Raw genomic sequence first — 115,343 nt, forward strand, 5'->3', positions numbered from 1 at the left:
CCTTTGGACCGGGATTCAAACCTTTATACGATTTTATACAATCGAATGAATCCCGGTCCAACAGCGATCGTAAGATCAAATCCAGCCTGTAGCGGACTACTCAACCCTGCCCCATCCGATCACCCATACATTATAGAGAGGAAGTGGAGAGTTATGAAGCTCGTACTTTTGTCTGGTGGTTCCGGTAAAAGATTATGGCCTTTGTCCAACGATTCCCGTTCCAAACAATTTTTGAAGGTACTGGAGAGCCCGGAGGGGATTTCGGAATCCATGGTACAGCGGGTATGGAGACAATTGGGAGACAACGGATTATCAGAATCTTCGTTTATTGCGACAGGGAGAGCACAGGTCGAAATGATCCAGAGTCAGGTCGGGCCGAATACGCGCATTATTGTTGAGCCGGAACGCAGAGACACCTTTCCTGCGATTGCGCTGACAGCGACTTATCTATATTCCATTGCAGGTGTTTCACCTGATGAAATTATAGCAATATTGCCTGTAGATCCTTATGTTGAGGATGCTTTCTTCGCTTCCGTAGCCCAGCTGGAACATACGCTTCAGGAGAGTGAAGGCAAGCTTGCTTTAATCGGGGTTGTCCCTTCCTATCCTTCAGAGAAATATGGTTACATTATTCCGAAAAACGATGCCACTCAAGGTAGCACAGGCTACCGTGAAGTGAGCCATTTTCAAGAGAAACCCGACCGGGAGCAGGCGGAGCGTCTGATTGAACGCAATGCTCTATGGAACTGCGGGGTTTTTGCATTCAAATTAAGTTATTTGCTGGATATCTTGGCATCCAAGGGGTTGCCGCTTAATTATGAAGAAATGCAAAAGCAATACGCATCTCTGGAAAAAATCAGCTTTGACTATGAAGTAGTCGAGAAGGAAAAGGACATCGTAGTTCTTCCGTATGATGGTTTTTGGAAGGATTTGGGTACCTGGAATACGCTCACAGAAGAAATGTCTAATCAACAAGTGGGCAGAGGTGTAGTAACGGAGGATTGCGTCAATACGAGCCTTATTAACGAGTTAGACATTCCTGTGGCGATCATTGGAACGAATGATCTGATCGTAGCCGCTAGCCCGGATGGCATTCTTGTGACCAATAAGGCAGAAAGTCCTCGTATTAAGGAAGTGCTCAAGGCTCATGATCAGCGTCCAATGTATGAAGAACGTCGTTGGGGACAGTATCGGGTTGTGGATTATGTCAAGTATGACGAGGGTAACGAGGTATTGACCAAACGAATCCGCGTACGGAAAGGCAAAAATATCAGCTACCAGCTTCATTTCAAACGAAGTGAAATCTGGACCATTATTAGCGGTGAAGCGGAAATTATTTTGAATGAGAAGCTGCACAAAGTGAAGGCTGGTGACGTAGTACGTATCCCTGAAGGGACGAAGCATAGCATTTTGGCAGTGACCGATGTGGATTTTATTGAGGTGCAGACTGGCTCTGAGTTGGTTGAAGAGGATATTGTCCGCTTTTGTATGGATTGGAATGAAATTTCCCGTCACCAATTTATCTCCTAATTATTTTCGTAAAAACGAAAAAAAGACGAATTCATGAAAATTCATAGCCTAAACTGTCGAAATTGGGCGAAAACCTGTAAATTCATGAACATGACCTATTAAATTTTGGTAAAAAAAAGTCGATACTTAGGGTAAGAAGGAATCCAAACTCCTTCCAACGATAAACGCAGCCCTGTCGAAAGGCAGGTACGCAAAGCTAAAGGGCCTTCCACAAGGATGGCAGCCTGGCTACCGAAAGGAAGAGCGAAAGTGAGATTCAATTTTATTCCTCTGTATCGACTGATACGTCATGTACTCCCCGTTGTTATGCTTTTTTCATTGTTGCCCGTCGGTTTTGGAGATTCTCTGTCGGTGGCGAATGCCGCTTCATTACAACCTGTTAATTCGGACGCTTCTACTCAGGCCCGTGAACTATACAATTATTTACTCAACATCTCAGGGAAAAAAATAGTCACCGGTCAGCATGATTATTTGGAAAGTCCAGATGAATTAAGTAACAAGGTCCAAAAAATCAGTCAGGCATATGTTGGTGTACACGGCTATGAGATGGGAGCTATCTCTGGTCAATCTGACGCTACGGAAGCAGCACAACGTAAAAATGTCGTCGATAGTGCTATCCGTTGGGACAGATCCGGTGGTATTGTGACGATGACTTTTCATGAAGCGCTACCAGGTAGGCCACTGACTTGGGCCAATGTACAGGCGAAAGTAAGTCAGGCAGAGTTCAACAAATACGTGACTCCAGGTACTGCGCAGTATAACCTCCTCATTGCCGATCTGGATAAGGTCGCTGTATCGTTAAAGCAGCTTCGTGATGCAGGGGTTCCGGTTTTGTGGAGACCTTACCACGAAATGAATGGTGACTGGTTCTGGTGGGGAAACAAAAATAATTTCAATCAGCTATGGAATATCATGTACGACCGTTTTACAAACACACATCAATTGAACAATCTGCTGTGGGTATGGAGTCCGAATGCTCCCAATTCGTATACCGTCCCATATACCCCGAAATACCCGGGGGATGACAAAGTGGACATTTTGGCAGTAGACATTTACAACAATGATTTTAAGCAAAGTCATTACGAAGGTCTGCTCGGGTTGGCACGGAATAAGCCGATTGCCATTGGGGAGCACGGTGAGATGCCTAGTTCTGAGGTATTGCAGGCTCAACCTAAATGGGTATATTCCATGACTTGGGGCAAGATGCTGACTGAGAATAACACAACAAATCAAATTCAGGATTATATGAATGATTCGAAGAGTTTGACGCGGGATGATGTGAAAAATGGGCTGGCAGCAATCGAACAACCTGGGACAGACGTACCGACCTTACCGGACGAGGGACAAAGTGAGCCTATCCCGGCTCCGACTCCTCCTTCCGTTCCTGATGTGGTATATGTGAACGGGCTGCAGGGCGAATATTTTAACAATATGAATTTGAGCGGAAGTCCTGCTTTGATCCGTACAGATAGCAAGCTGGACTACAACTGGCGTGCCAATGCAGCTGATCCAAAGGTGAATGCCGATCAGTTCTCGGTTCGCTGGACGGGTAAAATCAAACCGCAATATAGCGAGACCTATACGTTCACAACGATATCTGATGACGGTATCCGTGTATGGGTAGATGGCAAGTTGGTTATTGACAGCTGGTTCAAACAAAGCTGGACAGAGCGTAAAGGTAGTATTACTTTGGAAGCAGGCAAAATGGTAGATTTAAAAGTGGAATACTATGATGAAAAAGGCGACGCGATGGCACGTCTAATGTGGGAAAGTCAGCATGAAGCGAAAGCGGTGATTCCCGGAAACGCTTTGTTTCTTCCTTGATTGATACTCTTTCCCGGTCAAAAAATTTGAGGAGAGAGGGTGGATCATATGATAAAAAAATGGTTATCCCATAGGTATACAGTAGTTTTATCTGGACTACTAGCGGTCGTAGCTATAGCGATGATCGCTTGGTTTATATACACGCCTTCAAGAAGCGCAGAATTGCAGACGGATAAAGTAGCGGCTGCCAGTCCAGTATGGAAGCTGGGTCAGAGGGATGACTCTTCAGCGGAATTCAAAGGTGTGGTCGGTAGGGATAATATCGATATTTCTACAGCAGCTGCCTCTACCGAATCGTCTGCTAAAGGATCATTGTCAGCATTGTCGGAAGCAGAGAGTACAACAGTTCCGGTATTGCTCAGCAGTGGAGATATTCCTCCCGGTTTGAATGCGTCCACGAACCCTGAACTGACACTCCAGTATAAGCTGAATCAGATTCCTCCCAATGGTATGATATTCCGTGTTCGGATTTTGGATGCGGGCAAAGCAGTCCCGCAAATGGCTGTATTTTCAAATCATCAGCTGTCCGGTATTATTCAGATTGCCGGGGTTTCTGGTACTGGGAGTACTTATAATTTCAAAAACAACTACGAGCTGTATATACCCAAAGAGCAATTGCAAAGCGGTGTTAACGTACTCAAGCTAAAGACAGCGCGCTGCCTATACTGCTCCTCTGCAGAAGATAAAAATGTGTGGTGGACTTGGGATGACTTGAGCTTGGAGACGTTAGCTTCACCTGCGACCGAACCGGTACACGGTAAATATATACTGACCGGAACAAATGTGAACAATAAAGAATTTTATTATGATCAGGGTGCAGTTAAGCATTTACCATACGTTCTCAAGTGGCTGGGCATTGCTTATAGTGGCAACGTCATGAGGGTCACCTGTGCCAGTAATGTGGGCAAGGCCTGTACAGACGTGGATGATTACTATCAAACGTTAAAGCAGTATAATATGCAATCGTCTGCTTTGTATTTATATACAGGTGATATTAAGCTGCAAAAAGATGGTTCTCTACCAGAGACGGCCAAGCAAAAGTTGCGCGATTATGTAAAAAAATACGGTTCTTATCTTCAATATTATGAAGTAGATAATGAACCTGGATTATTTAATCGCTCCAAGGCGGTAAACCTGGCTGTGGCCAAGTGGTTGAATACAGAAGGCAAGCAATTGGCACCGCATCTCAAAACCGTAGCACCGGGCTGGGCCTACTGGCCAACGTACTCTACCAAAGCATGCAAAAATCAAACCAGTGGTACGCAAAAATGCGGTGACCCAGATGGATGGGAACGGGACCCGGCGCAACGTAAACAGCTGGAGGAAGTCACCGACCTGACCAATGGACACGCCTATGGTGAATCGTATAATGAAGAGGGCGGGGGCAGCTTCGTCCAAAATTTGAAAACCTTCGGCGGTTCGAGCAATGGACTGGCGAAAAAGATGCTGAACACAGAGTTCGGTACCAATGATACGCATCGAGACAATCCAGATTACGGGGCTAGTCAGCCACAAGCAGCTGCATTCGACCGGATTATGCGTTCGCAAATTGGGTTTGCCGATATGTTTATCCAGCACGCTGCTTTTTATAAAGATTATACGCTGTTTAAAACAGGCTTCGATCTGCAAAGTCATAACCCGGCCAACACAGAAATTTATCCGTTCGGGCAAGGACAGGACACCCGCGTTAAGATCATGAGACGCTTGAGCTTAGCCTATGCCACCCATGGAAAACCTCTGACTTATACAGTGCTGAATCCAGAGGATACCAAGGATAAGATGGTGTATGTTCGTGCGGTGGATACGTCCAAGCTTAAACCGCTGGCAGGTAGCGGCGCTACTTCAGACAAATTGCTGGTGAATCTAGTGAATTTCGAAGCTACCACGCAGACAGTTCGTGTACGCGTAACGATGCCGAAAGCCGGTTTGTACACGGGTGAACGTTTTGGAGCGGGTTCTACTTACAGTCAGGCACAACGTTCCATATCAGGGCTCAAGGCTTCTCCTGCTCTTGATTTTGAAGAAAAGCTGGGTCCTGGCGAAGCGGTACAATATATTTTGGAATTAAAAAGTACAGATCAAACCGCAGCTTCAGCTCCAACAGGGGTGAAGGCTGCCTCTGTTCAGGATGGGGCAGTAAAGATTAATTGGCTTCAGGCAGAAGGCGTATCTTCCTATGATGTGCTGCGTGCTGACGGGACCGACGGGGCCTATCAGGTGATCGCCTCGCAAGTAGCGGGAAGCACGTATACAGACCGCACAGTAAAAGCCGGAGGCCATTATGTCTACAAAGTTCGGGCGACCGGAGGCACTCAGGTTTCCCAGGCAGCCGAGGTCGCTTAATATTAGATCGGAATGTATATAGGACCTTAGATAACGAATACCTAACATCATTTCGAATTAAAACAAAAAAGAACCTATCAGGAGAAAATAGGACCTGACAGGTTCTTTTTTGTTGGAAAATCGTTCTGATTTGCCAATACTTTACGTATAATGAAGAAAAAAATAAGAAAATCCTTTTATATTCTCGTCATAAGACGACAACATTGCAGGTATGTATTCATATATAATAGTTTTGTTCATGACTATACATACATGGTTTGTGGGAAATCTCTTTCCGGTGACCAAGAATAATAAAGCGAGGTTAGTGCTGAATGAACAAGGAGACAGAATTAGGGGTGAACAACCCTCTTTTTCGAAACAACGTACAGAAAGCAGACAAAGCTGCCATCCACTTGGACATCCGGGACATCTTGCTCCAATGTGGTATCACGATACCAGAATGGCTAGAAAGCGACGCTGATGAAACCACATACCGGAAGGACAAGCGCGTGTAAATTCCAACGGCTGGTCTTACTTGATTGAGACGTAAGGCAGTCGGCCGCGTTCTTTATTCCATCATTCGTTCCATTCGGACAAATGCAATAAAACGTTTGGCTTCTTCCTCAGACAAGGTGCGTCCGTCAATGGTCAGGTTGAAACGTCGCAGAATATCCTCGTCGGACAGTTCAAGCTGGTCCACAAATTCCCTCACATCTGAATCCAATATTGCCGCCGGATGGCTCGTACGTCCCACCAAGTAGTCAATCGTTACCCCGAAAATATCAGCGAGCTTGGTCAGGATCTCAAAATCTGGCTTGCGCCTATTTTTTTCATAGTGAGAAAGAGCTGCCCGCGTAATTCCGAGGGATTGCGCTAGTTCCTCTTGTTTTAATCCCTTATGTTCTCGTAATTCAGCGATGCGGGTGCCATAATTCATCTGTTTTTCCTCCTGAAGGCAAGGTTAAGAAAGGTAAAAAAGCAATTTTACGCTTGACAAGATACGATTTGTATCATAAATTAGTTATGTAAGTTACATAACGTATCTTTATTTCATAGTTTTCACTTATGTCTTCGTTTATATACCCTAAGAGGCCACCGATGATTGAGCATTTTGTGCTTATTCGCTGGCTGGACCTTCTATGCGCTATTATACAACATTTTACTATAGATTAGAGGGTCATGCATCGTTCTTTTCCCCGTTATGCAGAGGATCAGTACAAGCGTTATTGCATCGAAAACAAGTCAATCAGGGAGGACTGGTCTTGTGCAGTTGAAAGAGTACATCCGTTTGATCCGTAAAAGAATGTGGTTGATTGGTAGCATCGTATTGCTGGTATGTACTGTAGTGGGCATAAAAAATGTATATTTTACCCCGCAGATTTACGAAGCTACCGCAAAGCTCATTATCAACCAGACGCCACGACCGGATCGTGCAGGTGTCGTTGATTACAGTGTAGTTCAAACGAATATAGCCTTAACGAACTCCTATAAGCAAATTATGATCTCCTCGGCGATTATGGATCAGGTGGTCGCCAGCTTCCCCGACCTTAAGGTCACTCCGTCAGCTTTGGCGTCAAAATTAAGAGTGAACACCGCAGGTGATTCACAGGTCATGGATGTAACAATCCGCGATTTATCGTATACGAAGGCTGTGAAAACCGTCAATGCGGTAGCCAAAGTATTCAAACGGCAAATCCCCTCTATCATGAAAATGGACAATGTCACCATCCTAAGCGAAGCCAGTCTGAATGATCCAGCAGTTCCCGTGAACAGTAATCCCGCTATACAGATATTTATTGCTTTTGCCACCTCTTTATTGTTGGGAATAGGCTTGGCGTTTTTGCTGGAGGTACTGGATGATACATTTAAGAATGAAGAGGATATTGAAAAAGAACTCGGTCTGCCTACCCTATCCCTGATTACGAAAATGAAAAAAGAAGATAAACGCTCCGACAGCTCCACTACAACTCCTAAACAGGTAGGTGAAGGGCAATATGCCGCGATTAATCAATAATCAGCTCGTTACATCCCTACATGCTCAGTCTTCCGTTTCGGAGGAGTACCGCATGCTTCGTACTAACATCCAGTTTTCTTCTATAGACGAGCCGATTGAGGTTATGATGGTGGCGTCCGCTCAGGCGGGTGAAGGTAGAACGGTCACGATTAGCAATTTGGCTGTAACCTATGCGCAAGAGGGGAAAAAGGTGCTGATTATGGATATGGATCTGCGTCGTTCCTCTTTGCACCATATGTTTGGTTTGCGTAATCACACGGGGCTGACACGGGTGCTTGCCAATCAACAGGCATGGCAGGATGTGGTTCAGGAAACCGGGATTGACCATCTGCATGCAATTACAGCCGGACCGAACCCGCCCAATCCGTCCGAGATGCTCAGTTCCCGCAGAATGAATGCTCTGCTGGTTGACCTAAAAGAACATTATGACGTGATCTTAATGGATACGCCGCCGTTGCTGTCCTTTCCGGATGGCTTAATTATAAGCGCTATGTGTGACGGAGTCATTCTGGTGGTGCAGGCAGGGAAAGTCAAAAAGGATATCGTCAAGAAAGCAAAAGCGAATTTGGAAAGAGTAAAGGCGCGCATTCTGGGTGTAGTACTTAATAATGTGAAGCGTTCGAATACCCGCGCCGAGCGGGGGATGGAGGAACGCAATCTGACATGAATAAAAAGGAGGAAAATGATAGTATATAAAATTCTTTTAACAATGTATAAATAATACTTATCAATAAGGAGCGAGGTGATGAGACGTGTCTTCTTCCCGCTCGAACGAGGCCGAAGTGCTGGGCGCGTCAGTGGATGTTTATTCGGTTGCTCATGGGCTTGAACGGCGGCAAGGATGGAACGTATACCCGTTCGTGAAGCGAAGCATGGATATTATATTGTCTTTCATTGGAATCATCGTGCTATGCCCGGTATTTCTGCTTGTCATTTTGCTGATTAAGCTGGAGGACCCAAAAGGCAGTGCAATATTTTATCAAGTACGTATTGGAAAAAACGAGCGGCCGTTTCGCATGATCAAATTTCGTTCTATGGTGTCTGATGCCGAAGCCAGATTGTCTGCACTGCTGGTGGAAAATGAAATTGAGGGTGCGATGTTTAAAATGCGGGACGATCCCCGAATTACCCGTGTGGGTCGCTTTCTTCGCAGAACGAGCATCGACGAGCTGCCACAACTGTTCAATGTACTACGTGGGCAGATGAGTCTGGTAGGACCCAGACCCCCATTGCCAAGAGAAGTCCATGATTACACAGTGAGGGATAAGCTGCGTCTGACGGTTACACCGGGCTGCACTGGTCTATGGCAGATCAGCGGTCGTAATCATCTAAGCTTTAACCAGATGGTAGAACTGGATTTGGAGTACATATCCAGACGCAGTTTCCGCACAGATATGATCATTATGCTGAAAACATTTCGTGTGCTGCTAGGCTCCAAGGATGCGTATTAAAGTCTTTCATTTTCACGAAGAAGGTAGGGGATAAGTATGGATCTTCATTCCAACATATATGTAGCAGGGCATAACGGACTGGTGGGTTCCGCTATTGTCCGAGCGCTTCAGGATGCGGGTTACCGTCATATTATTACTCGCACAAGCCGTGAGCTGGATCTACGCAATAAAGAGGCAGTAGATCATTTTTTTGAAACAGAGCCTGTGGATTATGTATTTCTGGCAGCGGCCAAGGTTGGTGGGATTTTGGCGAATAACGAATATCCGGCTGATTTTATCCGTGACAATCTGCTTATACAAACGAATGTGATTGATGCGGCATACCGGGCGAATGTAGGCAAACTGTTATTCCTCGGCTCTACCTGTATCTATCCTAAATTTGCTCCGCAGCCGTTGCGAGAAGAATATCTGCTTACAGGTGAACTGGAGCCTACTAATGAGGCCTATGCAATTGCTAAAATTGCCGGGATTAAAATGTGTCAGTCTTACAACCGTCAGTATGGAACCCGGTTTATTTCTGTGATGCCGACGAATTTATACGGTCCGGGCGACAACTTTGATCTCCAGACCTCTCATGTGTTGCCTGCGCTCATCCGCAAGTTTCATGAAGCCAAGCTGAATCAATCTCCGACTGTCGAAGTATGGGGCTCAGGTACGCCGCGGCGAGAATTTCTTCATTCTGATGATTTGGCTGAAGCCTGTCTGTTCCTGATGAACAATTATGAGGGAAATGAAATTGTAAATATCGGCGTAGGTGAGGATATCTCTATTCGTGAGCTGGCTGAACGAGTGAAGAATGTAGTCGGCTATGAGGGAGAAATTACCTTTAACACCTCCGCTCCTGATGGAACGCCGCGTAAGTTGGTAGATGTATCCCGAATTTCCGAGCTGGGTTGGTCGGCGCGTATTTCACTAGAAGAGGGATTAAAGTCTGTGTATCAGGCATTTCAAGGTCTGGATCTGGTTGAACAATAAAAAAACGGTGGGGGAATGGGAATGAAAAAAGCGCTGATCACAGGGATTACCGGACAAGACGGGTCCTATCTGGCTGAGTTGCTGCTGTCCAAGGATTATGAGGTGTACGGGGTGCGCAGACGAACCAGCACACCGAACTTTGAAAATGTAGCGCATATCCAGAATGACATCCACTGGCTTTCCGGTGATATGACTGATCTGGCTTCATTGATCGAAGCCGTCCGTCAGTCCGACCCGGATGAGGTCTACAACTTGGCTGCTCAATCCTTCGTAGCGGCCTCATGGCCGCAGCCGTTGGCTACAGGTCAGATTACAGCGCTGTCTGTCACCAATATGCTGGAGGCGGTTCGAATTGCCAAACCGGAAGCGCGCTTTTATCAGGCGTCAAGCAGCGAGATGTTCGGTAAGGTGCTGGAGACACCGCAGACAGAAACGACTCCGTTTTACCCACGTAGTCCCTATGGTGTCGCCAAAGTGTACGGCCATTGGATTACAGTGAACTATCGCGAAAGCTTTAATATGTTTGCTTGCTCTGGCATTCTGTTCAATCACGAATCCCCACGCCGAGGACTGGAATTTGTAACGCGTAAGGTGTCGGATGCGGTAGCTCGTATCAAGCTGGGGTTGCAGCAGGAGCTGCGCATGGGAAATTTGGATTCACTGCGAGACTGGGGTTTTGCAGGGGATTATGTAAAGGCGATGTGGCTGATGCTTCAGCAGGATCAACCGGATGATTACGTCATTTCCACGGGAGAAATGCATTCTGTGCGTGAACTGCTGCAAATTGCCTTTTCCCATGTAGGCCTAAATTACGAGGATTACGTCGTGATCGATCCTCAGTTTGTCCGTCCGGCAGAGGTAGATCTATTGCTCGGCGATTGTGCCAAGGCGAAAGAAAAGCTGGGCTGGCGATTGGAAGTAGGCTTCGAGCAGCTCATTCATATGATGGTGGATACAGACTTGGAGCGGGTAAAAAGGCAGGCTGCAGTTGAAGCTTCTGTCGTCGTGTAAGAGATGGAGAGGCCATCCGCCTGGGCGGGGGTCTCTTCGCTGTACGCAAGGTCATTTTTCAAGATGGAGTAAAACCTATGACATTAGTCGAAAAACGCGCCAAACCGCGCAGAAGTTTGCTGGTGAATACATCATGGCTGTTCGGTGACAAAATGATTCGCATGGTGTTCGGCCTGGCAGTCAGCATCATCATGGCGAGAGTGTTGGGACCAGAGGAACTGGGAAAGTGGAATTATGCGGAATCCTTTTTCGGAATGTTTCTGATTTTCACGACCCTTGGCTTTGATTCTATATTAGTACGCGATCTTGTCAAAGACCCCAAGGATGAGCATGAGCTATTGGGTACGGCGGTTCTGCTGAAATTGGTAGGTACTCTGATAGCCATTGTACTGTCCTATTCTTTCATTTCACTGCTCAGACCGGAAGACAGTTCGGTGCGGTTGATCAATCTGATCTTGGCTACGGCCTCGGTATTTCAATTGTTTGATATCATCGACTACTGGTTTCGTGCGCAGATGCTGTCCAAATACACGGTCGTTGCCAAGAATACCGCCTTTGTTCTCGGCTCCACCATTAAAATCATTCTGTTGTTGTCCGGTGTTCCGATATGGGTGGTGGCGTTGTGTGCTCATGGAGAGTTTCTGTTGGGGAGCCTGCTGCTGCTGTATTTCTTCCATAAGGAAGGACGACGTGTGAACCGATGGACGTTCCGTTTAGCCACAGCTCGGCGAATTATGAATCACAGCTGGCCGCTTATACTGTCATCCTCCGCTGTATATGTACAGGCACGGATCGATCAAGTCATTATCGGTGAACTGCTGGGGAACGCTGCGGTTGGGCAATACTCCGTTGCACTCCGACTCATCGAAGTGCTGGGCTTCATTCCGGTTGTTCTGACAACGGCCTATGCTCCAGTAGTAACCCGCTCCAAGCAGAAAGGAAGCGACGAATACAGACAGACATTGTCTACGGTGTATCGCCTGATGTTTATATGCTTTCTTGTGACCTCGGTACCTTTATTTTTTCTATCCCAATGGGTAGTGGTTGTGCTGTATGGGAAAGAATTTACCGAAGCAGGTTCGCTGTTGTCTCTGTTTGCGATTCGTCTGTTTTTCACTAACTTCAGTGTTGCTAAAAGCTTGTTTATTACCAATGAAAATTTGTTCAGATACACGCTGCTGACCTCGGTGGTGGGTGCGGTTACGAATATCGCTTTCAATTACGCGCTAATCCCGTTGCTTGGTGTCCGAGGGTCGTTAGTGGCGACGATCTTGTCCTTTACGATATCTGTATTTCTATTAGATTTTCTATTTAAGGAAGTTAAATCTAATTTGGGTTGGATGATGAAGTCCATCCTGACCTTCTGGCGTGTTCATATTACAGTACCGAAAGTTGGAGAGAACAATCATGATACCCATTAAACCGTTTGTTCGGCATGAGGAACAGTGCCCGCATTGTGGAGGTAAGGTACGTGGTGGAGAGGTGCTGTGGCAGGGAATCCATGTATGTGTCAGCACTGCGTGTGAGGGGTGCGGACGCGAATATCTCGAGGACATGAGGGTCGGTCATGCCACGTATTCACCTTATCGTGTAGAAATGCCTGACTATATTCTGACAGGTGATGCGAAGTCGAGAAAATGGCTCGGAGAGCCTTTGCGGCAATCGTTGATGAATCCTTCCTATGACTTAGCAGTCGGCATGACTGTGCATAAAATGAAAGCTTCTACACGTGTGATTATCATCAACACAATGGATTATTTGTATGGCCATGCTTTGCTCAAGCTGCTCAATGTGCAACGCGAATACGAGCAATCGCCGGACCTGGGCATCATCGTCATTGTGCAAAAGTCGCTGGAATGGATGGTGCCAGCATATGTGTCTGAAATTTGGACGGTTGATGTGCCGTTCAGCAGGGCACGAAACTTTTATCCTGTGTTACATCATCGGATGATTGAGGAACTGATGCGTTTTGATGAGGTGTATGTCAGCCCGGCATATTCACATCCCAATCAGTTTGATATTGAGCAGTTTACAGGTGTCTCCCGCTATGACGAGAGGCGTGAGTCGGAGCCGCGCATTACCTTCGTATGGAGGGAAGATCGCTTGTGGAGCGGCAGCCATCATATCGCAAGAGCGGTACAGAAATTTCCGCAGCTCAAGCGTGGGCTAAAACCGCTAATTTATCATCAGCGCAGTAAAATCATACGACTGTTCCGCAGGCTAAGAGAAAGCTTCCCAGATCATCGTTTTACAGTCGCTGGACTTGGGCGTACCGGGAGCTTCCCGGCATGGATTTCTGATGAGCGTGTCACACGCTTTGACCGGGAAAGTGAGCTGCGGGTCTGCGAGGTATACGCAGCCAGCCGATTAGTGATCGGCATCCACGGCTCTAATATGCTGCTGCCCTCTGCGCATGCTGGCATGACCATTGATTTGATGCCCAAGGACCGATGGGGGAATTACGCTCAGGATATTTTATTTCACGAAACGGATCATCGGCTTACGGCCTACAAATACCGCTTTGTGCCGATGGAATCGAGTGTGACTTTAGTGGCGGATATGGCAGCTGCCCAGCTCAAAGGGGCAGACCATTTTAATATGCAGATGATGGAGGAAAGGCAGCGTGAACATTCAAGTTGGAGGGGAAAGGCCGCTTCGGGACGGGTTTGATCTTCCGATCGCTGTTGACGTGGGATTCCTTTGTTTGAATAAAGCCCTACAGAGGGCGGAATCCCTCGTCAAAGGCGACCGCTTCGCTTCTTCAGATTCAAACCCTTACCCTCCGCTACCCACCGCAGCCAAAAAGAATTTCCCCCAGCCCATAAGGTGGGGGAGGTAAGAACTGCCTGGCGATAGCTTCGCCCTATCGCCGCGAACTTCTCGTCGGGCATGCATGCCGGCGAAATTAATGCTCTGTACCGTTCTCTGTCAGGGTGACAGCGTTTGGTGGATAGCAATCTTTTAGCAGGCGACAATCTAGTCATCGTTAAGGTCTTGTGTCAGCCCAGTGGTAGTAGCTCTATGCTGTTCAATCGTTTATCGCTATGTGACCGGTATACAAGTTAGCGTAGTCAACGGCTGCATGCATTCGCTCGCGTATATCCGCGCAGCGAAGGCACTTCATGCCCAGCATTCCCTTTTTTAAATGGGGTGACTTTATGGAAACGGCGGTCAGCAGCGGAGCGGTCCATTTGAATCTGAAGAAGCGCTAGCGTTCGCCTTTGCAGTGGGATTCTTACCTCGGAATGTTTTATATATCCAGGAATCCCACTGCAACAGCGATCGGAAGATCAAATGGAACGCGCAGCGTTCTCTGAACCCTCCGTGCTCCATAACTCACCCAATATGAAATGGCAGGAGCCCTGATGATGATTCAAAAAATATTGTATCTCCGCAATTTTGCTAGCAAGGTGAACGGGGACTCATACAATTTACAGGAAGTCGGTTTGGGCAAAGCACTCGTTCGAAAAGGCTATGATTGCGATATTGTTTACTACAACGATCGTAAAGAAACCCATCTGGAACAGGTCTACCGTCACGAAGGATGCACCTTGCGTATTATCTGGCTCCACGGGTTTAAGTTCTTAAGCAACAGCATCTACAGAGATGTTCTCAAAGATTCTTTTCTGGATGCTTATGGTCTGGTCATTACTACAGAATACAACCAGATCATGACCTATCTGCTTTCTCGCAAATGTCCTGATAAGCTGGCGTTGTATCACGGCCCATACCGAGATAACACGCACGCGCTGATCCGCAAACTGTACGATATTATGCTGCTGCCGAAGGTAGCAAAATCTCTACGCCGTACCTATGTCAAATCCGATCTTGCCAAGTGCTATTTGGAGAATAAAGGTTTTGACAACGTGGTTACGATTGGAGTCGGACTGGATCGCAGTAAAGTAGAGAGAGCATTCAACAGTGAAACCAGTAACAACAGTGAAGACATAAGCGGAGAACGTGAGGAAAACCGTGAGGTCGCGAATGAGCTGCGTCGAATCGGAGATCGTCCGGTGCTACTGTATGTTGGTGTACTGGAGGAACGGAGAAATATACGTTTTATGCTGAGTACGTTCAAAAGGGTACTCCAAAAGCATCCTAGCTGCCTTTTGTTAATGGTCGGGAATGGACGGAAGACGGACACAGACCGCTATTGGACATATGCTCATGAGCTGGGAATAACGGACAGTATTATACATTTTTCAAGAGTGGAGCAACGTCATCTGTGGCAGGTTTATGGAGCGGCGGATGTGATGCTGTTTCCGACCCAATACGATATTTTTGGTATGGTGCTGCTGGAAAGCATGCTGTTTCGCGTCCCGATTATCTCTTCGGTAAACGGGGGCTCGGTTACCTTGATTGAGGACGGAGTGAGCGGAGTGATGCTGAGAAGCTTTTCAGAAGAGGAATGGTCTGGTCGGATAGGCGCTTTGCTGGATAATGCTGAGCTGAGACGAAGTATGGCGGAGAAGGCCTTCCTTACGGTCGAGCGTATGTCGTGGGATCGCATTGCGGATGAAATAGTAAGCCATCAAGGGATCAAGCCCGGGAATTCTAACCACGTTATGCAATCAACGCAGGAAAGAGGGGCAGCAACGTGAGCCAACAGGTCAGCAGACAGATGAACCCTCCTGTAAGCAAGGTGCTGATCATCCATAACTTTTATCAGCAAAGCGGGGGAGAAGACAAGGTTGTCGAGCAAGAATCGGCTATGCTGCGTTCCAGAGGAATAGAGACAGAGCATTACTATGTGCACAACGACAGTATTCAAAGCAGAGGGCTAGCGAACATGGCAAAGCTGGCAGTAGAGGCGGCATGGTCCCTGCCGGAATTCAAAAGAATCAAGAAGCTGCTTTTACAGGTGAAGCCGGATGTGGTGCATGTGCATAATTTTTTCCCGGTTATATCCCCTTCGGTCTATCATGCTTGTGAACGGCTGGGGATTCCGGTTGTCCAGACACTGCATAATTACAGGCTGATTTGTCCGGCGGCAACCTTTATGCGAGGGAATAAGGTTTGTGAAAAATGCCTGCACGGCACGCTGCTGCACTCCATCCGTCATGGATGCTATCGAGGTTCACAGCTTCAGACGATTCCGGTGGCGGCGATGATTAAGTTCAACGATCTGATCGGCACATGGCAGCACAAGGTAAGTCGCTATATTGCGCTGACGGAGTTTGCACGGGACAAATTTGCCGAAAGCGGTATTCCGCTGGATCGTATCGCGGTAAAGCCGAATTTTATCCATCATAAAACAGTGAAAACCCAGTATGACCCGAATGATCGTTATTTGTTGTTCGTGGGGCGGATTTCTGCTGAAAAAGGGGTTCGCAATCTGCTGCAAGCCTGGTCACAGTTGGAAGATCGGGGGGGATTTAGACTGGTCATCATTGGGGATGGTCCGGAAAAGGCTGAATTGGCCGCTGCTTATCCGCAGGAAGATGTTCGGTTTCTCGGTAAGCAGGATGGAGACACGGTACTGGACTGCATGAGCCGGGCTATGTATGTCATGGTACCTTCCATTTGGTATGAAGGATTTCCCATGACCATTGTAGAGTCTTTTTCTGTTGGAACCCCGGTATTATGCAGCCGGCTCGGCGCACTGGAGGAAGTCGTGGAGGACGGGGTGACGGGTTTCCATTTTCAACATGATGATTTGGAAAATATAAAGACTGTGATTCGCTGTGCAGTAGCCTATGAAAACTATGCAGCTATGAGACAGAAGGTGTCGGAAAATTATGCTGCACGCTATACGGAAGAAGTGAATGTAAAGCAGCTGATGGCGATATATAGCGAGGCGATGGAGGAGCGTGATTATGAAACAGCTGCCCCAATATAGAGTCGGAAGGATTGCGGATGCAGATATTGCAGCACTTACGTTTCAGGAGACGGTACACATGCTGGAACAATGGGCAGTCGAACGAAAGGACGGCTATGTATGTATTTGCAACACACATTCCATTGTCACAGCCGGGAATCATTCCGAGTTCCACAAAGCGCTCACTCAAGCCGATTTGTGTACTCCGGATGGTATGCCGTTGGTATGGGCGCTTAAGCTGTACGGATTTGAGCGTCAGGATCGGGTAGATGGTCCCAGTCTGATGCTCAAGTTGTGCGAACGTGCGCCACAGACGAAGGTGAGTATATATTTTTACGGCAGTACGCCGGATACGCTGGATAGCTTAAAAGAAAGAGTAGAACAGGATTACCCCGGAATCCGCATCGCGGGCAGCTTTTCACCACCATTTCGTGAGCTTCACCCAGATGAGGAGGAGCGGATCATTGATGAAATCAATGCGTCCGGCGCGCATATCATATTCGTCAGCTTAGGCTGCCCGAAGCAGGAAATATGGATGCATCGAAACAAAGACCGCATTCATGGCGTGATGATTGGAGTAGGGGCGGCCTTTGACTATATCACTGGAAAGGTTCGTAGACCGCCACTAGCGATACAAAAGCTGGGGCTGGAGTGGCTGTACCGTCTGATCTGTGAACCGAAGCGATTATGGAAGAGGTATGCCTATAACAATCCGATGTATGTATACCGTTTTCTAAAATCTTATCGGCAAAACAAACGGCTTACGCTTTATCATAATCGGCTTGCAGGAAGAGATATAGAGAAGTGAAGTCGGTAAAAGCAGGATGCAATGAGACAGCATGTAAAAGGGGGAGTTGCTTTGAAGCTATGTGTAATTGGTGCAGGGTATGTCGGGCTGGTGTCGGGGGTCTGTTTTGCCGCACTCGGGAATACCGTCGTCTGTGTAGATCAGAATGAGGACAAAATTCATCAGCTGCGTGCAGGTGGGGTGCCGATTTATGAACCGGGATTAAAGGCTCTAATTAAAGATAATGTAGAACAAGGCCGACTAAGCTTTACAACAGATACGGCTGCTTCGGTGGAGGCAGCCGAAATTGTTATTTTGGCGGTCGGTACACCTTCGCTGCCAGGCGGAGAAGCGAACCTGTCCTATATTGAAGAAGCCGCCTGCGAGGTGGCAGACGCCATGAATGGCTACAAAGTAATTGTCACCAAAAGCACGGTGCCTGTCGGAACGAACGAACGTATTCAAAATTGGATTGCGAGCCGCACAAACTATCCTTTTGGTGTGGCTTCGGTTCCTGAATTTTTACGCGAAGGTTCAGCAGTCATAGACACCCTTCAGCCAGATCGAATCATCATCGGAGCTTCCGATCCGCATGTGTCCACTGTGCTGACTACACTGCACGAACCGTTGACGACAAATATCGTAACCACGGATATCCGTTCGGCGGAGATGATCAAGTACGCGTCGAATGCTTTTTTGGCGACCAAAATTTCGTTTATTAATGAGATTGCAAATATTTGTGAAAAGGTGGGCGCAGACGTTACACGCGTGGCACACGGTATGGGGCTGGATCAGCGGATCGGTTCCTCCTTTTTGTCTGCTGGTATTGGCTATGGGGGTTCCTGTTTTCCCAAGGATACACAAGCTCTGATCCAAATTGCTGGCAACGTGGACTATGAATTCAAGCTGCTGAAATCTGTGGTAGAAGTGAATCAGGGGCAACGTTTTAACGTGATTCGTAAGCTAAAAGAGGCGCTGGGTGATCTGGAAGGAGCCACGATTGGCATATGGGGGCTGGCCTTTAAACCGAATACAGATGACGTAAGAGATGCCCCGGCGCTGGATATCATGCAGTCGCTGCTGGAGGCAGGGGCGCAAATTCGTGCATATGACCCGATCGCTACCGCTAACTTCCGCCGACTGCTGGACAGCTCGGAAGTAACGTGGGCAGATAGCGCACGAGAAGCGGCAGAGGGATGTGACGCACTGTGTCTATTGACGGAATGGGAAGAGTTTGGTGATATCGGGTTGGGTGAGCTGAATGAGCTTATGAAGTATCCAATTATGATTGACGGACGCAATGTGTACAGCGAGGAGCAAATCAGACAATCCGCCTTTGCATACTATTCTGTCGGCAGGCCACAGATGAACAATCTGGATGTAGATCGTCATCAGTCTGTAGTAAATCCGTAAAGGGGAGGCTGCATATGAAACGATGGCTGAAGATGACATTGGGGGCTGCGGCGTTATTGGTCGTAGGGGCTACTGCCTACACCGCTTATGTGTATCATTCCTTTAAAACAGCGGCGAATGCGATGTATCATCCGCGCAGCATCGTGCAGCCTGGGGCGGTTTCTACCCTTGCAACGGGCGGAGCAGGGCGATCCGTAGATACAGACTCTGGATCAAGTACACCCAATCCGGCAGCCATCTCCCAGTTCAAGCCGTTCACCGTGCTGGTACTGGGCGTAGATCGGCGGTCTCACGATCCAGGACGATCGGATACGATGATCGTCTTGTCTGTTAACCCTGCCGAAGGCTCTATGTTGATGTTCAACATCCCACGTGATACGCGAACAGAGTTGATCGGCAGGGGGCGTGAGGACAAAATCAATCACGCTTTTGCTTTTGGGGGCGTGGATATGTCGATCCGTACGGTAGAGCATTTTTTGAACCATCCGATAGATTACTATGTACAGATGAACATGGAAGGGTTTGCGAAAATGGTGGACCTTGTGGGGGGAGTCGAGGTTCATAACCCACTTGATTTTCAATATGAGGGCCATCATTTTGCGCAGGGTAATTTGAACTTGAACGGGGCTGAGGCGTTGGCCTACGCCCGTATGCGTTTTGATGATCCACGTGGGGATCTCGGAAGAAATGCTCGCCAGCGGGAGCTACTCAAGCAAATTCTTGCCCAGTCCATCAGCAAGGAAGGGCTGTTGAGGGTAAAACCGATACTGGAGGCAGCGGGGGAGCAGATTCGCACAGACATTACCTTTGACGATATGACCACCTTCCTGACCCGGATCGGTCCGTCCCTCAAGCAGACGGATACCGTTGAGCTGAAGGGACATGGGCGTAAAATCAACGGTGTGTATTATTACATTGTGGATGAGCAGGAACGCCAGCGTATCCATGGAGTGCTGGAGAAGCACATGCTTACCGAGGCCATATCGCCTTAGGTAAGCCTTATGTAGACGGGTGCCCTATTGGGAGGTCACCCGTTATTTTCTTATAAAGTCTTCTAAAAAAGGCTTGTCCCACATACATCTGTAGAGAATTCGGTATAGTCCAACAGAGGGAGGGGCAATGTGTGCTGTTTAGAAGGAGAGCGGCTTCGGCGTTCGTCCGTAAGCTATTATATTTTGCAATCATATGTGGATTGTTATGGTTGCTGTGGCTGGGTCTGCATGGGGTGATGTCTACAGGCGAGGGCGATCAAGCGGTAGAAGCACTGAACGAGTTCTACACTATGGAGCAATCGGGAAATTTCGGAGGCTCATGGGAGCTTTTTCATTCGCAAATGAAAAAGAAATTCGAGAAGTCCACGTATGTACAGCAGCGTGCGCACGTTTTTATGCAGGATATGGGGACGGATACGTTCACGTTTGAACTGGGGGAGCCGCAGGCTGAATATGACATTCGTACCGATCAGAATGGAGAAGAGTTAGGGAAAGTTTACCGTATTACGGTCACTCAGCATTACAAGACCCGATTCGGCAACTTTGATATCGTACAGCCTTGTTATGTGACGCAGGAAGATGAGAAGTGGCGGGTGCTTTGGATATACAAGGACAAGGAATAGAGGTTGCGTGGTGTTTCTAAAAGGTTAAATATGGTACAATACTTCCAAAACCGGAAATGTACAGTAAAATGGATCACAGCTTCACTCCGGATGGAAGGAGTTTCAAAGCATGCAGCAAGCGACAGGACAGGTTCCCGTCATACGTATGGAGGGTGTGAGTAAAATCATTTCCTCAAAAGCGATCGTGGATGATCTGACGCTGGAGGTTCCGGCGGGGCAGGTATTTGGTTTCCTTGGACCCAATGGTGCGGGAAAAACGACCACCATCCGTATGATGGTTGGCCTGATTTCGATCAGCAAGGGCGATATTCATATTTGTGGAGACAGCATTAATACCGATTTTGAAAAGGCCGTTGCCCATGTCGGCGCGATTGTTGAGAACCCGGAGATGTACAAGTTTTTGACAGGCTATCAAAATTTGCAGCATTTTGCGCGAATGTCTCCTGGCGTGACCCAAGAGCGCGTGGAAGAAGCGATTCGTCTGGTGGGACTCGGAAATCGGATTCACGATAAAGTAAAAACCTACTCGCTCGGGATGCGGCAGCGACTTGGGGTAGCTCAGGCGATTTTGCATCGACCGAAGCTGCTTGTGCTGGACGAGCCGACCAATGGCTTGGACCCGCAGGGTATTCGTGAACTGCGGGATTATTTGCGTCAATTGACCCGTACGGAAGGAATTACTGTATTCGTATCAAGCCATTTGTTGTCCGAGATGGAGCTGATGTGCGACCGTGTAGCTATTATTCAGAGCGGACGGCTGGTTGATATCAAGCAACTGAAGAATACAGGGGAGGAAGTGCATAAGGCGGAAATTGCTTTTGAGGTAAATGATGCCGAACAAGCTTATGCGCTTGCTGGAGCAGGGCGCGTCGAAGGTAATCAACTGCTGCTTCACCTGGAGCGGGAACAGATTGCAGAGATGAACAGCCTGCTGGCTGCAAATGGCATTAAAGTATATGCGATTCGCCCGGTTGCCCGTACGCTGGAAGATCAATTTTTGGAAGTGACGGGAGGCGGGGTCATTGGGTGATTTCTTCAAGCTGGTACATAACGAAAATCTGAAAATTTACCTGCGTGTGCGCACATGGATTATGCTGGGATTGCTGGCGGTCATCACTGCTGTGATTCCGATGCTGATTTCCTTGGTTTCCGATCAGGTCAGTGTGTGGGATGGGATTGCGTTGACGACGTTGTTTACATTTTTCCTCAATACGACGTTTACGGTCATTGTAGCCGCTGATTCGGTGGCTGGTGAATTTACTTGGGGAACGATTAAGCTGCTGCTCATCCGACCTTGGACTCGCAGCAAAATATTGTTGTCCAAGTATATATCCGTGATTTTGTTCAGTTTGCTCGGAACGATCATTTTGATTTTGATGGTTACGCTGTCCTCATGGCTGATGTTATCCAAGGATGCACCAGCGGGTTCTGTTCCGCTGTTCAGTGATCCGATATCTTACGTAACACTGAACTTCTTGTATAGCTATATCGCCTTATTCGTGACGATGGCCTTTGCTTTTATGCTGTCCGCTGTTTTCCGTTCCAGTGCCTTGGCGATTGGGCTGTCACTGTTCATGATGTTCACCAAAACAGTTTATAACACGATTGGTTTGTTCAGCACAGATCGTTTTGAATGGACCAAATACGTTCTATTTACGCATATGGATCTGAAAAAATATTTAGATATGCCGCCGGGTACGGTAAGTTCCAGTCTAACCTTTTCGCTCACCGTGCTGGCCGCTTATTATGTGATTTTTATCGCCATTGCCTGGGTGGTTTTCGTAAAACGGGATGTTTCAACCTAAATCGAAGTGCCATAGAGTAACACAAAGGACGTTCAAATGCCTAGCATTTGGACGTCCTTTTGTTATTTCAGAATTTTGTAAAATCCTCATTTAAGACTATTTTATCCTGTATCTATGTCATTTTTTACTACACATTCTACGTGCAGGGGTATATTGTAATCTATTTTCAGCAAGAATCAATCAATAGGGTCACTTTGCGTTTAAAGAGGTAGAGAGAAACAGAACAGAGGGGGGCCGCATGATATGCTGCAAAATAATCGTTTTTTTCGTCTGACTACGGGTATTGTCATGCTATTACTCATCATTTACTTGGGCACCAAAGTAAGCTTTATATTCAGTCCTCTCGTATCTTTGGTCAGCTTGCTGGTTGTACCGTTGATGCTATCTTTTTTCCTCTATTATTTATTGAGGCCGATTGTAGATGTAATGGAACGGAGAAAAATCAAACGATCTATCTCCATCTTGCTGATTTATTTGGTCATTGGAGTGTTATTGTTTGTTTTCTCATGGGGTGTGTGGCCTACGCTGCGTGATCAAGTTACCAATTTATTTGAAAATGCGCCGAAGCTCATTAAAAGTCTGGTTGATCAATTGAGCCAATGGCGGCATAATCAATCCTTGAGACAAGTGCTGCCTCCGGGTGAAGACCCGCTGTCACAACTGTCAGATACGTTGAACGAAGCTTTTTCGACACTGTCTGATTATTCGGTAAAGCTGGTATCGTTCGTGTCCTACTTTTTTATTGTATTGGCTACCTTTCCAATATTGCTCTATTACATGCTGAAGGAAGGGAGCAAGTTTGGCCCTAAAATGCTAAACTTCTTTCCAAAAAAATATCACAAGGACGCATTGGAGGTTATGGAAGATATCGATAGTGCACTCAGCAGCTTTATCGTGAGTCGGGTGCTGATTAATGTCGCGTTGGGTGTGATGATGTTTCTTGGATTTTTAATTATTGGCTTGCCTTATGCCTTGCTGCTTGCCGTTATTTCGATTTTTCTTAATTTTATTCCCTATGTGGGGGCAGTGGCTGCTTCTATACCTGTGGTTATTATTGGATTACTCGAATCACCTTCGATGGCACTCTGGTCCCTGGTCGTGGTGATCGCTGCACAGCAAATTCAGGATAATTGGCTGTCACCTATAGTTTTTGGCAAGCAGCTGGATATTCATCCGTTGACTGTCGTTATTTTACTGTTAGTTGGTGGCGACCTGCTCGGGATTCTGGGTATCATTTTGGTGATTCCATTGTATATGTGCGGAAAAATCGTCATACGCAAGGTGTACCAATTATTTTTGGAACGCAGAGTGGAGGATATTATGGAATGAATGGAGAATGCACTGGATTTAAAGGAGTATATACTGACTTTATCCTGCTTCGGATTGCAGAGCGGCTTGGCTATCCTCCTTGTTTTTGCTGAAACTAGATTGGGTTTCGTCGTTTGACTCATCCGTAGAAGTTGACAACTCTACATCCTTTGTTCGGTTCATTTGAATTGTGCCGTCCAGTATACCGCCTTCAGAAATGACCAATGCAGTGGTCGCGGTATTTCCGTACAGTTCACCTGTCGGCGTAATGGTCAGTCGTCCTTCTGTAGTAATGCTGCCAAACACCTTACCGGCAAGAATGACGTCTTGTGCGATGATATCCGAACGTACAACAGCAGATTCTCCAATGACGACAGTACGAGTGCTGCGGATATCGCCCTGAAAATGACCGTCAATCCGAATATTGGCCTCTGCCTCAACTGTACCTTCAAAGCTGGTGCCATTAGCGAGCAGTGTATCCATAGCTGGGGCGGAGAGCTTTTTTTTGGATTCCTTGAACATGATGGTTTTCCCCCAATCTTTTATTGTAAATATTTTCAAAAATCCTCATTGTACATACAGTAATGGATCGACAGGTTGGTTATGCTTGACGATCTGAAAATGAAGATGAGGTCCTGTGCTTCTCCCGGTACTTCCCAGCAGACCGATGGTCTGTCCTTTGTGGACACGATCCCCCGGAGCCACCTGCATGCCGCTCAGGTGCATATACCAGCTCTGGAGTCCGTCAGGATGCTGGATGATGATGCACTTGCCGCGGGCTCCGCTAGAAGCAGCCTCCAAGACGGTGCCAGCTCCTGCTGCATAGACAGGATCACCGGTTTGTCCGGCAATGTCCACGCCTGAATGGAAGGCAGATCTGCCTGTAAAAGGGTCGCTGCGATAGCCGAAGCTGGAGGTCATTCGCCGTGAACCTACAGGCCAAACGGAGGGATTCCCTTGCTCGGCAAGAGCAAGTCTACGAGTCTGGAGTAGCTGTGCGGCTTGTTTGCGCTCCAGATTCTGCTGTACGGCATTTGCTTGCTGAATAGAGCGGGGAACCGTACGTTCCACCGTGTCCAACAGAGATTCGATCTCCTGAAAATCATCCATTGCCTGGCGAGTTAGGAGGGCAGTATTTTCATGCACTGCGATCAGCTCGCCCCCGATATGGCCGGAAGCATCCCAGGAGAGCGGAGTCATGGTCTTTTTATGGTTACTTGTGGCAGATGAGTTTCCGTGTTTACGAATGAATTGCTGCATTTGCTGTTCCAGCTCCGTTACACGCTGGAGGCGTTCACGAATATTGGTGGCTTGATTCGTCAGCTCCATGACTTCCTGCCGTAGTCGCCCAATGGCTGCATCCTTGTCCGCTACCGTGACCTCCATCTGCAAACTCTGGACAGCAAGATTCGTTTCCATTTGGGAGATAATATGGGAAGAATGGATTTGCAGCCCGATCACGAGTGTAGAGATAGACGCGATCACAAGAGTTGGGACGAGAATGACAGCGGCTGTAGAGCATTGTAGCTGCTTGGGCGGTTGCTGTGCATCCCGAATAACAAGCAGGGTCATCCGGCGATTTAGGCTTCCTTTTTTCATAATCGCTCCTTTCCGGACATCGCTCCTATAGTGCTTGGTTACTATCTATTCAGCTTAAGAGGCAAACATGTCAAAAAAATTGGAGCTTAGTATAAAACGTAGATGAGGATTTTGCAAAATCCTGAGATATATAAGGAGGCTTAGACATGCTGTGGTTGCTGTTGGTTTTAATTGTTTTTATTTTTCAGACCGGGACGATCCTGCTCTTTGAATTTCGCAAGCCGTCCAAAGCGGTAGCCTGGCTTTTTATTTTGTTTTGCTTCCCGCTCATTGGCTTTGTCGTGTACTACTTTGTTGCACAGGATTATCAGAAGCGCAAAATGGTTCGAAAAGGGGGATCGCAGCTGTTTCGTGAGTTTCGCGAGCGTCTGTGGGCGCAATCCAAAGTGATTGAACATGTGGAGCAAATGCATAATCCTCATTTCAAGCATCAGGAGCGACTGTTTAACCAGTTAATTCGTATGTCGGAAAACCCGTTGACTGGATGTAATCGCACACGTGTGCTGACGAACGGTGAAGAAACCTTCGAGGCTATGCTGACAGCGATGGAACATGCACAACATCATATCCATGTGGAGTTTTACATATTTCGGGCCGACGAAATCGGAAGAAAGTTTCAAGAGGTCATGATCCGCAAGGCACGTGAGGGAGTAAAGGTACGATTCGTTGTGGACGGTGTAGGAAGCTACCATTTGCCCTATTCCTTTATTCGTACCTGTAGTGAGGCGGGAGTGGAATTTCATTATTTTCTACCTCCGTTTTTCGCCACGTTGGACCGCCGGATTAACTATCGCAATCACAGGAAAATCGTGGTGGTGGACGGCATGATCGGATTTGTGGGAGGGATTAATGTAGGCGACGATTATCTCGGAAAATACCCCAAAGTGGGATTTTGGAGGGATACGCATTTGCAGATTGAAGGAGATAGCGTTTATTTTCTGCAAAATGCATTTCTTAGCGACTGGAAGCTGGCCTCAGGGGAAAGGCTGATGGATGTGAATTTATTTCCTCCACATACCTGCACTGGGGATGAGGAAGTACAGATTTTGAGCAGCGGTCCCGATCAGGTTTGGGATACGATTCAGGAAATGTGTTTTGGAGCGCTCACAGTTGCCAAAAAGCGGATTTGGATTACGACGCCGTATTTTATTCCCGATCTGGGGATTTATGAGGCGCTCAAGCTAGCAGCAGTCAGTGGCGTAGATGTGAAAATTATTATTCCCTACCAATCCGATTCGAAGCTGGTTCATCTGGCGTCTTTATCCTATGTGCAAGAATTGCTGGAGGCAGGGGTGGAGTTCTACCAATATCGAAAAGGATTTATTCACGCCAAAGTGGTGATTGTCGATGATTTACTCGGCTCGGTCGGGACCGCCAATATGGACATGCGCAGCTTTTTCTATAATTTTGAGTTGACCGCTATAGTTTTTGCTAATTCAGCACTGGAACGGCTTTCGGAAGATTTTGTAGAGGACATTTCCAACTCCTCACGCATAGATTTAAACGTGTTCCGCAGACGGCCTCGATCTCAGAAAATAGCTGAAATTCTAACTCGCATGCTCTCTCCACTCCTTTAAAGGCGGTTTTCGCCGTTTTTATCGATATAATCCCGCTTTATTGTGATTTATGTGCTCTTTGCTAACTTTTTTGCGCAAAATCACAGTTTTATGGTATACTATTCATATAACACAAGCGCGGTAAAGGAGAGGGGACTGCGGATAGCAGCCCCTTTTTCGGTCCAATATACCATACTGTAACGGGGGGATTTATATATGAGTGTAGTGAGCAAGGAAGTTCAAAATCTGTCTGAAATCACAGATGTAACCGGAGAGTTGACCAAGATCAGCAAAATTCCAGCTAATCCGAAGAACAAAGCAAAACGCCTGTTTCAGCGTGCGGCCATGATTATTTTTGGTGCGACGCTTATGGCAGTGGGCCTCGAAATATTTCTGGTTCCTAACGGCGTTATCGACGGAGGCGTCACAGGTATTTCCATTATGGCCTCCAAGATTACTGGCTATCCACTCGGTATTTTCCTGACCCTGTTGAACCTTCCATTTTTACTTATCGGATACAAACAAATCGGTAAAACCTTCGCTTTATCCACATTATTCGGCATTATCGTGATGTCCATCGGTACCGCGTTACTTCACAATGTAAGTGCATTGACTCCTGGCGAACCACTATTGGGTGCTATCTTTGGGGGCGTCATTCTCGGCGTTGGGGTGGGTCTTGTGATTCGGTCCGGCGGCTCGCTGGATGGAACAGAGATCGTAGCTATTCTCGTCAGTGAAAAAACTCCTTTTTCGGTCGGTGAGATCGTACTGTTCGTTAATATCTTCATTCTGGGAAGTGCAGGTTTTGTGTTCGGTTGGCCGAATGCCCTGTATTCCATGATTGCTTATTATATCGCCATGAAAATGATTGATATTACAATTGAGGGTCTGGATCAGTCCAAATCGGTCTGGATTATTAGTGAAAAATACCGTGATATCGGGGATGCCCTGACAGACCGTCTTGGACGGGGCGTAACTTATCTGGAAGGTGAAGGCGGCTTTACGGGCGAAAGCAAGAAAGTGATTTTCGTCGTCATTACCCGACTGGAGGAAGCGAAGCTGAAGAGCATCGTTGAAGATTGGGACCCGCACGCTTTCGTTGCGATCGGTAACATTCACGATGTGAAGGGCGGACGCTTTAAGAAAAAAGGAATACACTAGCGCAAGGGGACAATTTCTCAGCCTAATGGCTGCGGGGTTCGTCCCCTTTTTTGTTCTTCCAAGCATGGATCAGGTTCGGTGTGCATTGGTGCGCATATGCTTGAGGACGTCTTCTACGGGCTGGGGAGGAACCTTGTCGATCAAGTCACCTACCTGGTTTAGTCGTTCTTCAATATTCAGCAAATGGTAGTCAAGTGGTGATACATCTTGCCGTACCTCTTCCCATGTTAGCGGAGTGGAGACCGTAGCGCCGGGGCGTGCCCGCGGGGTATAAGGAGCGGCCAGAGTTTTCCCCTGATAATGCTGCAAATAATCAAAATAGATGGCTGTTCCCCGATCCTTCTTTAACCGTTCGAGTGTGAACAGATGCGGGTGCTTTTCTGTCACAAACTGTCCAACTAATAGCCCGATGCTGCGAAGTTCGTCGAAGGTTATGCCTGTACGGATCGGAACGATAATTTGTACACCTGTGGCCCCGGAAGTTTTGGGGACGGAATCCAAACCAAGCGAAGCCAGTACTTCACCGACAATAGAGGCTGCCTCCATAATACGTGGCTCCACCTCTCTGGATGGATCAAGGTCAATCATCCATTCACAGGGCAGCTTGCTTCCCGCTTCATGCAGAGAGGGGTGGAATTCCAACGCAGCTTGATTACCAAGCCAGAGAAGTTGTGGCAATTTGCCGAGCACGATATATTCAATACCATCATGCAGAGCGGTTTCAATATAGTCCGGCCGAGGACGTGGGGCATTTTTCTGATAAAAAAAATCACCGTGAATCCCATGTGGCCAGCGGATGACGGTCAGTAGGCGATGATGGCAATATTTGAGCAGGAAGGGAGCCAATACCGCGAGCTTGCGAAGATATAGCGCCTTAGTCACGCCTGCTTCAGGCCACAGCGGTTTATCCGGGTTTGTGATAGGAATTTCCTGACCTTCAATGGTAATAGTACCTTTAACAGCTTGTCCCATAATGCTATCCTCCTTTGGCTAACATGCAGCAAAATCTTTATTTACAGGCTGATTGTTGCACTTATAGATCTACATATGGTTTAACATGAACGTGAAGTGCTGAATTTATCCATCAAAGGGATTGACAAGATACATTATGTATCATAAATTTATAATAAAAAATACGATATGTATCTATTAAAGTGTCTTGAGCAGAGGTAGAGGAGGAGTTTGCTTGATTGAAAAGCAAGGCGGAGGGCTGGTATTCCTGTTAAGTGTCCCTCGGAGTGGAAGCTCGCTGCTTACCGCCATTTTGCAAAACCATTCCCGCCTGTTTGCCACACAGGAAATGTGGTTTCTGCTCAGTTTATATGATCTTCCTCAGTCACATGCACGGCCATATGGAGGAACAGGGATACTTCGGCAATTTTTTAAAGGTATGGTTTCCTCCGATGTACTGGAGCAGGCCTCCCGTTCGTATGCACTTGAAATATATAATGGTCTGCTTCAAGGAACTACAGCAGATATGCTTATCGACAAATCCCCGCGTTACTATACGGTGCTGGAATTTATAGACCGTTTATTCCCTGATGCCCGCAGGCTGTGGCTTATCCGGAATCCTTTAGCCATTGTGGCCTCATTCAAAAAGGTCAATCAGCTACGGAATGGACGTTTTCAACTGCTGGAGGAACTGGGGAGTCCGCATTTTAATATGAAAATGACGGATATTACGGTTGGTTTGTTCCGTTATGCTCATTATTTTGCTACACCTCATCCACTTGCATACCCGCTTAGGTATGAACAACTCGTATCCAATCCAACGATGGAGATCGAGAAGCTGTGCGGTTTTCTGGGGATCAAGTATGAGCCGGGGATGGAAAAGTACGGAGACTTTGCGGATACGCCCAAATCCAGTCTTTTTTATAGTATGGGAGCGGGTGATCCATTCGTAGGAGAGCATGAGCAGGCGCATCAGGATTCGGTACATAGCTGGCAACATTTGTTGAGTAAAACGGAAATTGAGCTGTATTGCAGAAGCATTGGGTCCCGCATGTTTAGGCAGCTTGGGTACGCGGAAGCGTTGGAGCAGGCTGAGCAGATGACTGGAGTCCGCTTTGAAGATGAGCCGGATATAGAGCTGCTGAGTCAACGTACACAACAATTTCTCCAACAAAGCGGCTTTGAATGGAAGGCAGCTTATCGGATGCTGGAAGACCAAGATGCAGATAACAGAGAACTTGTGATAAATGCAACCCATCATACTGTACCTCAAGATCTGGCAAGGATGGAGGTGGACCAGATCGTGAACGATCGGCGGATCCAATCACTGGAAAACAGGTTGGCACATAGCTATGAGGAGCGGAACCGTCTTATCGCTCAGCTCCAAAGCTATCAACGCCCAAATCAAGGTCTCCGATCTCGCAGCCTCTTTGCCCGTAAGCTCGGGCGCTTGGCGTCTGTAGCGTTATCAAGCATAGGAAAAGAAAAAGGGGGAAGAACGTGAGTGCGATTGCCGGAATCTATAGCTTTGGACATGAGTCCGTAAGCACCGAAGAAGGCGGGAAAATGATGCAAGCCCTGCGAAAATATCCCGCTGACCGCGTATGCGCTTGGTGCGAAGGCTCAATTTTTTTGGGTTGTCATGCCCAGCATGTGACCCCGGAATCTGTTCATGAGCGTCTTCCCTTCTATGATGAGCTAAGAGATTTGGCAATCACGGCGGATGCGATTATTGACAATCGTTCCGAGCTGTTTGAACGGCTGGGAGTTGAGCAGGAACGGCGGCAAGATATCACGGACAGCGAGCTGATTTTGCTGGCATATGACAAATGGGGAGTGGAAGCAGCCAGTTATCTGATAGGTGATTTTGCCTTTGTCATTTGGGATGCCAAGGAACATCGATTATATGGTGCTCGAGATGTGACAGGAAATCGTACGCTGTACATGTACCAACATGACCGAGGATTCGCGTTTAGCACGGTGGTCGCTCCACTTTTGGCCCTGTCCTCTCTGCGAAAAGAACTGCATGAACCGTGGCTGGCCGAATTTTTGTCCATCCGTGCCATGCAGGAATCCGTCGATATCGGAACGACTGCATACAAGCATATCAACCAGCTTCCTCCTGCACATTGGTTCACTATGGAGGAGGGGAAGCGAACCCTTCATAAATATGCATGTCTGGATGAGGTAGAGCCACTGCGGCTCAAAACAGGGGGCGAGTACATAGAAGCTTTCCGCGAGGTGTTCACACAGGCGGTCACTGCCCGACTACGGACGCATCGTGCTGTAGGGGCTGCCTTGAGCGGAGGGCTGGATTCCGGGGCGGTTGCCAGCTTTGCCGCGCCATCGCTGCACCTGCAACAAAAGCCGCTGCATGCCTACAGCTATGTGCCTGTTCAAGATTTTACAGACTGGACACCGCCTACATTGCTGGCGAACGAACGAAGCTATATTCAGTCTACGGCTCGCTATGTAGGCAACATTCACGAAAATTATATGGATTTTGAGGGGAAAAGTCCGTTTTCTGAAATTGATATTTGGCTGGAACTCATGGAAGCACCCTACAAATATTTTGAAAACTCCTTCTGGATCAGAGGTTTTTATGAAAAAGCACAGGAGCACAATGTCGGTGTACTATTAACCGGGGCACGAGGCAATTTTACCGTATCATGGGGCCCTGCACTAGACTATTATGCCCGGCAGTTTCGTCGTTTGCACTGGTTGCAATCCTTTCAGGGGTTGTGGCGATACAGCAAGCTTACGGGCAGGCGTATGTCTCATCTACTCCCTGTGATGTTGAAAAAAGCGACTTCGCTTGAATCTCGTTCATGGCTGCGGCGTAGCAATCGAAGTCCCGTTCCTTCACTGATCCACCCGGAGTTTGCCAAACGGATGCATGTAGAAGATATTCCTGTATTGAGCGGAACAGGCTGGATGAAAAACGCCGATCAGACGAGAAAAGAGAAATTTTCGAATTTGGCGATTGCTAACAAAAATGGTGTGGTCGCGACCAAACTTTCACTACGGTATGGCCTGTGGGAACGTGATCCGACCGGAGACAGCCGAGTGATTCGCTTTTGCTTATCGGTGCCTTTTGAACAGTATGTGCAAAACGGTCGGGACCGTGCCCTCATTCGTACGGCCATGCGTGATCATCTACCTGATGATGTTCGATTGAACCAGCGGGTACGCGGTGTGCAGCCTGCAGATTGGCTACATCGAATGCTTCCTTGCTGGGATACGTTTATGGGAGAGCTTCAACTGATGTGTCATGATTTACGAGCCGCCGAATATCTCAATATTGAGTTTATTAAGACGGCTATGGCGAAACTTCACCACCCCCGCCCTGAGCAGGCGTCTGATCCGAATATACGACTACTAATGCATAGCCTGATCGTGTACCGTTTTCTCTGTAGATTGAACTGATCGAACCTATCCGGTCAGACAGTTCGCCATTCGTTGGAGGGGAGGTGATGAGATGAGTAAAAAAGAATGGCAGGAACCGACGATAGAGGTGCTGGATATTAACCAGACTATGGCGGGTAAAGGCTGGAAACAGATTGACTGGGTGTCTGACCACGATGCCGATCTTCATAATCCAAGCTAACACATGGTTATACATGCAGCCGATGTTGGGCTGGAAGCAAAAAACTGGTCCGATAACGACTGAATGAACGAGAATAGCATAATCCATTGGACTCGTATTCAATACAAAGCCGTCTTTATTTCTTCGGGTTAGAGGTACTGCCCAAGAAATAAAGACGGGATTTTTAAGGACAGAGGAGTGAGTCCTATCGTGCATGACAGGAGTGCAAATGTCAGTTGGACGAAATATATAGCCTTTGGACTCAGAATTGCCAGTGAGCTGAATCTGCCTGAGCTGATCCTGGCAGCACCGGAAGCAGAAGAGGATGTAGTCATTCGACAGGCTGATTTAACTGCATGGAGTGGTCAGCTGGAGCAGGCCAATTTTGTGATGCTAGATGAGCGATTTATGTTCCAAATACCAGGCACGGCCATTTATGCCGTCAGGGAAGGCAAGGAGATCGAGGTAAGCATATTCTCTGGGGCCGATCCTGACACCGTGCGGCTGTTTGTGCTGGGTACATGCATGGGTGTTCTGCTGATGCAAAGACGAATATTACCTATTCACGGAAGTGCGGTCGTCATCGGGGAGAGGGCCTATGCATTTGTGGGTGAATCGGGTACGGGCAAATCGACACTGGCTGCTGCTTTTAGGCAGGCAGGTTATCAGATGGTTAGTGATGACGTGATTGCTGTAAAAGCTACGGCTTCCTCAGCCATCGTGTATCCAGCTTATCCGCAGCAAAAGCTGGGGTTGGATAGCTTGCTCCAACTGGAGGCTTTACGGGAGAACAAGCATGCACGCAAAAGAAATAACATACGGTCCCTAACTGATGGCAATTCTGTAATGCCACAATACAGTGATCTGCGTATGCTTGCAGGTGAACTGAATAAATATGCCGTACCCGCCGTAGATGAATTTTTTAACGATCCGCTGCCCTTAGGGGGCGTATTCGAGCTTGTGGCAGATTCTCCAATCCGTGCGTTGATGCGCGAAGGGGAGTTAATGGCGGTTACGGAACAGCCCTTGAACGTTCTGGAGTGCTTGCATACATTACTACAACATACATATCGTAGGGTGATTATTCCGCGAATGGGTTTGAGTGAATGGTCGTTTGATACAGCGGCTAGGATGGCTCGTAAAGTAGAGGGCTGGCGGCTGCTGAGGGATAGTTCCGTCTTTACTGCGTCCGAGGTTGTACAACGGGTACTTGATATCATTCGTAAGGAGGAAAAGAGTTATGGCAGCCACTAATTCAGCTAAGGACCATTATCGCGTCATTTACGGTGAAGAGGTCTATGTCAGTGATATGGACGGAGAAAAAGTGATGATGAGCATTAACACTGGTAAATATTATAACTTAGGCTTCACAGGAGGACGAATCTGGGAACTGGCAGAATCCGGTCCTTCACTTGGCGATATCGTAACTGTCCTGACGAATGAATATGAGGTGGACGAGGAACAGTGCAGACAGCAGGTACATACCTTTGTGGCTGAGTTGGAGCGGGAAGGACTGTTAAAGCTTCTACGGGAGTCGGTATAACATGCGGATACAACGGCTTCTTCTCCTGTCTCCAGAGGTCAGGAAATTGTTGCCGGAAGCCTGGCTGGAGCTGGGATGGGCGAGGCTGCGCCAGCGTCGTTCTTTTGGGGATTACTCAAGGGTTTGGGGCATATGTATGGAAGAAACTCCATGGCAGTGTGATGTCAGGCAGGAGAAGTCCATTCAGCAGATTTCGCACGCTGTGGAGCTGGCAAGCCGTTATACTCCTTGGCGCAGTAGTTGTCTTGTACAAGCCGCTGCGGCGATGACGTTGCTGGGGCGCAGAAAACTGGACTGCACGCTGTATCTGGGCACAGCCAAAAATGCCGCTGGACGCTTGGCCGCACATGCATGGGTACGTAGCGGACCGATTTATGTTACGGGGAAACGGGAGATGGAAGCATTTACGGTGGTGGGGATATTCGGGAGACGTGCTGTGATGGCTACAAATACAAAAAATGAAAGATAAAGGCAGTTCTTTGCTTTAATGCGATGAGACAAGAAGGAGAAGAATGCATGCCCACCAAGTCTGTTTTGGAACTTGCGAATTGGAATGAGGATCAAGAATTAACGTTGTTACTCTCTCTATTGGGGAAAGACGTTTCTCATTGGCAGGATAAGACTGCTGCTACCCAGCTGCGTGAGATGGATTGGGTCCGATTTTTACGTCTGACCGAGCACCATCGAGTGGTACCTACGGTGTATCTCCAACTGAAAACATTGAATCATCCGTTCATTCCCGCAGAATTGTTGCGAAACCTTCAGGCGCAGTATCATCGAAACACGCTTCGCATGCTCCATCTTCAAGCAGAAGCCGAGCGTCTGACCAGGCTGCTCATAGCTCATGGAATTCGTGTGCTTATGTTGAAGGGTCCTGCTCTGGCGCAGCAGTTGTACGGGGATGTTTCTCTGCGTACCTCCAAGGATATCGATTTACTCATTGCCCCTGACGATATGGATGAGGCTGAGCATTGGATGAAGGAAGCCGGATATGCGTCCAAGAGCGGAGAAGTGCGTGTCCTTGGTAGTTGGAAATGGAAGGACCATCATGCATCCTACCTCCATCCGCAAAAACGGGTAGAGATTGAGTTGCATTGGCGGCTTCACCCGGATGGGGGTGGGGAACCCTCTTTTGACGAGCTGTGGAACTGCCGGAAAATGGGCAAAGCTGCAGGAACCGGTCGGCAGGTACCGTTGGGATCTGCCGACAACAGGACTGTGATGACGTCCTGTATGTATACGCTTGGCAGCGAGCATCAATTTCTGTACTTGAGCGCGCATGGTGCGCGTCACGGCTGGTTCAGGCTACGCTGGCTGGTTGACATCGACAGGCTTGCGGTATGTGCTGTCGATTGGGAGGCGCTACTGCCGATGATGCGCCGCTACGGGGGCCTGCCTGCTGGGGGGCAGGCTTGGGCACTCGCCGCTGCGCTGTTGGGTACGCCGATACCGGAGTCGATGCGTCCGGTATCGGCTACCCGGCAGGCGCGCAGGCTCGCACTGAGCGCGCTGGCCTTCATGCAGGCCAGCGTTCCCGCACCGTACCCGATTGCCCACGGGCCGAGTACAGGTAGGCTTGCTCCATCAGAGCTGCTGCATAGCAGAGCTTTGGCGGAGCAAGCGGAAGCCGCCCCTCCGGATGGCGGTGCTTCAGTATGCGGTACCTGTGGCGAAGCAGCCATGCTTGCCACCAGTGGCGTTACTAGCATCACGGAAGATGCCAGTAACGACGACCATAGCCCGATGAGCACTGCTACCAGTTGTGCCCCCATTACTCCAGCTGTCGCCTCCAGCCAAGTCATGACCAGAAACACGGCGGCTGCCCATCAGCCGGTCAGCCGCACTTACTTGCTTTCCTTAAAAGAGCCAAGACACAGACTATGGTACCTCATCAGCCGTTTGTTTCCTTCTACGGGGGATTCGGCCGTTTTTCCACTGCCTCGCCAGCTGCATTTTTTGTATATCCCTTTACGTCCATTTCTTTGGCTGAAGCGGCGATTTTCAAAGCACTGACTCGATAGAGGATTTTGCAAAAATCCAATAAGCGACTTTCAATGAACAATATATAGATCGAAATGGTCTAGTTCGTCTATATATTGCACTTTGGAGCGACTGGAATCGAATTTTTCAAAATCCTGGATAAGGAGTGTGCATTATGGTTCACCTGCGATTATATATGACAAAGCTGTATAGCGTGAACGGCGGTGCGTTATTTCTCAATATTGGATGTATGATCATTGTCAGCCTGCTGGAGGGTTTTGGCATTTATATGCTTGTTCCTATGCTGGCGGCTATCGGCGTATTTGTTGGTCATTCAGGGATGCCATTTCTGTCTGGTGGATTGGAACATTTTTTGCCGTTCATTCCTAAAAGCTGGCTGTTGCCGGGGATGTTGATGGTTTTTATAGTGCTGCTTACAGGGCAGGCTTTGCTTCAGCGTTACCAATCCATCCTGAATTCGCGGATTCAGCAGCGTTTTATGCGCTCTTTGCGAATAGACGTGTACACTTCCTTTATGAAGGCGCAGTGGGCATTTTATTTGCGTCAGCGTAAATCTGATTTTAGCCATGTGATGACGACCGAGCTGGCGCGTGTCAGTCAGGGAACGAATTTGCTTCTTCAACTGACTACTGCTGTCATGTTTACGATGATCCAGATTGCGTTGGCTTTTTGGTTATCCCCCTCTTTAACCGGGCTGGTATTTCTGAGTGGATTGGGGCTGTTTGTCGTGTTCCGCCGCTCCATTCGAAATGCCAAACAATTAGGTGATCGTACCACTGAGCTGTCGCAGGTTTATTTTGCTGGGATTACGGATCACATGAACGGCATGAAAGATATTAAAAGCAATCTGTTGGAAGCGGCGAATATCCATTGGTTTCGCTCCCTGACACAACGCATGGAGGATAATACGACCCAATTTGTCCGGCAAAATGCGACCACACAGTTTTTTCATCGTACAGCGGCAGCTGTTTTTGTCGCTTGTGTCATATTTACATCGCTGCAGTGGCTGCATGTTACTCCTGAAAAACTGATTGTGCTGATTCTTATATTTTCACGCTTATGGCCCCGATTTGCTCTTATTCAAGCGAGTCTGGAATACATCATGTCTATGATCTCCGCTTTTGAGAGTGTCACCAAGGTGCAACAGGAGTGCGAAGCTTTCACAGATCCGTCATTGATTGTATCTGCATTTGTACGGCAACCCCTGTCCCTTCGTCATGGGATCGAATGCAGCCATCTGGATTATCGCTACGATGGTGCAGCAGAGTCTGCGCTGCGTCATATTAACTTGTTCATACCCGCTCGGGGAATGACAGCCATTGTAGGGAAATCGGGAGCAGGTAAAAGTACAATGGTCGATGTCCTGATGGGTTTTTTACGTCCAACTGGGGGGCAGATTACAATAGACGGGCTTGTTCTGGACGACGAATTGTTGCTCCAGTGGCGGCAGTCGTTTGGCTACGTGTCACAAGACCCATTTTTATTTCACGCGACTGTCCGCGAAAATTTGATGCTGGCAGATAAGGATGCTAGTGAGCAGCAGCTATGGGAGGCGTTACATTTTGCCGCCGCAGACAACTTTGTATCCAGATTGCCCGAAGGGCTGGACACAGTAATTGGAGATCGCGGGATTCGTCTGTCTGGAGGAGAACGTCAACGGCTAGTATTAGCACGGGCTGTCTTGCATCATCCTTCGGTACTTATACTAGATGAAGCGACAAGTGCGCTGGATGGTGAGCATGAAGCCGCAATTCAGGCAGCACTGGAACGGATGAAAGGTCAAATGACGTTGATCGTCATTGCTCACCGCCTGTCAACCATCAGACATGCGGATCAAATTGTCGTACTGGATCAAGGCGAGGTCATACAGCAGGGGAACTACCACCAACTGGAACAAGAGGAGCGGGGGGCGTTCAGTCAGCTACTATCGTATCAAAGCAGTGTCACCGCCACCCCTTAACCAGACTTTTCTGTAACTCAGCTTAAGTTTCTTTACGTTTGGCAGTGCTTCTTTTCTTTTTGACTGGAGTCGGAGAGATGTTCTCGCCTGCAACAGCCTGCTGTGCTGTTGGGGCCGCTGGTTTACGCGCAGGGCGTTTTTTCGCAGCAGAGCCGGGATCGGTAACGACAGGTTGCACTGCCTCGATGCTGGCCTGAAGGGCGGCCATTAAATCTACTACATTGGTCTGAGGCTGTGTTGGGGCGATTCGCACCTCTTCACCAGCCACTTTATGTTGAATGAGATCCAGAAGACGCTCGCGGTACTGATCCGTATACTTTGCTGCATCAAAAGGTGTAGATAGCTGCTCGATTAGCATTTTTGCCATGGTTAGCTCCTTCTCTTTAACCTCCTCCTGCCCCGGTAAGTTAGGCACTTGAGCAATGGGGCGAATTTCATCGGGGTAAAACATCGTCTCCACCGCCAAACATTCATCCAACACCCGAATAGCCGCCAGGCTGCTTTTAGAGCGGATGGAGATTTGGGCAATCCCGATTTTCCCGGTATCCTTCATCGCATTCATGAGCAGTTTATACGCATTGGAGCCAGTTTGATCTGGGGACAGATAATACGTTTTCTGAAAGTAAATCGGATCAATTTCCTGTAAATCCACAAAATCTAAAATAACAATATTTTTATCCGCTTGTCCGCTAACTTGCTCCAGTTCCTCCTTGTCGAACATGACAAATTTTCCTTTTTCATATTCGTATCCTTTTCCAATTTCCTCCCATTCGACCTCCTTGTCACAAACGGGACACTTTCGTACATAGCTAAGTGGGCTTCCACACTCCTTGTGAATATAACGCATGGAAATGTCCTTATCCTCAGTCGCAGAAAACATTTTAACGGGCACATGAACCAGCCCAAAGCTGATCGCACCTTTCCAGACTGTATGCATTACGCCGCTCCTCCTTTTTTTAATCCGCATTTTGTATCCTTCGATTCCAACGCTCGGCTGTGAGCATACCCATTTTTCACTTAGATTTTTCACTTAGTATGCTTCGGAGAAAGGAATGTATGAGGTGTAAAGAAAAGAGTAAGCCAACTAATCTGCTATTCTGAGGTGTGACTACATCGCATAACACAATGATATAAAATTGTTAAGTTACATTAGTTATATTAAGATAAGGGATAACCAACGATTTTGACATTTTATAAGAAAGGAGTGTTCATGTCATGAAGAAAAGATCATTAAACTTTATATCTTTTGGATATGGATACTCTACTGCTGTTTTTTTCTAAAATCATTTTTATTGGTGGAGTCTGCCTAAAAATGGTTAGAAGAAACGGTAGAAAAATTTAAAAATGACGAGGTCGATTAAATGAAAAATGAAAAAATAACTAGAAAAAACCCGGCAGGTATGCCGAAACCAGTAGGGAATTACACACATATAACTAAAGTTCCAAGAAATTCAGAGCTATTCGTGACTTCGGGTCAAGTTGGAGTAGATCAGAATGGCCAATTCCCAGAAAGCTTTAACCTACAAATCAGCAATACTTTTAATAACATTAAATCAGTTTTGGACGCCGAACAATTAACCGCTGACAATATTATAAAAGTAAATGTATGGGCAACTGAGCAGATAGATTGGGATTACATGTATTCCCAATGGGAAAAGTTATTCGGGAATGATTATCCTGCAATGACTATCGGCTACCTTACTGCTCTAGGATTGCCTGAAATAAAAATTGAAATTGAAATTTGGGCAGCTAAAGCATAAAAATAATACGCACCTCATTTATGGGATGGAATCATAGATAGCCCCGGTCTTCGTGAGAAGCTGGGGCTGTTTTATGTTTAAATTCACGAAAAATGTACATCCGTCGTCGCAAGCAAACGCACTAAAAGATTACCGAGCATCGCATAGTGACGAGCTATCCGCATCTGCATCCTTCGATTCCAACGCCTTGGCTGTGAGCAAATCATTTTTATGTTTCGTACAAAGGATTTGTATGAGTTGTGAATGAAGACTGCGAATTGCTTCCGCGTGCGCATGGTTACAGTAATTTTGGTACATAGTAAGGCATATCCGATTCAAAAGGGGGTACACAATTTATGTCCGGAAAATCCTATCCTCAGCAAATCAGGCATCGTGTGGGTCAAAGCCAAATCGCCTTTCGGGGCCCAGCTGGAGGCGAACAGGATGCATTGCCGCCCGAGTTTGCTCTTTCACATGGAATCCGTCCGCCTTTTCCCGTAGCTGTGGCTCATGTGGATTTGGAGGCTGTAGTTTCAACTTCGCCTTCTCATAGCATCCCTTCATTAGACGTTGAACGGATTATAGATGAAGACTAGGTGAACTATATTTCTGAATGAATGCACACAACAACAAACAGGAGGGGAAGAATAACATGAACGTGGAACGAGCAAAAGCTATTTATGATTCATCCGAAAATATTGCCGTACAATTGGATGGTAAACCGATCTGGATTGAGCATGTAGACCAAGCAAACGGTATGGCAACGGTACAGATAGGTAGCAGACCCGGCAATACCCAAACCGTCCGTGTGGATCGTCTGGAAGAACAATAGAAGAGGGGCACCAAACCAGATTTTTCCCATAGTATGGGGTATAGCTTTAGAAAGATCTTGGACAGCTGTAGGCTTTCATCGTAGAATGCTGCTTGAATGATCCCGCTTCAACCCTAAAAGGCTCGCAATTGCTCAATGAGCAATTAGCGAACCTTATTTGTAATAATGAATACAGTCGAGGGAACAAGTTAAACGCCAGACAAGTTAATTTGAAGGTGGAGTTGGTTCCTTTACATGACTTTATACTGCAATGGCCTTTAAATGTGGTGAAATCATCAGTTTAGCCTCAGTTGCCAATTGAACGTCTTCCACCGATAAACCCGGCGCAATTTCCTTCAGCATCAGCCCACTACCTGGAATAACATCGATGACAGCCTTTTCGGTTACGATGGTCTTTACAACATTTACAGCGGTCAGGGGCAGTTTACATTGTTCCAGTATTTTCGGCGCTCCATTTTTGTTCACATGCTCCATGGCTACAATCACTCTCTTGGCTCCGACCACCAAATCCATGGCTCCCCCCATGCCCGGAACCTTTTTCCCTGGGATCATCCAGCTTGCAAGGTTGCCTTTCTCATCGACCTCCAGGGCGCCCAACACGGTGATATCCACATGCCCTCCACGGATGATAGAAAATGAAAGCGAACTGTCGAAAAAGCAAGCTCCTTCCATAGTTGTAACATAGTTTCCGCCTGAATCGATACAATCGAGTCTTTCTTTCCCCTGAGTCGCTTTTGGGCCTACACCGAGGATTCCGTTCTCAGCCTGCAGCATAATATGAATGTTTTCGGGGATATAGTCTACCACCATTGTAGGCATTCCAACACCAAGGTTGACAACTTCGCCATTTTTAAATTCCTGGGCTATTCTTCGAGCAATGAATTCTCTGTTATTCATGCGTTTTCACCCACCTTTACAATTGCGTCGACAAATATTCCGGGAACGTTGACATGATTGGGGTCAATTTCTCCCGTCTTTACGTATTCGTCTGTCTGAGCAACTACATACTCTGCCGCTGTAGCCATTACCAAATTGAAGTTACGTGAAGAGCCGTTGATGACAAGATTTCCCGCTTCATCAGCCTTATGAGCTCTGATTAGCGCCACATCTGCTTTGAGCGGCAGTTCGAGCAAATATTCTCTCCCGTCAATTTGGATTTTCTTTTTTCCTTCCTCTACAATGGTGCCTACACCTACAGGCGTTAAAACACCGCCCAAGCCTGCTCCTCCTGCACGTATTTTTTCAGCGAGCGTACCTTGCGGGAAGAGTTGAACCTCCGCTTCTTTCGTCATCAGGAGCCTTCCCGTTTCCGGATTAGAGCCAATATAGGATGCAAAAATCCGCTTTACTCTGCCGCTTTTTACAAGCTTATAGATAGATAATTCCGGTGTGCCTGTATCATTGGATATAATCGTAAGATTGCTGGCGGGATTGGTGTCGACAAGCGCACGTACAAGTTCCTCCGGAAAGCCTCCTGCCAGAAAACCTCCGACCATCACCGTGTCTCCGTCTTTGATCTGCTTAACTGCTTCTTCAGCGGAGATTACTTTGTTATTCATGGTTCCTTCTCCTTATATATATATTTTTAGGAAAGCAACTTTATTGGAGATAATCATAGAGGACTCTTCCATATGGAAGCGTTAAATCGGCAATAAAATGTTTTCCGCCAATATAAGCTTTTACCGGCAAATCTGCCACAGGAGCGTTGACATGGGGAATCAGGCTTAACCTCGCAGGCCCTGACCAGGCGCCTTTAACCGTAATGTTTTCGAGATTATACGCTACCAACTGAGCAATTTTAGGGGTACCGTCAACATCAGGAATTAATTTCAAATTAACTTGCGTTTTTGCGATGGCTTTAGCCGTTTCCTTTTCATCAAGAATGTTATATTTGAAAGGCATGGTTCCCGTGGCCACCAGGACGTTGTTGTAATGCAATGTACCCGTCAGCGTTTCCGTCTCCTCAACGATCAAGCGAGGCTTCGCCCATTTTTTCGGAAATCCCCAGATTTCACGTCCTCCCAAAATAGCAGGCGCGTTATCCAAATACATTTGGGCAACAAAATTACAGGGTTCTCCATGAAAAGTACACGGAATGACAATACCGCTTTCCTCATAGCTTCCTAACCCGGATGAATCGGGCATCTTGATCCATTCATAGGAAACGGTATTGCTTCCATCCGGCTGAAGAGGTTCCGGGACCGCCTGTCTAATCGCAGCGGGATCGGATTCATAGGTAATGATGAAAAATTCCCGGTTGATGAAGCGACATGGCGGGCGCCCATAACTGCCGCTGGCCGCAGGCATGGATTGGAGTGAAAGTACTTCTTTTTGATTCATAGCGATCTCCCTTCCTTTTAAGAGATAGTTCTAAAAGTCATCCTGAACTCGCACTTTAAATGAGTGCATTTTCAACTAGCATCGCTATTCCCATTCCCGTTCCGATGCATAACGAGGCGATGCCGTAACGTGAAGATCTTCGCACCATTTCATGAACCAGCGTAACCAATACCCTAGCACCGCTTGCACCGACAGGATGCCCGATCGCGATCGCGCCGCCATTGACATTCACCTTCTCAGGATTGATTCCAAGCTCTTTCAATACCGCTAGTGCTTGTGCGGCGAACGCTTCATTAATTTCAAAAAGATCGATGTCATCAATAGACATTCCCTGTTGCTTCAGAAGTGACGAAATGGCCTTCACCGGTCCCATTCCCATATATGCAGGGTCAACGCCAACAAGTGAATAACCCTTGATATATGCCAACGGCTTTAACGCATGTTCCTTACATTTGTCTTCCGACACTACAAGCATAGCCGCCGCGCCATCATTGATTCCTGAAGCATTTCCGGCAGTAACCGTTCCGTTCTCCTTAAAGGCAGGTTTTAATTGAGAAAGTTTTTCTTTCGTTGTATTTCCTCTTATGTGTTCGTCCTCCGTGAAAGAAATAGTTTCTTTTTTGTTTTTGATCATGACTGGAACAATCTGCTCTTCAAAAAGCTTCTTGTTTTTAGCTTCTACGGCCTTTATCTGGCTTTGATAGGAAAATTCATCCTGCTCAAGTCTTGAAATTCCATATTTCTCGGCAACATTTTCTGCGGTAATTCCCATATGGTAATGGTTGATCGGGCACGTAAGACCGTCGGCCACCAGGGAGTCTACCAACTCACCGTTGCCAAGTTTGTAGCCGTTTCTTGCATTTCTTAGCAGGTAAGGGGCATTCGACATGCTCTCCATGCCTCCGGCCAAGACGATGCTGCCTTGTTCCGCCAATATTGAATTGTAGGCTAAAGCAACGGCATGGAGTCCTGAACCGCAAACTGTGTTTATCGTTGTTTCGGGTACATCAATAGGGATACCGGCTTTTAGTGCCGCCTGTCTGGCAGGATTTTGGCCATTGCCCGCCTGAAGAACATTTCCCAAATAAATTTGATCAATCAAAGAAGGCTCTAATTTACTTTGCTGAAGGCATGCTGTCATCACAGTTGCTCCCAGTTCAGGAGCGCTTAGAGGCGCAAGGGTTTTGTTAAAAGAGCCGACCGCTGTTCTCAACGGGCTTACTAAAGCTACTTTTTTCATTAAAAACTCACATTCCTTTCGTTGTGTTCAAGACACAATACATCCATGATTGCACTTCAATTCGTAATTTCCGTTCTTAACCTACGAGATGTAGCGACTGCAAGATACATTTGCTTGCGGGCATATCATGGTGCCTAAGACAGTGAGTGTGAGGGTTCGATCGCCTTCTCTCGTTGGAAATTAAAACCAGTTTCATCATAGTTCTAATGCAGATTTTGCTCAATGTTCAAAAATATACACATATCTATGTACAGATGTTTATAGAGCCATATAGGCCACAATAATTAGGCCATTCTAACGTTTTCTGTTAATTTCTTAATTTTTCTGAAAATCATGATCATAAATTGAATTTTCTGTTAAAAATGAAAGTTACAACCCATACGTGAAAAAGTTTTCCTCGCAAATATCATCTAACTCATCGCTGGGAAATAAAAAAAGCCTCCAGAATGTTCTGAAGACGGATTTGCCTTTCAATATTCATAATCTTCGTTATATTGTGCCAGCTTGCTTCTTGTTAACGGTGTCACTTGAAAGGGCGGTTTTTTCGTATGAACAATAAAAGAAGCCGACTTGCTTGAAAGCAATCGGCTTGGAACATAAAACTTCAACAACTCACGAAAAATGTACATCCGCTGTCGCGAGTAAACGCACAAAACGATTGCCAAGCATCCCATTATGATGCGCTACAATTTGTTCACTGCTCAGCACCTTGCTATCAAATGTACTATGCGCATCTAATACGAGCACGTTGTTATGGTATCCCAGACTATAGGCGCTTCGGCAAGTCGTGTCGAGGCAAAACTCGGTCTGCATCCCCGCGATTACGAGTTGATCGGCTCCCAGTTCCTTCAGCACATGGCCCAATTCGGTTTGATAAAAGCTGTCCCAGGATGATTTACGAACAATTCGTTCATGAGGAAGAGGACGCACCACATCGGCGATGGCCCAGCCTACACTGTTTTCCCGGAAATCCTCATCCGCTTCATCGGTATGCTGTACAAAAATCACCGGTGTACCTGTAGCTCTGGCTTTGTCCAAAAGCTGCTGCAAATGCGCTACAACTTCCTGTTCACGATACAGCTTCTCATCATACATGAACATAGCCTGCTGAACATCAATCATGAGTAAAACGGTTTGCCCCATCGTTTCAATCCCTCCCTGTGTGTATCATCTAACTTACAATAGCATGTCTTCATGCCTTGCGGCGACATAAGGTGAACTATATAATAAAGAACAAGTTGGAACGGTCCGATTCGGACGAAAGGTGATTAAAATATATGACAATTTCGCAGGAGCAGTTTATGTTCCGTTCTGTCTCAGAGGCACAGACCGGGGCATTGGCAGGTTTTTTGGCAGCCAAAGCGGTCCCCGGAACGGTGATTGTGCTGGATGGAGATCTGGGAGCGGGCAAAACTGCTTTTTCCAAGGCTTTTGCCAGCCATTTAGGTGTGCCGGGTATCGTAAATAGTCCAACCTTTACCCTCATTAAGGAGTACGAGGGCCGATTGCCTTTGTATCATATGGATGTGTACCGGATTTCCCAGGACGAGGCAGAGGATCTCGGGCTGGACGAATATTTTTACGGGACAGGAGTATGTCTGGTGGAATGGGGTAGTATTATACCGGATATATTGCCGGAGCAGCGGCTTCACATGTATATAGAAACAACGGATGTCGGGGAGCGCTTGATTCACCTGACCGGGTACGGCGAGCCTTATGAACAATGGTGCCGCAGTTTGCGGGAGAATGGAGTTTGAACCATGCAAAGAGAGCATACAGATGTGAATGTAAAGCCGCGTGAGCGGTTTTTGACGTTAGATACAGCGACGACCGTGATGGCGGCCGCTCTGATGAACGGAAGAGAATTGCTGGGAGAAAGCAACGTCTATGGCGAACGTAATCATTCCGTGCATGTGATTACCGAGCTGGAACGACTGCTGAATGAAGAAGGGCTGACACGAGATGATGTAGATGGTATTGCAGTTGGTGTTGGACCGGGGTCTTATACCGGTATCCGGATTGCGGTGACCGCAGCCAAAACACTCGCTTGGGCCTGGGGTATCCCGGTGACGTCCATATCCACTTTGCATGCTTTGGCGTGGGGTGGTTGGAATCGCGGCATCGAGATGAAGGGACAAGAAGATAAAAATGAGTCTGTGAATAACGGTTCGTCCGGAGCGCAGGCAGCAGACTGGATTGTGCCCGTGCTGGATGCGCGCCGTGGTCAGGTTTACACGGGGCTGTTCGACGTGAGTACAGTTGACGACGTCGAGAGTCCGCAACGGCTGGAGCCAGATGCAATCCGGTTGATGACTGCTTGGACCGATGACCTGCTGCAACGGCTGGAGGCTTTGCCCTATGAAGAGCGTCCTCCAGTCATTTGGCTAGTCGGTGAAACGGCGGTTCACGCCGAAACAGCCGAGCGCCTGCGTGCTTGGAGCGAGCTTCGTATCGTACCTTATGAGCTGGAAGGAAGATGGGTTGGCCGCCTTGGGGCGGATAAGCTGCTTCGTCAAGAACATGACGAGTTACATACGCTGGTTCCTAATTATACCCAGCTGGCGGAGGCGGAAGCCAATCTGCTTCGCCAGCGCTGAAGAGAGCGGTGAACAACATGGCAAAGAACATACAGCGGGAAGAGAAACTTGAGTTTCGCTTGATGCAACTGAATGATATTCCCGATGTGCTGGAGATTGAGCATGAAGCGTTCACGCTACCGTGGACAGAGGAAGCATTCCGCAATGAGCTGACGATGAATCATTTCGCTAAATATATGATTATGGAACTAGACGGACAAGCCATTGGTTACGCAGGCATGTGGACGATTATGGATGAGGCCCATATTACGAATATTGCGATTCGTGAGGCTTATCGCGGACGTAAGCTTGGAGACAAGCTATTGGATGAGCTGATGCAGACCGCCTCTTATTTAGGGATGGAACGTATGACGCTGGAGGTGCGGGTAACGAACCGGATCGCTCAAGGCTTGTATGAGAAAAAAGGCTTTAAGCCCGCAGGTGTGCGCAAAGGCTATTATTCGGATAATAACGAGGATGCTGTGATCATGTGGGCGGATCTTCCCGCGCATGGGGCATCCGGTGAACAGGAAGGAAGCGTGCAGAAGCAATGATGCAAGAGGAAAAAGCAGGTACAGGCTCCGCCTCTGGCGAGCCTTGCTATATACTGGCAGTGGAAACGAGTTGTGATGAAACGGCTGTTTCTGTCGTGAAAAATGGCACAGAGGTGCTCTCGAATCTGATTTCCAGTCAGATTGAAACACACAAAGCCTTTGGTGGTGTTGTGCCAGAGGTGGCTTCACGCAAGCATGTGGAGAGCATCACCTACATGCTGGACGAGGCCATGCAAACATCAGGAATTACCCCACGCGAGATTTCGGCGGTTGCCGTGACACAAGGACCAGGACTGGTTGGTGCATTGCTGGTTGGTATTGTCGCCGCTAAGAGCGCTGCTTTGGCGTTCGGCAAGCCGTTAATTGGGACGCATCATATCGCGGGACATATTTATGCCAATCAGCTGGAGCATGATATCGTATATCCGTGCATTGCTCTCGTTGTGTCAGGAGGACATACAGAGCTGGTGCTGATGGAGTCCGAAGGTCATTTTCAACTCATTGGTCGTACAAGGGATGATGCGGTTGGAGAAGCCTACGACAAAGTAGCGAGAGCCATTGGATTTCCGTATCCCGGCGGTCCGCATGTGGATCGTGTGGCTCATGAATCGGAGGAAGTGGTTACTTTGCCGCGTGCATGGTTGGAGCCGGATTCTTATGATTTTAGCTTTAGCGGTTTGAAATCTGCAGTGCTGAATGTAATTAACCAGACGAAAATGCGCGGAGAAACTGTTCATGTCGGAGCGATCGCAAGAGGCTTTCAAGAGTCGGTCGTCGAGGTGCTGGTGGAAAAGGCGATTCGTGCCATGCGTGAATACGGTGCGAAGCAGCTCCTGCTTTGTGGCGGTGTGGCTGCTAATCGCGGACTGCGTACAGCATTGCGGGAGCGCTGTGAGCGCGAAGGAATTGAGCTGCTTGTACCATCGATGAAATATTGCACAGATAATGCAGCGATGATCGGTGCTGCGGCCTACGCCAAATGGAAGCGCGGGGAATTTACCTCATTGGATATGAAGGCTGATCCAGGACTGTCTCTGGAAGAATGGTCTGTCCAAACTTAATTGAAGAAGAATGAGCAAGACACGGCACAGTTGAGTCGTGTCTTTTTTGTCCTGCTCCATAACTATCATAAAAATATAAATTCAAGAGGATAAAATACAGGAGTTTGAGCAAATGAATGGCAGTATCTCATTCCCTCACATTATTCGTCACAATTGTTCACGATTTTTCATGATTCCTCAAAAAAATCTGGAATTTTGATACTGCCCGAATAATGATGTGATTTGTCAAGTTGTGAACAAAGTTATCCACATATACCGCTTCGAATGTGGATAACCGAGCCCGAAGCAAGCAGGATAAGACTTTTTGGAGATAGCAAGTTGGGGGATATGTAACACCTTTAGTTCTTGTGAAATCTGTGGATAATGTGGATAAAAGGGTGGATAAATTTGGTTTTCATTTGAAAACGGCTTTTTATCAATAAAAAAATGGCCCAAAAGGCCATTTTTCAATCTCATTCATACACATAAGCTGTGGATAATCTTGTGTACAAAAATACAAAAGAGGAAAATGTGAATTTTTTAAGGCTAAGATTTTATGCAGTAGTGTTTATTCTTCTAACAGCTCTTCCCAAGCGGTATAGGTTTCAGTCAATTCCTGTTTATGGGTGTCGAGTTGTGCCTGAATATTCTGAAGCGCTGTGTAATCCTGATAAATCTCAGGCAGGGTCATTTGTTCCTCCAGCCCTAAAATTTGTTCTTCCAGCGTTTTAATCTGGTTTTCCAATGCCTCCAGCTTGCGTTGACGGCTGCGTTCCTCGCTTTTGGCTTGTTTGTCCGCCGCATAGGTGGCGGCGCGTGATTTGGACGTGGTCTCGTCTGTCACGGATGCAGAGGCAGCCGATGTTTTGCCGCGTGTGGCCTGATTTGCCTCCAGAGCTTCCAGCGCAATTTCCTCTAACTCCTGCTTTTTGGCTACATAGTCATCATAATTCCCCAGGAAATGTTCTATCCCTTCAGGATGCAGCTCGATGACACGTTCCGCCATTTTGTTCAGGAAATAACGGTCATGGGAAATGAACAACAGTGTACCGTCATAGTCCATCAAAGCTGCTTCCAGCACTTCCTTGCTAAACAAATCCAGATGGTTGGTAGGCTCATCTAGAATTAATACGTTGGCTTCGCGCAGCATGAGCTTGGCCAGAGAAACGCGGGCTTTTTCCCCTCCGCTTAATGCAGCTACTTTTTTCAGTACATCGTCACCGCTAAACAGGAAATTACCCAGCACTGTACGAATACGTGCTTCTTCCATATGAGGGTATTCGCTCCACAACTCCTCCAGTACGGTATTGGCGGGGTTCAGGTTCGTCTGCTCCTGGTCATACAGGCCGATTTTGATTTTTGTGCCCCAGTGGATGGAGCCAGCAACAGGTTTAAGTGATCCGGTCAGACATTTGAGCAACGTCGATTTTCCGATCCCGTTCGGACCAATCAGTGCCACGGTATCTCCACGTTTTAAGTCGAACGATGCGTGCTGGAATAAAGGCTTTTTACCTTCATACCCCACAGAGAGGTCACGTACCTCCAGCACTTCCTTACCTGACATATGGGCTGTTTCAAAGGAAAAATGAGCCTTTTTCAAGTCTCCCATGGGCCGATCCATACGCTCCATTTTATCTAACTGCTTGCGCCGACTTTGAGCGCGTTTGGTCGTGGAAGCCCGTACGATATTACGTTGTACGAATGCTTCTAAACGGGCAATTTCTCCTTGCTGCTTTTCGTAATGTTTCAGGTTCGTTTCGTACTCGGCAGCCTTCAACTCCATGTAGCGGCTGTAGTTGCCTGTATATCGGGTAGAACGATGGCGTTCGATTTCAATAATCGTCGTTACCAGTCGGTCCAGAAAATAACGGTCATGTGATACAACCAGCAGAGAACCGGAGTAGCCGCGCAAATAGTCCTCCAACCAGGTCAGTGTTTGAATATCCAGATAGTTGGTAGGCTCATCGAGCATAAGGACATCTGGGGCGAGCAGTAGGATGCGTGCTAGCGCAAGCCGGGTTTTCTGTCCTCCGCTCAGAGTAGCTACAGGCGTCTCAGGTGCAAATGAACCAAAGCCCATGCCGTGCAGCACGCTGCGAATACGGGTCTCCATTTCATAACCACCGTGATCCTTGAACCAGTCTGAACGACGTGCATAGCGTTCCAGCAGATCTGCGTAGCGTTTTTCGTTTTGAGCATTGGCCAGGTCAGCGATGTCCTGTTCCATTTGCCGCAGTTCCCGTTCCGCTTCAATCAGGGGAGTGAACACCAGCATCATTTCCCCCCAGATAGAACGATCAGAATTCAAGCCGCTGTTTTGCGCCAGATAACCGATGCTGGTCTCCTTCGCCTTGAAAATTTGTCCACTGTCATAGGATATTTCACCAGCAATGATTTTGAGCAGGGTCGATTTGCCTGCACCGTTCACACCTACGAGTCCAATACGTTCACGTTCCAATATTTGAAGGTTAATCCCGTCCAGAACGGGCTCAATTCCATAGGATTTAGTAATTCCGGTTACTTGCAATAGCATAGCGTATCGTTCCTCCATTACATTTTGCACAGTTCTACCTGCTTTCTTCGCAGGTACCTTCCTTCCAGTTTACATGAAATTACCCACTATTGCACTGCTTTCACCCTGTAAACCCTTGAGCCGCGTGTAGTCAATTTGTATAAACAATGATAAACTTAAACGAGAAGTGAAAAAGAATGAAAAAAACTTGCAACGTACAGCACTTACTGACAAATGGGACAATAGTAACGTTTTAAAGATTATCGACGATTGTGCGGGAGGGCGGATGTGATGGATGTCTGTAATGTGAAGAACGCGCTGCGTTTGCAGCAACGGGAAGCGCGTGACTCCATGGACCCGCTGACAAGGCAGAAGGCATCGGCTGTGGCCTGTCGGCATGCAATCGAGGCATGGGAGCAGCTTAGAATAGACAGAAACGGAGATAAGCTAACATTATTTAGTTATCTCTCTTTTGGCAGCGAGATTTCGACGGCTCCCCTCATTGAGCATTGCTGGTCACAGGGAGATCGTGTCCTGGCCCCAAGAGTGGATCCGGTAACCCGGACTATGGAGCTGAGGGAGATGGATCAGTACGGAGATATTGTACCCGGTATCTGGAACATCCCTGAGCCTGCTTTGACATGCAAGGAATGGTCGCCTGAAATGTGGGCGGGAATTGACTGGGTTGTTGTGCCTGGCTTGGCCTTTGATCGTCGTGGGGGCAGGATTGGTTACGGCGGAGGCTATTATGACCGCTTTACCGTACAGGTAGAGGCAGAGAAGCGTAACAACAGCCACGTAGGTCCGCTTTATGTCTCGCTGCTGCTGCCGGGACAATTGCTGACACAGGTGCCCATGGAGCCAAGTGATTTGCGAGTGGACGTGCTGTTTACTCTGGATGGACGCTTAGATTGTGATTATGCAAAATTGACAAATGATGAATGAAGTAAAGTTGGGTATGTGAAAGGAGCTGTGAGGGAGTCGTGGATTCCTTTACTCATTTTAACGAACAGGGACGGGCTCGGATGGTAGATATTTCGGGTAAAACGTCTACGATTCGTACAGCAGTTGCCGTGACTCAGATTACGATGAATCCGGCTACATTGACGGCTGTAAAAGAAGGAAGAATCGGCAAGGGTGATGTTCTTGCTGTGGCCCAGGTCGCAGGGATTCAAGGTGCGAAAAAAACGTCAGACTGGATACCGATGTGTCATCCACTGGCCCTGACAGGCGTGAACATTACTTTTTCCGATAATGGACATGATGTGCTTCATATTGAAGTTGAAGTGAAGACCGAAGGTAAAACAGGTGTAGAAATGGAAGCTTTGACAGCGGCTTCAGCCGCAGCGTTAACCGTGTATGATATGTGCAAGGCGCTGCAAAAAGATATGATCATCGGCCCTACCATGCTGCAATCCAAAACAGGTGGCAAGCATGGGGATTTTCAAAGGGAGGACCACCGGGAACCTTGACATAGACAACATTGTCGCCGAGAGGGTACTGTGATGTGATGGAGGATGCAGCGTGGCTGTTTCTGATTTTCAGAAGAGAAAGTATTCTTTCATGATAGGAGAAGGGTGATCTTATGGTGTGGAAAACGGCGATCCTAACAGCCAGTGATAAAGGGGCAAGGGGAGAGCGTGAGGATACAAGCGCACAGGTCATCCGGGAACTCATCGAAGAAGAACTGGGCGGAGAGATTGTGGAATACCGGATCGTTCCCGATGAACCGGATGAAATTATTGCAGCTTTAATCGAAATGACCGATTATTTTCATGCAGACCTGGTACTAACTACGGGCGGAACTGAGCTGGCGATCCGTGATGTGACACCCGAGGCGACTAGGCGGGTAGTGGAACGGGAAGTGCCAGGCATGGCGGAAGCCATGAGAATGATCGTGATGCAGAAAAATCCAGCGGCTATGCTATTCCGTGGAATCGTGGGAATACGCGGACGTACACTGATCGTCAATTTGCCAGGAACACCCAAAGGTGTGCATGAAAATTTGGCAGCGATAATGGACCAACTTCCAGAAGCGTTGCTTATGGTGACAGGCCAGTTCCGGTAGAAGGCAGCACATCGTGTGTGGTATGATACCTATAAGAATTTATAAGGCCGTATACGGGCAAAGATTCTTATTTTGTCCGTCAACATAAGGAGGATTACTACACATGCCCAATATTGGAGCACCGGGTTATATTTTGTTGATTATTCTGGCGCTGCTGTTATTTGGTCCGAACAAGCTGCCTGAGCTGGGTCGAGCTGTAGGGCGTACATTCCGTGAGTTTAAAAACGGGGCACGCGATATTTTATCAGAAGATGAACGGACTGAGCGTAAAGACAGCAAAGATAGTGTGGTCAAAGCATCACAAACGACGTCTTCAGAAGTTCAACCTCAGCCTGAGGATAAACGCTTGTCATAGATTTAGTTATAATTCTTGATGCTTGTACAATAAACAAGAGCCTCTTCTTCAGTGAAGGGCTTTATTTTTTAGGAGGCGCTGCTGCGTTCCGTTCAGAAAGGAGGAATGGACTTGACCCCATCAGAGCATGAAATGCCGTTAATGGAACATCTGGGAGAGCTTCGCCGCAGAATTATTTATGTGCTAATTGTATTTGTATTGGCACTGGCTGGTGGTCTGTTCGCGGCGGGTTCTGTCTATGACTGGCTTATTCGCTCCGGTTCGGCGCAAGCTTTTCAGTTAAACGCGTTTTCCTTTTGGGACGGGATTGGTATCTACATGAAGATCGCCATGATCATCGGGATTGCGGTGGCGCTACCGTTTGCCTGCTACCAACTGTGGAAGTTTGTCAGCCCGGGCTTAAGACCGCAAGAACGGAGTGCGACTTTGCGGTATGTGCCTTATGTGCTGCTTTTGTTCATCATTGGGGCAGCTTTTGCTTATTTCATTATTTTCCCAATGGCGATTCAGTTTACATCGTCTGTCACCAAAAGTATGGGATTACAGGAAACGTACGGGATAGCACAATATTTCACCTTTATGTTTAATATTGTACTGCCTGTAGCGCTGTTGTTTGAGCTCCCACTGCTTATCATGTTTCTGACGGGGATTCATGTTATAACACCAATGCGGCTTCGCAAATGGCGGAAGATTTCTTATTTTCTGCTTGTGTTCGTTGCGGTTGTCATTACTCCGCCGGACTTTATTTCCGATTTTTTGGTGGCGATTCCGTTGCTGGTGCTATATGAAGTGAGCGTGTATTTGTCTTCGGTCGTGTACCGCAGGCAGCTGCGTGCGCAGGAGGAACGTGAGGCCCAGTTGCGTGTAGCTTCGGAATAATAAGGCAGGACCTGAATGGCTCAGTAAACAATTTATTCGGGTCCGCGCTACATGACAACTTGCAGATAATGAATAGCATTTGTATATCATAACTATTTACAGAGTATGAACAGCAGCAGCTTAGCTGCCTTAAAAGTAACCATTAGCCTTGGGTTAACGGTTATTTTTCAGATAGATGGATATAATCGGGAAGGGCTGTCCATAAAAATTCCCATAAAAAATACATTAGGGACTTGAAATTCAATCTCAAGTTGAGTATCATAAAGTTGGTTGTTAGCACTGACGACTGTCGAGTGCTAATACATACAACATAACAACCAAATTACAGGATAAAACACTTAATAAGGAGGCTATTTTTTCATGATCAAACCTTTGGGTGAACGCGTATTGGTGGAAGCAATTGAGCAAGAGACAACGACTTCCTTCGGGATCGTACTTCCTGACTCTGCCAAGGAAAAGCCGCAAGAAGGCAAAATTATCGCGGTTGGCGCAGGCGCATTGAAAGACGGTGCCCGTATTCCTCTGGAAGTAAAAGAAGGCGACCGTGTCATTTTCTCTAAATACGCTGGAACGGAAATCAAATATGAAGGTAAAGAATATTTGATTATGAAAGAAAGCGATATCCACGCGATCATCGGTTAACCGGAACCCGGACAAGACCTGAATATAGGAATTGAAACAAATCATTCATAATCCATAGGGAGGTTTATCACAAATGGCTAAAGATATTAAATTTAGTGAAGACGCTCGTCGCTCTATGCTGCGCGGGGTTGACGCATTGGCTAATGCTGTTAAAGTAACACTCGGACCGAAAGGCCGTAACGTTGTACTGGAGAAAAAATTCGGTAGCCCGCTCATCACCAATGACGGTGTAACGATTGCAAAAGAAATCGAGCTGGAAGATGCGTTTGAAAACATGGGCGCTCAACTGGTTAAAGAAGTAGCAACCAAAACGAACGATGTAGCTGGTGATGGTACGACTACTGCTACTGTTTTGGCTCAAGCCCTCATCACAGAAGGCCTGAAAAACGTAACTGCGGGCGCAAGCCCAATCGGTATCCGTAAAGGGATTGACAAAGCGGTTAAAGCAGCTGTTGCTGAACTGCAAGCCATCTCCAAACCAATCGAAAGCAAACAATCCATTGCTCAAGTAGCTGGTATTTCCGCTGCTGATGACGAAGTAGGCGAACTGATCGCTGAAGCTATGGAAAAAGTGGGCAAAGACGGTGTAATCACGGTTGAAGAATCCCGCGGTTTTGCAACAGAGTTGGAAGTGGTTGAAGGTATGCAATTTGACCGTGGCTACATTTCCCCGTACATGATTACAGATACGGACAAAATGGAAGCTGTGCTGGACAATCCATATATCCTGATCACAGACAAAAAAATCACAAACACACAAGAAATCCTGCCATTGCTTGAAAAAATCGTACAACAAGGCAAGCCACTCGTTCTGATCGCTGAAGACATCGAAGGCGAAGCGCTGGCTATGCTCGTTGTCAACAAACTGCGTGGTACATTCAACGCTGTAGCTGTTAAAGCTCCAGGCTTTGGTGACCGTCGTAAAGCAATGCTGCAAGATATCGCTGCCCTGACAGGCGGTCAAGTGATCACGGAAGAACTGGGTCTGGACCTGAAAACAGCTTCCGTAGACCAACTGGGTACAGCACGTCAAGTGCGTATCACAAAAGAAAATACGATTGTGGTTGACGGTGCTGGAAACAAAGCCGACATCGACGCTCGTGTTAGTCAAATCCGTACGCAACTGGAAGAAACCACTTCCGAGTTCGACAAAGAGAAACTGCAAGAGCGTCTGGCTAAATTGTCCGGCGGCGTAGCAGTCATCAAAGTCGGTGCGGCAACTGAAACAGAATTGAAAGAACGCAAACTGCGCATCGAAGATGCCCTGAACGCAACCCGTGCTGCGGTTGAAGAAGGTATCGTATCCGGTGGTGGTGTAGCGCTCCTGAACGTATACAAAGCAGTTGCAGCTGTTGAACTGCAAGGCGACGAGCAAACAGGCGTGAACATTGTGTTGCGCGCTCTGGAAGCTCCAATCCGCACCATCGCTGCTAATGCAGGTGAAGAAGGCTCTGTAATCGTTGAGCGTCTGAAACGCGAAGAAGTTGGCGTAGGCTTTAACGCAGCTACTGGCGACTGGGTAAACATGATCGACGCTGGTATCGTGGACCCTGCAAAAGTAACTCGCTATGCATTGCAAAACGCTGCTTCCGTAGCAGCAATGTTCCTGACTACCGAAGCGGTTATCGCTGACAAGCCAGAACCAGAAAAGGCTGCAATGCCTGACATGGGCGGCATGGGTGGTATGGGTGGAATGATGTAACAAAGGGTATACCGCTATTTAAAAGGCTCCCGAGAGGGAGCCTTTCTTCATTAAATCACGAAAAAATCACATTTCTTGCAAAGGGAGATGATCTTTCGTAAAATTGAAGTTCAATATATCTGCAAAGTGAATTCTTATTTTCTCATTAGCATCCTTTTTCATCTTTTCTGTGACGTGTGTGTAGATCTTTAGAGTTGTTTCTGGGTCATCATGTCCAACGCGCTTCATAATCGTTTTTAGGTCTACTCCAGCCTCTGAGAGCATGCTTATGTGGGTGTGTCTAAAGATATGGGGAGTGGCTTCTTTTTTGGATGAATGGATATCCATTGTCACGACAGAATACGAAATCCTTGTCATGATAATCACGGTACATTTTTCTGTTTTCCTGAACTATTTTTTGCTGCGTATTTCTATAATCGGCAAGCAAGTCCATAATGGTTTCGTCCAAGTCGAAAGTGCGGATAGACCCTTTAGTTTTAGGAGGGGTGAGTTTATATAGCTTCATATTGTTTTGCTCATTATAGAGAGTCTTGGTCACTCGAATTTCATTCGTTTCAAAATTAATATCCGTCCATTTTAAGGCACATAGTTCCCCTGAACGCATGCCTGAAAAGGCGAGAAGATAAAAACGCTCTAAATCCATTGGTAGGCCATGCAGGTATACTGCCTGAAGGAATTCCATTATTTCAGGCTTTTCTAAAAATTCGTCTTCAATGGTCGTATTTTCAATTTCTTCTACAGTCAGCATTTTGGCTGGTATGACTGCACCCGTGCAAGGATTGTCCAATCGCATTTTATTTTTTATTGCATATTTCATAATCATATTCGCAGTGACATGTACCCCTTCAATTGTGGTTCGGGCATATTTTTTATCATCGAGATCATTGAGTATGTTTTGATATTGCTTATGCGTTACCTTGTCAATATTTATTTTGGGAATGTATCTCACCAAAATTTTAATTTCTTTGCTTCTGACTCTGACGGTGCTTTCTTTGACCTCCCCTTTAGAGTAGGTTTTCAGCCAATCCCATGCAACTTCCTCGAAAGGGAGCTTTTTTACTTTCTTGGCATCCACGCCATGTTTAACAAGATGATGACGATAATGATAATTGGGGATGGCTTGGTCTGTTGGGATTAATTGGATTGGAAGGCTTAAGACGTCGCGACCATGAAAACCACAAAAAAAGATAATCGTAAATACAACTCAAAAACACCTTAACAATCCCCGCTAACCTTAACTGGTCGGCGGGGATTGTTTTTAATTAAACTATTTGCTGCTAAGTCTGAATACGTCGAAAGTCGTTTATTGTACACCTTTTTGTAAGGCGCTTTACGTGTATTCTGAAACCATCCCCAGTACGTGGCATCTGTTCTGAGGAAATGAAGTCTTAGAATAACGAATACGTCATTAAGCTAGCGGGCAGGATAGCGTAATATTTTGGTTGTAGTTATAATGTTTAATAGGGACATTTAATGGCTCCAATTCATCAGGAGTTACCAATGACTTGTGTCGAAATATTCGAAAAGGGGCAAGTTGTGTGAAAAAGACTGAAAAAATTTACAACACTGCAGTTGAGGCAACTTTAGAGGTAATTGGTGGGAAATGGAAACCTGTTATTCTCTTTCATTTGACATTCGGTAAGAAACGTAATAATGAATTTAAGAGCTTGATTCCCGCAATTACTCAAAAGATGTTAACGCAGCACCTTCGGGAGCTTGAAGAAGAGGGCGTCATCTTACGTATTTCCTATAATCAGGTACCACCTAGAGTTGAGTATGAGTTGACAGACTACGGCTGGAGTTTAAAGGAACTCCTACATCTGATGTGCCGTTGGGGGGATTCGCATATAGAGAGAAAGTACGAGGGAAAGGCTACTGTTCTGGCTAATCCAATGCTTACAGACGTAAATAACAGTTAGAAACCGACCCAGTACAAGGTCGGCTTTCTTATTTAAACGGTAGTTTACGGGATGACTTTACGCTTGCGGAAGTCGTTGAAGATGTTCATAAACATTGCTTCGGTATCGACGAATTCGTGAAAGCCTAAACGACGAGCCTTAGTTCCGTCGGCAAAAAAATCGTAATCCCATGCAAACACGAAATCGCCGAATAGCCAAGAGGATACGTCTTTATAGGAATTCCGAGCAAGCCCATGCTTCTCAACCATTTTGTTCCAAAGCTGCTCCTTGTCCTCCATGACAACGTCCAGAGACATCTGCAACGGAGGCGCTGTTTCCATACCAAAGTATTGAGCGATCTTCGGCCATAACTCATTCCAACGGAACAGATCGCCGTTCGTAATGTTGAATGCCTGATTCGCACAGCGTTCGTCGGTCGCCGCCCATACTGTTGCCTTTGCGAGAAGCCCAGCGTCTGTCATCTCCAAGAGGCTGTTATAAGCTCCCGACTTACCTGGAAACCGCAAAGGTATTCCCAGTTCCTTAGAAATTGAAGCGTAAATCGCTATGACCATTGCGAGGTTCATCGGATTTCCAAGCGAGAAGCCGCAGACTACAGAAGGACGGAGTGCAGACCAAGTCCAAGCCTTACCTTTTTGCCGTTGTTCTAAGAAATCTTGCTGATCAATATTGAACTCAGGAGGCATGTGGTTAGCGTCCGTCTCACGAGCAGGAGTTTTGAACGGGCCGAGATGTGCGCCGTATACCTTGTATCCCTGCATCAGACTGACATGTTTCAAGCCCGACGCGATTGGTTCGATCACTTCTACGATGTTCACTAACATGGCGAGGTTCGGTGGAACAAGTTCAGCCCAAGTTTGACGGTCTTGGTAAGCAGCATAAAAAATGTGTGTTACCCCAGTTAAATCGCTTAACTTCTCGTGAAGATCGTCTATATTGAGTAGATCCGCAGCCACATATCGAACATGGTTGCTAGATTCTCCACCGCGACGCGATACGCCGATCACGTCCCAATCAGGAAGAGAGATGAGGTGATCAATGAGGTTGCGACCGATAACACCATTCGCACCTACGACCAAGGCGACTTTGCGTGTTGTTGTAGATTCATTATTCATAGTGTTTCAGCTCCTTCTGTACTATTCTTTGTACAACATTATTTTGCATCAACTAACCATACATAGGAAGTACGCACTATAAAGTGACATAAGCACTTTAAAGTAATCGAGGTATATTCAGACGAAAAGAAGTCAGTCAACTCTCTCTTTGCTTTCTTAATCATTATGGTAGATGGGTATACTCGGCGCTAGATTTCAAAGGTAGTTTAAGTTAACGGGACACGTTAGCTTAAATAAAAACAGTGGTAGTCTAAGACTTTATTTTCAAGCCATAGTCTGCCGTTCTATTCCCACAGTTTTAAGTAAGCTAGGCGCAGAGTGGGCATAAAAGCCGGGTTGCTGCGACAACTATATCTCATGGGAAGACAAGACCATCCTGAGGCATACCGTAATTCTGGAGGGTGGGATCAATCAAAAGATCATCATGCTTGCAGGAGAAGGAGAAGGGTACTTTAGAGACCATTATTTCCTTCTAACGGTTTTGGATTATGATCGTATCCTAACATTTGAAGTAAGTGAATACTCTAAATAAAATAGTAAAAGCTCTGCTAACCTTAAGGTCAGCAGAGCTTTTTAGTTGAAAAATTGTTTACAGACGGACATTCAAGGTGCTTTTAATCCACTTTTTAATGTTCGATGAAAATAAAGTTTTGATAATTACAATAAAAGAAACAACGGTAGGCTAGGACGGGAAAATAAAGCCCTAGACTGTCGCTGTTTCATTGAACTAACGTCTCTGTGTTAGTTCAATCTAGACTGATGTGAATCTTGTTCATCCTAAGCCAACCAGGAGTTTAAAAAAGAGTATTTTCTTCGAGTAGTTGTGTCTCACGTAGATCTCTAGCCCTCCGAACAGAGGGCGAGTAAAAAACGTCACTATGCATATGCTGAATTTTATCCCAGTTTCCAGGATTGGTCGTGTCTGGAGAGCGGTGCTCCAGAATGGCCTGATACAGGGCCGTTTTTTGTTCCAAATGGGCAACGTGCTGTTTGGCTTCTTCGAGCTTAACGAGCGCCGCTTTCTTATGCTCTATCATGAGTGTGTAGCGTTGCGGAATGGTCGAATCCCCTTCGAGACAGAAATCGACGTACATTTTAATGACTCCAATCGGCATCTCGGATTGCTTAAGACATTTGACGCCATGCAACCAGTTGATCGATTCTTCGTCGAACATCCGAATGTTGTTTTGATTGCGCTGTACGCTTGGTACTAGGCCTTTATCCGTGTAAAAGCGTACAGCGTGCTCGGTGAGCCCCGTTATCTGGGCGGCTTCTTTGACTGTATACATGTGGAATCCTCCTTGGAAAAATAAAATTTTTGAAGACGGCTTGACTTCGTGTAACACGAAGGCGATAGGCTTATTGTAATGCAAGTCGACCGTAAGCGGAAGCCCACTGAGGTGCCCGATTTCCCAGTTCCGCGGCCGTTTGCGTTTTACATTTGAATAATGGGAGGAAATACAATGCAAACCGTAACATTAAACAATGGTGTGAAAATGCCGATCATCGGTTTTGGTGTCTACCAAGTTCCAGATGCTGAAGAATGCGAGAACGCCGTATATGAAGCGCTGATGGCTGGTTACCGCCTGATCGACACCGCCGCCGGTTATCTGAATGAGGAAGCGGTCGGTCGTGCGATCAAGCGCAGCGGCGTACCGCGTGAGCAGCTGTTCATCACGACCAAGCTATGGGTTCAGGATGCCGGCTACGAGAGTGCTAAGTTCGCGTTTGCCAAATCCTTGAAGAAACTGCAACTCGACTATCTCGATCTGTACCTTATTCACCAGCCGTTCGGCGATTACTACGGTGCTTGGCGTGCGATGGAAGACCTGTACCGCGAAGGCAAGATTAAGGCGATCGGTGTCAGCAACTTCCTACCCGACCGCCTTATGGACCTCATCGTTCATAACGAAATCGTGCCCGCCGTCAACCAGATCGAAACGCACCCGTTCTACCAGCAGACAGAGAGCGCAGCTTTTATGAAAGAGCAGAGAGTTCAACACCAGTCGTGGGCCCCGTTCGCTGAGGGACTTAACAACATGTTCAGAAACGAAGTGCTGGTCTCGATCGCAGAAAAACACAAAAAGTCCGTCGCTCAGGTCGTATTGCGCTGGCTTGTTCAGCGTGAAGTCGTTGTAATTCCAAAATCGGTGAGAAAAGAGCGGATCGTTGAAAACTTTGACATTTTTGATTTTGAGTTGAGCGCGGACGATATCGAACAAATTTCGACCCTCGATACGCGGGAAAGTCTTTTCTTATCGTACCGCGACCCGGAAGTCGCCAAGATGATGGGCAACTGGAGAGTCGATCTGTAAACCTTGAATCGAACCGTAAACTTATCACGCGTTTATCCTCTTATGGGGATGGAAAGGTCTACACTGCGGGACATCGTCATTCTGGAGGACTGGGAGCGGGATAGAGCATACCAATGCTGCCAAGAGAAGGTGAGAGGTATTTTAGAGAATATTAAATTCTCAGAAATATCATTGCTACTTCGTATGTCTCAATATACAATAGAAGGAAATTATTAATGAGAACGATATGTGGTGAATATTTCGTTATTTGAATCACAAAAAAATCACAATCTCGGCGAATATGGATGAATATAGGCAAATGAAATTTTCTGAATAGGGAAAAAAAGTGTTATAAATTAAGAGTTAAGTTCTGAAATGTCTAGCGGCGAGGCTTAATCAAAGATGGGCGGCATGATGTAATAAACATCATCAAGCCTTGATATATTGGGGTTTTTAAGTGGAATAAAGATAAATTTCATACTTTTGCTCATAGTAAGTAAAAATGCTCACTTTTTTCACAAAAACCGTCTTATCAGAAAAGGTCTCTCATCAGTTCACTGAACTGATGAGAGACCTTTTCTCTATATTGGCTGTCATATGAGGGGAAATATTCATTGTTGTGTTTATGTCTGTTATGCCTGAACGCTGTTGAATCTCCTTTACTCCCACACCCGCTTCAATTAAGAGAGAGGTATGTGTATTTCTGAATGAGGGTTAACGTTTTTATCAATACCTGCCTTTTTAAATAGACGTTTTAGTCTAGTTTCCACTACTTTTCTTGATTGCAGATGTCTATCATTTCGTGCAAAGATAAACTGGTTATCTACATATAGGTTTCCTTTCTCTAATTTTATTTCTTTTTGTTTGATCTCATGGCGTTTTAACATTTTCACAAGTTTTGCGTCAATACGAATGGTTCGGATAGATCCTGATGTTTTCAGTAAAAGTAATTCATACTTGTTTATATTGTTACTTGGATCGTATAAAGTCTTTGTAATACGAGGGATACACTTGTACCATAATAGCTTAAAGGCTATCGACAAAAGTATGCTTTCCTACATCTTGAGCAATTAGGGACACATGAATGGCACTGACATCACATGAACCCTTATTATCTTTGGAAAGATGATAGTTATTCGAACTTGCTTATTGTTCATAAAGCAGTTCATCAGTCAATTCATCAAAAAGACAAAGACAGAATAGAAAATTTTTATAATATTTAAAGCTTACTAATAAGTAGAAAGAAAAAGTGAATACTCTACGATTAAAATGTCGAAATGAAATAATCTAACTTTGGAAAAACAGCACTCGTCTACTTAATACATAGATAGAGTAAATTGGATTAGTTGGAACAAGGTAAGAGGTGGAAGTCACACGTACGGTGTGAACAGGGGGAAAAGGGAGCGATAACTTTAAACCCTTACCTATCTTTATGTAGAATACTTATGAAGTCGATTCTCCATTGTGAAATCGGCTTTTTTGATGCTGATGCACAAAAACTAAATTAGACATTCTTCTGCAAATTGGTATCAAAAGCTACGAATATTTAAGTATCGTTTGTTCAGAATATATATTATTGATAAAAAAGGGAGGAAGGATTTTGAACAAGTTAATTGTCCATCATTGCTATTCCCGCTCATCCTTTGACTTGTCTGATAATCGCAACCACGGTTTGCCATTATATGTTAAACAACACCCAGAAGCTTTTATCTTTGACAAACCAGAGAGCATGGTTCAAATTGACCCTAACCCTGGTCTTAAGGATCTTTGGTCTATCCGCGCCCTCGTTTCATTTAATTTGTCTCCAGGAGGAGCTTCCAATCGGGCATATAACCTTATTGAGGGTGATGATTGCTTTGGAATGTATATTGAAAGTGATGGGTCATTGAACGGGAACATCGTCACTGATCGCAGCCATTGGGAAGTTCGATCCGAGCCAGACCTTATTACTACTGACAACTGGCATACAGCCGAACTCCTATATGATGGAGTAAATACTTCAGAACTTTATCTTGATGGAGTAAAAGTTGCCGAAACATATAATGGTGAGGGACAAGTAAGTTCTATTGGATCTAGAGGCATTGCCATAGGACACGATGCCGATAAATTAGTAAACAACTGGACCTTTAAAGGGCTTATCAGTGAAATGAAATTGTTTAAGTATGATCCATATAAAGACATTAATGGGCTCCTAAATTCCTCTTGCAAAGACAGTAAAGCCATTGATATTGTTGTGCAAAAGTTACGACAGTACAAAGAGACACCTGAATCGGTAGAAGCTAAAGGGCGTGAGATACTACAGTTTGGTCTCGACATCATGAGCCAAGTAAGGGGTAACGATGCTGAAGTTACAAAACAGCAACGTCAATACTCTTTTGAAGCTTTTACAGCCTTTTTGCGAGGCGACCAGGCAGCTTTCACTTCGGCTCAGGCTAGGCTTGCTTTACTCGCAATGCAAAACCTTAGTACACATCAGATTAAGGAAATTGAGGTAAAAAGAGACAATCTTATCAAAAGCATGCCTTTACCTTTCGATGAACTTCAAGGTGTACTAAGCGCGTTTTGCCTTAATAAGACAACCATAGATCCGAATGCGCTCGTTGACGAGATTCATCGTTTGTCTAGGTAAACCTGAGAATAAAACAGGAGGGTGATAAACATGTTTAAGAATTTAAACTCAGTGGAACTCGCTTTGGCTTTTCAGCCAATCCTCCTTTTCGATCCGAGTGAGCGATTTTACCCAATTGCCGCCGAAGAATGGTTGGATCATCTAGCCACTGATCCATGGGATGGAAAAACTAATAAGCGAGGTAGTGCGGTAATGGTGGTAGACCGCAATACCACTAGCTTTGGCGATATAGATGTTCAAGCAGGTAGCCATTACCCCACAGGTGATCACTTGGCCCTCAGTAATATCGAGCCTAACGGCATCGGACAAGAATTTACTGTTGGATTTAATCAGGATTTGTTTATTAATGTTGCAGGTTGGGATGATGCTCTGTCTCCTGACAATCAAGGCTACACAAAAGGTTCTCTTCAATACCTTGATTTGCTATTTAGGTCAGTAAGTAGCAATATTAATCCAATAATACCATTAGATGAACCTAGACCCTCGCCCGAATTTACCTTACCGCGTCTAAGCGTCCCGACCATTTACGCCGAGGTTGAATGGGCTGGAACATATCCGCGGCTTGATAAAGAACGGAGGGATAGTGTAAAAGATAATAAACAACTTGATTTTCCCCCAAGCATTGAATCAGATGAACCTGATAAGAATAACATTATGCTAGACCTTGATCGTTATATTGCTATAACTTATTATATGCTTTATCCTGCAATGGAACCGGCCCTATCTAGTGAAGATGACGAGATTCATAAACGGGAGGGACAGTGGGAAGCGATTACTATTTTCATTAAAAATATCTTTGATGATCTAGGCATGCGTAAGAGCCGAGATGGACGGCAACGTATGGATTTTTTCTATGGGAACGATGTAAAGGAGTGTATTGACTATTTTGAGCCCCGCTTTGTAGTATTTAGTAAAGGCTATACTACCGGTGAAGATCTTGACTCACCATTGGCGGCAGAGGTACGTCCTCTTTTTAATGTCAACAATCCTAACTTGGGAGTAATCAGGTTTGGTACGAATACTGTGGCATTTGTCGGTGCTGGACTACACAAGAACTTGTTTAACATTGCAGGAGCAGTGGTGATTCCTGGGGATTCGCCTCCTGACCCTACTCTAAATTCCATTGGAGGTGCTATTATGGGAGCAGCTGGCACCGGTGCTGGGATATGTCTTGCTTTTATAGCATCGTCAATTCCTCCAGCAGTCGTTGTATGTTTAGTTGTTTCTGGTGTGGTATTTTTAATTGGCCTAGTTTTGTTTGTGCTATCTTGGTTGCTCAAGGACGATCCAACGATTACAGAGGTACCACTTCCGAGCAGTACCGACGTTGCTAGGAGAGGTGGAGGACAGGCATTGCCTCCAGGGTTCCCAACGTTAACAAGTCCAGGAGTTGCACCTGTGGGCAAAGGTCTAAAAGCCATGATTCGAGTAATTGATCGATTTGGATTCGATCCTGAATTACCTGAAAGTAGCTATCCACTACCTGAACCGACTTCATTGGAAAATCCAATTGTGGAAATGCCTACATGGTGGAACTTTTCGGGACGGTGGGGAGTTAGAACTGTCCACCGTGCAACTAGTGAATGGGATAGTGGTACCTGTCGTGTAGATAAATACGGGCGTTCAAGAGGTTACTGGAATACCTATCGTCTTATCAAGTTCATTTCAGATCCTGACCGTAAGAGCGATAATATTCGATTGTGAGTTATATTACTAAGGAATTTTAGTGCAATTTACTTAGGTGAGTTTAAAGACCATATTGTTTTACTAGTGATAACCAATTAAAGATTAATAAATTGAACGAATGTGTTATTAAAAGAAGAATTAAGCATTTTAAGGCTGAGGCCATCTTTTAGTTGTTCCATAAAACCAGCTAATGGTATGCTGGGATCAATTCCGGCAAATGCTACTAGTTTCTTAGGGTGATTAAACCGATCTATTCCCCAATCTCAGAAATAATCGTGGCAGCGATTTTTTCACCGATGTCGGGGATTGATCGGATAATCATACACTCTTCAATATGCTTTACTAAAGCATCTATCTCGTCTTCAAGCGTGGATAGGTGCTTTTTGTATTCAAGAAGCATATTAATATACATGTTCAAACTTAAAGAAAGGTTATGATATAAGGTTTTCTGAAAAGGGTTTTGACTGCGGTAGCCATTAGTTTTTTTGCCTGACTATCTGCCCATTGTTATGAACGACTTTCACAGAACTCATTTATCTTGTTAGCGATGTTTTTTCGCCTGCTTTCAAAACTTCTTCTGAACTTGGAATTGATTGTAAGTCGGTAAAGAAAAAGAAACATCCGAATATAAGGCACCAAAAACTCCGTGAAATTGCCGTTTGGTTTGTACAAACATGCCTGTAATATGTTCAAGCTGTCCGTAAGGTTACGAAGGTTTAAGCGTTGGATTGCCGTTGTTTATAAGGCTCTAGGTCCTCTTTATAATACAGCCCGCAGAGGTGATTAGCGTCAATAATATTTGTCTTTACCTTACGTAAACTAGAACTCTTAGCCCGATACGATATGAAAGGATTCACTATAATTAATAAGTACCCTCTGTCAAGAAAAATTGCACAATTGGTGTGTGATAATGTCCAGTTGATTCTAATACTATGGGACGATGCCCACCTGATTTCCTAGAAATGAGCTTCGTTGGAATTTATATAAATGAAGTCATTTGTTTGAGGCCCTTTATTACATCATTCCGCCCATTCATCAAGTAATACAGGCTCACTAACACCTACACTCACGATGAAAATAATTCTGGGTTTAATTTTGTGAGAAAAAAGGCGTTGGATTATACACTTCTTGCAGCTGCATTAAGCCAGTTATGGATATGTGTATCCAGCCGTTGGGCGATGATTTGATAGATATTATAGATTGTGAAGGTGAGTTTGTTATTGAAATCGCGGTTTGCTCTTCCGAGGGATTCACACGACAGCTCCTTTAATCCAGGGTAACCACCGGCTGAGACAGCAGCGCGCCACGCATGGCATTTCGCGAACATCCGCTGTTTCGCATTACGCTATAACTAAAGCCGAGGGATACGATAATGGGAACAGCAGCCGAACAATATGATGCAGGACTTGAATCAATTTATTGGATGGATAATAAGCTTCAATAGGATGAGCTGTAATAATCCAAACATGATAGGGTCAGGCCTATGCCTATCTTTTCCTAGATGAAGTCAACAGCCCAATCTTTTTGGTTAATTGCACAATAAGCTACTTTGATTAGACTTTGGAGGTGACCATTAATTATGTTTCGACATTATTGTTGGCAAAAGAGAATGCATCGGAGAAAATTTAGAAGATGTACGGTTAAAAAAGTCAAAGTTTTGCCGAAGGTCATTGTTAAAGGGATTAGAGGACCTCAAGGGTCTCAAGGACCGCAGGGACCCCAGGGAGTTCCTGAAAGTCGCAAGATAATTAGGCGGTTGAACGCCCAAAATGAAAGCGTTGACATGGATTTCAACCCGCTATATACTTAGCTTAATTAAATGAATAGCTCTAGGATTGTTACTGTTACGCAGGCAAAACCTAAGGAACAAAATGTTAAGATCTAAGGATCTTATGTATTTTGTTATACTTAGGTTTTTTTGTTTATAGAGAGAGGAAGGTTAAATACAAGTGGTTTCGGCACTCTGCTGAAGCCATTTTCTTCTATTTATATGTTCACATCTGAGAGGAGCGACAAACTTGGAATACAAATATGAGCTGGTCCAGGCAGACAATCATTTTCCGTTAAAAATTATAGTTCATTCCTCAAATGAACCAGCGTACATACCTGGGCATTGGCACGACAGCATCGAAATATCCTATGTGCTTTCAGGAAGAATCGACCATATCTACATCGATGGCGCGAGTTATAGCTCCAAAGAAGGAGATATTTTGCTCATTAATTCGAATGCCATTCATTCCTTTTCTGTAGCTAAGGGAAAAGGGAGAGAGGCTATAACGGTTCTGATTCCTTCTGAATTTATTAGAGCAAATGTTAACGGCAGTGACCCGATTTCATTTGACTGCGTATCCATTTTTGAAACTAACGAGCAGAGATTACTGCATTTTGCGGAGCTGCGTGATTTGTTAAACACCTTATTTGTGGCTTATCTCAACCGGCATAATGACCCTTTAGCGCATATCCATTTAACGTCATTATCTTATAAACTGGTGTATCTGTTATTAATGCATTTTAAAATGGATCATGAATCTATCCGTGGCTTTAACTCCGATAAATATTTGGAGCGGCTGACGTTGATAACCGATTATATCAAAAAGAATTACGATCAAAGCTTATCCTTGGATTCGATAGCTCAGGTTTTTGGGTTGTCTCCCGAATATTTGTCCCGGTTTTTTGTGAAGCATGTAGGGATGACCCTATTTCAATATATCAATGCCATCCGTCTGGAGAGATCTTTTCGAGCTCTCATGAATACGGATCATTCCATCATACAAATTGCGCTGGAGCACGGATTTCCGAACGAGAAGTCTTTTGCCAGGGTATTTAAAAAGGTTTATCAGGCAACACCGCATCAATATCGAAAAGAGAACAAGGGGTATTCTGGAGCAAGGAGTCAGTAATTGACCTGAATTAGGCTAATAAAAGACAGGATACAAATAAAAAAATCATTAAAATAAATAATGTAAGCGTTTTATTAATGGACCCGGGAGGTAAGACATCATGTTTAAACGGTTTCAAAAGGCTGCTAAAACAACTATGTTATTCACTTTAGCTATCGGTACGACCCTTGCTTTCAATTCCGGTGCATGGGCCAAGGATGTAAAGATACAGCCCACCTCGTACCGGACGGTTGCGGAGGTTAAGGATTGGGGAGCAACCATTACGAAGATCATTGTTAACCTGGGAAAGCCGGTACCTAAAGATGCGATCACCAAGGATACATTTAAGGTGCATGTAGAAAGAAGCGATAGCAGGCTGGTAAATCCTATTTTTGAGGAAGGCAACCGGAAAGTCACCAAGGCCTATGTATCGGACAAAAGTGGCAACCCTGTAAATAAAACCGGAAGCTACGTTGTATTGGAAATGGAGATCGGCCCGGCCTTAACACTAAGCTCCGCTATTCATTATGATGCGGCAGGCTCCGGGTTTAATGCATGGAATGATAACAAATACACGATCACGCAGCAAAAAGCTATTAAAACCAAATCAGGAACGATTTCCGGCTTGAAGATTGATACTTCCGCAGGAGAGATACGGAAGCTGGTTGATCAATATACAACTGGCAAAGCTACTTTTGACGGTGTTACTTTAACGTATGTGGACTACGCACCGGCACAAGACAAAGTGAAAAACCCTCTAGTGATCTGGCTGCACGGTATGGGTGAGGGAGGTACCGATCCGACGATTCCGATTTCCGGAAATAAAGCAGCGAATTTTGCTTCTAAGGATATCCAATCCTATTTTGGCGGGGCTTATGTGTTGGCACCTCAGACCCCAACCTACTGGATGGATGGCTTTACAGGCTTTGGGGACGGAACCTCCAAGTACGAGCAAGCATTGATGTCCTTAATTAAGGAGTACGTGGCCCAAAACAAAGACATTGATACAGATCGAATCTATATTGGCGGAGACTCCAACGGTGGTTACATGACTATGCTGATGATCCGTGATTATAAAGATTATTTTGCAGCAGCTGTGGTGGCCTGTGAAGCCTTAAAGGACAGCCTTATTACCGATGAACAAATAAACGAAATGAAGAACCTGCCGATCTGGTTTGTGGCTGCCAAAACCGACACCGTAGTACCGCCCAACGATTATGCGATTCCGACCTACAACCGTTTAGTGAATGCCGGAGCAAAGGATGTTCATATGTCGTTATTTGATAACGTAGTGGATACCTCTGGTTTGTACAAGAAGAGCGACCAAACACCGTATGAATACAACGGCCACTGGTCCTGGATTTACGTGTATAACAACGAAGTATCGAAGGTGATTGACGGAAAGAAAACAACCATGATGCAATGGCTGGCCTCCAAAACATTGGACTGAAAGGTATAGCTAGCAAATGAAAATAGCAATATGATGTAATAGGCTTCTTTAAAGTTCAATGAAAAACTATTGAAAAATAGATTATGCTTTTGGGAAGCCAGCTTTACCGTACATTCTCTGAGTCATTCGTTAACAACACGTTATCGCTCGGCATTATCAGTTCCTTATTGGGTTTTCGCAAAATCCTCATGTATAAAACTCCGTCAACAAATAATTGACGGAGTTTAATTGTTCTCTTTTACTTATTCACTTCAATCAGCCCGTCCGGTTTTTCCCGATTAGAGAGTAATTCGGATACCGTAACGAAGGTGTATCCTCTCTTCTTGAGCTCGGGTAGAATAATTTTCAAGGCTTCAACGGTTTGTGTACTTTGATGTACATAATCGTGCATAAGGACAATGTCACCGTTACGGGCGTTGCGAAGGACCTTATTAGCGATGCGATGCACACCAGGTTTTCGCCAATCTAAGGTGTCCTGATGCCAGGACCATAAAATAATTTTCAGCCCTTTCTCCTTGGAGAGCTTAACCAGCGAATCGGTATAGGAGCCGCCGGGTGGCCTAAAAAGATGGGTTCCCGTACCAGTTGCCTGAACGATGCTCGCCTGAGCTTGATCCAATTCGGACAGAGCTTTGTTTCGGGAAATGTACTGAAAGGATGAGTGAAGAAAGGTATGGTTGCCAACTTCATGCCCTTCTTCTCGTTCCCGTTTGACAAGGTGAGGCAGCTTTTCGACACGACTGCCGACGACAAAAAAGGTCGCTTTAGCATCATATTCTTTAAGCAAATCCAAAATGGCAGGCGTGTTGCTTTCGTCAGGTCCGTCATCGAATGTGAGAGCGATAAGCTTACGATGGGTAGGAACTTCCCATACAATGTCGCCCCGTTCTTCGTAATAGGCCCTTCCCTTTGTAGGAGCAGGGGAGGCGTATGATGTGGCTTGTGCATTGGTAGATGGAGTGGGGCAAGAGCTGATACACAGTAAAGAAACAGCGATTCCAGCGCACAGCAAACGGTTATATTTCATAAGGCTTCTTCTCCGTTCTAACGTATTCTCACATTAGCTTGCCAAGAAGAAGCATATACCATTCCTCGTTTCTGAAATTCATCCATTCCAATCACTTAAAATTAGATCTAATTGCTTCTTCAGCAAGGCGCAGATTACGGAGTTATGCTCAAAAAGAGTGATAGCTTGCTTGTTGATAACATCCTGTACCCATGATAAGTTGTACATATCCATCCTTGGTTTCAATGTGCAGTTGAGGTAGGTCATTGTCCAGTTCGTGAGAGTCTTAATCTAACGAAAAATGAAGAGGTCGACGGGACAAGCCGCAAAAGCTGATCTGAGGTCAAGGAGCTGCGACTCGTTTCTGAACTTCGAACAGGAGATGAGACGGGATGAAAACAAATGAAAAAGAGTTGCGAGCTATTAGTCTGACGTTAGAAGCGGGCGAACACATCCGATCATATATGGGGTGTACGTATGATTTGAAACAGAGCTCCCAGAAGATATCGCTTCATGGAATGCTGGCAGTGACGTCCGAACGAATCATCTTTTATTCCTGCACTATGGGTACTCCTTGGGTCAAGTTCATCAATTATCACCATATTTCACTGGCTAAGCTAGATAAGGATTTGTCGGATTCTAGGGGGAACATCACGCTGATCAATCAGGGTGTGAACGAGGTGTTCACCCACCTGCCGAGTGGAGATTGTATAGAGGGATTTGTAGCTGTACTAGAGCAAGAAGCAGGTATCTCTTGTGAGAACTAATGATTATGGAAAACAAATAACTAAAACCTCCAACTTCGTAATGTGCCAAGAAGGCTCCTTACAGAATTTGGAGGTTTTTTTGTCTTTTAATTAGAGAGAGATATGGATCGAGCGCTAACTCAACAGGGTTATAACCAATAAATTATATAATACCAGCGGCAGAATGACATTGTTGTAGGCATAGGAGCGATCAGGGGTTGTGGTGCCTGAGAAGGGTGAGTGATATTGCTGAGGGACTCTCAGATACAAATGATCCGCATCGATGTGCACAATCGTTCCTTCATATACTTGATGATCCATCGTTTGGACCCTGACCGTGTGATTCATGTAGGGGCTTAATTGATAATGCAAATGATCGCGGATATTTTTGAGTTCCGCCTGTAATTCCGGTCTAGCTTGATATAAAGTTTGCGGACTGACGGTGTTGTACGGCATTCGCCTCTAACCTCCATACCATGTAATGATGCATCGTATGCAGGAGTCTATGTCTTTGTGCTCATACCTATAGAGAGTTGCTTTTACAAAAAGAAAAAACATTAACATTTTACTCCAGCCCACTTGACGTTCCCTTTACATCGAAACGATACACTTACTGAGGTTGGTTTGAAAAGAAAGGGGCGATCCGTTTTGGGTGAGCTTAACAAATCTATGGGACTGGGGACGAGGAGTCAGCAACAGACTTCGTCTAAAGCCCGCATACGCACGGGTTCGCTAAAAATTCAAAGACTGCGCGAAAACGCGCTGGCGTATACCTTTTTGGCTCCATCGCTTATTTTGTTTGCTGTATTTATGTTTTATCCGATGATCAAGTCCGTTTATCTCAGCTTGCATTCTACAGATCCCGCAGGAAACGTTGCAGCTTATGTGGGGTTAGATAATTTCACTACACTTTTCAGCTCGGGACTGTTTCTGCAAGGGATTAAGGTGACACTCCTGTTTGCACTGCTAACAGTACCAGTAGGTATTTTATTGGCGCTGGTACTGGCTGCACTTACACACAGTAAATTACGGGGAATGCGTATCTTCCAGTTTGCCTTTTCCCTGCCGATGGTGTTGTCGGTCGGTTCATCTGCGGTCATTTGGAAATTTCTTTTTCATCCGACACTGGGGATGTTCAACTATGTGCTTTCCCTACTACATATCAATCCGGTTCCATGGCTGACCAGCCCGGATTGGGCGCTGTTCTCAGTAGCCATGATGACCATCTGGATGAATCTAGGCTTCAATTACATTATCTTATCAAGCGGACTTCAAGGGATTCCAGATGACATGTATGAAAGTGCCAAAATGGACGGAGCTGGCCCGCTCGTCACGTTCTGGCGTATCTCCATGCCACTGTTATCACCGACGATCTTTTTTGTAACAGTAGTTTCCATCATTGGAGCCTTCCAGTCTTTTGCTCAAATTAACATTTTGACCAAAGGCGGCCCGGTGAACAGTACGAATGTATTCGTGTATTCCATCTATCAGGAAGCTTTCGTTAATTTCCGGTTCGGAACGGGGAGCGCGCAGGCGATTGTCTTGTTTGCTGTCATTCTGCTGCTCACGATGATTCAGTTCAAATGGGTGGAAAGAAAGGTGCATTACCAATGAAAAGACACCTGAATTCAACATTGCTGTATGTGCTGCTTACGATTGCAGCTGCTCTCATTTTGTATCCGGTTATATATACGTTTTTTATGGCAGTCATGTCGCCGGAGGAAGCAAGCGCTTATCCACCAAGCTTTCTTCCACATTCTTTTCATTTGGCGAATTTCACTGAAGTGTTTGAAATTGTTCCGATTGCAGCCTTTATTGGAAATACATTTCTCATTTCGGGTCTGACCATGATTGGGCAGCTGATTACAGCTAGCTTGGCGGCCTACGCTTTTGCCAAAATGGAATTCAAGGGAAAAAACTTCATTTTCAGCATGTTTGTAGCGACGATGATGATCCCTTGGGAAGTGACCATTATTCCGAACTACCTGACGGTACGAAGCTGGAACTGGCTTGATACATATCAAGGATTGACGGTTCCTTTTCTGGCGACGGCATTCGGAACATTCCTGTTAAGGCAATTTTTTCTCCAGCTTCCCAAGGAACTGTTTGAGGCGGCTCGTATGGATGGGTGCGGGCATATCCGTTACTTTCTGTTCCATGTGCTTCCGTTATCGCGCCCTGCGCTCGGAACACTGGCTGTGTATTCGTTCCTGAATATGTACAATTCGTACCTCTGGCCTTTACTGATCACCAATAGCGAGAATATGCGCACGGTACAGATCGGAATATCCATGCTCGAATTTCAGGAATCGACTTCATGGAATTTGGTATTTGCGGGTACGGCCCTTGTCATTTTACCGTCTCTGCTCCTGCTGATCTTTGGACTAAAACAGTTGGTTCGTGGAATGGCAGCGGGCGCGCTTAAAGGCTGATCACATATGTCAAATGAAAAGCAACACCTGCGCAAGCAGCCCATATACAGAGCTTCAACACACAAGAATACGCAAGAGAATGCCAATTCAAGAATCATTTAATCAAAGGGAGAGAAGAGAGATTATGAGATTTTTTCGTCTGAAAAGTGCATTGACCCTGCTTATTCTGACTGCCATGGTGGTTGCAGCAGGTTGTAGCAATAATACTGCTGCAGAGAAGCCGAGTAATGGTAGTGATGGGGGAGCAGCGGCTTCTCCAGTGAAGCTGACTTGGTGGCATTCGATGTCCGGTAACGGTGAAAAAGCAATCAAGCAGATCGCTGCTGACTTTAACGCCAGTCATAAGGACATTCAGGTAGAGCCAGTATATCAAGGCAAATATGATGACAGCTTGAACAAGCTGAAAGCGTCGCTTGGTTCCAACAGCGGACCGGACATCATTCAGGTATACGAAATCGGTAGTAAATTTATGATCGACTCCAAAATGATCACACCTGTACAACAATTTATTGATGCAGATAAGTTCGATCTGTCGCAGCTAGAGCCGAATATTACACGATACTACACGATAGATGGTAAATTGAACGCCATGCCGTTCAATACGTCAAACCCGATTTTATATTACAACAAGGACGCATTCAAAGCCGCAGGACTTGATCCAGCTAATCCTCCGAAAACGTATGATGAGTTCGAAAAGGCTGCAAAAGCCTTGAGCAAGGATGGTAAATCCGGTGCTTCCATTGCCATCTACGGCTGGTTCATGGAGCAACTGTTTGCCAATCAGAACGCGGATTATGTGAATAATGGCAATGGTCGTGATCAAGCGGCAACGGAATCCATGCTGAATTCGGATGCCGGTGTAAAAACGCTGACGTGGTGGAAGAAAATGATCGATGAAAAGGTTGTATCCAATCTGGGACGTAACTCGGACGACACGGCAAAGGCTTTTTCCGCAGGACAAATTGCGATGACGCTGGATTCCACCGCTTCGCTGCGTAATATTGTGGAGCAGGTTGGCGATAAATTTGAAGTAGGCACAGGATTCCTGCCAAGAGCCAATGAAGCTAAAGAAGGCGGCGTGGTTGTAGGCGGCGCAAGCTTGTACATCATGAACAACAAGCCCGAAGCTCAGCAGAAGGCAGCATGGGAGTTCATTAAATTCGTCGCTTCCCCAGCTGTACAGGCACAATGGAGTGTAAATACCGGGTACTTCCCGATCACGAAAGCAGCCTATAACGAGAAGGTACTCAAAGATAATATGGTAAAATATCCGCAATTCCAGACGGCGGTTGACCAATTGCACGCATCGGCACAATCCACCGCTACACAGGGCGCGGTGATGGGCGTATTTCCAGAAGCGCGTCAAATCGTAGAAGGTGCAATTGAGGCCGTTCTGAGTGGCCAGCAACAGCCAAAACAGGCATTGGATCAAGCTGCACAAGAAATTACAGGCAAAATTGCTCAATACAATCAAACCGTAAAAAAATAGTCGGCCTTCCCTTAAAATCGGTTGATAATCTGTAGAATGGCCCCCTTATCATCCGATTTTATGACATAACGGATCGAATGAGTGACCCCCTCACTTATTCGATCCGTTTTTGCATTTTCATTTTTAGAATGAGTGTTTAGACGAAATGTCTAAAATGAATTATTTTCATTTTTCCTATTGCTGGATAACTAAAAATGGGCTTATAATAAATACATAATTTTTGTACTGGACGGTCAGTTCAAAAAAGGAGGAAGCATGAAACAGCAGACAAAGGAAATTATTTTTAACGGCGCACTCAAAGCTTTTTCCGAACGAGGCTTTAATGAAACAAATATGGAGGAGATTGCCAAGGTATGCGGCATAGCCAAGGGCACCCTGTATTACAATTTTAAAAACAAGCAAGATTTGTACATTTACATTTTGAAGATGGGGATGGAGCGTTTTGTCCGGGATATCCATGAAGCAATGGCTCATACTCCTAAAGATCAGGTGGAGCTTAGGGTTCGTAAGCTGATCCAAGTACATATTGAGTTTATTGTGAGAGAGCCGGACTTTTGCCGTCTATTGGTCAGTAAGGGCTGGGTTTCACAAGAGCAGCATTTTAATATTAGGCAGGTGCTGGCTGATTATTTTGATTTTATGGAGGCAGAGATCGATTCCGGTAAGTTATATGGGAAAATTTCAAGTAAGCTGGATGCCAAAACAACAGCCAATTGCTTATTTGGGATTTATATTTTTGCTCCAATGCGGTCTATGGTTTGGGGCGAAACGATGAATCTGCAAGAGGTTCGAGAAAGTATTGAAGTATTTGTGTGTAATGCATTGGGCATGCAACATTAATAGACAGATGGAGTGATGAGAACATGAAAGCTAAAAAATATACGATTTACGTCGTACTTATTATTTTAATCGCGGTTGGAATATATGCCTTGACTGCTTTTCCACGGGGTGGAAGCAGCTTGTCTGCGGATCAGTCTTCTTCCATTCCTACGGCTTATGTGGAGTCGGATACCCTCAATGCCAGCTTTAAAATGGCAGGACGGATTGACCAGATGCTCGTCAAAGAAGGCGATCAGGTTAAAAAGGGGCAGGTGTTAGCCCATCTGGAAAGTCGCGAGTTGGAAGATAAGGTGAAGCAGGCACAGGCGGCATTGCTGGCAGCCAAGAGTAATGTATCCAAAGCAAAAGCTGGAGTGTTGCAGGCTCAAGCAGGAGTAGGCCAGGCACAGGCCACTGTGAGTGCTGCTCAGGCCAAGAAAAGCCAAGGTACGACATCGGTCAGTGTGACCGCAGAGGCTTCCTCCAGCCAGATTGAACAGGCCAAAGCGGCTGCGAACGCCGCCAAGGCAAAACTGGATGCCCTCAAGAGCGGGGCAAGACCGCAGGAGCTTGAGCAATTGCAAGTATCTGTGAAGATATCCAAGGAAACGCTGGACCTGACCGTTAAAAATTTGGAGCGTGCCAAAAAGCTTCAAGAAGCCGGAGCAGCAACCCAGGCATCTTTGGATCAAGCGACATTGGAACATCAACAGGCAGTGGCCAAATATAATGCAGAGTCGCAAAAATTGGATATGGCACGGGAGGGAAGCCGCAAGGAGGAAATTACGGCGGCTGAAGCTCAATACCGTCAAGCCTTGGCTGCGGTGAAGGAAGCACAGGCAGGAGCGGGCAAAGTTGCTGTGCAACAGGAAGATGTCAAAGCTGCTCAGGCTTCGGTAGAGCAAGCGCAATCCGCTGTGAAGGCGGCGCAATCCACAGTTGAGCAGGCTCAATCTGCGGTTGCAGGTGCCAATGCTCAGGTAGCCCAAGCGGAAGCCGCGCTTCAAGAGGCTCAGACCTATTTGAGCTACACTACGCTATATGCGTCAGAAGATGGAATCATAAAATCCAAGTCGCTTAGCTTAGGTGAAATGGCTAGCGCAGGATTCCCGGTCTATACCATTGAAACTTCGACACAACGTTGGGCTAAATTCTATGTACCTGAAACGTCTCTGAACGGTCTTCAAGCAGGGGATACAGTCCAAATTAAATTGCTGTCTGGCGGTAAGGAGCTGAAGGGTAAAGTCATTCTGTTAGAATCGGCTGCGGACTTTGCCATTCAAAAACCGAGCCAAAGCTCCGGTGACAAGGATGTCCGTTCCTTCGGTGTTAAAGTAGCATTGCCAGACCTTGCTGCTTCGGTTCCAACAGGCTCCACGGTTCTGTTTACAGGCAAAGGGGCGCAGTAATATGCAGGATTCACAGGAAAGACTTCGTATCCGCGATGTGTTTCGCGAGGAATGGCTGAGCATCTTCCGGGACCGCCGCTTTATGGCTATTCTGCTGATTACGCCGATTGTGTATACGATACTATTCGGCTTCCTGTATTCACATCAGCGGATTACCGAGATGCCTGTCACAGTGTACGACGGAGATAATTCGCAGCTCAGTCGCCAGATCATTCAGGCGTTTGATTCGACCGATTCATTTGCCGTTACACGGCAAGCGACCAATCAGGAAGATGTTGTCCGTCAGGTAGAGACCGGGGAAGCTAAGGTCGGAATCGTCATTCCCGACAACTTTACGACTCGGCTTAAGCATGGGGAAAATCCACCCGTGCTCACGCTGATTGACGGCAGTAATATGATGTATTCCAACAGCGCCAGTCGGATTGCGAATCAGGTTATTAGCAGCGTGAGTGCCGGAGTATCGGTCAATTCCATGAAGCAAAAGGGAATGAACTCCGATCAGGCTGCCGCGACGCTGACTACGATCCCGTTCCGGTCCAGAGTGTTGTTTAACCCGGTATATGATTATAAGCTTTTCATGCCACTAGGGGTTATTTCTGCGGCTCTCCAGCAGTGTTTGCTGCTTGGTATTGCGTTGTCTTGCACGCGTGATAAGGAAGCAGGCACTTGGGGGAGATTTGGTGCATGGAGAAATACCCCTTGGCGTATGGCTATTGCCAAACTGGCACCGTATTATGCAGCGGGAGCTTTCAATGTGCTGACTGTATTCAGTATCAGCGCTTTATGCTTCGATATTCCGTTTAGGGGACAGGTATTACCGTTGATTTTAGTGTCGCTGGCCTTTAACTTTGCACTGTGCGGGTTAGGATTCCTATTCAGTCTCTTTTCCAAGACTAGAGTGGATGCGACCCAAACCCTGATGTTGATTGCTGTTCCTTCCTTTATGCTATCAGGCTATACGTGGCCATTAGAGGCAATGCCCGGCTTCTTGCGGGGGCTTGCTGAAATATTGCCACTGACGTATTACCTGGATGCTGTACGGAATATCACGCTCAAAGGACTGGATATCACATACATCTTCAAAGATATGATTGCCTTGGGCGTCATTGGTTGTGTGAGTCTGCTGGTGTCCTTCGCGATCTATCCGTTATTCTTTAGACAGCACCAGACGACAGGGCAGCATGCCGATGTGCCCGCTCAAGAAGGATTCACGCTAAAAGGCTGAGAGCAACTTTAAATATGGATATCATAAAAAGGCAGATCAGGATTAAATCCTGATCTGCCTTTCGCTTATTCGTATGGTTTAAAAGTGGAAAAAATATTATTGCGGCGGCTTAAGATCCTCGATAGAATCAATCGGCACATAGGATGGAACGACAAGCCCGGACATAACGCCAGTCATGCTGGTTCCGATGTCATCCACCTTATCCTTGTATTGAGCCCAATAATCAGCATGCGTCAATGGAAGCCAAGCGGCAGCAGTAGCATCTACACTTCCGCCGGCCACGCCAGTCCACATTGGGCCGATTTCCACTTGCAGGGCTGTTACTTTATAGCCCAATTTTTGTTCCAATACATATTTCAATACGTTCGTACTGGCAATTTCAGAATCCCAAGCAGCGTAGCTCAGCTTCAAAGGATCACCGTTGACGGGCTGTAGGCCCTTGATCCATTCCTGAACCTTGTCAGGATGTTTATCAGCCCAGTTCTTGGCAGCCTGTTGTGGGGCAGTACCGTCCTGAATCGCGATCATCACTTCACCCATATCTTCAGCAGTCCACTTAAATCTGCTTAGAAATTCATAAGCCACTGGAGCATCCTGCTTCAAGCCTTTGCGGGCGATGGTATGAATTTCTTCCTTATCACCGTACGCTTTTTTAGGATCTTTCAAGTATTTTAAATCATATTTATTAAACATCCAGTGAGGAGTCCAACCTGTTACGACGATAGGCTGCTTGGCTTTGATAGCTTTATCCAGTGTAGCGGTCATAGCAGCCCCAGAGCTTTCAAGCAGCTTCCAGTCGGATAAGCCATAGTCATTCATAGCTTTAGCGGTCAGCTTCATTAGTCCGGCTCCAGGGTCGGTACCGACAATGCGGTAGCCGACCTCTTTGCCAAAGTCCCCAGTTGTGGCGGAAGCCGGAGCCGCTTCGGCTCCGTTATCCTGCAAATCAGTAATCGATTTAACATCCATGTAAGCTGGAACGACCAATCCGGTTTTAACACCACTCATATTAGCCCCAAGATCGTCGAGCTTATCCTTGTATTTAGCCCAGTAATCCGCATGGGTTAACGGCAGCCATGCCGCAGGTGAAGCATCTACATCACCACTAGCGACACCCGTCCACATAGGACCTGCTTCCACTTGCAGTGCGGTTACTTTATAACCTAGTTTGTTTTCCAAAATATATTTCAGCAAATTCGTGCTGGCAATTTCAGAATCCCAAGCCACATAACTTAGCTTGAAGGTGTCACCTTTGACAGGTTGCAGTCCTTGAGTCCATTCCTGAACCTTGTCGGCATGTTTCTCCGCCCAATCCTTGGCAGCTTGCTCAGGACTGGTTCCGGCTTGAATGGCGACCATCATTTCACCCATATCTTCTGGTGTCCATTTGAAACGTTTCAGAAACTCATAAGCGATAGGAGCATCCTGTTGCAATCCTTTACGGGCAATCGTATGAATACCCTCGGCTTCACCATAAGACTTCTTAGGGTCTTCCAAATATTTGAGATCATACTTGTTGAACATCCAGTGTGGAGTCCAACCTGTAATAATGATCGGTTTTTTCGCTTTAATGGCTTTGTCCAGTGTGGCCGTCATGGCTGCACCGGAACCTTCAACGAGCTTCCAATCAGACAAATTGTAGTCTTGAATTGCTTTGGCAGTCGATTTCATAATGCCTGCCCCGGCATCAATACCGATAATTTTGTAACCGACTTCTTCGCCAACCGGGTTGGCAGCAGCGTTACCTTTGCCAGATGCGGAATGATCCGTACCAACAAAATATTGAGATGCACCAGCGATCAAAATGACAGCTGTAACTGCAGAAGTAATCCATACTTTTTGCTTGCTGGATACGCGGCTTTTGCCTTTTTGCGTAGGTTTAAACAGGTTTTGCGTAAAACGGTCAAGCACAATAGCCAGAACGACAACAGCTAGGCCGGCTTCAAAACCTTTACCGATTTGCAGCTGTGTCACAGCACGGTACACAACAGCACCGATGCCTTCTGCACCGATCATGGAAGCAATAACAACCATGGACAGTGACAGCATGATCGTCTGGTTAATACCAGCCATTAAGGTAGGCAAAGCCAGTGGAAGCTGAACTTTGAACAGCTTTTGCGCAGATGTTGAACCGAAAGCGTCTGATGCTTCGATCAGCTCACCCGATACTTGCATAATCCCCAAGTTGGTCATACGAATGGTTGGGGGGATAGCAAAGATAACAGAAGCGATAACACCTGGTACAACACCTAGGCTGAAAAAGGTAACCGCTGGGAGCAAGTACACGAACGCAGGCATCGTCTGCATAAAATCAAGTAAAGGCGTGATAATGCGTGATGCGGATTTACTGTATGCACACCAGATCCCGATGGGAATCCCGATAACAATGGATACGAGCGCAGACGTGATGACCAGTCCCAGCGTATTCATTGTTTCACTCCAATAGCCGAGATTATCAATTAGCAGGAAGCCGATGACAGTAAACAGCGTAAGCTGAACCCGCCCGATCATAAAGGCGATAATCCCGATAATCACGATGAACACCAGAGGGTGCGGAAGCATGAACAGGCCTGAGAAAAAGCCTACTACAGCTTCTATAATGGAAGAAATAACATTAAACAATCCAGCCAGATGAATACCCATCCAGTCGACAATGGATTGAATCCACTCAGCGATTGGCAGTTTCGGTATCATGGGCATTCACCTCCTTCATAGTGGTAACATCTCCACCAAGTGCGCCGAGCAATGCTCCACGGACGATAACGCCCAGTAGCTTCTGCTTATCATCGACTACAGCCAGCGGTACCTTGGACGAGCTTGTAATTTCAAACAAATCATTAATGACAGTCTCGGCAGGAACCTGCGGTCCGTCAGTGATCAAAATATCTTCAATCTTCAAATTGTTGCGCAGTGCATGAACAGCATCCTCGGCGTTAATAACACCCAGTAGCTTTTTGGTGCGGTCAATGACGAACAAATTGGAAATCCCACGCTCCCGCATCAATTCCAGAGCCACACGCGGACCACGATCCATGGTAATGGTTTCTGGACGAAGCATGACATGAGCAGCCGTCAATACCTTGGACAGATCCACATCCTCGACGAAGCGGGCTACATAAGAGTTAGCCGGTTGGATCATAATTTCTTCCGGTGTACCGATTTGTACGACCGCACCGTCTCGCATCAATGCAATCCGGTCACCAATCCGCAACGCTTCATCCAGATCATGGGTGATAAACACAATTGTTTTCTTCATTTTATCTTGAAGCTCCAACAGCTCATCCTGCATGTCACGGCGAATAAGAGGGTCCAACGCACTGAACGCTTCATCCATCAGAAGTACTTCAGGGTCATTAGCCAGCGCCCGTGCCAGACCGACACGCTGCTGCATACCGCCACTCAATTCATCGGGCATTTTATCGCCCCAGTTTTTAAGACCAACCAGTTCCAGCGCTTGTTGCGCCTTTTCCTGACGCTGTGCTTTTTCTACCTTTTGAATTTCAAGACCATATTCTACATTCTCTAATACAGTCCGATGTGGGAACAGGGCGAATTTTTGAAAAACCATGCTGATGGTTTTACGACGAACTTCGCGAAGTTGTTCTTTGTTCATCTTACGGAGATCTTTGCCGTGGACCAGAATTTCACCGGAGGTAGGCTCAATCAAGCGATTTAGCATTCGCACCAAAGTGGACTTGCCACTGCCCGATAGACCCATAATTACGAAAATTTCACCTTGCTTAATTTCCATGTTGGCCTTATTGACACCAACAGTAATCTGTTTTTCTTTGGCCAACTTTTCCTTGCCCCAGCCTTGCTCCAGGAGCGGAACACCTTGCTCTGCGTGAGGACCAAAGAGTTTGCTGACATTTTTGACTTCCAAAATCGTCATACATACACCTCTTCTTTCTATACTTTGCTTGGTATTAACCCCATGTTGCATTAAGGATTGAGTATAAAAATCATAATTCTGAACATCCTGAACGGTTAATGACAAAATTAATTGTAACAGAAGCATTGCTTACATTTCAAACAAAAAAACTGTTCATAAAGTACGTACAGAAAAAACTGTACAAAGTTTCCTTTGATATGCTCCTTCGTTCTATAGAATGCTCAAACATTCGGAACTTTACAACCGATAGTGCTTTTTTTAAAATAGACAATGAAATATAACCATAAGAAAAAGATTTATGTATATCCATAATTTTAAAAGTTTACTATCATTAGCAATTTTGCGAATTATGATTTTGAACGATCCATGCTGTTGTAATATAGACAGAAGCTTTGTTTTTGAAACATTTCATTTATATTGAAAGATTTCATACATTGCGTCAAAGCTAATCTTTTACGGGTAAATCGTTCATACTAGGTTGTGCAAAATGCTCTAAAATTAGGAGGTTGCAAGCATGAGCTTGTACCAGTTAGGTGATGAGCAGCAGGCTTCGCTGCAAAAAATTCGCAAACGTGTTATAGAAGCTATAGGTAAAAACATGGACCTGTATGGGATCACTTTGTCTGCGGGGCATTTATACGGTTTGCTTTTTTTTGCGGATAAACCGATGACGCTGGACGAGATGGGCCGTGAAATGGAAATGAGCAAAACGAGCATGAGTACAGGAGTTCGAACATTATTGGATCTGAAAATGGTAAATAAGGTATGGAGCAAGGGCTCACGCAAGGACTTGTATGAAGTCGAATATGACTGGCATCAAACCTTCACTGATTTCTTCGCTATTAAATGGAGAAAAGCGGTAGAAACAAATTTACTGGTGTTGCGCAAAGCCATTGATGAGCTGGACAGATTGATGAATCAGGGGGAAGAGTACGAGGAATTTAAGGCGATTCTTCAGCAAGATCGTATGAAAATGAAGCAGGCCGTCGCTTATTACAAGTGGCTAGACCGACTAATTGACTCTATGGAAAGCGAAGAAATTTACAAGCTGATTCCCAAAGAAGAAGTTCGGGATTAATCGCTATTTCTCTATCTTGTTTATAAAAATGCCGGAGCGCAAAAGTGCTTCCGGTATTTTTTGGTTTGGCCGTGTGCAAAGGGTATAATAGAGATATGTAAAGATTGATATTATACCGTTGTGTTGAACATACGAAATAAAGGAGGCTTCATGATGGAGAGTATTACAGTACATACTCGTTTAGGTCAATTACGTGGGGAAACGGGGAATGGATATCATGTATGGAAAGGTATCCCATATGCACAGCCTCCTATTGGAAAACTACGTTTTCACGCACCCCAGCCTTTGGAGTCTTGGGAGGGTGTACGGGCTGCGACGAGTTTTGGGCCAATCTGTCCGCAACCTATGCCATCCGCTGAAAGCATGACTGGAAATCTGGTGGAACCGCCTGAGCAGTCAGAGAATTGCTTATACCTGAACATTTGGACACCTGCTTCGAAGGCTCCTGAGAAGGGACGTCCGGTGATGGTGTGGATTCATGGCGGTGCCTTTGTCACGGGGTCCGGGATTATACCTTTATATGACGGGGAACGCATGGCGAAGAATGGCGATGTTGTGGTTGTTACGATCAATTATCGATTGGGGCCGTTAGGATTTTTGCATCTGACTCCAAAGGGAGATGGCCTGACCTCTAATGCGGGACTGCTGGATCAGATCGCTGCGCTGGAATGGGTTAGGGATCACATCTCTGCCTTTGGCGGTAACCCGGATGAAGTAACGGTGTTCGGTGAATCGGCAGGGGCGATGAGTATTGCCGCTTTATTGGCGATGCCAGCAGCTGAGGGACTGTTCCAGCGTGCGATTTTGCAGAGTGGTGCGTCGCAGGTATTGTCAACTTCACAGGCTGAACAAGTGACGGCTGTGTATCTGCAGCAGCTGGGTGTGGACACTCAGCATCCAGAACGGTTGTTTACGCTGCCGACAGATGCGCTGATGCTAGCTATGGCGAAGACGCATGAAGTCATCGGACCAGGGATGGCGATGATCTATCAACCTGTCGTGGACGGTGTGACCTTGCCAGATGTACCGCTGTCTGCAATCGCGCAAGGTTCAGCAAAGCAGGTATCCGTTTTGATTGGAACGAACTTGCATGAGGGGGCCTATTTCATCCGAAAAGAATCCCATCTAATGAACAAGTCAACAGCGAGTCAGGCATTGGAGATGATGACGGGCATGTCAGACATCGGCGACCTGATAGAACCATTTCCGGTTACGATTGAGGGACAGGCGCAAATGTTGACTGATCTATTTTTTTGGCGTCCTGCGTTGGCTCTTGCTGTTGCGCAGTCGGCGCATACGCCTGTATGGATGTATCGTTTTGATTGGACATTGCCGGGGCATCCTACCTTTGGACAAGCGGTTCACGGTGCCGAAATTGCGTTTGTTTTCGATAATCTGGAGCTGCTAGGTAAGCTTGGATTAGAGATTCAACCGTCGATGCAGAAGCTGGCTCAAGCTATGCAGCAGGCATGGGTTGCTTTTGCACGTGATGGGAAGCCTGTGCTGTCGGAGGGGGCTTGGCCAATGTACGACAGGGAAGAGCGGACTACAGCTATTTTCCATCAGGATATTAAGGTAGAGCACGACCCCGAAGGAGATAGACGCCGTCAGTTAATCGGTCAGATGACCATATAAGTAGACAAGAGAGAGCATCCTAAGAACTCTAATGTAAAAAGCCTTCGCCCGTAATTTGTATACGGACGAAGGCTTTTGTTAGTCATAAGATGTATTGCTGTTCATTCTTACTTGCATGAAATTGCAACGCTGCAATGTGTAAGTTAAATCTTAAATCGCTTAACCAGCTGTTGCAAATCCTGCGCCATGTTGGACAACTCCTGAGACGAAGATGCGATTTCCTCCATGGCCGCCATTTGCTCCTGAGCGGCAGCAGATGTTGTCTGCGAACTGTCCGCTGAATTGCGAGACAGACTTGCCAAATGGGTGACAGTAGCGGAAACTTCCTCTGTACTGGCTGAGATTTGTTCAGCTGCAGCGGATACACTTTGAATTTGTTCCACGATATGAGATGTAGAGCGTTCAATATTCGTAAATGCACCTTCTGCATCTTGGCTAATACGTAATCCTTCACCTACCTGGTTACGAACATTACCGTTCATGGTAGCGGTGGAGCGTTGAATCAAATCGAGCATCTGAGTAATGATCTGACTGATGGAATCCGCGCTTTCCTTGGATTGCTCAGACAGCTTGCGTACCTCTATAGCGACTACGGCAAATCCACGTCCGGCTTCGCCTGCTCTGGAAGCTTCAATAGACGCGTTCAGAGACAACAAATTGGTTTGCTTGGCAATAGCGGCAATAGCTGTATTCATCTGCTTCGCATCGTCCGAGAGCTGGGATAGCTCATCCATCAGGCTAGCTGTTTGGCTTACAGCTTCCAGAATACGGTCCATTTGTGTCCGCACATGGCTGATCATTTGACTGCCTTGAGCCACATCATGCTCGGTTTGTCCTGCTGAATCCACGATGGAGCTTGCCGATTCGGCAATGGTGCTGACACCCTTCGCCATTTCTTCAACGGCATTAGCGGTTTGCTCGGACGCCTCGGCGCTGGTGGCTGCATTTTCCGCGGATTCCATAACCGTTTCCGCTACGTGTTGTACGGACTCCGTCGTTTGCTCTGTGCTTTCCTTGATCATCAGAGAAGAGGAAGCAAGTCGGGAGGACGTTTGATTGACCTCGGAAACCATCGTATGCAAGGAATGCGTCATCTGGTCAAAATTCTGTGCCAGTTCGCCGAACTCATCCTTGCTGGATAGATTAACACGTTCGGTCAGATTTCCGTCACGGACGATGCGTGTTCCTGCTTGCAGCTTGCGCAGCGGAATTAAGAACGAGCGGACCATAAGCACAATGATGATTGCAGCGGCAAGTATGGAAATGACAATCACAATTAGGCTTTGCTTCAGAATCGGTTGGGCTGCATCACTGTAATCCTCCAGATCCGACAGTGCGACAATGCTCCAACCGGTGAGAGGGTCCTTAAGTGTAAAGGCCAGCATATCTCGATTCATAAATTGAATTTGCGACATGGAAGGAGTATCATTTTCGACGGTTGTCGCCACTTCGGGAAGTCCCTCTATGGCGTCAGCAGGTTTTTTGCCTGCCTTGTTAAAGGCTGTTCCAGTCCCAGATACAACTTTATGTTCAGAATCAACAATAATGAGTCCTCCGCGTTCACCAATCTTAACAGACTGCAGACTTTCACCCATTTTGTCCAGATTCAAAGCCAATGAAACAGCTCCTTCACCGTCCTCCAGCGTTCCCGATATATTAACGACTAAATTCCCTGTCGTGACGCTGGCAACTGGAACACCGACGAATACCTTTCCCTTTTCCAGCATTGCATTTTTGTACCATTTTCTCTCCCGGGGGTCATAATCGTCCTCCTGTTTTTTCGGCGAACGTATGTATTGCCCTTTCGCATTGCCGAGAAGCGCGGCATCTAGCTCGGGATGAGCCTTGACGATGACATCCAACTTTTTCTGAAGGGCCTCTTGGTTGGTACCAATGGAATCAGATTTGATTTCAGTGGTAAGCACGTCCAGGTCTTTCATAATGGGCGCTACATACTGATTGACATTGCTTCGGATCAGATACAGATTCGTGTATACGGAACCGCCCATTTGCTGACTGAGTTGTGTCGTAGCCCCCTGATAGGAAAAGTACCCGATAAGTACGCTCGGAATCAATAACACAGCCAAAAAAGATATTATTAATCTTGTCCTCATTAAATAAAACTGCTTGAGAAACCTGTTCCACCACGGAACTGTTTGTTTTGTTTTAGTCATAGTTATTGCTCCTCTGTGTCTGATGATCACTACATTGTTTTATTCGACAGAAACCGACGAATTTTATAGATGTAATCTTTGAGAAACGAGGAATAATTGCATGTTTTAGACACTTTTTTCGGAAAATAGGTCTAAAGAACTATGATTTATATGAATACGAATACATAAAAAGCCAAATCAGAGATGCAAAAGCATCTACACAATTTGGCTTGGGTGAGTCATGTAAGGGACATTGAACTGTTAATTTTTTTGCTGACGTGAAATCATAAAGAGCGTAATCCAGATGAGCATAAAACCAGTCAATTGCGCTACAGTGACAATTTGCTGAAATGCGATCCAGTTAATCACGACACCAACCATGGGAAAGCTTAATTCTGCCATCGTAGCATAAGACGCTTTGGTCGTACTTAAGCCTTTGTAATACAGCAATAAGCTAAGAAGACCCGGAAGCAATGCCTGCAATAGCAGATTGATAATCACAGCTGCGCCCGCCCATGTACCGGCAGGCATATTCCATGGCGCATGCTCTACAGAGGTGAGGACAATCAGCAGAGGAAGCGCGACCATGAAGCGGAGGGAGGTTACCGTTTCATATTTCATTGAACGAAGCAAGTAACTTCCCATGACTGTCGAACCGCCCCACAGAACTGCTGCACCGAGTGCAAGTAGACTACCGACCTGGACAAAATCACGAACATGTCCGAAGGGGAGCGACCAACCGAAGGTCAGAAGATACGTCCCGAACAGAGCGACGACAATTAATAATCCAAAATGACGCGGCAACATTTCCTTCAAAATAATACGAGCTAGAATAATAGCGACCAAGGGTTGAAGCTTCTGGAGTAAGAGTACAGCATTCAAATCACCATTGCTGAGTGCCATGGTGAAAATTACGCTGGCCAGAGCCGAGCCACCCCACGAGACGAACAAAATAGCGAAAACTTGACGAAGCCGTACCGCTTTGAGTTCCTCACGATGCTTCCACAGCATCGGTGTCAGAGCGAGGAAAAGCAGCACATGCTCCATTAGTACAATTTGTGTTGAAGTAAATGACTTTAACAAAATAATACGAAACAGCGGGTCTGCGCCCCACAAGGCCGCTCCAATTGCGACCAGCCAAAAACCGCTTTTCATGTGGGAGCTACGATCAAAACCTTTGGATGTTAGTACAGTAGAAGATTGACTCATACTCAATTAGCTCCTTGCGAATACAGGACCGGTGGCACAAAAACCCCCGTCCATGGCGAATGGCCATGCAAGACGGGGGTTGATCAAATAAACTTGCCGCTTTATGCAAGTTAAATGAAGTTACTGCAAAACCAATAACGCAGTATTCATCCACTTCGCGGCATGTTGATATTTCGATCTTCTTCCATCCGGACTTTACCGTCGGCTTTGGCATCTCACCAAATCAGTCCGTATCCTGTTGCCAGATACAGAGTCGCGGGCTTAGCTCCATGAGCCATACCGCCGGTTGGGAATCTCACCCTACCCCGAAGATCCTTATTCCGTTTTTAATTTCTCCTATAGGATATACCTGTTTTAGAATGAAGTCCAGTGAAAAATGTGTGTATATCGAACAATGATTTTCATCTGTTTTTTGAAAGCGCTCTACGAAATTACATATTACGAGGTAATATCCTTATACTCAATACCTCGAATCGCCGCATAAGCCACAAGCATTCCCAGTATAGAGAAGCCGATTTGCACGGGGGCTATGGAGCTAAGTGTAGCGCCGTTATTATTGGAGAAAAGCAATGCTACAATCAGGATTGAGGTCACAATGGTGGTGGGTACAGAGTATCTTCGCATCCCCATATACAGCGGAACCAGTCCCATAAAGCTGGCAGCAACGGCATTGATTAACGTCCGTGCTGATTGTTGCCCCAGTATGGAAAGAGTAAGGTTATCCGGTACAATCAAAACAAACTGGTTGAGCAGATGAATAGCAGCCGTAATGATTATTTCCGAAATAATAATGGACAAGAACGTGAACAGTAATACGACCAAGAGTTTGGCGATCATCAGCTTTTGACGATGAATCGGATACATGAACAAGATCGTAATCGATTTGGACTTAAATTCCCCGACGATAAAGCGGCATAGGAGAACGGAAGCAAACACAATAAATGTAGCTCTTACAAAATTGTCTATTAGATCCAATAGTTGAGTGTACTGTGTGAATTCAGGTATTCCTTCACTTTGACTTTCCAGCGCAATAACACAGAGCAGCCCAAGAATGCATGCATTGGCGATCAGTGCTGAACGGATATAACCCGTCAGATGAAATTTTTTCAGCTCCAACTGCATCAATTTAAGCATGGAGATCACCTCCGTTTAACAGGCGAAAAAAGTAGTCTTCCAGCGTGCTGCTTTTCTGATGAATGGAATCCACCTCTATATCATTTAAGATGAGCGTCTTCGTAATTTGTTTCTGCGGTACATTTGTATCGTAAATACGTATACTCTGTTCATTTATCACCTTTATATTATTCAGGCTCAAATGATGGGAGAGGACGTAGGCCGCCTTCTTACAATCGTTGGTCGTAAATTCGATGTATTCCGTATTGGTTTCCCGCACCTGCTCCATCGATACTTCCTCAATCAGTCGTCCGTGATTAATCACGCCTACCGTATCCGCAATCTGCTCTATTTCCGCTAAAATATGACTGGACACGAGCAGGGTCATCCCATATTCCTTGCATAACATGTGGAATAGCTGGCGGATTTCCTTGATTCCCACTGGGTCCAGACCATTAATGGGTTCATCCAAAATGAGTAGCTCTGGCTTAGTCGCAATAGCGCGGGCAATCCCGAGACGTTGTTTCATTCCTAGCGAAAAATCCTTTACCGGCTTGTCATCTGCATTTCGCAAATTCACTAATTCCAGGGCATCCCGAACAGCCTGCTTATTATAGTAGCCCATATATTCACAATGAAGTTCGAGATTTTGCTGTGCCGTCAGCCTGTCATAAAAAATCGGGTATTCAATAATTGAACCCATCCGTCCGAGCAGATGATACGACTTCGGGGTTAATTTCTCACCGAATAATTCAATTTCACCCGATGTCGGCTTGAGTAAATTCGTAATCATTTTCATCATCGTCGTCTTGCCTGCCCCGTTAGGACCGAGAAAGCCATAGGTTTCTCCCTTGCGCACATTCATACTGACTCCCGCTACAAGTTCGTTGCCCTTCAGGGCCTTTGTCAACTGATGTGTACGTATTACGTAAGTCATGGGTGTTCTCCCTTCGTATACTGCTGATAATTCAAGGATAAAGGGCGAAATGTTCATTTTTCTTTCGTGATTCTTACAAATTTATTAAGTTAAGCATGTTTAGTTCGACTAATAGTTGATTTTCTTCAATGTAAAAGAGAAGACCGTCCGCTCATATGGTCTACTAGTTAATTGAATTTCTCCGTTCATCGCTTCAACCAGGCGTTTGGCAATCGTAAGGCCCAGTCCGCTGCCTTGTACCGCCTTATTGCGGGAGTCCTCCAGTGTGTACATGCGTTCAAAAACCTTGTCCTGCTCAGATTCCTGTATGCCTTTCCCACGATCCCATATCTCGATACACACCGTATCCTGCTGTTCCGATAGAGCCAGACCCAGCGTCCGTCCGTCTGCCCCGTAGCGAATGGCATTCGAGATCAGATTGTTCAGTACCCGCCCAATCGCTCCTTCGTTCCCCAAGGCATGAATGGGGTGCTCTGGGATCTCAATATGCACAGTAAACCCCTGTGCGGTCAGCAGGTCATAAAACTCCAAAATACTGCGTCTGCACAGTTCTCCCACTTCTAGTCGAGTCAACGGAATATCCGTATCATTAGCCTCCAGCTTCGCCAAGCTAAAAAAGCTGCCGATCAGCTCAATCGCCTCGCTTGTCTTTTGATGAATTTTGGATAGCAGCTTTATACGTTCTTCTGGCAAAATAGTCGGATCGCCATCCAGCATCTCGGCATATCCAAGCACAACCGTAAGCGGGGTCTTGAGATCGTGGGAAATGTTCGAAATCATTTTGCGCATAGCGATTTGGCTACGGTTGTAATCTGCAGACACTCTGAGATTCAAGTCCAGTAGTCGGTTAATTTCCGTCATGAGTCGTTGCAGTTCAACGTCACCTGTGACATATAGCAGCTTTTCCGCATGATTCACCGTCACGATCCGCTCTAGTAGGGTTCGGATATCCTTTATTTTGCGCTTATAGGCCACACGCTCCCGCCAAAGCCATACTATAACGATTGACATGATGAGGACGATAATCCATTGAGAAATGTTTTCGATGTTCATATCAACCATTCTCCCATTTGTAGCCAATGCCCCATAGCGTTTTAATGTGGACAGGATGAGAGGGATCTTCTTCGATTTTCTCGCGCAGGCGGCGAATATGGACGTTAATCACGTTCTCGTCGCCCATATAATCGTCTTTCCAAATAAATCCGTATAATTGTGCTTTTGTAAATACTCGATTCGGATTGGCTACAAACAGCTTCAAAATATCGGACTCTTTGGCTGTTAGCTGAATTTCATTTTCATTGCGTATGACTGTAAAATGATCAAAATCAATGCGCAGACTGCCGTAGGTCAAAACTTGTGCTTGCGGCTGTTCCTCCTGCTGTTGCTGACGGGCATATGTAGTAGATCTGCGGATCGCGGACTGAATACGAGCGGTCATTTCCAGCATTGAAAAAGGTTTGGCAACATAATCGTCTGCCCCAAAGCCCAGTCCAAGCGCTTTATCCACATCGCTGTCCTTGGCTGACATAATCAGAATAGGTACGGCGCTGTGGGTACGGATTCGGCGGATCACCTCCATACCGTCCACCTTCGGCATCATCAAATCCACCAGTACCAGATCATAGGTATGACGTTCAAAGGCAAGAAGCCCCTCTTCCCCGTCATAGGCAGTGGTTAGACTGTATCCTTCCTTAGTGAGTGCTTTGAGTAGCATTTCGGCGATGGATAGATCGTCTTCAATAAGTAAAATATGTTGTGACATAGGTGTGGAACACCCCTAATTTTTAGATTAAGCTCGCGTGACGAACTGTACCTGAATTATATAGAGCAGTGGAGGGGATTTCCATAAAAAATATCCAAAGGGAAAATTAATGTGTCTGGTAATATATCATTCCCCTATATTATACTGAAAGAGTTTATAATCCGATGTTTGGAATACGGTGTTATAATATCCGGGACATGCCTCATGTAAGAGACTAGGTATGTCGAATCACGCTGCGGTACAGGACCGTCAATAAAGGAGAGCAACGATGTTTGTTATACGAGGAACACAAAAACTGCTGAAGGAATGGGAGACTGAACCACTTCAAGTTGATATTTATCCGCCTTTGAATAGTTGGCATGCCAGCTTGTTTTTACTTAATCGAAGAAAAAATATAGTGTTTATGCATGATATATCCCGCTTAAGCATCACGCTTTTTGGGATCAAAAAATCGCAGTACAACAACCTGCCAGTTCTTTTTGTGCAAGCTTTGAAGGAATTAATGATCAGTGAAGGCTTTGATGAGCAGATTGTAAAGGCATACACACAGGAAGGCGAGCAGATGCTGGCTACGACGACGAATAGTCATAGTGTAATGGGAACCTTGGATGAGATTATTTTTATCATGAAGGAACTGGATATGGAGCATGGGTGCGAGCTGGAAAAAAACCAGTGGAATAACCGGATTGTTTTCAAAACTGTTGAATACAAGTACCCTGTTGATGTTTTTAAAGAAATGCTAGAAAAGCATTATAAACTAGAGAGTATTTGAGAAATTTATGATTTTACCGAAATTAAGTTCCATTTATTCCCTCTGTCCTATATAATCTAATATAGTTCTAAAAGACTATATAAAGAGAGGTAAGGGGTAAATGAAAATTAAATTAAGAAATAAAACTGGAATGATCAAGGAACGCAAAGTAGGTTTTTCATGGACTACGCTCTTTTTCGGTTTTTTCCCTGCGTTGTTTAGAGGGGATTGGAAGTGGGCAGTTATTATTTTTCTGGTATCGATCCTTACGAGTGGGGCGTCCAACTTTGTATTTTGCTTCATTTATAACCGCTTACATATTAATGATCTGCTGTCCCAAGGCTATGGTCCTGCTACTAAGAAATCCCAAGCTATCCTGATTTCCAAGGGATTTATTGCTGAAAATTACGCTGCTAACTTTGCAGGTTAATTTGAGAGCTGCTTGTTAAACGAGACGTATCAAAAGAGCATCCACCAAAGTCCATGCGGGCGGGGAATGCTCTTTTTTTATAACTCACATGATAGCAACGCTTGCGATGAAATGAATCATAGCGCAATAAGCGGCACACTTTGGTAAAATAAAACGATACAGGGTTTGGCACCATCGGTCAGACTTATAAAACGGGGGGTACATAACGAAAGATGAAGAGGATTATTGATATAGCCAAAGAAGCAGGAATTGAAGAAGAACATTTGGAGACGTATGGAAAATATAAAGCGAAGCTGAATCCGTCCCTGTGGGAGCAGTTAAAGGATCGCCCGAATGGAAAGCTGGTGCTGGTTACGGCGATGAATCCCACACCGGCGGGAGAAGGAAAAACGCTGACAACCATCGGGCTGTCACAGGCGCTGAATGCGCTGGGGCATAAAACCGTTGCTGCGTTGCGTGAGCCGTCCCTTGGCCCTTGCTTCGGCATGAAAGGAGGAGCAACCGGGGGAGGACAAGCCCAGATTGTTCCGGCAGAAGACATTAACCTGCATTTTACAGGTGATATTCACGCGATTTCAGCTGCGCATAATTTGCTGGCAGCGATGATCGATAACCATTTGTTTCATGGAAATGCTTTGCGGTTGAAACCGGAGCGGATCGTGTGGAAACGCGCTGTCGATATGAACGACCGGAGTTTACGAAATATTGTGACCGGATTGGGGTCAGGTAATGGAGCGGTGAGAGAAAGTGGCTTTCTGATTACCTCGGCTTCAGAAGTGATGGCGGTATTATGTTTAAGTGAAGATATGGACGATCTTAAAGTGCGATTGGGTCGGATGGTGATTGGTTATAACGTAGATGGTGAAACGGTAACAGCTGAGGAACTACATGCGGTGGAAGGTATGGCTGTGCTGCTTCGGGAAGCATTGAAACCCAATCTGGTGCAAACGTTGGAGGGAACTCCAGTTATTGTGCATGGCGGACCTTTTGCGAATATTGCGCATGGATGCAGTAGTTTGATCGGTACGAAGCTGGCCCTGAAGCTGGGAGAGGTGGTCGTTACGGAGGCTGGATTCGGGGCTGAGCTGGGGGCAGAAAAGTTTTTTGACATCAAGTGCCGTCAATCCGGTTTGCAGCCAGATGCGGCTTTGTTGGTCGTAACCGCCAAAGCGCTGAAATATAACGGCGGTGTAGCTAAAAATGAGCTGGACGCAGAAAATCTGGAGCAATTGCAACTTGGATTAGCCAACATGAATCGGCATGTACGGAATTTGCAAAAGTTTGGCGTGCCAGTACTGGTAGCGGTCAACCATTTTGTAACAGATAGCGAGGCCGAGCTGGAACTAATATTCTCGGAATGCCGCAAGCTGGGTGTACCCGCAGAGCTGTCACAGGTGTGGGCACAGGGAAGCCAAGGGGGAGAAAAGCTAGCCCAAAGCCTGCTCAACCTGCTCCAGGAGGACAAAGCCCATTTTGCACCATTGTATGAGCATACACTTGATTTGCAAGCGAAAATTAGTGTCATTGCGAAGGAGCTTTACGGTGCGGCAGAGGTAGCTTACACTCCTGCGGCCAAACGGGCGTTGGCCGGTATGGAGCAGCTTGGTTTTGGACAACTGCCTGTATGCATGGCCAAAACGCCGTATTCTTTCTCAGATCAACCTTCTCTGCTAGGTGCACCGGAGGGCTTTACCATTCACGTGTCCCGCGTTTCTTTGTCCGCAGGGGCAGGCTTTGTGGTCGTGGAAACAGGCAATACTATGACGATGCCAGGTTTGCCCAAATCCCCAGCAGCTGAGCATATGTCGCTGGAGGCAGATGGGAGCATTCAAGGTCTAATGTAGTATCTTTAGAAAAATGGCAACTTCTTAAGATGAAGTGCCGAGCAGTTTGGGCAGTGCAGTAAGCAATTTTTGCCGGGTCATGGCATCGCTCCAGTTCCAGCGGTCAGCTTCTACGAAATATACCCGACCTTGACGTACAGCAGGAAGACTGCGCCAGAGAGGGCTGCTGATCATGCGTTCCAGCGTATGTTTGGATTCTGGAGCTGTTGGGACAAGCATAAAAATGCGGTCCCCGGCGTAATCAGGTAATTCGTTCGGATCTATTTCCGCGAAGCCTTGTTCCGCGTCGAGCACCTTTTGGATCGGCTCAACGGGCTGAAAGCCCTGTGGGTGGTAGAGGGCCGACGAGAATCCAGACATACCCATGACAAAGAGCCGATCACCATGATCGAAGATGAAGACGGAGGCCGTTTCTCCGGCTGTGATTTGCGTACCGAGCTGCTGCCACATTGCCAGATTGCGGGCTGTAAAGGTAGACAACCAGCGTTCGGCCTCCCGCTCCTTACCGAGCCAGGCGCCAAGTGTACGCATCCGTTCCTCCAGCGTGGCGAAGGAGTTGAAGGTAACGGTTGGAGCGATACTGGCAATGCGCTCATATTCCTGTTCATCCGAATTGGCGATGATAATTAGATCGGGATCAAGAGCGCTGGTCAAGCGAATATCCAGGGGAAGGCCCACATCGGCGACATTCACAAGACGATGTTTATAGACGCTGTATTCACTGAGCCGCAGACTTCCACCGATGGCTTTGGCCCCTAATGCCAATAGATCGCCCATCGTTTCTCCATGATAGATGATGCGGCTTGCTCGGCGCGGAATGTGAATATGGTGACCCGTCCAATCCTTGACGCGCACAGAACCGGAGACAGAAAGTGCGTACTTGCCAGGGGGAATCCCGGTCATTTGCCTAAACCGTCGATTAAAATAATATTCGTCAGAGAAACCAACCTGACGGGCAATTTCACGTAAAGGCCGTTTGCATTCCAGCAGCAGCCGCTTGGCATGGTTCAAGCGCAGCTCAGTGAGGTAATGCAGCGGCTTTTTGCCTGTAATTGTACGAAACAATTGGGAGTATTGCCATATGGAAACGTTCGCTTGTTTAGCGAGCTGCTTGACGGTAATGGGCTTTTCATAGTGGTTTTCCATATATGAAAGGGTACCTTCCACCGATGCTGGCAATGCCGGATTAGAGGTATTATTTTGATCAATATGGGTGTGGTCTTCCTGCCACAGCAAGAGCAACTCTTGAAACATGATTTGCTGCCGTAATACAGATGTTTGGTTATGCGGCTGTACCGTTTGTTGGGTACTATGAAATAACTCTTCAGTCAACTGAATAAGTTTGGAGGAAGAAGAGGAGGCAATGTATTCGCGCGGTCCCGGCAGGACAGGTTCATGATATAGGGATGGCATACGTGCTGCGTGTTCAGCCAAGGCCATGTCCGCTTGTGGTTCTGATGGCAAAGCGATGACCTCAAACGTGATTTTGTAGTATTCGGGTACAGTTCCATTCAGGGGAGCGATTTGATAGGATTCACCTGGAGCTAGCCAATACCCATGATCTGTATGGGATAGATACTGCTCTGGGCCAATGTCCACCATACCTGTCCCACCGATGAATATAAGAAGACAGTGATATGAATTGGGACGTGATAATAATTCATCGGTAGGCTCACCAACCAACGCAATTTCTTTAAAATGAAAAAGCAGTGAGCTGAATGGGGGAGGATATACGGACGACGGAGACTGGTTCACGGTATTGCTCCTTTTATTGAGAATGGTTATCATGTATGTATAAGTATACCTCCTTTAGGTTCAACAAAAAAGAAGCCTATCAACAAGTGTCGATAAGCTTCTCCAATTTTTATTTGATGAGCTTGGGCAATTCCTCCAGCAGCCATTCTCGAGTGGAAGCATCACTTTCAGTTTTGCCAATATCCTGAGTGTACACACGTCCCTGTTTGACAGCAGGAAGCTGGAGCCACAGCTTGCTTTTCATTAACTGTTCAGTGGATTGTTGGGCTTCTGAACTTGGTGTTCTTAGTATGAAAATCCGATCTCCAGCGTATTGTCCGATCACTTCCTGAGATATTTGTACAAATCCTTTGTCCTCATCCAGTGCTTTCTGAATAAGAGGAGTAGGCTTGAAACCATTCTTTTCATACAGTATTTGTGACAGTCCTGTCCGTCCCATTGCGAATAAACGGTCACCAGGATAGTAGGTAAACACTGAAGCAGTTTCCCCCGCCTTAACACCCTCTGCGTGAAGCTTGATCCACATCTCCGCTTCCTTTATTTTATATTGGGCAAGCCAATCTTCAGCAGCCTTTTTCTTATTCACAATGTCTCCGAGATGTAGCAAACGTTCGTTTAACGGGGCAAAGGTATCGAACATAATTGTAGGTGCAATTTTTGTTAACGCTGCGTATTGTTTTTCATCTGTATTGGCGGTAATGATCAGGTCAGGCTGAAGTTCCAAGGTTTTTTCCAAATTAATCGGGAACCCCAGATCGGCCACGTTCTGAACCTGCTTCTCATAAACCTTGCCTTCAATCATAGAAGTCGATGTACCTATAGCTTGTACGTCTAAAACCAATAGATCCCCATAGTTTTCTCCGAAGTAAGCAATGCGCCCAGGAGTCGTGGGAATGTTCACTGTATGTCCCTTATAGTCTGTGTAGTCACGAGTTGTGGCAGCTTCCGATGTTTTTGTAGATGCTGTTGTGTTGCTGCTTGCAGTCTGATTGTCAGATGCGCCGCATCCCAGCAGCAATGCCCCCATAAGAAAGAAAAGGTAGATCAGAGCAGTGTATTGTCGAGTAGAATTTTTGTTGATTGTCGAGTTCTTGTTGACCATAGCAACCTCCGTATAATAGAATGATTCAGAATTTTGTAAATGAGAATTATTATCACAAAAGCAATGATAAGCGCTGGACCCTCAATACTCAATGGACAAACTTGGTCAATGAATCCGATTTTGTACAAAATAAGTCTCATGTGTTCTTAGCTCATTTCAGGTTTTTCAAATTTTATTGATTTGTCATTTTTTATGGTATAGAATATCGTTTTTATACATTTGAAAGGGGTTTTGAAATGGCATTGTTTATTACATATGTTTTACTAGGTTTCTCTATAGCACTACCTGTAGGTACAATTACGGTTGAAATGACGAAGCAAGGGCTAAAGAATGGATTCATGCATGGATGGATTGTGGGCCTTGGGGGGATGACCGTCGATTTGTTATTAATCATTGGTTTATATTTTGGTCTGGCCTCTGTTTTGTCATTATCTGTTGTACAGGTGATCATGTGGCTCATTGGAGCTATATTTTTGTGCTACGTGGGGTACGACAGCATTAAAAATGCGGATCATGATATTGCACTGGAAGGAGAAAAAAAGACGAAATCATTATTTTCTTCCTATAAAAATGGACTGCTTGTAGCTGTTTCACCGGGGAATTTAGTGTTCTGGGTGAGTGTTTTTGGGACTGTGCTGGCAAGCTCATTTGATCAGTCAAATACAAGTCAATTCTTGGTTGTTGGCTTAGGTATTTTGTTTGGTATTCTTATCCATGATTTAGGCTTGATGGCCCTTGTTGCGACAACACGAAAAGCGATGAATCGAACCGCCATCAAGTGGGTCACGATCAGTGCTGGTGTGGTCTTGATCGGTTTTTCTTTTTATTTCCTGTATGAATTTATGATCACTCTCCAAAAGATTTTATAGCATTACACAAGGATACGTTCAAGCTTGTCATGCCAGTCTGCATAAATCGAACAAGTCCTTCATAGACATGTACTAATTCATTTAAAACATGTGCTGAAGGGGTTGATGACATGCGCCGGATTTCATGGATGCTTGCCATGGTCATGTGTGTAACGCTGCTACTGGCCGGGTGCGGCAAGAAGAGCGCGGACGATGTGGTTAAAGATTTGAGTGACGTGGTGAGCGACCTGAACAGCTACCACGGTACAGCTTTGATGACGCTGCATACCGGCGACACGCCGCAGGAATACAAGGTTGATATTTCCTACCGCAAGCCGTCCTATTACCGAATTGCCATGACGAACGAGAAAAAGGATGTTACGCAAATTGTGCTTCGTAATGATGAGGGTGTATTTGTACTGACACCCAGCCTGAACAAAAGCTTCCGTTTCAAAAGCGACTGGCCAAACAATCAGGGTCAAGTATATTTATATGAAACGTTAGTTCGCAGCATTATCGGCGATGCCTCCCGTCAGTTGGCTACCGACGATAAATCCTATGTGTTTGATGTGGCAGCAAATTACAACAGCCATGCGCTGGTGAGACAAAAGATATGGCTGTCCAAAAATGACTATGCACCCACTCAGGTACAGGTGTCTGATGCGAATGCCAAGGTAGTTGTTGATCTGAAATTCGATCAATTTGCTTTTGATACGAAGTTTGACAAGGACTCCTTTGATATGGAGCGGAACATGGCTTCAGGTAAGACGAGTACGGGTAGCGAAGGGGCGCCATCTTCTGGAGCAGTAGATTCCAGCGGTCAGCTTGATCCTTCCGGTGCGATGGATGGGACGACTGGCGTGACGTCTGGCGAACCCGGACAAGAGCAGGGAACAACAGGGGATGCAGTCCAGCAGCAGTCAGGGGAAGCGAAGGTGGACGGTACTGCCACAAACGATACATCCAAACCGGACGCAGCAGCCAACGCAGAGGCGCAGCAACAAACCCCGGGCACATCGGATGCCACAAACGGAACGTCAGCGGGAACAGATGCGGCAGAAGCTGTGATGGGTGAGTTCGGCTTGATCGAACCGTCCTACACGCCAGCCGGAGTACAGATCAAGGATACGCCGGAGCTGGAGGATAATGGTACACATGCGGTGATGCTGCGGTATAGTGGAACGTATAACTATACCATTGTAGAGGCACGTCCCAAAGATCGGGCGGTCGCACTGGCCGCAGGCGAACTGGTTGATATTGGAGGAAGCTTTGCCGTTCTGACCGGAGGCGAACAGCAGACGATGACCTGGATGAATGACGGAATCGAGTTCAGAATCACCAGTGCTGACCTGCCTGTGAGCGAAATGATACAAATTGCCGCTTCTATACAGGATCAATCGGGTAAATAAAACTTTATAGACGGATGCAGACGGTCTAGAGTGTAAAAATGCTCTGCTGCCGCCCGTATCCGTCTTTTGTTCATTCGCGGTCTAGGATGTGCACCGCTTGTATGTCGTGTTCATTGTAGAGGATGCAGGCAAACGTCTCCTGCCATTGACAGCCACGTTTTTGAACATTACCATTAACCTTTGGAAGCAAGAACTTTGCCACACTCCGAATGGTAAAAGGTTATGTTACAGGCTAACAATTGAAGAAGGTGACTGGATTTGCAAGCACAATACAGATCGACCCGGGCCGAAATCAACCTGGATCACCTTGGCGCCAACTATGAAGCTTTTCGCAAGGCATTGCCAGCGGATAAGCTGATACTGGTCTGTGTCAAGGCTAATGCCTACGGACACGGTGCCGTGGAAATTTCAAAGGAATTGGAACGCCTTGGTGCGGATTATTTGAGCGTCGCTTTTCTGGATGAAGCGTTGGAGCTTCGTCATGCGGGGGTTCAGCTACCGATTCTTGTACTCGGCTATACCTCACCGGAAGCTGTACAAACGGCTTGGGAGCATGATATCTCATTGACTGTGTTCAGTGAAGAAGTGCTGGAGGGTATCCGCAGACTGGACCGCCAAGGAAACGAACGCAAGCTGAAGGTGCACATCAAAATAGACAGTGGCATGGGAAGACTGGGTTTGCTGCCTGGAGAAGAGGCTATGGCTTTTGTCCGGCAGGCTCACGAATTAGAGCAGGTGCTGCTGGAAGGCATGTACACCCATTTTGCCCGCGCGGATGAAGAAGACAAAAGCTATACACTGCTGCAATATGATCGGTTTCGGGGCGTGGCGGAAGCGCTAAGGGAACAAGGTATTACCATTCCCATTATACATACGGGCAATAGCGCCGCCACCATTGATACCCCTTCTCTTTCCCCCAATATGGTGCGGATTGGTATCAGTATATACGGTCTGTATCCGTCTGATGAGGTTAATCGGCAAGCCATTGAGCTGCTGCCTGTATTGTCATTGAAGACGGCGGTGGTTTACACCAAAACGCTTCCTCCCGGCTGGGGAGTTAGTTATGGCACCCGGTATGTAACCTCCAGTGAAGAACGGATCGGTACACTGCCAATCGGCTATGCGGATGGATACTCCCGCATGCTGAGTGGGAAGATCGAAGTGTTGATACGCGGTCGCCGCGTCCCGGTACTCGGTACGATTTGCATGGACCAGTGTATGGTATCCTTACAATCTTTCGCAGAAGATGCGGAAGAAATCCAAACCGGCGAAGAGGTTGTTCTCATCGGCCAGCAGTCCGGCGAAACTATCGCGGCGGATGAGTTGGCATCCAAGCTTGGTACGATCCACTATGAGGTGATCTGCATGATCGCAGATAGGGTACCGCGTGTATACACACGAGGTCATGTTCCTGTTGTTCGAGTGAACTCGCTTCTTCCAACCCGCTGGAATTAATTTCATAACGCAAATTACCGAATAAAAGCAGGAGTTTTCGCAGAACGTCCCGAAATATGTACAAAGGAAAGAAAAGAGCGCTATAACTGTCAAAAGACGCATCAGGCTCCGCTGACACTTGTATTTCGGGGATCAAACGCCTGTACGAAAACGAACTGCGTAGTTTATAATGGAATGCAGCATAGATGATATACGAATATCATATACATTCTCTTGTATTCCGTTTGAATAAATTACCGGGAATAACGTTATAATGGTACAATGGCGACAAGGTTTTGGGGGTGGAAGAGAAGTTGGCCAATTTGCAGAACACCAAAAGAATAATGATCAGTTTGCCAGATCATCTCTTGCAGGAAGTGGACGGGATCGTAGCTATGGAAAATTCCAACCGCAGTGAATTTATCAGGCAGGCCATGAAGCTGTATGTAGGCGAACGTAAAAAACGTTACATTCGTGAAGCTATGCAGCGTGGATACATGGAAATGGCTAAAATTAACTTAACCATGGCATCCGAAGCCTTTCACGCGGAGGAAGATGCAAACAGCACCTTGGGCCGTACAGTTAGCGGGGTGTAATCCATATTGATCGTAAAGCGCGGCGACGTTTTTTTTGCAGACCTTTCACCCGTAGTCGGTTCCGAGCAAGGTGGCGTCAGACCTGTGCTGATCATTCAAAATGATATCGGCAACCGGTTTAGTCCTACTGTGATCGTAGCAGCTATCACCGCTCAGATTCAGAAGGCAAAGCTGCCTACACACGTGGAAATCGACGCGGCGACGCATGGCTTTGATCGTGATTCTGTTGTTCTTCTGGAGCAAATTCGGACGATCGACAAGCAAAGGCTTACCGACAAAATCACCCATTTAGATGAAGAAACCATGCGCAAAGTGAGCGATTCGCTACAAATCAGTCTCGGTTTGATTGATTTTTAGCGTGATGGAACGACGAGTGAAACGGGAAAAGGGCAGCGCTTGGGCGCTGCCCTTTTGCGTGTCCAATGAAAAATGCAGGTAGGGCTTGCTTTAACGTCACCTGCTGGCGCTTTGAATCTTTTTTTGTGATAATGAAAGACATGGTGTACGACAAGAGCTGTGAGGAAGAAGGGATAGGTTTGTCTAACGAGGAAACGAAGACGGAAATCCGGCAGGAGCCGAACGAAGCAGAACGCCAAGAGCGGATTGTCAAACAAGTGGCGAGAGAGCTGTCGCTGGCACTCAAGCAAATCCGGACAACGATCAGTTTGTTGGATGAAGGGAATACAATTCCTTTTATCGCGCGTTATCGTAAGGAAATGACAGGAGAGCTGGATGAAAATCAGCTGCGTGAAATTGAAGATCGTGTGGTGTATTTGCGTAATCTGGAGGATCGTAAGGTAGAGGTCATCCGCATTATTGATGAGCAGGGCAAGCTGACGGAAGACCTGCAGACTGCTATCACCTCTGCGGTTAAACTTCAGGAAGTGGAGGATCTGTATCGTCCGTATCGGCAAAAACGCAAAACCCGCGCCAGTGTAGCGAAGGAACGGGAACTGGAGCCGCTGTCCATCTGGATCTGGAGCCAGCCGAAACAGGGCGATGCCCTGAAAGAAGCCGAGTCTTATGTTAATGCGGAACTGGGAGTGGACAGCGCCGAGGCGGCCATCCAAGGAGCCTTGGACATTTTAGCTGAAAATATAGCGGATGATGCGTCTATTCGCCAATGGGTACGCCGATACACGCTGGACCATGGTATGTTGACCTCCGAAGCGAAGGACGCGGAGCAAGAATCCGTGTATGAGAACTACTACAGCTATCGTGAGCTCGCTAAGAAAATGCCACCTCACCGTATTCTGGCGATTAATCGCGGGGAGCGGGAAGGCATTCTTAAGGTTGGTCTGGAGGTAGCGCCAGATTCCATTTACAATTACGTGGCTGGCCAAGTGATTAAAGGGTCGTCTGTCGTGCAAGATCTGCTGCGCAGTGTCATTGAGGATGCGTATAAAAGACTTATCGCGCCATCTATCGAGCGTGAAGTACGCGCTGAAATGACGGAGAAGGGCGAGCAGCAGGCCATCTCCATTTTTGCAGGCAACTTGCGCAGTCTGTTGCTACAGGCTCCGATCAAGGGCCGACGTGTGCTCGGTGTCGATCCCGCCTATCGGACAGGCTGTAAGCTGGCGGTTGTCGATGACACCGGCAAGCTGCTGGAAGTGGCTGTGACGTATCCGACACCGCCGAACAACAAGAAGCGCGAGGCTGCTGAAAAGTTCAAGCAGCTAATTGCCCAATACGGTATCGAATTGATTGTCATTGGTAACGGAACCGCTTCGCGCGAGACAGAGCAATTCGTAGCGGAAGTCATCGCGGACATTGGTGACAGCAGTCTAGCGTATCTGATCGTCAATGAGGCGGGCGCGAGTGTATATTCTGCCTCCAAGCTGGCACAGGAGGAATTTCCAGATTTGGACGTGGCCGAGCGCAGTGCAGCTTCCATCGCACGTCGTGTGCAGGACCCGCTGGCTGAGCTGGTCAAAATTGAGCCGAAGGCTATTGGTGTAGGCCAATACCAGCATGATGTGTCGCAGAAACATCTGGATGAAAGCTTAAAGGACGTTGTCGAATCAGCCGTTAACCATGTCGGTGTGGATGTGAATACGGCTTCCTCTGCGCTGTTATCCTATGTAGCGGGGATCAATGCGACGATTGCCAAAAACATCGTTAAGTACCGTGAGGAAAACGGTAAATTCAGCAACCGTCGTCAGTTGCAGAAGGTGCCGCGTCTTGGTGCAAAAACCTACGAGCAATCTGTAGGCTTTATCCGTATACCGGGTGGAGAAAATCCGCTGGACCGTACACCGATTCACCCTGAATCGTATGCTGTCGTAGACCGCCTGTTGGCGGAACTGAACATCAGCGCCCACGATCTGGGTACTAAGACTGCAATGGAAGCACTGAGCGTGTCCAACATTGACGAATTGGCTGCAAAGCTTGAAGTCGGCGTGCCAACACTGAAGGATATTCTGGACAGTCTCCAGCGTCCGGGCCGTGACCCGCGTGACGAGCTGCCGTTGCCTGTATTCCGCAAGGATGTGCTGAAGATCGAGGATCTCTCACCGGGTATGGAGCTTCAGGGAACCGTCCGCAATGTCATTGATTTCGGCGCATTTGTCGATATCGGTATTAAAAGTGACGGGTTGGTTCATATTTCACAGCTGCGCAGTGGCTTCGTAAAGCATCCGATGGATGTCGTATCTGTCGGTGATAACGTGACGGTGTGGGTGTTAAATGTTGATTTGAAAAAAGGCAGGGTTGGTCTGACGATGAAACCTCCTGCAGAGGCGCAATCGCAGGCATAATACTTTAAATAAAGCTGTACAACCTTCTTGTGAAGGTATAACAAAAGCCGGAATCTCCGAACTGATCGGAGATTCCGGCTTTCATTTTTGGATGCCTTAGCTTCTAACCGTTGTTGGCATCGAACTCCACGCCAGGTGCTTTATGATAAAAAAACCAACAATCGTTCAACAGTTTAATTTGGCGCCGGTCCTTTTTGTAAAAGGCCCGCATGAGCTGGTTGCTGAGCCATTGAGGCAAGCCGATCTCCTCCTCTGCGTTACTTCTGTATGTTTAGCATATGGGGTGGGTACCTAAAGTGTGCTTATGAATTGGGGGTTAGACTTCGGTCATTATTTTATAATATGCTTGTCAGTAAGGAGCAAAGGAGGAGAGACTGTTAGGATGGAGTCCAAGTCCCTGAGCAATTCAATGAACCATTCAATGAGCCGTTCTATGAGTAATGAAGAGCTTCAAGAATGGGTAGAGCGCATTTCGCTGGAGAGCTTCGGTGTGCCGTTTCGACATCAAGCCACCTTTAATGCGCGCCTGTCTTCCACAGGCGGTAGGTATTTTATGAAAAGTCATCATATTGAAATTAATCCACATCAACTCGCAGCTTACGGACGTTCTGAGGTGGAGAAAATTATTAAGCATGAGCTGTGCCATTATCATTTACATTTGCGAGGGATGGGCTATCAGCATCGAGATGCTGACTTCAAAGCATGGCTTGCCCGTGTAGGAGGGAGCAGGCATTGTCAGACTCTGCCAGGAAGAACGGAACGTAAGCCTCGGCCTTATCGTTACAAGCTAGTATGCGTTTCCTGTAAACAGGAGTATATGCGCAAGCGTAAGATGAATCCTCAGCGGTATCGCTGTGGGAAGTGTGGAGGTAAGCTTCGCCTGTTGGCACTTGACGGCACCCCCTGAATCATGGTAAATTAACCATACTGTATGATAATTTACAGTAATGTTCCCTGATAGCTCAGTTGGTAGAGCACTCGACTGTTAATCGAGTTGTCACAGGTTCGAGTCCTGTTCGGGGAGCCATGGAGAGGTACCCAAGTGGCTATAAGGGGACCCTCTGCTAAGGGGTTAGGCTGCGAAAGCGGTGCGAGGGTTCGAATCCCTCTCTCTCCGTTGGTATTTTAAGCAGAAAAAGGACGCTCGTATGCATTGTAATGATGCTTGCGAGCGTCCTTTTCGTCTATATCTGCTTTGAGAATAACGGTGGACTGAAATCGTTTAAATGGAGAGGCGGACGTGCTTCGTACAGCATGAAGCGACGTTAGCCTGTCTTGTACGCAGCCAATAACTTCTATTTCACGCTGTCAGCCTCGACTGTCTTGAGTATGTTCAACAGAGCATGAGCAACGCCATCTTCTGCATTAGTCAGAGTCACTTCGGAGCAGACGGCCTTGATGTCGTCTTTTGCATTGCCCATGGCAATGCCTGTTCCTACCATCGTCAGCATGGAGATATCGTTGTAGCTGTCCCCAATCGCTACGGCTTCCTGCATGGGAATGCTCAGATGATTCGCCAGATAACGCAATGCATTACCTTTAGACGCATCCCTATGCTCGACTTCAAAGTTACGGTCTGAAGAGATGACCATGTTCAGGCCCTGAAAACCTCGGTAACGTTCACGGCCCCAATCCAATTTGGCTTGATCAAAGGAGAAACAGAGCACGTTATAAATCTCTACATCCAGTGGAATGTCCTCATATGAAGCGATGCGAGTATGTCCGGTCTGTTCATATTGTTTTTCAGTTGCATGTAATAAAGTATCCAGCGAAATATCCGGGTTGGAGCTCAGCAAGCGGTCCATTTCAACAGCAAGCAGCTGATGTCCGTTTTGTGGAGAATAAATAGCGCGGTCTGTCATGACCTCATAGTAAAAGTCGTTGTCATGCAGCCAGCTCAGCACTTCAAACGTTTCACTGCGGCCCATAGGAGTAGAGGTTAACTGACGACGATGCACATCGTGTACGGTTGCGCCGTTTGCTCCAATGACGGGAGTTACAAGCTCTGCTTCCTCTAGCTTCGTCCAGGCGTCATAAGCAGCTCTACCAGTGGCAATTGTCACCTGAACGCCTTGCTGCTGTGCTTGGCGTATAGCCTCCGCGTTCACTTTGCTTATTTTTCCTTCCTCGTTCAGCAGTGTTCCATCCATATCAATCGCAAACAGTTTCATTTCTCTCCAGCTCCTGTCTTTCGATATCTCTGTGATAAATCTTGAGCTCTAGCTAAGCAGTTTCATATTTTATGAGGGTACAACAACTTCCACATCATAATGTTGCAAAATTTCCAGCATCGCTGGTTCTGGCAATCTGTCGGTGATCACGATATTAACTTCAGACAGATCGGCAAAACGATATGGAAAATTGATTCCGAATTTCGAATGGTCCGCAAGGATGATCACCTGATCTGCCTGTTTCATCATCTGATGCTTTAGCATGCCGTCTTCTTCATGAATCAGGCTTAGTCCGTGGGCAGATATACCACCAATCCCGATAAAGGCTTTGTCTACAAAATAGTGAGACAAAGTGGCGATCACGGAGGAGCCATATACATATCGGTGTTCTTTTTGCAGGCGGCCTCCCAGCAGATGAATGGAGACACCGTCTTTTCCAGATAGCACGTCAGCCTGATTGATTGAATTGGTGATGACCGAACATTCCTGCACATTCAGTCTTTCTGCACACGCCTGTACGGTGGTAGAGGAATCCAATATAATACGATCCTTATCTCGTACCATGCTGGCAGCCAGCTGTCCGATCACTTGTTTCTCCTCGGATACAGTAAGTAGTCTTTCATTATAATTTCCAATTGGATCGTGATGAAGTGTAGGGAGAAGAGCGCCGCCGCGGGTGCGAATAATTTTTTGATGCTCTTCAAGTTTTACGAGGTCTCGACGGGCCGTATCTCGTGAAACATTAAAAAATTCACAAATATCATCCACCGAAATACGCTTATGAAGCTGTAAGTAATCAACGATTTTTAACATTCGTTCTTCCTGATACATAAAAAGCTCCTCTGATATATAATTATTTCGGTATCTCGTAAGTGATTATAAGTAAATACAAGTGATATTGCAATCATTAATCTCTGTTTTCAGGATTTTAGTGATTTTAGATAAGGTATTGTAAGTAAATGCGAATTTTGTGCTTATAAAAACTGCTTTTTTAAAAATTTTAGAAATAAGTATTGCCATTCGTTATTCTATTTGATATACTCTTTCTTGTCGCCAAGTTGGCGTATAATAATAAGGCCCGTTGGTCAAGGGGTTAAGACACCTCCCTTTCACGGAGGTAACAGGGGTTCGAATCCCCTACGGGTCATTGTTGTCTTTATAGACTACATGTTGCATGCTTAAGGGAAATTCCTGAGGTCTGGTCTAATGGCGGACAGCTTGGATGAACAGCATGAGCCATTAGCTCAGTTGGTAGAGCACCTGACTTTTAATCAGGGTGTCGAAGGTTCGAGTCCTTCATGGCTCACCATTTATATTTTGTTATGCGGTCGTGGTGGAATGGCAGACACGCTATCTTGAGGGGGTAGTGAGCGTACGCTCGTGGAGGTTCGAGTCCTCTCGACCGCATCAATGGAATAAACGGAAAAGTCTCTCGCGGTAGAGGCTTTTTTTATTTGTGTAGTGATGTAATAAAGTAATGATTATGATGAAATAATGATTCCATAGTATAATATAATGCCATAATGTTATAGAATGATAAGTATAAACTTATGAAGTGACGGTGAAAAATATGGACACTCAACTGTTAGGAAATATATCAGAAAATATTTTGGGCTTGTTTCCGATTGTGAAGAAGAAATTTTTCACCTACGGTCCGCTCGATTTCCCATTACACTTGTCGCCTAATAACTTTCAAGTGCTCATGCTTCTGCGTGAAGTGCGTTCGTCTACAGTATCCGATTTGTCCAAACAACTTAATGTCTCACGTCCAAACATGACTCCTCTTCTGGATAAGTTGGTGGAGCATGGGTTGGCTGACCGCCAATCGTGTGATTCGGATCGCAGAGTCGTGAATGTGGCGATTACACAGGAAGGCGATGCTTTTTGTGAACAGGTATTTCATACCTTCTCCAATAAAATTCAAGAAAGACTGGTGTATTTGCCAGAAGAAGATTTATTGCATCTGAGTGAAACTTTGAATGAATTGAAGCATATCTTACTTAAAATCGACAACTCTGCTACGTGATTGGCGTAAGTGAACTGGCTTAAAGACCGCCCTTTCTTCGGAAAACAGGCGGTTTTTGTTGCGTGTTGTGGTATAATGGAAACCAACATACATAATTCGGTAATTTTAGCATACGTGATCTTTGAAATGGGAACAGAGAACATGATATCGTTATTTGAGAGCCTGCTAGGGAGGAAGGAACTTCTATGCAATCTATTTACCATCGCATTGAGGAACTCATCAAGGAACGGGGAATGACGAAAAAGGCGTTCTGCCAGCAGTTAGGCATTAGTACAGGGAACTTCGGGGATTGGAAAAGAGGAAAAACGACGCCGGGCACGAATAAACTCATTGAAATTGCTTCGTTTTTTGATGCCAGTCTGGATTGGATCATGCTGGGTCGAGATGTACAGGGTGAGGTGCTAAAGGAGTCGCAAGACCCTTATTTTTTTGGCGCTTCAGGGCAACTGAATTGCCAGGGGGAACCGCTTAGTGAGGCGGAAAGAAATTTTATACTTGAGTATATTGAATTTACCCGCTTTCGTAAAGAGAAAAACCAGCGCAATTCTACTATGAGGTAATGGTTGCTTAGGATTTGATGAGGATTACTAATGAGTAAGGCTTGAAAAATGAAAATTATTTCAGAAAAAGTTACTGTGTCGGAGGGGAAACATTTTGGGAGATCAAACTATTTATCAGCGGATTGAAGCTTTGATTAAGGATCGCGGAATGACCAAGAAGGCATTTTGTGAAAAACTTAAAATCAGTTCAGGGAATCTCGGTGATTGGAGAAGGGGTAAAACAACGCCGGGTACCACCCATTTGATTCAGATTTCGGACTTTTTTAATGTATCGCTCGATTGGTTAATGAAAGGGATTAAGCCAGGAGAAGGCGTACTTCAGGAGCAGAAGGCTGCTTATTTTTTTGGAGTGATGGGGCCACTGAATTGCCAGGCAGAAGATCTTGAGACGGAAGAACAGAATTTTATTTTAGAATATGTTGAATTTGCAAAATACCGTAAGCAAAAAAGTGAGAAGGATAAAACAAAGCCGGAATAATTTTTTGGCTAAAGATCGTCTGGGTTGAAGACCCGTAAACGAACGAGTGGGGTTCGCTTTACGGGTCTATTTGGTTTCTTGGTGATATGGAATGACCTATATGTAACTGGAATGCTTGTTAGGTTTAGAGTGCGGTGCCTCCTTATAGTCGTTATCGTCGATGTTCAGAATTGCAGCAACTTGTTTTCTGTACCTTTGTGCTTTGCGGGTGCCGTGAATCAGATTGGACAAGCGTGAAGGCGGAATATTGTGTGTCTCACAAAATGTTTTCTGATCCAGTCGAAGTTCGACAAGCCGTTGTTTGATGGCCCACCCGAAGGAGGTGACAGGCATTTTGTTATTCAAGAGAAATCGCCCCTTACGGATTCTTGCGGAATAATTGGTGTGTTATAATAATCATCAGTAAACATGTTAGAATTAACCATCTAACACTATGATACACTTTTATACGTGTTTTTACAATCGTAAATGCGTCATTTTGTTGAATTAATTACTTAATTAAGTGCTAGGTGGTTCTGATAATCCGTCTAGAGTCTGCTAATGCTGTGAATTGCGATTATATGTGGATAAAAAACACTCTGCCACCTGAGGAAAGGGACAGAGTGTTTTTGGTGTTGTGACCACATTGGCGAAACGACGCATCAGGGGGATGCTGGAAGGCGTTTGAATAGACCTGAGGAGGAAAACAGTCTAGGTTCATCCAATTGGTTATTATGGCTCATATAAAGAGGTAGAGTGATGTAGGAGCTGGACCAATGTCTGTGAAGAAAGCGACGCTGAGATGCAGTTGGCTCAGGTTGGTTAAGCTTCTTCCAGGCAGAGAGGAGCTCGCTTGTCATACGCTCCATAAGAGGGTTCTTTTCCTCATAAGGAGGATTGAGTAGTTTGAAGGCATCTTCCACACAGAAGGACACCGCTGCGCTAAGATAGCCGTGAACGGTCTGTTCTACATCGTTTCCGAGGAGGAAGTTAATCCAGGTGTGAACGGTAGCGAGTGTGCCAATCGCATTGTATTGAATGAGTATGGATTCCAACTGGTCAAATTCAAGCCAAGGATAAAGAGCCTTAGCGAGCTTGAGTAGACGCTGACCGGATAGACGAAACTCCTTCACATGCTGCCAGGAGGGACGTTGGGTATGCAGCATCTTATCAATGAGGGCGATCCGCCAACTGTCATTCTGCTGGATGGCGACATACAGACTTTTGATAGCCATGCCGTCAACGGTTGTAAATTGAGGATACAAATCATCCAGCATGTAATGTTCCAGGTCTTGTAGACTGTTCAAATGTCCGTTACGGGATAGTTTCTCCAGTCCGTTGAAACGGGTGAAGCCACCAACAGGTAGGGAAGGGTCCAACAATAATGCATAGTTCAGCAAGCGGTTGCCTTTATGCAGGGTGGTTCGCCTCCTCGAAGTGAATCCTTATGTTACGTTATTTCACTCTTTACTTGGGGGGACGAAAGATATTCGAAATATATGTAATATATATTTACATTTAAGTAGCTTTTGTGTCAAATTAAATATTCTTATCGCTCATATATGTTAGTTAAAATAACATATAAAATAATTATTATATTTTTGTTTACAAATAGTTGATGAGAGAGTATAATAAATCTGTTGCCTCATTACATTATGATTTGCGGTCGTGGTGGAATGGCAGACACGCTATCTTGAGGGGGTAGTGGGCGTACGCCCGTGGAGGTTCGAGTCCTCTCGACCGCATTATATGCAAGACTCAGTTAAAAAAGCATCCTGACACGGTTTACGTGAAGGGATGCTTTTTTGTTAAGCATTTTTCGTTATATCCTTTTGCCACAGAACAACGGTAGACAACCGGTCGTTTATTAACTGTGATAAAGAAGGATGTCAGTTTTGCTGCAAAAGCTTCTCTATATCTCCCGCCAGCTTATCTGGAGTGGTTTGCGGTGCATAGCGCTTAAATACGTTACCTTCTCGTGTAATTAAGAATTTAGTAAAATTCCATTTGATCGCTTTGGACCCTAATACCCCCGGAGCAGTTTGGGTCAGGTAACGAAATAAGGGGTGCGCTTGATCGCCATTGACATCTGTCTTGGCGAACATCGGAAAGGTAACACCATAATTGATCTGGCAAAACTCGGAAATCTCCTCGCTGGAACCTGGCTCTTGTTTGGCAAATTGGTTGCTGGGAAATCCCAAAATTTCGAGCCCCTGTTCATGGTACTGGTCATATAGCTCTTGTAGCGCTTTGTATTGGGGGGTTAACCCACATTTGCTGGCAGTGTTCACGATAAGCAGAACGTTCCCTTCATATGTGGATAACGGAATTTGTTTCCCTTGCAGGGTGTGCGCATCATATTCATAAACGGTCATAGTATCTCTCCTTATTCAATATTCAGCAATTAAATTGTAAGCAATTAAAATCGAGGTTGCAAGTTTTGAAAAGCTGTATCAAGCCTTTAGCCGCTGTAAAATCGTATTTTGTTCAAAACAGTAAATCGCACCGCAAATGGAGCGAATTAAGGTGTTTCTTCTTATAAAAGCGGGTTCAATCGGTGTTTAGCTGGTACATATAGCGTATTTTCTTCTCTTTTTACAAAAAAAGGCCAAAAACGCCCTACCCTACGCCAATATTGACATGCTTGTCATTTTCGAAAAGGGATGAAAAACAGAGATTGAAGGAGCTGTGAGAAGCATAGTTGCATTGTAAGCGCTATTATTAATATCCTAGGCTCTAAAGGCCGATTTATAACCCCGCAGTTGAGCTTTACAGTCTTCCATGCGCGGGTGTATGATTCAAGACGTAATTTCAAATTAACTTGAATGAAGCAACAACGAAATGTCTATAGCGCTGAATTTTGCAGTTGCAAAAGCGGGGGAACCAATCGAGATTGTACGGCTTCGGAAGCCGTGTGTCTCATGGGGTGAATTTTCAGGTCAAGTGCCAGAAATAGGGCGACTCTCACGTCCGAATCCGACAGCTAACCTCGTAAGCGTACAGGGAGAGGCAACAAACCGCCGTGTGCAGCCATGGTTTATTTTATCATGGATATGTAAGAAGCCGGAGGAAAGCCTTTTTCCTTCGGCTTCTTTTTGTTGTCTTTTTATACCGGGAGAGGAGCTACTGATGGAAGGTCGGTTAATTATTGTCACTGCACCGAATGAAGCGGGCAGAAGTTTTGTGAAATTGCTTATTTTCAAAAAATTGGCGTTTGCAGTTCTCACGAATAGCGCCCAGGAGGAACGACAGCTCAAAAAAATGGGTGTGGAGCACATTGTCCGCATCAATACCATGCAAGCGGGAAAATGGAATTTTCCAAAAAAAGAAATTGGTAGTGTGTATTTGTTCGAGAACAGCTTGAATCTGACGTGCCGTTTCCTGCAAATATGTCGGCCGCTAACATCGGAATCGATCTATGTTATTACGCACGGCTGTAATCCACAAGGAATTTATCGGGGATTGGGAGCGGATCATGTGATCTACACATTGAACGGAGAGGTGGGTTTTCTGCTGAACGGATAAGCACTTATAACATAGTTGTTTTATGATTTTATGATCAAATAAGAATGGCGATCTGAGGACCGATACGGAGGGTATAAACATGATGGATAT

Annotated in this window: 104 protein-coding genes, 6 tRNA genes, 3 pseudogenes and 3 riboswitches; of the genes and pseudogenes, 80 read left to right on the top strand and 33 right to left on the bottom strand. The window is 46.1% G+C overall.

The window, feature by feature from the left end; genetic code table 11:
* Nucleotides 1-153 precede the first annotated feature (153 nt).
* From MKY24_RS06275 to MKY24_RS06290, 4 genes are all read left to right on the top strand, one after another.
* The gene (locus tag MKY24_RS06275; RefSeq protein WP_013309163.1) at nt 154-1,530 is read left to right on the top strand and encodes a sugar phosphate nucleotidyltransferase; all 1,377 of its coding nucleotides are present in this window, start codon (nt 154-156) and stop codon (nt 1,528-1,530) included.
* Nucleotides 1,531-1,685: 155 nt separating this feature from the next.
* A riboswitch (cyclic di-GMP riboswitch) is annotated at nt 1,686-1,766 on the top strand.
* A gap of 13 nt (nt 1,767-1,779) precedes the next feature.
* On the top strand, nt 1,780-3,354 hold the full coding sequence (locus MKY24_RS06280) for a glycosyl hydrolase (RefSeq protein WP_071559045.1): 1,575 nt from the start codon (nt 1,780-1,782) through the stop codon (nt 3,352-3,354).
* 48 nt (nt 3,355-3,402) lie between these two features.
* The gene (locus tag MKY24_RS06285; RefSeq protein ID WP_071559044.1) at nt 3,403-5,697 is read left to right on the top strand and encodes a hypothetical protein; all 2,295 of its coding nucleotides are present in this window, start codon (nt 3,403-3,405) and stop codon (nt 5,695-5,697) included.
* Nucleotides 5,698-6,008: 311 nt separating this feature from the next.
* On the top strand, nt 6,009-6,191 hold the full coding sequence (locus MKY24_RS06290; RefSeq protein ID WP_071559043.1) for a hypothetical protein: 183 nt from the start codon (nt 6,009-6,011) through the stop codon (nt 6,189-6,191).
* Between the two features lie 53 nt (nt 6,192-6,244).
* Here the strand turns inward: MKY24_RS06290 and MKY24_RS06295 are convergent, their stop codons facing one another.
* Entirely contained in the window at nt 6,245-6,613 is a 369-nt protein-coding gene (locus MKY24_RS06295) for a helix-turn-helix transcriptional regulator (RefSeq protein ID WP_023987431.1), read from the bottom strand.
* A gap of 327 nt (nt 6,614-6,940) precedes the next feature.
* Here MKY24_RS06295 and MKY24_RS06300 point away from each other — a divergent pair, with 327 nt between their 5' ends.
* The 16 genes from MKY24_RS06300 (at nt 6,941) to MKY24_RS06375 (ending at nt 23,894) form a co-directional block, all read left to right on the top strand.
* Nucleotides 6,941-7,690, top strand: coding sequence for a Wzz/FepE/Etk N-terminal domain-containing protein (locus tag MKY24_RS06300; protein ID WP_023987432.1), 750 nt, complete (start codon nt 6,941-6,943; stop codon nt 7,688-7,690).
* On the top strand, nt 7,671-8,357 hold the full coding sequence (locus MKY24_RS06305) for a CpsD/CapB family tyrosine-protein kinase (RefSeq protein WP_023987433.1): 687 nt from the start codon (nt 7,671-7,673) through the stop codon (nt 8,355-8,357). Before MKY24_RS06300 ends, MKY24_RS06305 begins: the two co-directional genes overlap by 20 nt.
* An 85-nt stretch (nt 8,358-8,442) precedes the next feature.
* Nucleotides 8,443-9,141 (top strand): sugar transferase, encoded by a 699-nt coding sequence (locus tag MKY24_RS06310; RefSeq protein WP_023987434.1) that lies wholly within the window; start codon nt 8,443-8,445, stop codon nt 9,139-9,141.
* Nucleotides 9,142-9,177: 36 nt separating this feature from the next.
* Nucleotides 9,178-10,116 (top strand): GDP-L-fucose synthase, encoded by a 939-nt coding sequence (locus tag MKY24_RS06315; RefSeq protein WP_013309171.1) that lies wholly within the window; start codon nt 9,178-9,180, stop codon nt 10,114-10,116.
* 21 nt (nt 10,117-10,137) lie between these two features.
* Nucleotides 10,138-11,127 carry a GDP-mannose 4,6-dehydratase gene (gmd, locus tag MKY24_RS06320; RefSeq protein WP_023987436.1) on the top strand — a complete coding sequence of 330 codons (990 nt, stop codon included), beginning with the start codon at nt 10,138-10,140 and terminating at the stop codon, nt 11,125-11,127.
* A 77-nt stretch (nt 11,128-11,204) separates the two neighbouring features.
* Nucleotides 11,205-12,548, top strand: a complete 1,344-nt coding sequence (locus tag MKY24_RS06325) for a flippase (protein WP_071559042.1) — start codon at nt 11,205-11,207, stop codon at nt 12,546-12,548.
* Nucleotides 12,535-13,797: a hypothetical protein gene (locus MKY24_RS06330; RefSeq protein WP_071559041.1), complete on the top strand. Its 1,263-nt coding sequence runs from the start codon at nt 12,535-12,537 to the stop codon at nt 13,795-13,797. Before MKY24_RS06325 ends, MKY24_RS06330 begins: the two co-directional genes overlap by 14 nt.
* Before the next feature lie 698 nt (nt 13,798-14,495).
* The gene (locus MKY24_RS06335) at nt 14,496-15,728 is read left to right on the top strand and encodes a glycosyltransferase family 4 protein (protein ID WP_053324856.1); all 1,233 of its coding nucleotides are present in this window, start codon (nt 14,496-14,498) and stop codon (nt 15,726-15,728) included.
* Nucleotides 15,725-16,966: a glycosyltransferase family 4 protein gene (locus MKY24_RS06340; RefSeq protein ID WP_071559038.1), complete on the top strand. Its 1,242-nt coding sequence runs from the start codon at nt 15,725-15,727 to the stop codon at nt 16,964-16,966. Before MKY24_RS06335 ends, MKY24_RS06340 begins: the two co-directional genes overlap by 4 nt.
* Nucleotides 16,944-17,753: a WecB/TagA/CpsF family glycosyltransferase gene (locus MKY24_RS06345; protein WP_081365946.1), complete on the top strand. Its 810-nt coding sequence runs from the start codon at nt 16,944-16,946 to the stop codon at nt 17,751-17,753. The genes MKY24_RS06340 and MKY24_RS06345 overlap by 23 nt, the downstream gene beginning before the upstream one ends.
* A 51-nt stretch (nt 17,754-17,804) precedes the next feature.
* A complete protein-coding gene (locus MKY24_RS06350; protein WP_028543098.1) occupies nt 17,805-19,145 on the top strand; it encodes a UDP-glucose/GDP-mannose dehydrogenase family protein in 1,341 nt (446 codons plus the stop codon).
* Nucleotides 19,146-19,159: 14 nt separating this feature from the next.
* Nucleotides 19,160-20,137 carry an LCP family protein gene (locus MKY24_RS06355; RefSeq protein ID WP_071559037.1) on the top strand — a complete coding sequence of 326 codons (978 nt, stop codon included), beginning with the start codon at nt 19,160-19,162 and terminating at the stop codon, nt 20,135-20,137.
* 131 nt (nt 20,138-20,268) lie between these two features.
* Nucleotides 20,269-20,760: a hypothetical protein gene (locus tag MKY24_RS06360; RefSeq protein ID WP_023987444.1), complete on the top strand. Its 492-nt coding sequence runs from the start codon at nt 20,269-20,271 to the stop codon at nt 20,758-20,760.
* A gap of 109 nt (nt 20,761-20,869) precedes the next feature.
* Nucleotides 20,870-21,790, top strand: a complete 921-nt coding sequence (locus MKY24_RS06365; protein ID WP_068938660.1) for an ABC transporter ATP-binding protein — start codon at nt 20,870-20,872, stop codon at nt 21,788-21,790.
* The gene (locus tag MKY24_RS06370; RefSeq protein WP_023987446.1) at nt 21,783-22,565 is read left to right on the top strand and encodes an ABC transporter permease subunit; all 783 of its coding nucleotides are present in this window, start codon (nt 21,783-21,785) and stop codon (nt 22,563-22,565) included. Before MKY24_RS06365 ends, MKY24_RS06370 begins: the two co-directional genes overlap by 8 nt.
* Nucleotides 22,566-22,808: 243 nt before the next feature.
* Nucleotides 22,809-23,894, top strand: a complete 1,086-nt coding sequence (locus tag MKY24_RS06375) for an AI-2E family transporter (protein ID WP_023987447.1) — start codon at nt 22,809-22,811, stop codon at nt 23,892-23,894.
* A 39-nt stretch (nt 23,895-23,933) separates the two neighbouring features.
* Here the strand turns inward: MKY24_RS06375 and MKY24_RS06380 are convergent, their stop codons facing one another.
* A complete protein-coding gene (locus MKY24_RS06380) occupies nt 23,934-24,395 on the bottom strand; it encodes a polymer-forming cytoskeletal protein (protein WP_053324862.1) in 462 nt (153 codons plus the stop codon).
* Nucleotides 24,396-24,440: 45 nt separating this feature from the next.
* Nucleotides 24,441-25,472: a M23 family metallopeptidase gene (locus tag MKY24_RS06385; RefSeq protein ID WP_028543094.1), complete on the bottom strand. Its 1,032-nt coding sequence runs from the start codon at nt 25,470-25,472 to the stop codon at nt 24,441-24,443.
* Nucleotides 25,473-25,618: 146 nt separating this feature from the next.
* Between MKY24_RS06385 and cls the strand changes: the two genes are divergently transcribed.
* Nucleotides 25,619-27,049, top strand: coding sequence for a cardiolipin synthase (gene cls, locus MKY24_RS06390; RefSeq protein ID WP_028543093.1), 1,431 nt, complete (start codon nt 25,619-25,621; stop codon nt 27,047-27,049).
* A 195-nt stretch (nt 27,050-27,244) separates the two neighbouring features.
* Entirely contained in the window at nt 27,245-28,189 is a 945-nt protein-coding gene (locus MKY24_RS06395; protein ID WP_023987451.1) for a YitT family protein, read from the top strand.
* Nucleotides 28,190-28,258: 69 nt separating this feature from the next.
* Here the strand turns inward: MKY24_RS06395 and ligD are convergent, their stop codons facing one another.
* Nucleotides 28,259-29,161 (bottom strand): non-homologous end-joining DNA ligase, encoded by a 903-nt coding sequence (ligD, locus tag MKY24_RS06400; RefSeq protein ID WP_053324865.1) that lies wholly within the window; start codon nt 29,159-29,161, stop codon nt 28,259-28,261.
* A 214-nt stretch (nt 29,162-29,375) separates the two neighbouring features.
* Here ligD and MKY24_RS06405 point away from each other — a divergent pair, with 214 nt between their 5' ends.
* The 8 genes from MKY24_RS06405 to MKY24_RS06440 all read left to right on the top strand — a co-directional run bounded on the left by MKY24_RS06405 (nt 29,376) and on the right by MKY24_RS06440 (nt 38,230).
* Nucleotides 29,376-30,644: a sulfotransferase gene (locus MKY24_RS06405; RefSeq protein ID WP_143757154.1), complete on the top strand. Its 1,269-nt coding sequence runs from the start codon at nt 29,376-29,378 to the stop codon at nt 30,642-30,644.
* Nucleotides 30,641-32,566, top strand: a complete 1,926-nt coding sequence (locus MKY24_RS06410) for an asparagine synthase-related protein (protein ID WP_339201626.1) — start codon at nt 30,641-30,643, stop codon at nt 32,564-32,566. The genes MKY24_RS06405 and MKY24_RS06410 overlap by 4 nt, the downstream gene beginning before the upstream one ends.
* Before the next feature lie 52 nt (nt 32,567-32,618).
* Nucleotides 32,619-32,747: a paeninodin family lasso peptide gene (locus tag MKY24_RS06415; RefSeq protein WP_023987454.1), complete on the top strand. Its 129-nt coding sequence runs from the start codon at nt 32,619-32,621 to the stop codon at nt 32,745-32,747.
* A gap of 189 nt (nt 32,748-32,936) precedes the next feature.
* Nucleotides 32,937-33,980, top strand: a complete 1,044-nt coding sequence (locus MKY24_RS06420) for a serine kinase (RefSeq protein ID WP_339201627.1) — start codon at nt 32,937-32,939, stop codon at nt 33,978-33,980.
* The gene (locus MKY24_RS06425) at nt 33,967-34,269 is read left to right on the top strand and encodes a lasso peptide biosynthesis PqqD family chaperone (RefSeq protein WP_053324868.1); all 303 of its coding nucleotides are present in this window, start codon (nt 33,967-33,969) and stop codon (nt 34,267-34,269) included. Before MKY24_RS06420 ends, MKY24_RS06425 begins: the two co-directional genes overlap by 14 nt.
* 1 nt (nt 34,270) lies before the next feature.
* Nucleotides 34,271-34,738: a lasso peptide biosynthesis B2 protein gene (locus MKY24_RS06430; protein ID WP_209941286.1), complete on the top strand. Its 468-nt coding sequence runs from the start codon at nt 34,271-34,273 to the stop codon at nt 34,736-34,738.
* Nucleotides 34,739-34,785: 47 nt separating this feature from the next.
* Complete coding sequence (locus MKY24_RS06435; protein WP_339201628.1) at nt 34,786-36,282, top strand: nucleotidyltransferase family protein; 1,497 nt, start codon at nt 34,786-34,788, stop codon at nt 36,280-36,282.
* A 142-nt stretch (nt 36,283-36,424) separates the two neighbouring features.
* A complete protein-coding gene (locus tag MKY24_RS06440; RefSeq protein WP_339201629.1) occupies nt 36,425-38,230 on the top strand; it encodes an ABC transporter ATP-binding protein in 1,806 nt (601 codons plus the stop codon).
* Between the two features lie 22 nt (nt 38,231-38,252).
* On the opposite strand, the gene MKY24_RS06445 is transcribed toward MKY24_RS06440, so the two are convergent.
* Nucleotides 38,253-39,167 carry a Ku protein gene (locus tag MKY24_RS06445; protein ID WP_339201630.1) on the bottom strand — a complete coding sequence of 305 codons (915 nt, stop codon included), beginning with the start codon at nt 39,165-39,167 and terminating at the stop codon, nt 38,253-38,255.
* Between the two features lie 424 nt (nt 39,168-39,591).
* Here MKY24_RS06445 and MKY24_RS06450 point away from each other — a divergent pair, with 424 nt between their 5' ends.
* The 3 genes from MKY24_RS06450 (at nt 39,592) to MKY24_RS06460 (ending at nt 40,801) form a co-directional block, all read left to right on the top strand.
* Nucleotides 39,592-39,990 (top strand): RidA family protein, encoded by a 399-nt coding sequence (locus MKY24_RS06450; protein ID WP_023987460.1) that lies wholly within the window; start codon nt 39,592-39,594, stop codon nt 39,988-39,990.
* A 335-nt stretch (nt 39,991-40,325) separates the two neighbouring features.
* Nucleotides 40,326-40,565 carry a hypothetical protein gene (locus MKY24_RS06455; protein ID WP_023987461.1) on the top strand — a complete coding sequence of 80 codons (240 nt, stop codon included), beginning with the start codon at nt 40,326-40,328 and terminating at the stop codon, nt 40,563-40,565.
* A gap of 56 nt (nt 40,566-40,621) precedes the next feature.
* Nucleotides 40,622-40,801, top strand: a complete 180-nt coding sequence (locus MKY24_RS06460) for an H-type small acid-soluble spore protein (protein WP_023987462.1) — start codon at nt 40,622-40,624, stop codon at nt 40,799-40,801.
* A gap of 240 nt (nt 40,802-41,041) precedes the next feature.
* Here the strand turns inward: MKY24_RS06460 and MKY24_RS06465 are convergent, their stop codons facing one another.
* The 5 genes from MKY24_RS06465 to MKY24_RS06485 form a co-directional block, all read right to left on the bottom strand.
* Nucleotides 41,042-41,698 (bottom strand): 3-oxoacid CoA-transferase subunit B, encoded by a 657-nt coding sequence (locus tag MKY24_RS06465; protein ID WP_023987463.1) that lies wholly within the window; start codon nt 41,696-41,698, stop codon nt 41,042-41,044.
* Nucleotides 41,695-42,360 (bottom strand): CoA transferase subunit A, encoded by a 666-nt coding sequence (locus tag MKY24_RS06470; protein ID WP_023987464.1) that lies wholly within the window; start codon nt 42,358-42,360, stop codon nt 41,695-41,697. Before MKY24_RS06470 ends, MKY24_RS06465 begins: the two co-directional genes overlap by 4 nt.
* A gap of 40 nt (nt 42,361-42,400) precedes the next feature.
* Nucleotides 42,401-43,141, bottom strand: coding sequence for an acetoacetate decarboxylase (locus MKY24_RS06475; RefSeq protein WP_068938650.1), 741 nt, complete (start codon nt 43,139-43,141; stop codon nt 42,401-42,403).
* 55 nt (nt 43,142-43,196) lie between these two features.
* Nucleotides 43,197-44,381, bottom strand: coding sequence for an acetyl-CoA C-acetyltransferase (locus tag MKY24_RS06480; RefSeq protein ID WP_076157945.1), 1,185 nt, complete (start codon nt 44,379-44,381; stop codon nt 43,197-43,199).
* Between the two features lie 612 nt (nt 44,382-44,993).
* Nucleotides 44,994-45,524: a cysteine hydrolase family protein gene (locus tag MKY24_RS06485; RefSeq protein ID WP_075153900.1), complete on the bottom strand. Its 531-nt coding sequence runs from the start codon at nt 45,522-45,524 to the stop codon at nt 44,994-44,996.
* A gap of 134 nt (nt 45,525-45,658) precedes the next feature.
* Here MKY24_RS06485 and tsaE point away from each other — a divergent pair, with 134 nt between their 5' ends.
* The 4 genes from tsaE to tsaD are packed head-to-tail and all read left to right on the top strand — an operon-like array spanning nt 45,659 to nt 48,572.
* The gene (tsaE, locus tag MKY24_RS06490; RefSeq protein WP_053324873.1) at nt 45,659-46,138 is read left to right on the top strand and encodes a tRNA (adenosine(37)-N6)-threonylcarbamoyltransferase complex ATPase subunit type 1 TsaE; all 480 of its coding nucleotides are present in this window, start codon (nt 45,659-45,661) and stop codon (nt 46,136-46,138) included.
* A gap of 3 nt (nt 46,139-46,141) precedes the next feature.
* The gene (gene tsaB / locus MKY24_RS06495; RefSeq protein WP_075153901.1) at nt 46,142-46,978 is read left to right on the top strand and encodes a tRNA (adenosine(37)-N6)-threonylcarbamoyltransferase complex dimerization subunit type 1 TsaB; all 837 of its coding nucleotides are present in this window, start codon (nt 46,142-46,144) and stop codon (nt 46,976-46,978) included.
* Between the two features lie 17 nt (nt 46,979-46,995).
* A complete protein-coding gene (gene rimI, locus MKY24_RS06500) occupies nt 46,996-47,511 on the top strand; it encodes a ribosomal protein S18-alanine N-acetyltransferase (RefSeq protein ID WP_071639897.1) in 516 nt (171 codons plus the stop codon).
* Nucleotides 47,508-48,572 carry a tRNA (adenosine(37)-N6)-threonylcarbamoyltransferase complex transferase subunit TsaD gene (gene tsaD, locus MKY24_RS06505; RefSeq protein ID WP_075153902.1) on the top strand — a complete coding sequence of 355 codons (1,065 nt, stop codon included), beginning with the start codon at nt 47,508-47,510 and terminating at the stop codon, nt 48,570-48,572. Before rimI ends, tsaD begins: the two co-directional genes overlap by 4 nt.
* 547 nt (nt 48,573-49,119) lie before the next feature.
* On the opposite strand, the gene abc-f is transcribed toward tsaD, so the two are convergent.
* Entirely contained in the window at nt 49,120-51,084 is a 1,965-nt protein-coding gene (gene abc-f / locus MKY24_RS06510; RefSeq protein WP_254348189.1) for an ABC-F type ribosomal protection protein, read from the bottom strand.
* 270 nt (nt 51,085-51,354) lie between these two features.
* On the opposite strand from abc-f, the gene MKY24_RS06515 reads away from it, so the two are divergent.
* From MKY24_RS06515 to groL, 7 genes are all read left to right on the top strand, one after another.
* Complete coding sequence (locus MKY24_RS06515; RefSeq protein WP_339202283.1) at nt 51,355-52,008, top strand: 5-formyltetrahydrofolate cyclo-ligase; 654 nt, start codon at nt 51,355-51,357, stop codon at nt 52,006-52,008.
* A 38-nt stretch (nt 52,009-52,046) separates the two neighbouring features.
* On the top strand, nt 52,047-52,535 hold the full coding sequence (moaC, locus tag MKY24_RS06520; RefSeq protein ID WP_013309211.1) for a cyclic pyranopterin monophosphate synthase MoaC: 489 nt from the start codon (nt 52,047-52,049) through the stop codon (nt 52,533-52,535).
* 113 nt (nt 52,536-52,648) lie between these two features.
* The gene (locus MKY24_RS06525; RefSeq protein ID WP_013309212.1) at nt 52,649-53,131 is read left to right on the top strand and encodes a MogA/MoaB family molybdenum cofactor biosynthesis protein; all 483 of its coding nucleotides are present in this window, start codon (nt 52,649-52,651) and stop codon (nt 53,129-53,131) included.
* A gap of 103 nt (nt 53,132-53,234) precedes the next feature.
* Nucleotides 53,235-53,486, top strand: a complete 252-nt coding sequence (locus MKY24_RS06530; protein ID WP_013309213.1) for a twin-arginine translocase TatA/TatE family subunit — start codon at nt 53,235-53,237, stop codon at nt 53,484-53,486.
* Nucleotides 53,487-53,597: 111 nt separating this feature from the next.
* Nucleotides 53,598-54,365: a twin-arginine translocase subunit TatC gene (tatC, locus tag MKY24_RS06535; protein ID WP_023987474.1), complete on the top strand. Its 768-nt coding sequence runs from the start codon at nt 53,598-53,600 to the stop codon at nt 54,363-54,365.
* 360 nt (nt 54,366-54,725) lie between these two features.
* Entirely contained in the window at nt 54,726-55,007 is a 282-nt protein-coding gene (groES, locus tag MKY24_RS06540) for a co-chaperone GroES (protein WP_007429271.1), read from the top strand.
* Between the two features lie 73 nt (nt 55,008-55,080).
* The gene (gene groL, locus MKY24_RS06545; RefSeq protein ID WP_013309215.1) at nt 55,081-56,709 is read left to right on the top strand and encodes a chaperonin GroEL; all 1,629 of its coding nucleotides are present in this window, start codon (nt 55,081-55,083) and stop codon (nt 56,707-56,709) included.
* 66 nt (nt 56,710-56,775) lie between these two features.
* On the opposite strand, the pseudogene MKY24_RS06550 reads toward groL, so the two are convergent.
* Nucleotides 56,776-57,784, bottom strand: a pseudogene (locus MKY24_RS06550) (site-specific integrase).
* 14 nt (nt 57,785-57,798) lie between these two features.
* Between MKY24_RS06550 and MKY24_RS06555 the strand changes: the two are divergent.
* Both MKY24_RS06555 and MKY24_RS06560 read left to right on the top strand, forming a co-directional pair.
* Nucleotides 57,799-57,900, top strand: a pseudogene (locus MKY24_RS06555) (WGxxGxxG family protein); the annotation flags it as partial.
* A gap of 347 nt (nt 57,901-58,247) precedes the next feature.
* Entirely contained in the window at nt 58,248-58,628 is a 381-nt protein-coding gene (locus tag MKY24_RS06560; RefSeq protein ID WP_025685981.1) for a helix-turn-helix domain-containing protein, read from the top strand.
* Nucleotides 58,629-58,672: 44 nt separating this feature from the next.
* On the opposite strand, the gene MKY24_RS06565 is transcribed toward MKY24_RS06560, so the two are convergent.
* Nucleotides 58,673-59,743 (bottom strand): SDR family oxidoreductase, encoded by a 1,071-nt coding sequence (locus MKY24_RS06565; protein ID WP_025685980.1) that lies wholly within the window; start codon nt 59,741-59,743, stop codon nt 58,673-58,675.
* Between the two features lie 794 nt (nt 59,744-60,537).
* On the bottom strand, nt 60,538-61,032 hold the full coding sequence (locus MKY24_RS06570; RefSeq protein ID WP_339201631.1) for a MerR family transcriptional regulator: 495 nt from the start codon (nt 61,030-61,032) through the stop codon (nt 60,538-60,540).
* Nucleotides 61,033-61,206: 174 nt separating this feature from the next.
* On the opposite strand from MKY24_RS06570, the gene MKY24_RS06575 reads away from it, so the two are divergent.
* The 3 genes from MKY24_RS06575 (at nt 61,207) to MKY24_RS06585 (ending at nt 66,370) form a co-directional block, all read left to right on the top strand.
* Nucleotides 61,207-62,058, top strand: a complete 852-nt coding sequence (locus tag MKY24_RS06575) for an aldo/keto reductase (protein WP_053324879.1) — start codon at nt 61,207-61,209, stop codon at nt 62,056-62,058.
* 1,579 nt (nt 62,059-63,637) lie between these two features.
* Complete coding sequence (locus MKY24_RS06580; RefSeq protein WP_339201632.1) at nt 63,638-64,666, top strand: LamG-like jellyroll fold domain-containing protein; 1,029 nt, start codon at nt 63,638-63,640, stop codon at nt 64,664-64,666.
* Between the two features lie 30 nt (nt 64,667-64,696).
* Nucleotides 64,697-66,370 (top strand): hypothetical protein, encoded by a 1,674-nt coding sequence (locus MKY24_RS06585; protein ID WP_339201633.1) that lies wholly within the window; start codon nt 64,697-64,699, stop codon nt 66,368-66,370.
* Nucleotides 66,371-66,534: 164 nt separating this feature from the next.
* Here the strand turns inward: MKY24_RS06585 and MKY24_RS06590 are convergent.
* Nucleotides 66,535-67,286 (bottom strand): annotated as a pseudogene (locus MKY24_RS06590) (transposase); the annotation flags it as partial.
* 1,084 nt (nt 67,287-68,370) lie between these two features.
* On the opposite strand from MKY24_RS06590, the gene MKY24_RS06595 reads away from it, so the two are divergent.
* Together MKY24_RS06595 and MKY24_RS06600 are read left to right on the top strand one after the other, a co-directional pair.
* Nucleotides 68,371-69,252 carry an AraC family transcriptional regulator gene (locus MKY24_RS06595; protein WP_053324884.1) on the top strand — a complete coding sequence of 294 codons (882 nt, stop codon included), beginning with the start codon at nt 68,371-68,373 and terminating at the stop codon, nt 69,250-69,252.
* 100 nt (nt 69,253-69,352) lie between these two features.
* Nucleotides 69,353-70,681, top strand: a complete 1,329-nt coding sequence (locus MKY24_RS06600) for a prolyl oligopeptidase family serine peptidase (protein ID WP_339201635.1) — start codon at nt 69,353-69,355, stop codon at nt 70,679-70,681.
* 238 nt (nt 70,682-70,919) lie between these two features.
* Here the strand turns inward: MKY24_RS06600 and MKY24_RS06605 are convergent, their stop codons facing one another.
* Nucleotides 70,920-71,708, bottom strand: a complete 789-nt coding sequence (locus MKY24_RS06605; protein ID WP_023987570.1) for a polysaccharide deacetylase family protein — start codon at nt 71,706-71,708, stop codon at nt 70,920-70,922.
* A gap of 371 nt (nt 71,709-72,079) precedes the next feature.
* Here MKY24_RS06605 and MKY24_RS06610 point away from each other — a divergent pair, with 371 nt between their 5' ends.
* On the top strand, nt 72,080-72,454 hold the full coding sequence (locus MKY24_RS06610) for a PH domain-containing protein (protein ID WP_023987571.1): 375 nt from the start codon (nt 72,080-72,082) through the stop codon (nt 72,452-72,454).
* Nucleotides 72,455-72,568: 114 nt separating this feature from the next.
* On the opposite strand, the gene MKY24_RS06615 is transcribed toward MKY24_RS06610, so the two are convergent.
* Nucleotides 72,569-72,889 carry a hypothetical protein gene (locus tag MKY24_RS06615; RefSeq protein WP_023987572.1) on the bottom strand — a complete coding sequence of 107 codons (321 nt, stop codon included), beginning with the start codon at nt 72,887-72,889 and terminating at the stop codon, nt 72,569-72,571.
* Between the two features lie 192 nt (nt 72,890-73,081).
* Here MKY24_RS06615 and MKY24_RS06620 point away from each other — a divergent pair, with 192 nt between their 5' ends.
* The 6 genes from MKY24_RS06620 (at nt 73,082) to MKY24_RS06645 (ending at nt 79,807) form a co-directional block, all read left to right on the top strand.
* Nucleotides 73,082-74,047, top strand: a complete 966-nt coding sequence (locus MKY24_RS06620) for a sugar ABC transporter permease (RefSeq protein WP_023987573.1) — start codon at nt 73,082-73,084, stop codon at nt 74,045-74,047.
* Nucleotides 74,044-74,865 (top strand): carbohydrate ABC transporter permease, encoded by an 822-nt coding sequence (locus tag MKY24_RS06625; RefSeq protein WP_023987574.1) that lies wholly within the window; start codon nt 74,044-74,046, stop codon nt 74,863-74,865. Before MKY24_RS06620 ends, MKY24_RS06625 begins: the two co-directional genes overlap by 4 nt.
* A 124-nt stretch (nt 74,866-74,989) precedes the next feature.
* Complete coding sequence (locus MKY24_RS06630; RefSeq protein ID WP_028543064.1) at nt 74,990-76,354, top strand: ABC transporter substrate-binding protein; 1,365 nt, start codon at nt 74,990-74,992, stop codon at nt 76,352-76,354.
* 255 nt (nt 76,355-76,609) lie between these two features.
* On the top strand, nt 76,610-77,194 hold the full coding sequence (locus MKY24_RS06635; RefSeq protein WP_023987576.1) for a TetR/AcrR family transcriptional regulator: 585 nt from the start codon (nt 76,610-76,612) through the stop codon (nt 77,192-77,194).
* Nucleotides 77,195-77,217: 23 nt separating this feature from the next.
* Nucleotides 77,218-78,582 carry an efflux RND transporter periplasmic adaptor subunit gene (locus MKY24_RS06640; RefSeq protein WP_279831817.1) on the top strand — a complete coding sequence of 455 codons (1,365 nt, stop codon included), beginning with the start codon at nt 77,218-77,220 and terminating at the stop codon, nt 78,580-78,582.
* Nucleotide 78,583: 1 nt separating this feature from the next.
* On the top strand, nt 78,584-79,807 hold the full coding sequence (locus MKY24_RS06645; protein ID WP_023987578.1) for an ABC transporter permease: 1,224 nt from the start codon (nt 78,584-78,586) through the stop codon (nt 79,805-79,807).
* A 96-nt stretch (nt 79,808-79,903) separates the two neighbouring features.
* Here MKY24_RS06645 and MKY24_RS06650 read toward each other — a convergent pair whose 3' ends face one another.
* Together MKY24_RS06650 and MKY24_RS06655 are read right to left on the bottom strand one after the other, a co-directional pair.
* Nucleotides 79,904-82,501: a glycine betaine ABC transporter substrate-binding protein gene (locus tag MKY24_RS06650; RefSeq protein WP_339201636.1), complete on the bottom strand. Its 2,598-nt coding sequence runs from the start codon at nt 82,499-82,501 to the stop codon at nt 79,904-79,906.
* Nucleotides 82,476-83,699, bottom strand: coding sequence for a glycine betaine/L-proline ABC transporter ATP-binding protein (locus tag MKY24_RS06655; RefSeq protein ID WP_028543061.1), 1,224 nt, complete (start codon nt 83,697-83,699; stop codon nt 82,476-82,478). Before MKY24_RS06655 ends, MKY24_RS06650 begins: the two co-directional genes overlap by 26 nt.
* Before the next feature lie 514 nt (nt 83,700-84,213).
* On the opposite strand from MKY24_RS06655, the gene MKY24_RS06660 reads away from it, so the two are divergent.
* The gene (locus MKY24_RS06660) at nt 84,214-84,777 is read left to right on the top strand and encodes a transcriptional regulator (protein WP_028543060.1); all 564 of its coding nucleotides are present in this window, start codon (nt 84,214-84,216) and stop codon (nt 84,775-84,777) included.
* Between the two features lie 153 nt (nt 84,778-84,930).
* Nucleotides 84,931-86,412: a carboxylesterase/lipase family protein gene (locus MKY24_RS06665; protein ID WP_068939842.1), complete on the top strand. Its 1,482-nt coding sequence runs from the start codon at nt 84,931-84,933 to the stop codon at nt 86,410-86,412.
* Between the two features lie 143 nt (nt 86,413-86,555).
* Here the strand turns inward: MKY24_RS06665 and MKY24_RS06670 are convergent, their stop codons facing one another.
* The 6 genes from MKY24_RS06670 to MKY24_RS06695 form a co-directional block, all read right to left on the bottom strand.
* Complete coding sequence (locus tag MKY24_RS06670) at nt 86,556-88,586, bottom strand: methyl-accepting chemotaxis protein (protein ID WP_053324890.1); 2,031 nt, start codon at nt 88,584-88,586, stop codon at nt 86,556-86,558.
* Nucleotides 88,587-88,826: 240 nt separating this feature from the next.
* Nucleotides 88,827-89,774, bottom strand: a complete 948-nt coding sequence (locus MKY24_RS06675) for a DMT family transporter (RefSeq protein ID WP_023987584.1) — start codon at nt 89,772-89,774, stop codon at nt 88,827-88,829.
* Nucleotides 89,775-89,946: 172 nt separating this feature from the next.
* Nucleotides 89,947-90,091: riboswitch (FMN riboswitch) on the bottom strand.
* A 121-nt stretch (nt 90,092-90,212) separates the two neighbouring features.
* Nucleotides 90,213-90,908, bottom strand: a complete 696-nt coding sequence (locus tag MKY24_RS06680; protein ID WP_023987585.1) for a hypothetical protein — start codon at nt 90,906-90,908, stop codon at nt 90,213-90,215.
* A complete protein-coding gene (locus tag MKY24_RS06685) occupies nt 90,901-91,824 on the bottom strand; it encodes an ABC transporter ATP-binding protein (protein WP_028543057.1) in 924 nt (307 codons plus the stop codon). Before MKY24_RS06685 ends, MKY24_RS06680 begins: the two co-directional genes overlap by 8 nt.
* A gap of 108 nt (nt 91,825-91,932) precedes the next feature.
* Entirely contained in the window at nt 91,933-92,877 is a 945-nt protein-coding gene (locus MKY24_RS06690) for a sensor histidine kinase (RefSeq protein WP_049828512.1), read from the bottom strand.
* Between the two features lies 1 nt (nt 92,878).
* Nucleotides 92,879-93,586 (bottom strand): response regulator transcription factor, encoded by a 708-nt coding sequence (locus tag MKY24_RS06695; RefSeq protein WP_023987588.1) that lies wholly within the window; start codon nt 93,584-93,586, stop codon nt 92,879-92,881.
* A gap of 268 nt (nt 93,587-93,854) precedes the next feature.
* Between MKY24_RS06695 and MKY24_RS06700 the strand changes: the two genes are divergently transcribed.
* From MKY24_RS06700 to MKY24_RS06710, 3 genes are all read left to right on the top strand, one after another.
* Nucleotides 93,855-94,358, top strand: a complete 504-nt coding sequence (locus MKY24_RS06700) for a hypothetical protein (protein ID WP_023987589.1) — start codon at nt 93,855-93,857, stop codon at nt 94,356-94,358.
* Between the two features lie 100 nt (nt 94,359-94,458).
* Nucleotides 94,459-94,767: a hypothetical protein gene (locus MKY24_RS06705; RefSeq protein ID WP_013309242.1), complete on the top strand. Its 309-nt coding sequence runs from the start codon at nt 94,459-94,461 to the stop codon at nt 94,765-94,767.
* Nucleotides 94,768-94,979: 212 nt separating this feature from the next.
* Nucleotides 94,980-96,611, top strand: a complete 1,632-nt coding sequence (locus MKY24_RS06710) for a formate--tetrahydrofolate ligase (protein ID WP_023987590.1) — start codon at nt 94,980-94,982, stop codon at nt 96,609-96,611.
* A 24-nt stretch (nt 96,612-96,635) separates the two neighbouring features.
* Here MKY24_RS06710 and MKY24_RS06715 read toward each other — a convergent pair whose 3' ends face one another.
* The gene (locus MKY24_RS06715; protein WP_071559654.1) at nt 96,636-98,366 is read right to left on the bottom strand and encodes an ABC transporter substrate-binding protein; all 1,731 of its coding nucleotides are present in this window, start codon (nt 98,364-98,366) and stop codon (nt 96,636-96,638) included.
* A gap of 109 nt (nt 98,367-98,475) precedes the next feature.
* Complete coding sequence (locus MKY24_RS06720; protein WP_071559020.1) at nt 98,476-99,468, bottom strand: ABC transporter substrate-binding protein; 993 nt, start codon at nt 99,466-99,468, stop codon at nt 98,476-98,478.
* Between the two features lie 236 nt (nt 99,469-99,704).
* On the opposite strand from MKY24_RS06720, the gene MKY24_RS06725 reads away from it, so the two are divergent.
* The 6 genes from MKY24_RS06725 (at nt 99,705) to MKY24_RS06750 (ending at nt 106,514) form a co-directional block, all read left to right on the top strand.
* Entirely contained in the window at nt 99,705-100,337 is a 633-nt protein-coding gene (locus MKY24_RS06725) for a LysE family transporter (protein WP_053324896.1), read from the top strand.
* A gap of 110 nt (nt 100,338-100,447) precedes the next feature.
* Nucleotides 100,448-101,725 carry a DUF4367 domain-containing protein gene (locus tag MKY24_RS06730; RefSeq protein ID WP_339201637.1) on the top strand — a complete coding sequence of 426 codons (1,278 nt, stop codon included), beginning with the start codon at nt 100,448-100,450 and terminating at the stop codon, nt 101,723-101,725.
* A gap of 258 nt (nt 101,726-101,983) precedes the next feature.
* Nucleotides 101,984-103,180 (top strand): alanine racemase, encoded by a 1,197-nt coding sequence (gene alr, locus MKY24_RS06735; RefSeq protein WP_028543050.1) that lies wholly within the window; start codon nt 101,984-101,986, stop codon nt 103,178-103,180.
* 293 nt (nt 103,181-103,473) lie between these two features.
* A complete protein-coding gene (locus MKY24_RS06740) occupies nt 103,474-103,755 on the top strand; it encodes a ribbon-helix-helix protein, CopG family (protein ID WP_007429334.1) in 282 nt (93 codons plus the stop codon).
* A gap of 6 nt (nt 103,756-103,761) precedes the next feature.
* On the top strand, nt 103,762-104,112 hold the full coding sequence (locus tag MKY24_RS06745) for a type II toxin-antitoxin system PemK/MazF family toxin (protein WP_007429335.1): 351 nt from the start codon (nt 103,762-103,764) through the stop codon (nt 104,110-104,112).
* A 179-nt stretch (nt 104,113-104,291) separates the two neighbouring features.
* A complete protein-coding gene (locus tag MKY24_RS06750; RefSeq protein ID WP_175405250.1) occupies nt 104,292-106,514 on the top strand; it encodes a Tex family protein in 2,223 nt (740 codons plus the stop codon).
* A 103-nt stretch (nt 106,515-106,617) separates the two neighbouring features.
* On the opposite strand, the gene cmpA is transcribed toward MKY24_RS06750, so the two are convergent.
* Nucleotides 106,618-106,752, bottom strand: a complete 135-nt coding sequence (gene cmpA / locus MKY24_RS06755; protein ID WP_007429337.1) for a cortex morphogenetic protein CmpA — start codon at nt 106,750-106,752, stop codon at nt 106,618-106,620.
* 144 nt (nt 106,753-106,896) lie between these two features.
* Between cmpA and MKY24_RS06760 the strand changes: the two genes are divergently transcribed.
* The 3 genes from MKY24_RS06760 (at nt 106,897) to MKY24_RS06770 (ending at nt 107,631) form a co-directional block, all read left to right on the top strand.
* Nucleotides 106,897-107,421: a SprT family protein gene (locus MKY24_RS06760; RefSeq protein ID WP_279831782.1), complete on the top strand. Its 525-nt coding sequence runs from the start codon at nt 106,897-106,899 to the stop codon at nt 107,419-107,421.
* A 44-nt stretch (nt 107,422-107,465) separates the two neighbouring features.
* Nucleotides 107,466-107,541 (top strand) — tRNA-Asn (locus tag MKY24_RS06765).
* A gap of 1 nt (nt 107,542) precedes the next feature.
* Nucleotides 107,543-107,631, top strand: a tRNA-Ser gene (locus MKY24_RS06770).
* Nucleotides 107,632-107,809: 178 nt separating this feature from the next.
* Here the strand turns inward: MKY24_RS06770 and MKY24_RS06775 are convergent.
* Both MKY24_RS06775 and MKY24_RS06780 read right to left on the bottom strand, forming a co-directional pair.
* On the bottom strand, nt 107,810-108,685 hold the full coding sequence (locus MKY24_RS06775; RefSeq protein ID WP_339201638.1) for a Cof-type HAD-IIB family hydrolase: 876 nt from the start codon (nt 108,683-108,685) through the stop codon (nt 107,810-107,812).
* Nucleotides 108,686-108,754: 69 nt separating this feature from the next.
* Nucleotides 108,755-109,516: a DeoR/GlpR family DNA-binding transcription regulator gene (locus MKY24_RS06780; RefSeq protein WP_013309250.1), complete on the bottom strand. Its 762-nt coding sequence runs from the start codon at nt 109,514-109,516 to the stop codon at nt 108,755-108,757.
* A gap of 244 nt (nt 109,517-109,760) precedes the next feature.
* On the opposite strand from MKY24_RS06780, the gene MKY24_RS06785 reads away from it, so the two are divergent.
* From MKY24_RS06785 to MKY24_RS06810, 6 genes are all read left to right on the top strand, one after another.
* Nucleotides 109,761-109,832 (top strand) — tRNA-Glu (locus MKY24_RS06785).
* Between the two features lie 86 nt (nt 109,833-109,918).
* Nucleotides 109,919-109,994, top strand: a tRNA-Lys gene (locus tag MKY24_RS06790).
* Nucleotides 109,995-110,009: 15 nt separating this feature from the next.
* Nucleotides 110,010-110,092: transfer RNA gene (locus tag MKY24_RS06795), tRNA-Leu, on the top strand.
* A gap of 163 nt (nt 110,093-110,255) precedes the next feature.
* Nucleotides 110,256-110,711 carry a MarR family transcriptional regulator gene (locus MKY24_RS06800; protein WP_023987598.1) on the top strand — a complete coding sequence of 152 codons (456 nt, stop codon included), beginning with the start codon at nt 110,256-110,258 and terminating at the stop codon, nt 110,709-110,711.
* A gap of 185 nt (nt 110,712-110,896) precedes the next feature.
* Nucleotides 110,897-111,271: a helix-turn-helix transcriptional regulator gene (locus MKY24_RS06805; protein ID WP_069079636.1), complete on the top strand. Its 375-nt coding sequence runs from the start codon at nt 110,897-110,899 to the stop codon at nt 111,269-111,271.
* A gap of 94 nt (nt 111,272-111,365) precedes the next feature.
* A complete protein-coding gene (locus tag MKY24_RS06810) occupies nt 111,366-111,749 on the top strand; it encodes a helix-turn-helix transcriptional regulator (RefSeq protein ID WP_013309253.1) in 384 nt (127 codons plus the stop codon).
* A 96-nt stretch (nt 111,750-111,845) separates the two neighbouring features.
* Here the strand turns inward: MKY24_RS06810 and MKY24_RS06815 are convergent, their stop codons facing one another.
* Together MKY24_RS06815 and MKY24_RS06820 are read right to left on the bottom strand one after the other, a co-directional pair.
* Nucleotides 111,846-112,094 (bottom strand): hypothetical protein, encoded by a 249-nt coding sequence (locus tag MKY24_RS06815; protein ID WP_013309254.1) that lies wholly within the window; start codon nt 112,092-112,094, stop codon nt 111,846-111,848.
* Nucleotides 112,095-112,390: 296 nt separating this feature from the next.
* Complete coding sequence (locus MKY24_RS06820; protein WP_028543043.1) at nt 112,391-113,128, bottom strand: urease accessory UreF family protein; 738 nt, start codon at nt 113,126-113,128, stop codon at nt 112,391-112,393.
* A 262-nt stretch (nt 113,129-113,390) separates the two neighbouring features.
* Here MKY24_RS06820 and MKY24_RS06825 point away from each other — a divergent pair.
* Nucleotides 113,391-113,473 (top strand) — tRNA-Leu (locus MKY24_RS06825).
* A 144-nt stretch (nt 113,474-113,617) separates the two neighbouring features.
* On the opposite strand, the gene MKY24_RS06830 is transcribed toward MKY24_RS06825, so the two are convergent.
* Nucleotides 113,618-114,103, bottom strand: coding sequence for a glutathione peroxidase (locus MKY24_RS06830; protein ID WP_023987602.1), 486 nt, complete (start codon nt 114,101-114,103; stop codon nt 113,618-113,620).
* Between the two features lie 466 nt (nt 114,104-114,569).
* A riboswitch (cyclic di-AMP (ydaO/yuaA leader) is annotated at nt 114,570-114,742 on the top strand.
* 115 nt (nt 114,743-114,857) lie between these two features.
* Between MKY24_RS06830 and MKY24_RS06835 the strand changes: the two genes are divergently transcribed.
* Nucleotides 114,858-115,253 (top strand): hypothetical protein, encoded by a 396-nt coding sequence (locus MKY24_RS06835; RefSeq protein ID WP_023987603.1) that lies wholly within the window; start codon nt 114,858-114,860, stop codon nt 115,251-115,253.
* The last annotated feature ends 90 nt before the right edge of the window (nt 115,254-115,343 follow it).

It is taken from the genome of Paenibacillus sp. FSL P2-0322 (assembly GCF_037975315.1).
Classification (GTDB): domain Bacteria; phylum Bacillota; class Bacilli; order Paenibacillales; family Paenibacillaceae; genus Paenibacillus; species Paenibacillus polymyxa_B.

Coding starts and splice junctions, on each gene's coding strand:
- MKY24_RS06275 (WP_013309163.1), top strand. CDS start 154: ATGAAGCTCGTACTTTTGTCTGGTGGTTCCGGTAAAAGATTATGGCCT.
- MKY24_RS06285 (WP_071559044.1), top strand. CDS start 3,403: ATGATAAAAAAATGGTTATCCCATAGGTATACAGTAGTTTTATCTGGA.
- MKY24_RS06290 (WP_071559043.1), top strand. CDS start 6,009: ATGAACAAGGAGACAGAATTAGGGGTGAACAACCCTCTTTTTCGAAAC.
- MKY24_RS06295 (WP_023987431.1), bottom strand. CDS start 6,613: ATGAATTATGGCACCCGCATCGCTGAATTACGAGAACATAAGGGATTA.
- MKY24_RS06305 (WP_023987433.1), top strand. CDS start 7,671: ATGCCGCGATTAATCAATAATCAGCTCGTTACATCCCTACATGCTCAG.
- MKY24_RS06315 (WP_013309171.1), top strand. CDS start 9,178: ATGGATCTTCATTCCAACATATATGTAGCAGGGCATAACGGACTGGTG.
- gmd (WP_023987436.1), top strand. CDS start 10,138: ATGAAAAAAGCGCTGATCACAGGGATTACCGGACAAGACGGGTCCTAT.
- MKY24_RS06325 (WP_071559042.1), top strand. CDS start 11,205: ATGACATTAGTCGAAAAACGCGCCAAACCGCGCAGAAGTTTGCTGGTG.
- MKY24_RS06330 (WP_071559041.1), top strand. CDS start 12,535: ATGATACCCATTAAACCGTTTGTTCGGCATGAGGAACAGTGCCCGCAT.
- MKY24_RS06335 (WP_053324856.1), top strand. CDS start 14,496: ATGATTCAAAAAATATTGTATCTCCGCAATTTTGCTAGCAAGGTGAAC.
- MKY24_RS06345 (WP_081365946.1), top strand. CDS start 16,944: ATGAAACAGCTGCCCCAATATAGAGTCGGAAGGATTGCGGATGCAGAT.
- MKY24_RS06355 (WP_071559037.1), top strand. CDS start 19,160: ATGAAACGATGGCTGAAGATGACATTGGGGGCTGCGGCGTTATTGGTC.
- MKY24_RS06365 (WP_068938660.1), top strand. CDS start 20,870: ATGCAGCAAGCGACAGGACAGGTTCCCGTCATACGTATGGAGGGTGTG.
- MKY24_RS06375 (WP_023987447.1), top strand. CDS start 22,809: ATGCTGCAAAATAATCGTTTTTTTCGTCTGACTACGGGTATTGTCATG.
- MKY24_RS06380 (WP_053324862.1), bottom strand. CDS start 24,395: ATGTTCAAGGAATCCAAAAAAAAGCTCTCCGCCCCAGCTATGGATACA.
- MKY24_RS06385 (WP_028543094.1), bottom strand. CDS start 25,472: ATGAAAAAAGGAAGCCTAAATCGCCGGATGACCCTGCTTGTTATTCGG.
- cls (WP_028543093.1), top strand. CDS start 25,619: ATGCTGTGGTTGCTGTTGGTTTTAATTGTTTTTATTTTTCAGACCGGG.
- MKY24_RS06395 (WP_023987451.1), top strand. CDS start 27,245: ATGAGTGTAGTGAGCAAGGAAGTTCAAAATCTGTCTGAAATCACAGAT.
- ligD (WP_053324865.1), bottom strand. CDS start 29,161: ATGGGACAAGCTGTTAAAGGTACTATTACCATTGAAGGTCAGGAAATT.
- MKY24_RS06415 (WP_023987454.1), top strand. CDS start 32,619: ATGAGTAAAAAAGAATGGCAGGAACCGACGATAGAGGTGCTGGATATT.
- MKY24_RS06425 (WP_053324868.1), top strand. CDS start 33,967: ATGGCAGCCACTAATTCAGCTAAGGACCATTATCGCGTCATTTACGGT.
- MKY24_RS06430 (WP_209941286.1), top strand. CDS start 34,271: ATGCGGATACAACGGCTTCTTCTCCTGTCTCCAGAGGTCAGGAAATTG.
- MKY24_RS06435 (WP_339201628.1), top strand. CDS start 34,786: ATGCCCACCAAGTCTGTTTTGGAACTTGCGAATTGGAATGAGGATCAA.
- MKY24_RS06440 (WP_339201629.1), top strand. CDS start 36,425: ATGGTTCACCTGCGATTATATATGACAAAGCTGTATAGCGTGAACGGC.
- MKY24_RS06445 (WP_339201630.1), bottom strand. CDS start 39,167: ATGCATACAGTCTGGAAAGGTGCGATCAGCTTTGGGCTGGTTCATGTG.
- MKY24_RS06450 (WP_023987460.1), top strand. CDS start 39,592: ATGAAAAATGAAAAAATAACTAGAAAAAACCCGGCAGGTATGCCGAAA.
- MKY24_RS06455 (WP_023987461.1), top strand. CDS start 40,326: ATGTCCGGAAAATCCTATCCTCAGCAAATCAGGCATCGTGTGGGTCAA.
- MKY24_RS06460 (WP_023987462.1), top strand. CDS start 40,622: ATGAACGTGGAACGAGCAAAAGCTATTTATGATTCATCCGAAAATATT.
- MKY24_RS06465 (WP_023987463.1), bottom strand. CDS start 41,698: ATGAATAACAGAGAATTCATTGCTCGAAGAATAGCCCAGGAATTTAAA.
- MKY24_RS06470 (WP_023987464.1), bottom strand. CDS start 42,360: ATGAATAACAAAGTAATCTCCGCTGAAGAAGCAGTTAAGCAGATCAAA.
- MKY24_RS06475 (WP_068938650.1), bottom strand. CDS start 43,141: ATGAATCAAAAAGAAGTACTTTCACTCCAATCCATGCCTGCGGCCAGC.
- MKY24_RS06480 (WP_076157945.1), bottom strand. CDS start 44,381: ATGAAAAAAGTAGCTTTAGTAAGCCCGTTGAGAACAGCGGTCGGCTCT.
- MKY24_RS06485 (WP_075153900.1), bottom strand. CDS start 45,524: ATGGGGCAAACCGTTTTACTCATGATTGATGTTCAGCAGGCTATGTTC.
- tsaE (WP_053324873.1), top strand. CDS start 45,659: ATGACAATTTCGCAGGAGCAGTTTATGTTCCGTTCTGTCTCAGAGGCA.
- tsaB (WP_075153901.1), top strand. CDS start 46,142: ATGCAAAGAGAGCATACAGATGTGAATGTAAAGCCGCGTGAGCGGTTT.
- rimI (WP_071639897.1), top strand. CDS start 46,996: ATGGCAAAGAACATACAGCGGGAAGAGAAACTTGAGTTTCGCTTGATG.
- tsaD (WP_075153902.1), top strand. CDS start 47,508: ATGATGCAAGAGGAAAAAGCAGGTACAGGCTCCGCCTCTGGCGAGCCT.
- abc-f (WP_254348189.1), bottom strand. CDS start 51,084: ATGCTATTGCAAGTAACCGGAATTACTAAATCCTATGGAATTGAGCCC.
- MKY24_RS06515 (WP_339202283.1), top strand. CDS start 51,355: ATGGATGTCTGTAATGTGAAGAACGCGCTGCGTTTGCAGCAACGGGAA.
- MKY24_RS06525 (WP_013309212.1), top strand. CDS start 52,649: ATGGTGTGGAAAACGGCGATCCTAACAGCCAGTGATAAAGGGGCAAGG.
- MKY24_RS06530 (WP_013309213.1), top strand. CDS start 53,235: ATGCCCAATATTGGAGCACCGGGTTATATTTTGTTGATTATTCTGGCG.
- groES (WP_007429271.1), top strand. CDS start 54,726: ATGATCAAACCTTTGGGTGAACGCGTATTGGTGGAAGCAATTGAGCAA.
- groL (WP_013309215.1), top strand. CDS start 55,081: ATGGCTAAAGATATTAAATTTAGTGAAGACGCTCGTCGCTCTATGCTG.
- MKY24_RS06565 (WP_025685980.1), bottom strand. CDS start 59,743: ATGAATAATGAATCTACAACAACACGCAAAGTCGCCTTGGTCGTAGGT.
- MKY24_RS06570 (WP_339201631.1), bottom strand. CDS start 61,032: ATGTATACAGTCAAAGAAGCCGCCCAGATAACGGGGCTCACCGAGCAC.
- MKY24_RS06575 (WP_053324879.1), top strand. CDS start 61,207: ATGCAAACCGTAACATTAAACAATGGTGTGAAAATGCCGATCATCGGT.
- MKY24_RS06585 (WP_339201633.1), top strand. CDS start 64,697: ATGTTTAAGAATTTAAACTCAGTGGAACTCGCTTTGGCTTTTCAGCCA.
- MKY24_RS06600 (WP_339201635.1), top strand. CDS start 69,353: ATGTTTAAACGGTTTCAAAAGGCTGCTAAAACAACTATGTTATTCACT.
- MKY24_RS06605 (WP_023987570.1), bottom strand. CDS start 71,708: ATGAAATATAACCGTTTGCTGTGCGCTGGAATCGCTGTTTCTTTACTG.
- MKY24_RS06610 (WP_023987571.1), top strand. CDS start 72,080: ATGAAAACAAATGAAAAAGAGTTGCGAGCTATTAGTCTGACGTTAGAA.
- MKY24_RS06615 (WP_023987572.1), bottom strand. CDS start 72,889: ATGCCGTACAACACCGTCAGTCCGCAAACTTTATATCAAGCTAGACCG.
- MKY24_RS06625 (WP_023987574.1), top strand. CDS start 74,044: ATGAAAAGACACCTGAATTCAACATTGCTGTATGTGCTGCTTACGATT.
- MKY24_RS06630 (WP_028543064.1), top strand. CDS start 74,990: ATGAGATTTTTTCGTCTGAAAAGTGCATTGACCCTGCTTATTCTGACT.
- MKY24_RS06635 (WP_023987576.1), top strand. CDS start 76,610: ATGAAACAGCAGACAAAGGAAATTATTTTTAACGGCGCACTCAAAGCT.
- MKY24_RS06640 (WP_279831817.1), top strand. CDS start 77,218: ATGAAAGCTAAAAAATATACGATTTACGTCGTACTTATTATTTTAATC.
- MKY24_RS06645 (WP_023987578.1), top strand. CDS start 78,584: ATGCAGGATTCACAGGAAAGACTTCGTATCCGCGATGTGTTTCGCGAG.
- MKY24_RS06650 (WP_339201636.1), bottom strand. CDS start 82,501: ATGATACCGAAACTGCCAATCGCTGAGTGGATTCAATCCATTGTCGAC.
- MKY24_RS06655 (WP_028543061.1), bottom strand. CDS start 83,699: ATGACGATTTTGGAAGTCAAAAATGTCAGCAAACTCTTTGGTCCTCAC.
- MKY24_RS06660 (WP_028543060.1), top strand. CDS start 84,214: ATGAGCTTGTACCAGTTAGGTGATGAGCAGCAGGCTTCGCTGCAAAAA.
- MKY24_RS06665 (WP_068939842.1), top strand. CDS start 84,931: ATGGAGAGTATTACAGTACATACTCGTTTAGGTCAATTACGTGGGGAA.
- MKY24_RS06670 (WP_053324890.1), bottom strand. CDS start 88,586: ATGACTAAAACAAAACAAACAGTTCCGTGGTGGAACAGGTTTCTCAAG.
- MKY24_RS06675 (WP_023987584.1), bottom strand. CDS start 89,774: ATGAGTCAATCTTCTACTGTACTAACATCCAAAGGTTTTGATCGTAGC.
- MKY24_RS06680 (WP_023987585.1), bottom strand. CDS start 90,908: ATGCTTAAATTGATGCAGTTGGAGCTGAAAAAATTTCATCTGACGGGT.
- MKY24_RS06685 (WP_028543057.1), bottom strand. CDS start 91,824: ATGACTTACGTAATACGTACACATCAGTTGACAAAGGCCCTGAAGGGC.
- MKY24_RS06690 (WP_049828512.1), bottom strand. CDS start 92,877: ATGAACATCGAAAACATTTCTCAATGGATTATCGTCCTCATCATGTCA.
- MKY24_RS06695 (WP_023987588.1), bottom strand. CDS start 93,586: ATGTCACAACATATTTTACTTATTGAAGACGATCTATCCATCGCCGAA.
- MKY24_RS06700 (WP_023987589.1), top strand. CDS start 93,855: ATGTTTGTTATACGAGGAACACAAAAACTGCTGAAGGAATGGGAGACT.
- MKY24_RS06705 (WP_013309242.1), top strand. CDS start 94,459: ATGAAAATTAAATTAAGAAATAAAACTGGAATGATCAAGGAACGCAAA.
- MKY24_RS06710 (WP_023987590.1), top strand. CDS start 94,980: ATGAAGAGGATTATTGATATAGCCAAAGAAGCAGGAATTGAAGAAGAA.
- MKY24_RS06720 (WP_071559020.1), bottom strand. CDS start 99,468: ATGGTCAACAAGAACTCGACAATCAACAAAAATTCTACTCGACAATAC.
- MKY24_RS06725 (WP_053324896.1), top strand. CDS start 99,705: ATGGCATTGTTTATTACATATGTTTTACTAGGTTTCTCTATAGCACTA.
- MKY24_RS06730 (WP_339201637.1), top strand. CDS start 100,448: ATGCGCCGGATTTCATGGATGCTTGCCATGGTCATGTGTGTAACGCTG.
- MKY24_RS06760 (WP_279831782.1), top strand. CDS start 106,897: ATGGAGTCCAAGTCCCTGAGCAATTCAATGAACCATTCAATGAGCCGT.
- MKY24_RS06775 (WP_339201638.1), bottom strand. CDS start 108,685: ATGAAACTGTTTGCGATTGATATGGATGGAACACTGCTGAACGAGGAA.
- MKY24_RS06780 (WP_013309250.1), bottom strand. CDS start 109,516: ATGTATCAGGAAGAACGAATGTTAAAAATCGTTGATTACTTACAGCTT.
- MKY24_RS06800 (WP_023987598.1), top strand. CDS start 110,256: ATGGACACTCAACTGTTAGGAAATATATCAGAAAATATTTTGGGCTTG.
- MKY24_RS06805 (WP_069079636.1), top strand. CDS start 110,897: ATGCAATCTATTTACCATCGCATTGAGGAACTCATCAAGGAACGGGGA.
- MKY24_RS06830 (WP_023987602.1), bottom strand. CDS start 114,103: ATGACCGTTTATGAATATGATGCGCACACCCTGCAAGGGAAACAAATT.
- MKY24_RS06835 (WP_023987603.1), top strand. CDS start 114,858: ATGGAAGGTCGGTTAATTATTGTCACTGCACCGAATGAAGCGGGCAGA.